A 114,179-nucleotide genomic window follows, 5' to 3' on the forward strand; every position below is an offset into this window, starting at 1 on the left:
TCCAACGGGTCACCGACGCCGAACGCTACTCGCGCCTGGTCGACCGCACCCGCCTGTGGGGCCACCAGATGCTCATCTTCGGCACGCACGTCCACGTCGGCGTCGAGGACCGGGACAAGGCGCTCCCGATCCTCAGGGCCTTGCTCACCCGGACGGCGCACCTGCAGTGCCTCAGCGCGTCCTCCCCCTTCTGGGCTGGTCATGACACCGGCTACGCGGACAACCGCGCCATGATGTTCCAGCAGCTGCCGACCGCAGGTGCGCCTCACCAGCTTGACACCTGGGAGGACCTGGAGGCCTACGCCGGGGACATGATCCACACCGGCGTCATCGAGGAGTTCAGCGAGGTGCGCTGGGACGTGCGCCCTTCCCCCAGGCTCGGGACCGTCGAGGTACGGGCCTGCGACGCAGCGACCAACCTCACCGAGCTCGCAGGGATCGCGGCGCTGACCCAGTGCCTGGTGGAGAGCTTCTCACGGACGCTGGACCGTGGTGAGGCGCTGGACGCCATGCCGGACTGGTACGTGGCCGAGAACAAGTGGCGCTCGGCCCGCTACGGCATGGACGCCATCCTCATCACCGGCTCCGACGGAGAGGAGGAGCTGGTCTCTGACACGGTCTCTCGGATGCTCACCGAGCTCATGCCGGTGGCGGAGGACCTGGGATGCGCCCGCGAGCTCGCCGGTGTCCAGGCGACGCTCGACGCCGGAGCCTCCTACCAGCGCCAGTTCGCCGCGGTCCGGGCAGCCGACGGCGCGAACCAGGCGGCGGTCAGGCTGATGCAGGCTGAGGTCAAGGCAGGCCGTCCTCTGCACCCCACTGAGGTGCTCTCCGTGGCCAGCACGATCCACCCCTCGACCCTGCCGGGCTCCCACCAGGGCCGCTACGCCAGCGCCTGAGCCGTAGGAAGCGAGCCGGCGCGCCTCAGCGCGCGATGATGACGTCCAGAGGCATACCGGAGTCAGGGGCGAAGTCCATCGGGCTGGGCTCCACGCCCGCCCTCACCGCTGCGCTGCCCAGGGCCGCGATCTGAGCGCCGTTGTCCGTGCAGTAGCGCAGCGGGGGCAGGCGCAGCGTGATGCCGGCGGCCTCGCAGCGCTCGGCCGCCAGCGAGCGCAACCGGGAGTTGGCGCAGAAGCCTCCCCCGATGACCAGGGTGTCCACGCCCTCGTCCAGGCAGGCCTGGACCGCCTTACCGGTCAGGGAGTCGTTGACTGCCTCGCAGAAGGCAGCACACACGTCCGCCTTGGGAACCTCACGTCCGGCGTCCTGCAGTGACTCCACGTAGCGAGCGACGGCGGTCTTGAGGCCGGAGAAGGAGAAGTCGTAGCGGTGACGGTCCTTGTCCTTGCCCGCTGCCAGGCCGCGCGGGAAGCGGATCGCCTCGCGGTCGCCCTCCTGGGACAGCCGGTCGACGTGCGGGCCTCCGGGATAGGGCAGATCGAGCAGACGCCCCACCTTGTCGAAGGCCTCCCCGGCGGCGTCGTCGAGCGTGCCACCCAGCTCACGTACATCCGTGGCGATGTCCCGGATCGACACGATGTTGGAGTGGCCGCCTGAGACGATCAGACCGATGGCGCGCTCAGGCAGGGCGCCGTCGACCAGCTCATCGACCGCCAGGTGCCCGATGACGTGGTTGACGCCGTAGACCGGCTTGCCGAGCGAGGCGGCAAGCGCCTTGGCGGCCGAGATCCCCACGGTGAGGGAGCCGATGAGGCCGGGCCCAGCGCACACGGCGACGGCGTCAACCTCGGACAGGTCGACGTCCGCCTTGGCCAGCGCAGCGTCCAGGGTCGGGACGAAGGACTGCAGGTGGGCGCGTGAGGCGATCTCAGGAATGATGCCGCCGAAGCGGGCGTACTCATCCATGGAGGTGGCGACGACGTCGCCCAGCAGCTCCCGGCCACGTACCAGTGCCACACCGGTCTCGTCGCAGGTGGACTCGATTCCCAGGATCAGAGGTTCGCTCACGCCCGACAGCCTAGTCCCTGACGCCAGCCCGCCTGCGACCCGAGAGCACGACGGCGGGGCCGCCACCAGTGAAGGTGACGGCCCCGCCGTTATCAGGTCTGCCTGGCAGGCTCGCTGGAGCTGCCAGGGGGCAGGCTCACACGTGAGCGTGCTGGCCCTTCCACAGGGCGTGGCCGAGGTCGCGGTTCAGGCGCGAGATGACCTCCAGCGGCACGGACTTGGGGCACACCGCAGCGCACTCACCGATATTCGTGCAGCCGCCGAAGCCCTCGGCGTCGTGCTGGTTGAGCATGGAGACCACACGGGGCAGACGCTCCGGCTGGCCCTGCGGGAGCAGGCCCAGGTGGGCGATCTTCGCGCCGGTGAACAGCATGGCCGAGGCGTTCGGGCAGGCCGCCACGCAGGCGCCGCAGCCGATGCAGGCGGCAGCCTCGAAGGCGGCGTCAGCCTTGTCCTTGCGGACCGGGACCGAGTGGGCCTCGGGGGCCGCGCCGGTGTTGACTGAGATATAGCCTCCGGCCTGGACGATGCGGTCCAGGGCGGAGCGGTCGACCACCAGGTCCTTGAGGATCGGGAAGCCGGCCGAGCGCCAGGGCTCGATCGTGATGGTGGAGCCGTCCTTGAAGGAGGGGTCCTCCGCCAGGTGACGCATGTGCAGCTGGCAGGTGGTGGAGCGGATCGGGCCGTGGGCCTGTCCGTTGATGACCACACCGCACTGACCGCAGATGCCCTCGCGGCAGTCCGAGTCGAAGGCGACGGGCTCCTTGCCCTCCTGGAACAGCTGCTCATTGAGCAGGTCGAGGACCTCGAGGAAGCTCATGTGCTCCTCGATACCCGACATGGAGTACTCCTCGAAGTGCCCCTCGGTGTTCTGGTTCTTCTGACGCCAGATCTTGAGCTTGATGTTCACTTGTAACTCCGCTGCTTGAGCTCGATGTCCTTGTAGATCAGGTCCTCCTTGTGGAGGATCGGGGGCTGGTTCTCGCCGCCCCACTCCCACGCGGCCACGTACAGGAACTCGTCGTCGTGACGCAGGGCCTCGCCCTCAGGAGTCTGGGACTCGGCGCGGAAGTGACCACCGCAGGACTCGCGGCGGTGCAGCGCGTCGATGCACATGAGCTCGGCCAGCTCGAAGAAGTCGAGCAGGCGGCCGGCCTTCTCCAGCGTCTGGTTGAGCTCCATCGCCTCACCCGTGATACGGGCGTCACGCCAGAACTCCTCCTTCAGCTCCCGGATCTGCTTGATGGCCTCACGCAGACCCTCGTCACGGCGCTCCATGCCGCAGTACTCCCACATGATGCGTCCCAGCGCCATGTGGAAGTCGTCGACGGACCGGGTACCGCGCAGCGCCATGAGGCGAGTCACGCGCTCCTCGACGTCCTTGCGTGCCTGCTCGATCTCAGGGGCGTTGGGGTCGACCTTGCCCTCACGGAGCATGTCCGCCAGGTAGTCGTTCATCGTGTCCGGCAGGACGAAGTAACCGTCGGCCAGACCCTGCATGAGCGCTGAGGCACCCAGACGGTTGGCGCCGTGGTCGGAGAAGTTGGCCTCACCGGCCACGTACAGGCCCGGGATGTTGGACTCCAGGTCGTAGTCCACCCACAGGCCACCCATCGTGTAGTGGACGGCCGGGTAGATACGCATCGGCGTCTCGTAGGGGTCGTCGCCGGTGATGCGCTGGTACATCTCGAACAGGTTGCCGTACTTGGCGCTGACCTGCTCCTTGCCCAGACGCTCGATCGCCTCGGAGAAGTCGAGGTAGACACCACGCGAGACCATGCGCTCGGTGCCGTCCGGGGCCTTCTCCTTGATGGCCGGTCCCACGCCGCGTCCCTCGTCGCACATGTTCTTGGCCTGGCGGGAGGCGATGTCACGCGGGACCAGGTTGCCGAAGGCCGGGTAGATGCGCTCCAGGTAGTAGTCGCGGTCCTCCTCCGGGATGTCCTTCGGGTCCTTCTTGCAGTCCTCTGCCCTCTTCGGCACCCAGATGCGGCCGTCGTTACGCAGGGACTCACTCATCAGGGTGAGCTTGGACTGGAAGTCACCGGACTGCGGGATGCAGGTGGGGTGGATCTGCGTGTAGCAGGGGTTGGCGAAGTAGGCACCCTTACGGTGGGCACGCCACACGGCGGTGGCGTTGCAGCCCATGGCGTTGGTCGACAGGAAGAAGACGTTGCCGTAGCCACCGGTGCACAGCACGACGGCGTCAGCCAGGTGGGTCTCGATCTCGCCGGTGACCATGTCGCGGGCGATGATGCCCTTGGCCTTGCCGTCGACGACGATGAGCTCGACCATCTCGTGGCGGCGGAACTCCTTGACCGTGCCGGCGCGCACCTGCCGCTCCAGCGCCTGGTAGGCGCCGATCAGCAGCTGCTGACCCGTCTGGCCACGGGCGTAGAAGGTACGCGAGACCTGCACGCCGCCGAAGGAGCGGTTGTCCAGCAGGCCACCGTACTCACGGGCGAAGGGAACGCCCTGGGCCACGCACTGGTCGATGATGTTGGCGCTGACCTCGGCCAGGCGGTAGACGTTGTCCTCACGCGCCCGGTAGTCACCGCCCTTGACCGTGTCGTAGAAGAGGCGGTAGACGGAGTCACCGTCGTTGCGGTAGTTCTTCGCCGCGTTGATACCACCCTGGGCCGCGATGGAGTGTGCGCGGCGGGCGGAGTCCTGGTAGAAGAAGCACTTGACGTTGTAGCCCTGCTCGCCCAGCGACGCGGCTGCGGCACCACCGGCCAGGCCGGAGCCGACGACGATGATGTCGAGCTTGCGGCGGTTGGCGGGGTTGACCAGCTTGGCGTTGAACTTGCGCTGCTCCCAGCGCCTGGCGATCGGGACGTCGTGGGGCGCCTTGGTGTCGGCGATCTTCTCGCCCTCGGTGTAGAGGCCCTCGATGAGTTCAGTCATCATTCACTCGCTCTCGATCAGTCAGTGGGCGACGGCCGCGCAGTGGTCAGCGAACTGCTCGGCAGCCGAGCCGATCGCGTCGCAGAACTGCGGGTAGTAGTCAGCAGCGGCCATGGGGGCGTCGACCCATCCGAAGAGGATCGCCGTGGGTACTGCCATGAAGCAGGCGAACAGCGCGAAGGCGACGATGAACGCGATGACGCGGACGAAGGGGACGACGTTCCCGCGCATGGCGCCGACGGTCTGCAGGGCGGACCACACGCCGTGCCACACGTGCAGGCACAGGGCAGCCAGCGCTACCAGGTAGATGAGGTAGACCCACCACAGCTGGAAGCCGTAGTACATGTTCTGGTACGCGCGACCGTGCACGTACTCCCCGCCCGGGGTGGCGGACAGGGTGGTGAACTGCAGGATGTGCCAGACGATGAACAGCAGCAGGATGACACCGCCCCAGCGCATGGTGCGCATGGCGTAGCGCGAGGCGAAGTACTCCGCTCCCGGCTTCTTCACGGCGTACTTGTCGCTGCCGCGCGCCTTCTTGTTGCGGTGCCACAGGTGGAAGGCGCTACCAGCGTGCGCCAGGAGCAGCACCACCAGCGCGATACGCATGATCCACAGGAAGCCCTCGTAGGGCAGCAGCGGGTTCAGCAGGGTCCGCAGGAACACCGCGTAGTGATCGTAGGCAATCTCACCCTGGAAGTAGTGGGTGTTGCCGTAGGCATGGAAGATGACGAAGAGCAGGAAGACGATGCCCGACCACGCCATGAGGCGCTTCATAAACACAGTGGTCGAGAAGGCGGTCCGCTTCTTCTTGGGTGAAACAGTCTGTGAGGCCACGGCGGAAGCGTATCCAGGGTGTGTGCGCCGATAGTCCTACTTGATCGCCCCGATCAGCCCCGTGGATCACGGAATGGCGTTATGACGGCATTTGCGGGCGTCCCAGACGCCTAAGGACCGCTCGTGTCGTCGTCATTCGTCAGGTCAAAAGAGCCCCTGTGCCCCGTCATTTCGTGAGGCTGCTCGCACCAAATATCTCCGAGCCCACAGGCCCCGGCCCTGGTCGCAGGTCCAGACGCATGACGACGGCGTCCTCCACCGGTGCGCTGTAGTAGCGGCGGCGCCTGCCCAGGGGACGGAAACCGTGCCTGGCGTACAGCGTCTGCGCTGCCTCATTCGAGGCGCGTACCTCCAGCAGGACGCCGGCGCACCCCGCCTCGCGGGCCTGCCTCACCACCGCCCGGAGCATGCTGGTGGCGACCCCGCGCCTCCGGGCCGCCGGGACCGTGGCGATGGTCAGCAGGTCCGCCTCCCCCCGGCCGTCGCCGAACCACAGGCCCGCGTAGCCCACCACGACGCCGTCGCCGTCGACGACGACCACGTAGCCGCGGTCAGCCTCAGGGCCTGTGGCCGCCTGAAGCTCGTCAGCCAGCAGGGAGGCGCTCCAGGCCTCCCCGCCGAAGAGCTCCCGCTCCAGGTGGGAGACCTCCGCGAGGTCCCCCACCTCCATCACCCTCAGTCTCAGGCCTGTGCCAGGCGTGCCTGAGGGCTCGGACCCGGCTGCCGTCACCGGTACCGCTTGCGGGTCGTGGGCACCTGGACGTCGGCGTGCCGCAGGTAGAGGGGCTCGGTGGGCAGCTCCTGGCCGGCCTCGAGGCGCGCCAGCGCCACTCGGACCTGGACCAGGGCGTCGCCCGAGACCGGTGCGAGGACCGTGCGGCCCTCTCCCAGCTCGGGGTAGAGGCCGACGCCGGAACCGGCCACGACCGTGACGCCGTCAGCGCTCATGACCTCCGCCAGCCGCGCGGGCGGCAGGACGCTGATCTCTCCCAGGCGCTCGACGTCGTCGGCTCCCTTGGCACGGTAACGGGCGGCGTAGACCTCCTTGCGGCGGGCGTCGGTAGCCACCTGGACCACGGAGCGTTCGTCCTCGCCCCCTTGCTGAGCCAGCTCGTCGAGCGCGCGGCGTGCGACGGCGTCCAGGCTCTCCACACCGTGTACCGGCAGGTCCCGGGCACGTGCGACGGTGCGGGCGGTCACGAGGCCCGCACGCAGGCCGGTGAAGGGTGCTGGTCCGGTCGCGGCCACGACGGCGTCCAGCGGCTGCGCGGCCACGGCTGGGTCTGTCAGGGCCTGGGCGAGCATCGGGCCCAGGGACTCAGCGTGGTGGCGTGAGTCCTCCTGGGCGGCACGAGTCAGGACGGTCAGGGCGCGTTCCTGGGTCTGGTCCGTGCGGGCCGGGGCCGCGTCGCAGACCAGGAGCTGGGTTCCGAGTGAGGAGTCGATCGAGACAATGCGCACGGGCCCAGCCTAGGCCCTGACCTGCTTCGGCCGCTCAGAGCACGAGGGCTCCCAGGTCCGTCTGTCTCCACCGCTCGCCCAGCGCGGTGATCGTGATGACTCGTCGGCCGTCGTCGACCTCGGCCAGGTCCGTGACCTCGTCCTCCTCATCCGTGACGCCCTCCTGGTCGTCAGGTCCCGTCGCGGCCAGACCGCCGTGCGGACGCGCGACCACGACCTCCAGGCGGTCGGCGGACAGGGCCTCGACCTTGTCCTCCCCCCACTCCACGAGGGTCACGGACTCCTGGAGGGAGGAGTCCAGATCCAGCGCGTCAATCTCCTCCAGGGAGGACAGCCGGTAGGCGTCGACGTGGATGAGGTCGGGGCCGTCTCCCAGGGCCGGGTGGACGCGGGCGATGATGAAGGTCGGGGAGGAGACCCTGCCACGCACGTCCATGGCTGAGCCGACGCCCTGGGCCAGCGTCGTCTTGCCTGCCCCGAGCCCTCCCGAGAGCATGACGAGGTCGCCCGGACGCAGGAAGGAGGCCAGGCGTGCCCCGAGAGCGCGTGTGGCGTCCGCGTCCGTCGTCGTCACGGTCACGGTCTGGGCTGAACGAGAGGTCATCACCACTCCTGAGGTCACGGGTCGCGCGGCGGGGCGGGCCGCCGGCACAACTCTAGGCGCCCGTGCAAGAAGGGACAGCGACCGCCGGGACGCAGGCCGTCACCGCCCGCCGTCCCAGCCCCTCCCCGAGGGGCCGACGGCCACGCGCGGGACCCTCGGCCCCAGCCGGGTGACGATCTCGTAGCTGATGGTGGAGCACACCCGTGCCCACTCCTCCGCCGTGGGCACCCCCTCACCGTCACGCTGCGGGTCCCCCCACAGGACGGCGAGGTCCCCGGCAGCCGCGGGGGCGGGCAGGTCGTGGCCCTGCGGGTCCCTTGCCGGCCCCAGGTCGACCACGACCTGGTCCATGCACACCCTGCCCACCAGCGTCGTGCGTCGACCCGCCACCCATACCGGGCCGGCGCTGGCAGCCGCCCGTGGGACACCGTCGCCGTACCCCACAGGCACCAGGCCCACCCACCGGTCGGTGGGGGCGACCCAGGTCCCGCCGTAGGAGACGGCCTGCCCGGCAGGGATGCGCTTGACCTGCACGAGGGGCGCCTGCAGGCGCATGACAGGACGCAGCCCCAGCTCCTGGGAGGTAGCCACACCCGGTTCGGGCGAGAAGCCGTACAGGCCGATACCGGCACGTACCAGGTCCAGGCGAGCCTCAGGGTGCCACTGGAGCCCTCCGGTCGCAGACAGGTGGCGCACGCGCGGGCGCAGCCCTGCCTGGTGAAGGACCTGCTCACCACGGCGGAAACGCTCCAGGTGATCCTCGGTCGAGCCGCTGTCCGGCTCGTCAGCCCGCGAGAGGTGGGACCACAGGCCGACGACGTCGACCAACCCCTCGTCCTGCGAGGCCCTGGCCGCACGTGCCAGGTCCGGCAGGTCCTCCGGCACCGCCCCCGCGCGGGACATCCCCGTGTCCACCTTGACGTGGATCCGGGCTATGACGCCCTGGGCGCGCGCCGCGGCACGAACGGCCTGCAGCTGCGTCAGCGTGGAGACTGACAGGTCGAGGTCCGCCACCAACGCCTCCCGCAGAGGCGAGCCTTCCTGAGCAGCCTGCTCCGGGCTCAGGACGGGGACGAGCCAGCACAGCAGGCGTGGCTCCCGGCTGGAGGCCGGCTCGGCGGACGAGCGCGGGCGCGCGACACCAGCTGCGTCGAGCAGGCCGCGCAGGTGCAGCGCCTCATCAAGCTGGGCGACGCCAAGCCAGCTGGCACCGGCGTCCAGGCAGGTCCTCGCCACCGCCTCGATACCGTGGCCGTAGGCATCGGCCTTGACCACGGCCATCCACGCGCGTCCAGCCGTACCGGCAAGGACACGGGCGTTGTGGGCCAGGGCCTCCAGGTCGATGAGGGCACAGGCAGTCGCGGCCCCGGGCGCCCTGACATCAGCCGCCCAGGTGCGTACCGAGGCCTGCGACACGGGTGAGTCAGCGAAGGACGCGACAGTCATGGGCGACATTCTCCCACTCTCACCACGGGCGAGCCGTCAGAGGGCCGGGCTGTGAGCGACCATTCGCGCCAGGACACCAGGTAGCGCCTCCGCGACGTCCAGGGCCGTGACCGGCCCGCCGTGCGCGCTCTCGCGCTCGCCGTCAGTCTCCGGCCCCTGTCGGGTCAGGCTCGCCGCCCAACCGGCGCGTGCGTGAAGACGGACCGCGAGCGCGGCACAGGCTGCGGGATCCAGCCTCTCGCCGCCCTGCTCCTCCTGCGCTCCCCGAGCGGCGAGCACGGTCCCCAGGACCCCCGCCAGGACGTCGCCGCTGCCGGCCGTGGCCAGCCAGCCGGGACCAGCGTCCAGGGACAGCAGTGGCCCGGTCTCGTTCCCGGCCCCTCCCGGCTCCGCCCCTGCTGGACGCGCCACGAGCGTCGGGGTCCCCTTGAGCACGACCGTGGCGCCGGTCAGCGTCGCCAGGTGCCGGACTGCGGCAGCCGGAGCCGCCTCGACCTCATGGCGGGTGCGCCGCACGCCGAGCTCACTGATCAGCGCTGCGGCCTCGCCCGCGTGGGGAGTCAGTACCCTGCGCTCACCCAGCCCGCCAGGCGCGGTCTGCACGGCTGCGAGCAAGGACGGCACCAGCGTCAGGGCGCCCGCGTCCACGACAGCAGGCAGGTCCTGGTCGAGGGCACGCTCCAGCGCCGCGGCCAGCTGGGCCATCCGCTCCTCGTCCCCCGGGTCGGTCCCCGGTCCGATGACCAGGGCCTGGCAGCGGCCGTCAGCCGGGACGACCTCGGGGCGGGACGCGAGCACGAGGTCCTCCACGCGACGTGGGGCGAGCAGCCGGACCATGCCGGCGCCCGTGCGCGCAGCCGCGCTCGCGGTCAGGACGGCGGCGCCGGGGTAGGTCTGGCTTCCGGCCCACAGGCCCACGACGCCGCGGGTGTACTTGTGGTCGGCGTCGCCGGGTACCGTCACCATCCTGGCGAGCGTGGCGTCGTCGGGACGCTGTGCCAGAGGGGCGCAGGCTGGCACCGGCAGCCCGAGGTCAGCCACCTCAAGCTCTCCGACGTACTGAGCGGCCGGCGGCAGGAGGTGGGTACCACGCAGGCAGGTGAAGGTCACCGTCCGGTCGGCGGCCAGCACCGGCCCGGATACGGTGCCGTCGTCGACGCCGGTCCCCGAGGGCACGTCCACCGCGAGGACCCGGAAAGGACGCTCGCCGCGCCCGCCCCGAGCGAGAAGAGGCTCGATGAGAGCGGCCGCCTCGGCGCGCAGGACCCCAGTGGCGCCGATGCCCGTCAGCCCGTCCAGGACGAGCCGGAAGGAGAGCGGACCGGAGGGCGCGGTCTCGTCGTGCAGCCAGGAGACCGCCTGCTGTCTGGCAAGGACCGTAACGCCGTCGGCGTGCGCCTGGGCCAGGGCTGCGGCGTGCGGGTGCTCGGTGGCCAGCAAGGCGGTCACGCGCGCACCGGCGCGTTGGAGCCCCGCACCTGCCAGGAGCGCGTCGCCACCGTTGTGCCCTCCGCCTACCAGGAGCACGACCCCTGCACCGACGATCCCGGCCACCTGGTGGCGGGCGACGTCGTCAGCCCGGACTGCCAGCTCCCGCCTGGAGGCGGCCAGCAGGTAGTGAGCTGCGGCGCTCATGTAGCGGTCGGTGCCCGCCGTCAGCGGCGCCTCGGCCTCGGCAATGGCAGACGCCGGGTAGGCGGTGGTCGGGTGGAGGGTCGGGCAGGTCTCACGCACCTGCCCATCCTCCCCTGCCTCGCGAGGCTGTGACAGTGCCTGGCCGCTGCCAGTCTCTGCGGGTCCTGGACCCAGGGCCACGAGCTGGTGAGGAAGGCCTCAACCGCGCGGTGACAGACGGAGTAGGGACAGGAGGTGACCCAGTCCCCACCTTGTGAGGCGTCCGTCGCGATCTTCCGCACGACCGAGGACTTAGCTGTTCCCGTCCCGTGCCCACGGACGGCCCCACCCGTCACTTGGCCTGCGCCCTCAGACCTGGTTACCTGGAGGGGTGATCGTAGGAGTCGGCACCGACCTGGTGGACGTGGCACGGTTTGAGGCCGGGTTACGCGATACCCCGGCACTGGCTGAGCGGGTCCTGACCGACCGCGAGCGCGAGGCCTGCGCCACCCGACCAGCCTCGCTGGCCGTCCGCTTCGCGGCCAAGGAGGCGGTGCTCAAGGTCCTCGGCTCCGCACTCGCCCAGCGTGGCCGCCAGGCCCCCAGCGGCTGGAGCTACCGGGACATCGAGGTCGTCACCGCTGCGGGCGCGCCTCCGCGCCTGGCGCTGCACGGCGTCGTCGCTCAGGTGGCCGACGAGCTCGCCGTCTCGCACTGGCACCTGAGCCTGTCCCACGACGGCGGGGCCGCCGTCGCCGTCGTCCTCGCCGAGGGCTGAGCCCGCCTACCCCCTCTCACCGCGAGCGCGCAGGTCGGTGGGTGAGTGCGCACCATGGTCATGCACACTCACCCACCGACCTGCACATTGGAGCGCCCGGCTCCCCTCACCAGCTCCTACTCGACCGTGACGGACTTGGCGAGGTTGCGCGGCTGGTCGACGTCCAGCCCCTTGGCCCCAGCCAGCGCAGCCGCGAAGACCTGGAGCGGGACCACCGTGAGCAGCGGCCACATGAGGGTGGGCGTACGCGGGACCCGGATGACGTCATCGGCGAAGGCGTCCACCGCGGCGTCGCCCTCCTCCGCGATGATGATCGTGCGCGCACCGCGGGCACGCACCTCCTGGATGTTGGAGATGACCTTGTCGTGCAGCACGGGTCGGCGCGGAGTGGGGACGATGATGAAGATCGGCAGACCCTCCTCCACCAGGGCGATCGGCCCGTGCTTGAGCTCACCTGCGGCGAAGCCCTCGGCGTGCACGTAAGCCAGCTCCTTGAGCTTGAGCGCTCCCTCCAGGGCCACCGGGTAGCCCACGTGACGGCCCAGGAACAGGAAGGAGCTACTACCAGCCAGCTCAGCCCCCAGGGCCTTGACCTTGTCCTCCTGGGTGTCGAGCAGCTGCTCGATCTTGGCAGGGATCTGGGCGAGGTTGTCCAGGTAGTCGGCCACCTCGTCCGGCCACTTGTTGCCCCGCAGCTGGGCGAGGTAGAGGCCCAGCAGGTAGCAGGCCGTGATCTGGGCGAGGAAGGCCTTGGTCGAGGCCACGGCGACCTCGGGGCCGGCATGGGTGTAGAGCACGGCGTCAGCCTCTCGAGCGATGGTCGAGCCGTAGGTGTTGACGATGGCCAGGACCTTGGATCCCTGCTCGCGGGCGTGACGCACCGCCTGGATGGTGTCCATCGTCTCCCCGGACTGGGAGATGGCCACCGTCAGCGTCTTCTCGCTCACGATCGGGTCACGGTAGCGGAACTCGTGCGCCAGCTCGATCTCCACCGGGATCCGGCACCAGTGCTCGATGGCGTACTTGGCCACGTGCCCGGCGTAGGAGGCGGTGCCGCAGGCGATGACGATGATCTTGTCCACGCTGCGCAGCACGGAGGGGTCGATCCGCATCTCGTCCAGGACGATCTCGCCGCGCTCGTCCACGCGCCCGCGCAGGGTGTCCGCCACGGCGGTGGGCTGCTCGTGGATCTCCTTGTCCATGAAGGTCTCGTAACCGCCCTTGACCGCCGCCGAGGCGTCCCAGGACACCTCCCAGGTGCGCGGGGTAACCCGGCGGCCCTGCGCGTCCCAGACGGTGACAGACCCGGCCTCCACGAGCACCACCTGGTCATCGGCAACCTCAGCGGCCTTCTTGGTGAAGGCGACGAAGGCGGCCACGTCTGAGCCCAGGAAGTTCTCCCCCTCCCCTAGGCCGATGACCAGGGGGCTGGAACGACGCGCTGCCACGATGACGCCGGGAGCCAGCGGCGTGACGGCGAGCAGGGTGAAGGCGCCCTCCAGACGCTTGGTGACCGCCTGCATCGCCTCCACGAGCAGGGCGGCGACGGTGTCAGGTCCCAGGTCCTGACCAGCGCGCTCAGCCTGGGCCAGGCGGCCGTCAAGGTCCATGTCCAGGACGTGGGCGGCTACCTCAGTGTCCGTGCAGGATGCCAGGGTGCGGCCAGCAGCCTCGACCTCGGCGCGCAGGGAACGGAAGTTCTCGATGATGCCGTTGTGGACCAGCGCGATATTGCCGGCGCGGTGGGGGTGGGCGTTGTCGGTCGTCGGACCGCCGTGGGTGGCCCACCGGGTGTGTCCAATACCGGCGAAGGCCGGGTGGGGCGGGGTGTCGGCAAGCGCCGCACGCAGGTTGTCCAGCTTGCCTGCCGCCTTGACGAGGCTGAGCCCCTGCGGGCCAACCAGCGCGACCCCCGCAGAGTCGTATCCGCGGTACTCCAGGCGTCCCAGGCCGTCCAGCAGGACGGTGAGCGAGCGGTCAGAGGCTGTCAGTGGACCGGTGTGGCCGACGATTCCGCACATGGGGCGATGCAACCACGCTCGAAGGCGTCGATCAACGCACTGCGCTGTCAGCGTGGCGGGCAGGCTTAGGCGTCACGGACCCCGATAGGACACACTGGAGCCGTGAGCGCACCGTCTCCCTTCATCGAGCTCTCCCGTGACCAGTGGCGAGCCCTGGCCTCCTCAGCCCCGCTGCCCCTGACCCAGGCGGACGTGGAGAATCTGCGCGGCCTGGGCGACCCGATCGACCTGCCCGAGGTCGACGTCGTCTACCGTCCCCTCACCGCGCTGCTGGAGACCTACATCGCCTCCACCCGGGCACGCGGCCAGGCGACGGCTGACTTCCTCGGGGTGGACGAGCGCCCGACCCCCTTCATCATCGCCGTCGCCGGGTCGGTGGCGGTGGGCAAGTCGACCACCGCCCGTCTCATCGCCCACCTCCTGCGCCGCTTCCCGGACACGCCCCGGGTGGGCCTGGTGACCACGGACGGCTTCCTCCTTCCCAACGCCGCCCTGGAGGAACGGGGACTGACCGCCCGTAAAGGCTTCCCCGAGTCCTACGACCGTCACGCGCTGCTCGACTTCGTGGCTGCGGTCAAGTCCGGGGCTCCCCGGGTGGAGGCGCCGGTCTACTCCCACACGGTCTATGACATCGTGCCCGAGCGACGTATCGCGGTCGAGCGCCCGGACGTGCTCGTGCTGGAGGGACTCAACGTCCTTCAGCCCGCCCCACGCGGGCACCAGCCTCTGGGCGGCTCCACCCTGGCGGTCTCCGACTTCATCGACTTCTCGATCTACGTCGACGCTGACCCCGAGCACATCCGCAGCTGGTACCTGGACCGCTTCCTCACCCTCAAGCGCACGGCCTTCCGCGACCCGCGCTCCTACTTCCGCCGCTACGCCTCCCTGCCCGACGACGTGGCCCTGACGGTCGCCGGGGGGATCTGGGAGAGCGTCAACCTGGCCAACCTCAAGGAGAACATCGAGCCCACGCGCGAGCGCGCGACGCTGGTGCTGCACAAGGACGCCGACCACCACATGAGCCGGGTGCGTCTGCGCAAGGCCTGAGTCCGGCCCGGCTGCGGGCACGCGGCAGCACGGGTCCCTGCGGCCCTCGCGCGGCTCCACGTGACGACGGCGGGGCCCGCTTTTCCAGCGAGAGGTGGGCTCCGCCGTCGTGCGGATAACCAGGGGCCTACAGCGAGAGCGTGTCCTTGACGACGCCAGCCAGCCGACCGGCGACCTCGTCCGCCTCCTCCTGCGTGGCAGCCTCGACCATGACGCGTACGACCGGCTCGGTGCCCGAGGGACGCAGAAGCACGCGGCCGGTCTCGCCCAGGCGCGCCTCGGCTGCGACGACCGCGTCCTGGACGGTCTTGTCCGTGCCGGCAGCCACCTTGTCCACGCCGCGGACGTTGATGAGGGTCTGGGGCAGGCGGGTGACCACGCTGGCCAGCTCCGCCAGGGACTTGCCCGTGCGCTTCATCCGCGCGGCCACACGCAGGGAGGTCAGGACTCCGTCGCCGGTCGTGGCGTGCAGGGAGTCGATGACGTGACCGGACTGCTCCCCGCCCAGGGTGTAGCCGCCCTGAAGCATCTTCTCCAGGACGTAGCGGTCTCCCACACCGGTCTGGACAGTGCGGATGCCGTGCTCCTTCATAGCCAGGATGAGGCCGAGGTTGCTCATCACCGTGACCACCAGGGTGTCAGAGCCCAGGGTGCCGTCCTCCTTCATGCCGATAGCCAGCAGGCCCATGATCTGGTCGCCGTCGACGAGGGTGCCCTCGGTGTCCACGGCCAGGCAGCGGTCGGCGTCTCCGTCGTAGGCCACGCCCATGTCCGCGCCCACACTGCGCACGTAGGCCTGAAGCTGCTCGGGGTGGGTGGAGCCACAGGCGTCGTTGATGTTGAGGCCGTCCGGGGAGGCGTTGATGACGATGACCTCGGCGCCGGCGGCACGCAGAGCGGCCGGGCCCACGGTCGAGGCGGCCCCGTTGGATGCGTCGACGACGATGCGCAGGCCGGACAGGTCAGTGGCCACCGAGTCGACGAGGTGGTTGATGTAGTTCTGGTCCGCCACGGTCTCACCCTTGATGACCCGGCCGACCCCAGCGCCTGTGGGCAGCTGGTCGATCGTGCCGAGCAGGGACTCGATCTCGTCCTCGACGGCGTCGGCGAGCTTGTAGCCACCACGGGCGAAGAACTTGATCCCGTTGTCCTGGAAGGGGTTGTGGGAGGCAGAGATGACCACGCCCAGGTCCACGTCCTGGGACGCCGTCAGGTGGGCGATGGCTGGGGTCGGCAGGATGCCCACACGGGTGACGTCCACGCCGGAGGAGGCCAGGCCGGCCGAGATGGCGTGGTCGAGGAACTCGCCGCTGGCGCGAGTGTCGCGGCCCACGATGGCACGTGGCCGTCCGCTGCGTGAGCGCTTGGAGGCTGGGGTCTGCCGGGTGAGGACCTGGGCCGCTGCCTCACCGAGCTGAACGGCCAGGGCCGGGGTGAGCAGGTCGTTGGCCAGGCCGCGCACGCCGTCGGTGCCAAAGAGTCGTGCCATGGGTGTTCCTCCTGAGGTCGATACCGCCTCATCATCCCACGCTGGTGCCGCGGTCTCCGCCAGCCGTGCCTGTCCGCCGCCTGTCAGGCAGGTGCCTGCAGGCCGCTCAGGAGTCGTCTCCCGGCTCATGCACTAGGTTGTGGTGATGAGCAGTGTGCACGAGACCACCGATCCCTTCGAGCTTGCGCGCCAGGCCGCTGACGTCATCGCCGGTCGCTCCGGGGTCGCCTCCCACGACCTCGCCCTGGTGCTGGGCTCCGGGTGGGGCGGCGCGGCCGACCTCATCGGCGAGACGGTCAGCGAGATCCCTGCCTCCGAGGTCCCCGGCTTCCACGCCCCGGCGGTAGCCGGCCATGTTCCGGTCATGCGGTCGGTCCGCGTGACCGGGACGAACCGCCACGCGCTGGTCCTGGGCAGCCGCACCCACTTCTACGAAGGACGTGGCGTGCGCGCCGTCGCCCACGGCATGCGCACTGCGGCCGCCGTAGGCGCCACGCAGGTCGTCCTCACCAACGGCTGCGGCGGACTGAACCCGGAGTGGAAGCCAGGACAGGTCGTCCTCATCCGTGACCACATCAACCTCACGGCCGCCTCCCCGCTTGAGGGCGCGACCTTCGTCGACCTCACTGACCTGTACTCCCAGCGCCTGCGTGACCTCGCCCACGATGTCGACCCGAGCCTGCCCGAGGGCGTCTACGTCCAGTTCCGGGGCCCCCACTACGAGACGCCGGCCGAGGTCAGGATGGCTGGGATCCTGGGAGGCGACCTTGTCGGTATGTCCACGACGCTCGAGGCCATCGCCGCCCGTGAGGCCGGGATGGAGGTGCTGGGCCTGTCCCTCATGACCAACCTGGCCGCCGGCATCTCCCCCACGCCGCTGTCTCACGCCGAGGTCATCGAGGCCGGGCAGCAGGCGGCGCCACGCATCGCCCGGCTGCTGGCTGACGTCGTCATGCGTATGGGCTGATCGGCGTCGTCGCAGACTCACGGTCATCACGGCAGCCTGTCCCGTGCCGCGAGCTCACCCGCTCACGGCACGGGACAGTTGTTCCAGGCGAGTGCCCGCGGCGGCAACAACGTCGTCAGCACAGGTTGGCGGCGTGCTTCGGCGATGGCGGCGTGCTCCCGCCAGGTGGCGGCGTGCCTGCATCGATAGCAACGTGCTCCGGCAAGGTGGCGGCGTGTCATGGGAATCTCGCGGCGTGCATCCATCACATCGCGGCGTGCCTACCTGTTGGAGGCGTGCGTACAAACGTTCCAGCACACGCCGCCTCGACAGATGTACGCCGTCGCGGTACAAAACACGCCCCCAACGTGTCTAGGCACGCCGCCACCCGCTCGGTACACGCCGCCAGCACTGAAACGCGACGGCGGCCGGCCACCTCGTGAAAAGGTGACCGGCCGCCGTCGTCAAGCAGACGCAGCGCTGGCGCCAGGCGCCAGCTGCCGGATCAGCGCTTGGAGTACTGCGGGGCGCGGCGGGCCTTGTGCAGACCGGCCTTCTTGCGCTCAACGATACGAGCGTCGCGAGTAAGGAAGCCGGCCTTCTTCAGGGTGGCGCGGTTGGCCTCGCGGTCAATCTCGTTCAGGGCCCGGGCGATACCCAGACGCAGGGCGCCGGCCTGGCCGGAGATGCCACCGCCATCGATACGGGCGATGACGTCGAAGCGGCCCTCGAGGTCGAGGATGGTGAAGGGGGCACGCACGAGCTGCTGGTGCAGCTTGTTGGGGAAGTAGTCCTCCAGGGTGCGGCCGTTCAGCGTCCACTGGCCGGTGCCAGGAACGAGGCGCACGCGAGCGACGGCCTCCTTGCGGCGACCCAGGCCAGCACCGGGGGCGGTGATGGACTGGCCGCGGCCCTCGACGGAGCCCTCGGTCTCGGTGGTGTAGCTGGAGGGGGCGTTCTCCTCGTCCAGCGCGTCGATGTCGACAGTGGTCTCAGCCACGATATGTCCTTTGCTTGTCGCGGGGTGCCGAGCGCTGGAGCGCTTACTGGGCGACCTGGGTGATCTCGAAGGCCTGCGGGTTCTGGGAGGCGTGCGGGTGCTCCGCGCCGGCGTACACCTTGAGCTTCTTCAGCTGGGCGCGACCGAGCTTGGTGTGCGGAACCATGCCCTTGACAGCCTTCTCGACGGCGCGCTCAGGGCGAGTCGCGAGCAGCTCGCGGTAGGAGACCGCGGTAAGGCCACCGGGGTGGTTGGAGTGGCGGTAGGCGAACTTCTTGTCAGCCTTGCCGTTGGTGAGGGCGACCTTGTCAGCGTTGATGATGATGACGTAGTCGCCGCAGTCCGCGTTCGGGGCGAACTGGGGCTTGTGCTTCCCACGGAGCAGGGTCGCAGCCTGGGCCGCGAGGCGGCCGAGGACGACGTCGGTGGCGTCGATGACGTACCAGTTCTTCTCGACGTCGCCGGGCTTCGGTGTGTACGTGCGCACGGGCGTTGCCTTCGTTTCTCTTGGCGAGTGGACACGCTGGAACCAGCGCTCTAAGCAACGCTGTCCAGCGAGACCACCATGGTCAGGTGAGTGGTCGGAGCACTGGCGTACCGGGGCGAGTGGGACGGCACCGCGGAAGCGCACATACGTGCTGCACGACGATTGCCCACAATACCGGCGCGCCCATCAGGGGGTCAAAAGGTTCGCGGCTCCTGACCCCGTGAAACCCGCCACGTGAACCCGTCCCGACGGCCCAGGAGCACGCCGGACCGCACGGCACCGGTCAGCAGCCGCAGTCGTCCCCCTGGTTCCCCGGCAGCCTGCGCACCACCCGGGCACGCCGAGCCTGCACCGCCAGCTCCTCGTCCGGCGGGTAGGACACCTCCTCCAGCGTCAGACCGTGGGGCGGAGCGACTGGTGCCGCCCGCTCACGCGTGCGGGCGGCGAGCAGCTGTGCCGGCCAGGTCACCGGCTTCCGCCCCTGGCCGACGGCGAGCCCGGCGCCGACCAGCGAGCGGACCATCGAGTGGCAGAAGGCGTCAGCGACCACGGTCAGGACGACCAGGCCAGCGTCCGGCCCTGAGGCCGGCCTCTGCCACTCCAGGCGTCTGAGGGTGCGGATCGTCGTCGCTCCCTCGCGCGGCTTGCAGTAGGAGAGGAAGTCGTGCTCCCCGAGCAGGGCCTGAGCCGAGGCTGCCATGGACTCGACGTCCAGCTCCTGAGCGGTCCACAGCACCTGGCCACGCCGCGTCGGGTCGTAGGGCCGAGGGTTGTCGACGCCGGCACCGTCGTCAACGCGGTAGACGTAGCGGCGCTCCAGTGCTGAGAAGCGTGCGTCAAAGCCCGGCGGTGCGATCCGGGCACGGCGTACGACGACGTCGCTCGCCCCACGCGGTAGCGGCCCGATCTCGCCAGCCTCCACCGCCGCCTGCGCCTGGCACGCCAGGACCCCAGCCAGGCGGGTCACCAGAGCCTGCTGCGGCTGCCGGTCGGAGCGTCCGGGCAGGCTCCGCCACGCCTGCGCCCCGACGTCCAGGTGAGCAGTCTGGCCGGCTGCGTGCACACCCGTGTCCGTGCGCCCGGCGACGGTCAGTCTCACCGCTACGCGCAGGACGGTCTCCAGGGCACGAGTCAGGGTCCCCTCGACGGTACGCAGGCCCGGCTGCGCCGCCCACCCCTTGAACCCAGCGCCGTCGTAGGCCAGGTCAAGGCGGACACGGACCAGATCCCCCGCCGCCACGAGGTCATCTGCCCTCTTGTCCTGCTCCTGGCCGAGCGACTGGACGCTGGGCTGAGCGTTTCCGTCGTTCAACGCGCCGCTGCCGCGGCGGACCGTAATCCCGCCCTGGGCTGCGCTACTCGTCACTGGGTCCCACCACCTGGTCCACGGCGCGCACGCCGGCGATACTCGAGATCGCGTACATCAGGTCCGGACGGGCATGCGGCGAACCACCGTGCAGACTCATCTCCACCCGCAGAATCTTGCTCGGGTCCTCACGCACAGTCTGGGTACGCAGGAGTGCGGCGGTGAATCCGTGCTGGGTCGCCACCGCAAGGATCTGGGGCATGACTGCTGACCCCATCTCATACTCGATCACGGTCGTGATATCGCGATCCGCCTGAGGCAGTCGCCGAGCCACACGTGCCACCACGAACACCACGAGGTAGTGCAGCAGCAGTGCCAGAAAGGCGATCGGGATGAGACGCGCTCCGCAGGCGGTACCGATCGCTGCGCTGAGCCACACCGTCGCGGCTGTGGTCAGCCCCCGCACCGTGTCATTGTTGACGAAGATGACACCGGCCCCCAGGAAGCCGATCCCGGAGACGATCTGGGCGGCCACACGCGAAGGGTCAAAACCGGCGACAGCCGTCTGGTCCGGATGAAAACCATAGGCGCCGACGAGGGTAAACAGGCACGCCCCGACCCCCACCAGGATGTGTGTCTTCACCCCCGCGGACTTCAGGTGCATATGGCGTTCGACACCCAGGGCCAGGCACAGGAAGAAGGCGGCAAGCAGGGCGACAGCCTGCTCCCCCAGCAATTGCCACGTCATCCGATCTCCTTCACGGTTCCCAGGCCCGACACGGCGCCTGAGACCGTGACACTCATCGTGTAGGGATGCGCCACCGTGCCCTCACCTTCCCTGCGCCACATCGACGAGTGGGGGCCGGCTCCCCGCGGCCTCCCGTGTCCGGTCAGCAAGCGTTCGCCCGTCCCGGAGCGTGCCGACGCAATAGTGACGACGAGCAACCTCACGCCCCGCGATGAGGTCCTCGAGGACCTCGATAGCAGTGAGAGCCGTTTCCTCGATGGGATTGCGCACGGTCGCCAGGTCGGCGAGCTCCACGTCAATTCCAAGCCCGTCCATCCCCGTCACTGACACCTCACCCGGCACATCGAGCCCAATTTTTCGCGCCTGCACCACAAAGCGGACCCCACGCACATCATTGGCAAACATCACGCAGGTGTATGCACCGCCACGGACGTCAGCAGCAATGCGATGGGCCAGGGCGTCGGGGTCATGGATCAGGGCAGCACCATGAATCGGGAGGACGTCGATCCCCCTGGCCTGCAACGCGCTCTCCATGGCCGTGGCTCGGGCGAACTCGGTCCGAGAGCGTTCGGGGGTGTTGAACACCACCCCCACACGGCGGTGACCACGTTGGATCACGAGGTCCACGATCATCCGTGCATTGGCTCGCTCGTCATAGGCAACGTTGTAGAGATTCTCATCACTCTCTGGACGGGGCACGACGACGGTCGGGACCTGTGCTGCGATGGCAGCCACGTTCTTTGCAGGAATCATTCCCGAGGCCACGATGATGCCAGCCGGGCGGAGCTCAAGGAAGCGGAGCAGCTGATCTGTCTCCGTCACATCCTGCCCCTCGATCTCCTCCGCTATCCCCGTGGACACAGTGACTAGGAACAGTCCACGTTCGTGAGCACAGGTAATCAGCGCCTGCTGCAGGTAGGCATAGGAAGGAATGGTCGCATCCCGCAGTAGCAGTCCGATCAGCCCGCTGCGTCGGCGGGCCAGCTGGGCAGCCGCGGCATTGCGCACGTACCCCATCCTGGCAGCGCTTTGACGCACTCTCCTGGCTGCCGTCGGATCAACACGGGTATCACCGTTGAGCACCCTAGAGGCAGTCGCGCGCGATACTCCTGCATCCTGGGCGACGGCCGCCATCGTGACGCTCAGCTGGTTGAAGGACATGGTGCGATTCTCGTAGGTCAGACCGCCACCGTGTTGTGGCAGGGACGGGCAACAGGACGTCAGCCACGCCAGCTCCATCCTAGGCCGAGCCGCTGCACCAGCGGTAAGGCCGGTCAGCCCCCGTCCCGGACGCTCCATCACAGAGCCACCCTCAGGCCTGCCTGGCCTCAAGGTAGGGGCGCAGCAGCCACGGGTAGTCAGTCTGGATGACATCGGCCCCCTGGCGCACCAGACGCCCCCACCCCTGGTCAGGATCCTGGCGAAGACTCGTCAGGTCGTCCCACCCGCAGTAGCGGTCCCACCCGTCCTCGAGGTTGATCGCATTGAGCCAGATGAGCAGCCCCTGGGCCTTGAGGCCAGCAAGGTAGCCGGCGTCCGCCAGCTGATCGTCCGGGCGCTCGGCCAGGACCTCAAGCCCGATGAGGTTGATCCCCTCCCACGCCCTGACCCGATCGATCTCTTCCTCGCTGCGCACGATCGGGATAAACGGGAAGGCCGTCTCGCACTCAGCCAGTGCCCGTAAGCAGGTATCGCGAACCGGAGACTTCAGCACCATCAACGCCGGATCCGCCCACGTGGCCAGCTCGTCAAGAAAGCCCAGCTCCCAGTAGCGGTAGGAGCGGTCCACGTTGACCACCACCTCGGGCAGCGCACCGATGACGTCCCGGTAGGCCTCCACCGGCGCGACGCCGGCATTGGTCTGGAACCGCCCGTAACGTTGGGCCTGCACCTCTGTGGCCGACATGTCAGTCAGGCTCCGCGAGGCGCCCAGCAGTGTGCTCTCGTAGCCATCATGGAAGGTGACATACTGCCCGTCGCGCGTGCGGACGACGTCAAGCTCCACGATGTCGCTGCCGGACACGAGTGCCAGCTGCGCGGCTGCGAGCGTGTTGGGGTACACCAGGCCGCCTGCTGTGCCGCGGTGGGTGGCGACCAGCGCTCGGCCGGCCTGCTGCCGGCGTCGGGCAAGGATGTTGTCACTCATGAGTGTGCCTTCCGTCGTTGTGACAGTCGCTGCGTGAGACGGGTGTGATCGCCGTAGACCCCCCAGACCACCAGGGCGTTGACCACCATGAGCAGCACCGTGTAGACGAAGACGAGCCCGGTGGCGTCTCGACCGGTCTCCCCGACAGTCGCTTGCTTGATGAATGGCCCTAACGGCTGCAGGAGGGGGTGGGACAGGAAGATTGACATGTCGAACTCACTGAGCAGCGAGATGAACGCGAGCCCGCTGACCGCGAGCGCGGTTGGCGCGATGAGCGGCACGATGACGCGTCTGAGCGTGTAGCCAGCACGTGCCCCCATCATTCCGGCAGCCTCCTCCAGCGAGGCGTTAATGCCCGAGAAAGAGGCCTTCATCAGACGGAACGTGAATGGGATCTTCTCCGCCACGTACCCCACCAGCAGCAGCAAGGTGGTGCCGGTGAGCACGACCCCGCCCACGATCGGGTGGGGCCGGGAGTAGGTCAGCACCAGACCGAGAGCGATAAGGATCGACGGCAGGATCCAGGGGATATGGAGGAGATACTCCATGACCGTGGTCAGCACGTTATGGAACTTATGCGCCGTGCGCGCGGCCAGAGTAATAAGAACGACGACGATGAGCGCGGCGAGCGTGGAGTAGACAAGCGATACCACGAGTGGTCGGTATCCGGCAGAATTTGTGACCGCGTAGGTGTAATTGTCCAGGGTCAGGGTGTCCAGGCTGAGTCGGCCGGTCTGGATAGCTGATGACTGCGTGAACGAGAACACGATGATGAGTACCGGTGGGAGGATGTAGACGAGCCACAGCAGCCACGCCGCGGCGTGCACGCAGATACTGGCTACCGGATTGTCAATCTTCTGCTTGTGGATCGCGCTCGGGACCTTCGAGACGGAAAAGTACTGGCCGCGCCGCTCCAAGCGGTTTAACAAGGTCAGCAGCACGATCGTGGCGCCGCCCAGCACGATCGCCAGCCCTGCCGCAAGATCTCGGCTCCCCGGCGACTGCGAGAACGTGAGAATCATCGGCGAGATCGTCTGGAAGCGTTCTCCACCGAGGATCAACGGGGCCATCAGGGCATTGAGTCCCCCGAGGAACGTCAACGTGGTGATGGCAAAGATCATCGGTGCCAGGGTCGGGAGCACCACTCGCCTCAGCGTCGTCCAGGCCGACGCCCCCATGAGACGAGAGGCCTCGACCGTCTGGTAGTCAAGCTTCCCGATTGCTGAGGACAGGAACAGCATATGGTTGCCCGTGGTCGCGAAGGTCATCACGAAAATGACTGCGAACGCGCCGGAGAACCAGGTGGGATCGAGCGAGGGCCAGAAGGACCGCAGGGTCTTCGTGATGACACCGGTAGGTCCGTAGATCATCTTGTATCCCGCTACCAGCGTGATCCCGCCATAGATCATGGAGGTCGCGAACCCCACTGAGAGGACGCGAGATCCCTTGATGTCAAAATAGCGGGTGACCAGGACGATGAAGATCCCGGTGACATTCACAGTGACTGACAACGCTATGGCGAGGATGAGCGAGTTCCTCAATGACGCCACGGCCTTGGACGATGCGAGGATCCGGTCGACCACACGGAACGACAGACGGCCATCGACGATGAACGTGTGCCCCAGGAGGGTCAGGGACGGCATCAGCAGGAACGCGATGATGAACCATGCGACAAGCACAAGCGTGACGACGTTGAGCGGGCTGCGCAGCATCGTGCGAACGGAGGCGCGGTCCTGGTTCCGTGCCGTCCTCCGCGACGCCCTCGCAGCCGCTGGACGCCGGGGAACCGACGGTCCCCTGCCAGCTGCACCATGAGTGGAAGTCGTCATGTGTCTCACGCCCCGTACAGCAGGATGTCATCTTCATGGACGGTCAGGACGCAGTGGTCCCCGACAGCGAGGACGGTGCGCCCGTCCTCCTTGACGACCACCTTGACGGGCTGCTCGTGACCGACGTCCACGAGATAGGTGGTCATGATCCCTTCGTAACGCGTGTCCGCGATCCGTCCGTGCAGCTCAAGCACTCCGCGCCCATCACCCAGCGGGCGCGCACGTGTACCTGACGGCGACGGCGTCGCGCCACTCAGCCCGTCACCTGCCGGGCAGATGCCGACTCTCTCGACGCGTACGTATGCCGCAGTCGCACGGGTCCGCATACCTGCGGCGACGAGGGAGTCAACGGGCAGAGCGTTCGCGTCACCAATGAAGGTGCACACGAACTCGTTACTCGGACGCGAGTACACCTCTCGCGGGGTGCCGGCCTGCTGGATCGTCCCCGCGTCCATGACGGCGATGCCGTCCGACATACTGAGCGCCTCAGTCTGGTCATGGGTGACATAGACGCGCGTGATACCGAAGTGCCGCTGCATGTCCTTGAGCTGGAGCCGCAGCTGATGACGCAGTCGCGCGTCAAGATTCGACAGCGGCTCATCGAGCATGAGGATCTTCGGGCGCATGACCAGTGCGCGTGCAATCGCCACACGCTGCTGCTGGCCACCACTCATCTCAGAGATATTGCGATGCAGCTGTGCGTCAGTGAGCTGAACCTCTCTGGCGATGGCGGCGACGCGCTCAGAGATCTCCTCTGAGGACAGCTTGGCCACCTTCAGCCCGAAGGCAATGTTGTCCCATACGCTCATGGTGGGAAACAGTGCGTAGTTCTGGAAGACCATGCCGAGCTGTCGCTTGTCCGGAGGTAGTCGCGTCACGTCCTTGCCATCGATCCAGATGGCGCCGCGGGTGGGGGTGACGAGCCCGGCCAGGGTCCGCAGCGCCGTCGTCTTCCCGCACCCGGACGGGCCGAGCAAGGTGAAGAAGGACCCCTCAGGGATCTCAAGACTGAGGTTAGGTATGGCGACAAAGTCCCCGAAGGCGACTTCAATATTGTCAAAGCGAATCATGTGAGCATCCTTGGTCGTTGACATCGCACCAGCCCTGCGCACGAGGGCTTCATACTGAGATGGTGTGCTGTGTGCCGGCGAGACAGCAGGTCCGTTTCGCAGCGGGACCAGGCGGGTGGGTGACGCCAGCCACCCACCCGCTGAGGTCACTTGATGTAGTTAAGCTGCACTTCCTCGACCCAGGCGTCCAGGTTCTTCGCCACGAAGTCCCAGTCAATGTCCTGCTCCGCGAAAGACGCAGTGAAGTCGATAGCTTCCTTGGAGCCGTCCGCCAGCGCGTCGACATTGGTGGGAGCGGTGCCGAATTGCTGGGACCACGCTGCCTGGACCTCGGCGGAGCCTAACCAGTCCGCGAATTTCTTCGCGGCGTCCAGGTTCTTCGCTCCCTTGATAATGGCCACCCCTTGGCGGACGATCGGCACTCCCGTGCTGGGACGCGCAGCATCTGTCACGATGCCGTACTCTGCGTCTCGGCTGAGCTTTCCTGCCAGCCACATCTGCCCGCAGGCGACATTCCCCTGGCTCATCTGGGCATAGAGGTCCGTGCCCTCCTCAGCACGCCGGCCATTGGCGTACCACTGGCTGACTGCGTCCCAGCCCTGCTGAGAGATACCCAGCTTTCCATCGGCATCACGGTAGGGCATCAGGATCGATGTCATCACCATCTGGACGGTGGCACCACTGAGCTTGGCCGGAACCTCGTACGCGCCTGCGAACTCGTCTTTTGTCCACAGGTCGGACCAGTCTGACGGCATCTGGCCGTCCACGAGATTGTCTCGATCGCACACGAGCATGATGGGCTCCTTGACGATCGGGTAGTAGAAGCTGCGGGTGTCGACGACGTCGTCGCTCACCTTGTCAGCCCATGCTGGGGTGTACTGCTCGAGGGTGCCTGCCTCGATGAGCTTGTTGAAGAAGACGTCATTGAGGCCGAAGACGACGTCAGCGACCGGCGCGTCCTTCTCTGCCACGATGCGGTTGTAGACGTCACCGCCTCCAGCGTCAACGTACTCGATGCTGAAACCAGCAGCTTCTGCCTGTTCTTTCAGCCATTCACCGCGTCCGTCGGACACGGAGTTGGAGTACACCGTCAAGGTCGCGGAGTCGGAGCCTGCCGATGACGCCCCTGGGTTGATGAGGCTGGAACAGGCAGTGAGGGAAAGAGGAACCACGGCAACCGCGAGAGCCGCTGCCAACTGACGGATACGTCCCATGAAGGGTCTCCTTTGATCTTCTTGGATCGACTGTCCGTGAACGCGCGTTCACGGCTACTATACATGATGAACACGCGTTCTCAAGAGACAGTTCGGCAACCGTGGTACTCCGGTTCTCCTCCCAGGACGCACGCGGCCGCGTGCGCAAGGAGACGCCCTCGCCCGTGGACTGCGGGGCGGCGGCCTCAAGGCCTGCTTGCTCAACGGTCCCGCAGTCGCAGGCTGGTACCTGGAGCACACTCTCTCCCGGTACCCCGTGCACGGATCGTGTCCACCTGGTCACCCTGCCCGGACTCGCACGCCGTCCCTGCCCACCGGGGCTTCTTCAGTCCTCCAGCGACAGGGACAACACACCCTCGCGTGAAGACAGGCGTACCTGTCTCCGGTACTCCCCGGGCCGCACGGCCACCCAGGTAGAGCCAGCTGTTGGGAGCGTTATCGGTCATCAGCAGGCCGAGGTACAAGCACACGGCACGTACGAACCGTCTGCACAGGCGCACCTCCCACAGGACAGCTCATGCCAGGGTGGCGAGACACAGCCAGTCACGTCCCACACGGATGGAGACGGATCCTCGCCGGGCAGGTACCGTCACACCATGACCAGTGACACCACCCTGTCTGTGGACTGCGGCGGCGGAGGCATCAAAGCCTCCGTCCTCAGCTCCGAGGGCGCCATCATCTCCCGTGCAGTGCGCACGCCGACGCCCTATCCCCTGCCGCCGAGCAAGCTCGTCGAGACGATCACCAGCCTGGCCGAGCAGCTCCCCACCGCCGACCGCGTGACCGTCGGGATGCCAGGAATGATCCGGCACGGCGTCGTCGTCGCCACACCGCACTACATCACCCGCGACGGACCCCGTTCCAAGGTCCTGCCTGAGCTCGTCGAGCAGTGGGCCCGCTTCGACATGGGCCAGGCCATCAGCTCCCGGCTTGGTCTGCCCGCCCTCGTGCTCAACGACGCCGAGGTCGCCGGTGCCGGGGTCGTCACAGGCCACGGGTGCGAGATGATCGTGACCCTTGGAACCGGCCTGGGCAACGCTGTCTTCGACAACGGCGTCCTGGCGCCTCACGTCGAGGTCTCCCAGGGTCCTGTGCGGTGGGGCCTGACCTATGACGACTACATCGGTGAGCACGAGCGCCTGCGACTGGGCGACGCGCACTGGTCGCGCCGCGTGCGCCGGGTCGTCGACGCCCTGCGCCCGATGTACATGTGGGACCGCCTCTACCTGGGCGGAGGCAACTCCCGACGCATCACCCCGTTGCAGCTCTCCCGCATGGGCGACGACGTCGTCGTCGTGCCCAACGAGGCGGGAATGACCGGCGGGGCACGCTGCTGGTCCATGGCGCGGTTCTAGCCGGTCCCTGCTGCCTGCCCCCCGGCAGCGTCTGAGGGGCCCACCTGGATGATCCAGGTGGGCCCCTCAGAGGTGGTCGTGCCCCAGGCACGACCGGGGAACGATCAGGCCTCGTCGACCTTCTGGGCGGCGGCGCCACCAGCGGGGGCGAAGCCAGCGGCCTCGGCGTCCTCGGCGGAGGCGAACCAGACCTCGGCCACGGTGGCGTCGTACCAGCGCGAGCCGGGAACGTGGTACTTCATCGAGTCCTCGTTGCCCTTGACCTTGTGGTCCTCGTCAGGAGCGTCGGTGGAGCCCTCAGCCAGGCGCACGGCGCCGGCGTACTCCTCCTTCGCCTCAGCGGCGGGAGCCTCAGTCTTGTCCTCCTTGGCCACGGCGGCCTCGGCGGCGCGCTTGGCGGTGGCGACGGCGTCGGCCACGACCTCCTGCTTGGCCACGGGCTCCAGGACGAGGGAGATCACGGCCATGGGAGCGTTGTCGCCCTTACGCGGAGCGGTCTTGACGATACGGGTGTAGCCGCCCTCACGGTCAGCCAGCTGGGGAGCGATCTCCTCGAAGAGGCGGTAGACCGCGAACTTGTCGGTGACCTTCTTCAGGACGGTACGACGAGCGTGAAGGTCGCCGCGCTTGCCCTTGGAGATGAGCTTCTCGACGTAGGGACGCAGGCGACGGGCGCGAGCCTCGGTGGTCGTGATGGACTCGTGGATGAAGAGCTGCGTCGCGAGGTTGGCGAGGATGTGGCGCTCGTGCTGGGCGGAGCCGCCCAGGCGGGGACCCTTGGTGGGGCGAGGCATTGTTGTCTCCTAGATGAATGACGAGCGGGCTCAGGCCTGCTGCTCGTCGCTGAACGTGGGGTTGGTGTAGTCGTCGTCCGCGATGTAGTCGACCGAGGAGCCCTTGAGGGACAGCCCCAGCTCGGCCAGCTTCTCCTTGATCTCGGAGATCGACTTGGCACCGAAGTTACGGATGTCGAGGAGGTCCGCCTCACTGCGCGCGACGAGCTCACCGACGGTGTGGATACCTTCGCGCTTGAGCGCGTTGGAGGAACGGGCCTGCAGGTCCAGCTCGTCGATCATGAGGGCGAGGTCCTGCTGCAGGGCCTGGTCCATCGGCGAGGGGCCGACCTCGATGCCCTCGGCCTCGACGTTGAGCTCACGGGCCAGGCCGAAGAGCTCGACGAGGGTCTTGCCCGCGGAGGCAAGAGCGTCGCGAGGGGTGATGGAGGCCTTCGTCTCGACGTCGACGACGAGACGGTCGAAGTCCGTGCGCTGCTCCACACGGGTGGCCTCGACGGCGTAGGAGACCTTCTTGACCGGCGAGTAGATCGAGTCCACCGGGATGCGGGAGATCTCCCCGTTGGGGTCCTTGTTCTGGTTGGCTGAGACGTAGCCACGACCACGCTCGACGGTCAGCTCGATCTCCAGCTTGCCCTTCTCGTTGAGGTTGGCGATCACCAGGTCAGGGTTGTGGATCTCCACGCCTGCCGGCGGCGTGATGTCACCAGCGGTGACGACACCCGGGCCGGACTTACGCAGGTACATGACGACCGGCTCGTCGTTCTCGGACGAGAGCACGATCTCCTTGATGTTGAGGATGATCTGGGTGACATCCTCCTTGACGCCGGCGATGGTACGGAACTCGTGGGGAACTCCGTCGATACGGACGCTGGTGACCGCCGCGCCCGGGATGGACGACAGCAGCGTGCGCCGCAGGGAGTTGCCCAGGGTGTAGCCGAAGCCGGGCTCGAGAGGCTCGATGACGAACCGCGAGCGGCGGTCCTCCTCGACGACCTCCTCGGAGAGCGTGGGTCGCTGTGCGATCAGCACTAGGTTTCCTTTCGTCGCGGCGCCCGCTATATGACGCCGTTCCTCCATGGTGGTGCAGCGGCCCGGAGCCCAGGCCCTGCACCCGCCCGTCGTCGGTGACGGCGGGCGGCTAGCAGCCGACGACGTCGCTCACCGGCGGGCGAGGACGGCGTCGGCCGCGGACGTCAGACGCGACGGCGCTTGGGCGGACGGCAGCCGTTGTGAGCCTGAGGGGTGACGTCGGTGATGGAGCCGACCTCCAGGCCAGCGGCCTGGAGGGAGCGGATCGCGGTCTCGCGGCCGGAGCCCGGGCCCTTGACGAAGACGTCGATCTTCTTCATGCCGTGCTCCTGGGCACGACGGGCAGCAGCCTCAGCGGCGAGCTGGGCAGCGTAGGGGGTCGACTTACGCGAGCCCTTGAAGCCGACCTGACCGGAGGAGGCCCAGGCGATGACGGCGCCGTTGGGGTCGGTCAGGGAGACGATGGTGTTGTTGAAGGTCGACTTGATGTAGGCGTGACCGTGGGTGACGTTCTTCCGGTCCTTGCGACGCGGCTTACGCACGGTGGTGCGGTTCTTGGGAGGCATATTTCCTTCTTCGATCTAGGTCGTCGTTCCATGGCGGGCTGCCGTGCCCGCGCTGTGGACTACTGCTTACTTGGCCTTCTTCTTACCGGCCACGGTGCGCTTGGGGCCCTTACGGGTACGCGCGTTGGTCTTGGTGCGCTGGCCGTGCACGGGCAGGTGGCGGCGGTGACGCAGACCCTGGTAGCAGCCGATCTCGATCTTGCGGCGGATGTCCGCCTGGACCTCGCGGCGAAGGTCACCCTCAACCTGGTAGCTGGCGTCGATGTGGTTACGCAGCAGGACGAGCTCGTCCTCGCTCAGGTCCTTGACGCGGGTGTCCGGGTTGACCCCGGTGGCGGCGAGGGTCTCGTGCGCGCGGGTGCGCCCGATTCCGAAGATGTACGTGAGGGCGACCTCGACTCGCTTCTCGCGAGGCAGGTCGACACCGGAAATACGTGCCACGGTGTGGTTCTCCTGTGTGCTCCCGGAGGTCGTCGCCCACCTCCCCCGCCTCGTACGACGGCCCCGGCCTCCAGGAACCGAGGGTTGCGACCGGTTGGACCGGGTCGCTGGGGTGGGTGCTTGTCACTGGCCGCCTGGTGGCGACCTGCGTCGGGACTCAGCCCTGACGCTGCTTGTGCCGCGGGTTCTCGCAGATGACCATGACGCGGCCGTGGCGACGAATCACCTTGCAGCTGTCACAGATCTTCTTGACGCTCGGCTTGACCTTCATGATGTTCCTCCGTCCCCCTCACGGGGAGGACTGTCACTTGTACCGGTAGACGATGCGGCCACGGGACAGGTCGTAGGGGCTCAGCTCCACGACCACCCGGTCCTCGGGGAGGATGCGGATGTAGTGCTGCCGCATCTTTCCGGAGATGTGCGCGAGCACGACGTGCCCGTTGCTCAGCTCCACCCGGAACATCGCGTTCGGAAGGGCCTCGACGACCGATCCCTCGACCTCGATGACGCCGTCCTTCTTAGCCATGTTCCTCCATCGGTGCTTTCTCGCTCGAGTGGCCCGACGGCCTCGCCGTCAGGCGGCACGCCCCGCCGACTGACGCGCTCCAGGTGGAGGCGACGGACGGCTTAGACGCACCAGACGACAACGATACGGCACAGCCTGGCACCCTCACCATGCGAGAAGCCGCACAATTGCGGTGTTTCCCGACACAGCAGGGCTCGGACCCTGAGTCTGCGCTCAGCGCAGCGGGAGCGGCTCGATGCCGTACGGGGCCAGGCCCTCGACCCCGCCGTCGGATGCCGTGAGCACCCACACCCCTCCGGGAACGATCGCCACGGTGTGCTCCCACTGGGCCGCGCGCGAGCCGTCCTCAGTCACGACGGTCCAGCCGTCGTCGAGCTCACGGACCGCACCGGAGCCGGCGGTCAGCATCGGCTCGATAGCCAGCACCATCCCCGGGCGCAGGCGTGGTCCCTGACGCGTCACCGAGTAGTTCAGGACGTCGGGGGCCATGTGCATCGCGGTACCGATGCCGTGGCCCACATAGTCCTCAAGGACGCCCAGGTGCACACCGTCACGTCGCGCTGCCTGCACCACGACCTCCTCAACCGTGTCACCCACCGTGTTGAGCCTGGCTCCGCGACCAGAGGCCTCCCCCGCCGCCGCACGCGCCACGGCCGCGATCGCAGCCCACAGGGCCTCGTGCGTCGCGGAGTCCAGGACGCTGTCAGTGGCGCTGGCGTAGCGTCCCCCGACCACGGTGGTGAAGGCGGCATCTGCGTGCCACTGGGTCCCGTCCTCGTCCAGGACGTAGGCGCCGCAGTCGAAGGTCACCAGATCGCCCTCTTCCAGGACCCGCGGCCCGGGGATGCCGTGGACGACCTCGTCGTTGACCGAGATGCACACGGTCGCCGGATATCCCTCGTAGCCCAGGAAGTTCGAGCCTGCGCCGGCGGACTCGATGACCTCAGCACTGACACGGTCCAGCTGCGCCGTCGTGACGCCTGGCCGTACCGCCTCACGCAGGGCGGAGTGGATGTCCGCGACCACCAGGCCTGCACGCCGCATGTGGCGCACCTGCTCGGGCGTCTTGATCTCAATCTGCTCGCGTCCCAGCACGGGGGCTCCCTTCTCTCTTCGGTACGCCTCGGCCCGTAGGCCGGGTACGACGACGGCGGACCAACCCGTCAGCCAGGTGGTCCGCCGTCGATGGGTCTCAGGCGCCGACGCCCTTCGAGGCGAGCGCGCTCATGATGCGCTCGGTGACCTCGTCGATCTCGCCGATGCCGTCCACACGCACCAGCAGCCCCTTGGAGTCGTACAGGGCCGCGAGCGGCTCCGTCTGCTCGGCGTAGACCTCAAGGCGACGACGGATCACCGGCTCGGTGTCGTCGGCCCGGTTCTGCTCGGTGGCGCGCTTGAGCAGACGCTGCACCACGACCTCAGCGTCGGCCGTGATCTCCAGGACGACGTCCAGAGCCAGGCCGGCCTCGGCCAGCATGGCGTCCAGCTCATGGACCTGCGCCTCGGTACGGGGGTAGCCGTCGAGCAGGAAGCCCTGTGCGGCGTCATCGGCAACGAGCCGGTCCTTGACCATGGCGTTCGTGACCGAGTCCGGTACGTACTCGCCTGCGTCCATGTACTTCTTGGCCTGCTTGCCGAGCTCGGTCTCGCCGGCCACGTTGGCCCGGAAGATGTCACCGGTCGAGATGGCCGGAATGCCGAGACGCTCGGAGATACGGGCGGCCTGGGTGCCCTTGCCGGCCCCGGGAGGGCCGAGGAGGACCATACGTGCGCTCATGAGAGGAACCCTTCGTAGTGGCGCTGCTGGAGCTGGGAGTTGATCTCCTTGACCGTCTGCAGACCGACGCCGACCATGATGAGGATCGTCGTACCACCGAAGGGCAGGTTCTGAGACAGTCCGAGCCAGGTGACGGCCAGGGTCGGCAGCAGGGCCAGGACCAGCAGGTAGACCGAACCAGCGGTGGTCACGCGGTTGATGACGTAGGAGAGGTAGGTGACGGTCGGCTCACCGGCACGGATGCCCGGGATGAAACCGCCGTACTTCTTCATGTTGTCCGCAATCTCTTCCGGGTTGAAGGTGATCGTGGTGTAGAAGAAGGTGAAGAAGAGGATGAGTAGGCCGTACCCAATGAGGTAGACCGGGTCGGTCTGGCGCAGGTTCGTCGAGATCCACTGGACCCACGAGCTCGTCGGCGAGCCGAACTGGGCGATGAGCTGGGGCATGGACAGGATCGAGGACGCGAAGATGACGGGGATGACGCCCGCAGTGTTGATCTTGATCGGGATGTAGGTGGTCGAGCCACCGTACTGACGACGGCCGATCATGCGCTTGGCGTACTGAACCGGGATGCGCCGGGTGGCCTGCTCGATGAAGACCACGGCCACGGTCGCCAGCAGGATGACAGCCAGCACGGTGAGGAACTTCGACGCACCGCCGTTGCCACCCAGGATCGAGAAGAGGTTCTGGGGCATACGTGCCACGATCGAGGTGAAGATGAGCAGCGACATGCCGTTGCCGATGCCCTTCTCGGTGATGAGCTCACCCAGCCACATGATCAGGCCGGTTCCTGCGGTCATCGTGATGATCATAAGAGCGAGGTTGACGGCCGAGGAGTCGGGGATGACGGCGACGGAGCAGCCCGTGAACAGGTTGCCGGAGGAGGCGGTCGCCACGATGGTGGCCGACTGGAGCACGCCCAGGCCGATCGTGAGGTAACGGGTGTACTCCGTGAGCTTGGCCGTGCCGGCCTGCCCCTCCTTGTGCAGCTCCTCGAAGCGGGGGATCACCACGCGCAGCAGCTGGATGATGATCGACGCGGTGATGTAGGGCATGATCCCCAGCGCGAAGACGCTGAGCTGGAGGAGCGCCCCGCCGGAGAAGATGTTGATCAGGCTCAGAAGCCCAGCGTCCTGGCTCTCACCGATGCACTGCCGGACGTTCCTCATGTCCACGCCAGGCGTCGGCAGCACCGACCCGAACCGGAACAGCGCCATGATACCCAGCGTGAAGAGGAGCTTCTTCCTCAGGTCGGGCGTGCGGAACGCCTGCATAAACGCGCTGAGCACTCGGACTCCTCATAGTGGCGGGGACGTGAGAACCTCCGGCTGGCGGACCCGCCACCGAGGGGCGCCAACAGGCACCGTGCGCCACCTTACAACGCGAATACAGGCGGTAGTACAGCCGTCAGCAATTCGGTACGGGGTATAGGTCACGCTCCTACGGTTCTGAACGACGACGAGGCCCCTGCCCACCAGCGTCGGCTGGTGGCCAGGGGCCTGTGATCCCTCCGAGAGGGATGTCGTCGTCAGCGGGCCGCGATGGACCCGCCAGCCGCCTCGACCTTCTCCTTGGCGGAGCCGGACCAGGCGTCGACAGTGATGTCGAGCTTGACGTTGACGTCACCGCTGCCGAGCACCTTGACCAGACGGCCGCCGCGGACGGCGCCCTTGGCCACGAGGTCCTCAACACTCACCGCGCCGCCCTCGGGGAAGAGCTCGGCGATACGGCCGACGTTGACCGGCTGGAACTCCACGCGGTTCGGGTTGCGGAAGCCACGGAGCTTGGGCAGACGCATGTGCAGCGGCATCTGACCACCCTCGAAGCCCGCGCGGACCTGGTAGCGGGCCTTGGTGCCCTTGGTACCACGTCCCGAGGTCTTACCCTTCGAGCCCTCACCACGACCCACGCGGGTCTTGGCCTTCTTCGAACCGGGGGCCGGACGCAGGTGGTGCAGCTTGACGACCTGGACCTTGTCCTCGTTCTTCGTGCTGTCAGCCATCTCAGGCCTCCTCAACGGTGACCAGGTGGGTCACCGTGGCGATCATGCCGCGCACAGAGGGGTTGTCCTCACGCACGACGGACTGGCGGATCTTACGCAGGCCAAGAGAGTGCAGGGTCTCGCGCTGGCGACGCGTGCCGCCAATGCCCGAGCGGACCTGCGTGATCCTGAGCTGCTTGTTCTCGGTGGCGGAAGCCATCACGCACCCACTCCTTCAGCGGCCTTCTCGGCCTCCTTCTTCTCGGCCGCGGCGCGCTTGTCAGCCTCGCCCTCAGCGCGAGCCCGCAGCATCGACTGCGGGGCGACGTCCTCCAGGGGCAGGCCACGACGGGCGGCCACGCCCTCAGGCTGCTCGAGCTGCTTGAGCGCGGCCACCGTCGCGTGGACGATGTTGATCGCGTTCGAGGAGCCGAGCGACTTGGACAGGATGTCGTGGACGCCGGCACAGTCCAGCACAGCGCGCACCGGACCACCGGCGATCACACCGGTACCCGGGGAGGCCGGACGCAGGAGGACGACTCCGGCGGAGTCCTCGCCCTGGACCAGGTGCGGGATAGTGCGGCGAATCATCGGGACGTGGAAGAAGTTCTTCTTCGCGACCTCGACCGCCTTGGCAATGGCGGCGGGAACTTCCTTCGCCTTGCCGTAGCCGACGCCGACCGTGCCCTCACCGTCACCCACGACGACCAGGGCCGTGAAGGTGAAGCGACGGCCGCCCTTGACGACCTTGGACACACGGTTGATGGTGACGACGCGCTCGATGTACTTGTCGTCGTTGCCGCGGCCGTTGTTGCGGTCCCGGCGGTCGTTGTTGCGGTCGCGACGGCCGCGGCCCTCGCCACGACGCTCGTCGTTCTCGTTGCGGGCCGAGCCGTCAGACGACGCGGACCTGTCTCGCTGCGGTGCAGCCATCAGATGTTCCTCTGCTTTCTCGTCGTCTGGCTCAGAGCTTCAGGCCGCCCTCACGGGCGCCCTCCGCGACGGCCGCGACGCGACCGTGGTACTTCATTCCGCCACGGTCGAAGACGACCGCTTCGATGCCCAGGGCCTTGGCGCGCTCGGCGACGAGCTCACCGACCTTGTGCGCAGCGCCGACCTTGTGGCCCTCGGCGCCCTTGACGGCGTCCTCGAGCGTGGAGGCGGAGCACAGGGTGTGGCCGATCGTGTCGTCGACAACCTGGGCCACCATGTGACGGTTGGACCGGGTAACGACGAGGCGGGGGCGCTCGGCGGTGCCGTTGACGTGCTTGCGCACGCGCTGGTGGCGGATCTTGCGGGCAAGGGTCTTGGACTTGCCCCTCTTGATCGCGTAAGCCATGGTCACTTACCAGCCTTTCCGACCTTGCGGCGCACGTTCTCGCCGGCGTAGCGCACGCCCTTGCCCTTGTAGGGCTCCGGGGGGCGGATCTTGCGGATGTTCGCGGCGACCTCGCCGACCTGCTCCTTGGAGATGCCGGAGACCTCGATCTTGAGGTTGCCGTCCACCTTGAGGGTGATGCCCTCAGGAGCCTCGACGACCACGGTGTGCGAGAAACCGAGCGAGAGCTCGATGCCCGTGCCCTTCTGGGCAGCGCGGTAACCGGTTCCGACGATCTCGAGGTTCCTCGTGTAGCCCTCGGTCACGCCGACGATCATGTTGTTAATGAGCGTGCGCGACAGGCCGTGCAGCGAGCGGGACTCACGCTCGTCGTTGGGACGGGTCACCAGGATGGTGCCGTCCTCCTGTCGGGTGACGCTCAGCGGCTGCGCGATCGTGCGCGACAGGGTGCCCTTGGGACCCTTGACGGTCACGTCGTTGCCGTCGATGGTCACGTCCACTCCGGCGGGAACCGGAACGGGAAGACGTCCAATACGAGACATTGCTATTCCTCCGTTCCCTGTGTCACCAGACGTAGGCGAGGACTTCGCCGCCCACGCCCTTGGCCTCAGCCTGCTTGTCGGTCAGGAGGCCGGAGGAGGTGGACAGGATGGCCACCCCCAGACCGCCGAGGACCTTGGGCAGGTTCGTGGACTTGGCGTACACGCGAAGGCCGGGCTTGGAGACTCGCTTGAGGCCCTGGATGGCCCGCTGGCGGTTGGCTCCGTACTTCAGGCTCAGCGTGAGCGTCTTGCCGACCTGTGCGTCGGAGACCTCGAAGTCGGCGATGTAGCCCTCGGCCTTGAGCATCTCGGCGATGCTCACCTTGAGCTTGCTCGACGGCATCGAGACGGCGTCGTGGTAGGCGTTGTTTGCGTTACGCAGACGGGTCAGCATGTCTGCGATCGGGTCTGTCATAGTCATGAGTGGGCCTGCGCCCTTCCTCGTCGTGGTTTCCTTCTCGGACCTGCGACGTAAGTTCTTACCAGCTGGACTTGCTCACGCCGGGGAGCTGGCCGCCGAGGGCCATCTCGCGCAGGCAGATACGGCACAGGCCGAACTTGCGGTACACCGAGTGCGGACGGCCGCAGCGCTGGCAGCGCGTGTAGGCACGAACAGCGAACTTCGGCTTACGGTTGGCCTTCTCGATCAGAGCGGTCTTCGCCATGTCACTTCTCCTTGAAGGGGAAGCCGAGCTGCTTGAGCAGCGAGCGGGCCTCCTCGTCGGTCTTGGCCGTGGTCACCACGGTGATGTCCATGCCGCGCACGCGGTCGATGGAGTCAGCATCGATCTCGTGGAACACGGACTGCTCCGTAAGACCGAAGGTGTAGTTGCCGTTGCCGTCGAACTGCTTCGGGGACAGGCCGCGGAAGTCGCGGATGCGAGGAAGCGAGATCGAGATGAGGCGGTCCAGGAACTCCCACATGCGGTCGCCGCGCAGCGTGACGTGCGCACCGATCGGCATGCCCTCACGCAGCTTGAACTGGGCGATGGACTTGCGGGCCTTGGTGACCTGGGGCTTCTGACCGGTGATGGCAGCCAGGTCGCGCACGGCGCCCTCGATCATCTTGGAGTCGTGAGCAGCCTCGCCGACACCCATGTTGACGACGACCTTGACGACACGCCCGACCTCCATCACGTTGCCGTGCTGGAACTCGCTCAGCAGGGCGGGGCGCACCTCCTCGGCGTACTTGGCCTTCAGGCGGGGGGTGGTGTTCTCAGCCATGGTCACAGGTCCTCCCCGGACTTCTTGGCGTAGCGCACGCGGACGGTGCGCTTGGCGCCATTGGGGCGCTCGCCCTCCTCGACGCGGAAGCCCACGCGGGTGCGCTCCTTGGTCTTGGGGTCGACGAGCATGACGTTGGAGGCGTGGATCGGGGCCTCAACGGTCTCGATGCCGCCGGTGGTGGCGCCCTGGGCGGACTGGCCCACGCGCGTGTGCTTCGTGACGCGCTGGACGCCCTCGACAATCACGCGGTCCCTGCTGGGCAGGACCTCCAGGACACGGCCGGTCTTGCCCTTGTCCTTACCGGCGATGACGATGACCTGGTCGCCCTTCTTGATGCGTGCCATGTTCAGATCACCTCCGGGGCGAGCGAGACGATGCGCATGAACTTCTTCTCGCGAAGCTCACGGCCGACGGGACCGAAGATGCGCGTACCGCGCGGGTCGCCGTCGTTCTTCAGGATGACGGCGGCATTCTCGTCGAAACGGATGTACGAGCCGTCCGGACGCCGGCGCTCCTTGCGGGTGCGCACGACGACCGCCTTGACGACGTCGCCCTTCTTGACGTTGCCGCCGGGGATGGCGTCCTTCACGGTAGCGACGATCGTGTCGCCGATGCCCGCATAGCGCCGACCCGAGCCGCCGAGCACACGGATGCACAGGATCTCCTTGGCACCGGTGTTGTCGGCGACCTTCAGTCGCGACTCCTGCTGGATCATTGGGTGTTCTCCTGTCGTCGAGCCGGTTCTCGACAGCCCTGGTGGGGCGCGAGCCTGGCCGAACGTTCCTTCTTCTCATGCGCACTGCTCCCCCGCCGAGGCGTTGGATCCCGCGGCGCGTGGCTCCCAGCAGACACAGGCGCACAGGGCGCGAGGTCTCTGCCGGGCGCACCGAGGGCGCGCGCAACTCTCACAGCCTAGTCCAACCGCATGATTCCGCGGAACCGGGCCGAGGCGAATCCTCCTGTGCCTTTGCTCACCGCGGTGACTCCCCGCCTCACAGCACGACGACGCCGTCGCCTCCCACGCAGGAAACGACGGCGTCGCTGTGACTCAGGCCCGAGGCGTCAGGTCACTTGGCCTTCTCGGCGATCTCGACCAGGCGCCAGCGCTTGGTGGCGCTGAGCGGACGGGTCTCCATGATGACGACGAGGTCGCCGACGCCGGCCTCGTTGTTCTCGTCGTGGACCTTCACCTTCGAGGAACGGCGCAGGACCTTGCCGTACAGGGAGTGCTTGTAGCGCTCCTCAACCTCGACGACGATAGTCTTGTCCATCTTGTCGGACACGACGTAGCCGCGACGGACCTTGCGCTGGTTGCGCTCGGTGGTCTCGATGTTCTGCTCGCTCACTTGGACTCCTCCGTGCTCGGAGCGGTACGGATGCCGAGCTCACGCTCGCGCACGATGGTGTGGATGCGGGCGATGTCACGACGCACAGCCTTGAGGCGACCGTGGTCCTCCAGCTGTCCGGTCGCAGAGGCGAACCGGAGGTTGAACAGCTCGGCCTTGGCCTTGGAGAGCTCCTCGGCGAGGCGCTCGTTGTCCATGGCGTCGAGGTCGGTCGGGGTCAGTCCCTGGGAACCGATAGCCATCAGACGTCACCACCCTCACGAGTAACGAAACGGGTCTTCATCGGAAGCTTGTGCTGCGCGCGGCGCATAGCCTCACGGGCGAGTGCCTCGTCGACACCGCCGAGCTCGAACAGGATGCGTCCAGGCTTGACGTTGGCGATCCACCACTCAGGCGCGCCCTTACCCGAACCCATACGGGTCTCGGCGGGCTTCTTGGTCAGAGGACGGTCCGGGAAGATGTTGATCCACACCTTACCGCCACGCTTGACGTGACGGGTCATGGCGATACGGGCCGCCTCGATCTGGCGGTTGGTGATGTAGGCAGGCTCGAGAGCCTGGATGCCGTAGTCACCGAAGGCGATCTGGTTGCCGCCCTTGGACAGGCCCGAACGGTGCGGGCGGTGCTGCTTGCGGAACTTGGTCCGGCGAGGGATGAGCATGGCTCAGGCCTCCGTTCCCTGCGGAGCGGCAGCGCTCTCGGCGGCCGGCGTCTGCTCGGCCTGCTGCTCGCTGTTGTGACGCGGGGCGCGCTCGCCACGGCGCTCACCACGACGACGGTCTCCACGACCGCGACCGCGCGGGCCGGACTCAGCCTGCTGACGGGCGAACTCGCGCTCCGTCATGTCGCCCTTGTAGATCCAGACCTTGACGCCGAGACGTCCGAAGGTGGTCTTGGCCTCGTAGAAGCCGTAGTCGATGTTCGCGCGCAGGGTGTGCAGCGGCACGCGCCCCTCACGGTAGAACTCGCTGCGGCTCATCTCAGCGCCGCCCAGACGGCCGGAGCACTGGACACGGATGCCCTTGGCGCCCGCGCGCATGGCGGACTGCATGCCCTTGCGCATGGCACGACGGAAGGAGACTCGGCTGGCGAGCTGCTCCGCGATGCCCTGGGCGACGAGCTGGGCGTCCAGGTCGGGGCTCTTGACCTCGAGGATGTTGAGCTGGACCTGCTTGCCGGTCAGCTTCTCCAGCTGACCGCGCAGGCGCTCGGCCTCAGCGCCACGGCGACCGATCACGATACCCGGACGGGCGGTGTGCAGGTCGACACGGACGCGGTCACGCGTACGCTCGATGTCGACCTTGGAGATACCGGCGCGCTCCATTCCGTCCTCCATGAGGCGACGGATCTTGACGTCCTCCTCGACGAAGTCGCGGTAACGCTGACCGGGCTTCGTGGAGTCGGCGAACCAGCGCGAACGGTGGTCCGTCGTGATGCCCAAGCGGAAGCCGGTCGGGTTGACCTTCTGCCCCATTAGCGGGCTCCTTCCTTCTTGGCGGCGTCGGCCTTGTCGCCGACGATGACGGTGATGTGGCTGGTGCGCTTGAGAATCCGGCTCGCGCGCCCCTGGGCGCGGGGACGGAAACGCTTAAGGGTCGGACCCTCGTCAGCGAACACCTCGGTGATGAACAGCTCGCTCTCGTCGAAGCGCTCACCGGCCTGCTGGGCCTTGACGCGAGCGTTGGCGATGGCGGACTCGATGACCTTGCGCACCGGCACCGCAGCGGCCTGCGGGGCGAAACGGAGCATGTTGACGGCCTCGAGGGCGTTCTTGCCGCGGACGACGTCCACGACACGGCGTGCCTTCATCGGCGTGCAGCGCACGTACTTGGCCTGCGCCTTGGCTTCCATGTTCTAGCCTCTCTTCCTGCTACGGGCGTCAGCGACGCGACTTGCGGTCGTCCTTGACGTGCCCGCGGAAGGTACGGGTCGGAGCGAACTCGCCGAGCTTGTGGCCCACCATGGACTCGGTGACGAAGACCGGGACGTGCTTACGACCGTCGTGGACGGCGAAGGTGTGTCCGAGGAAGTCCGGCGTGATGACCGAACGACGGGACCAGGTCTTGATGACGTTCTTGGTGCCCTTCTCGTTCTGGGCGTCCACCTTCTTCATGAGGTGGTCGTCGACGAAGGGACCCTTCTTCAGACTGCGCGGCATATCAGGCTCCTATCAGCGCTTCTTGCCGGTCCGACGACGACGCACGATGAGGCGGTCGCTGGACTTGTTGGGACGACGGGTACGGCCCTCGGGCTTGCCCCACGGCGACACAGGGTGACGACCACCAGAGGTACGGCCCTCACCACCACCGTGCGGGTGGTCAACCGGGTTCATGACGACACCGCGGACGGTCGGGCGCACGCCCTTCCAGCGCATACGGCCAGCCTTGCCCCAGTTGATGTTGGACTGCTCGGCGTTACCGACCTCGCCGACGGTCGCGCGGCAGGCGGCCTCGACGTTGCGGATCTCGCCAGAGGGCATACGCAGCTGGGCGTACTTGCCCTCCTTGGCCACCAGCTGGACCGAGGTGCCAGCCGAGCGGGCGATCTTGGCGCCGCCACCAGGACGCAGCTCCACGGCGTGGACCACGGTACCGGTGGGGATGTTGCGCAGCGGCATGTTGTTACCAGGCTTGATGTCGGCGTTCGGACCCGACTCCACCACGTCACCCTGACCCAGGCGGTTGGGGGCGATGATGTAGCGCTTCTCGCCGTCGGCGTAGTGCAGCAGCGCGATGCGAGCGGTGCGGTTGGGGTCGTACTCGATGTGAGCGACCTTGGCGGGCACGCCGTCCTTGTCACCACGACGGAAGTCGATGACGCGGTAGGCGCGCTTGTGGCCACCGCCCTTGTGGCGGGTGGTGACGCGGCCGTTGGAGTTACGGCCACCGGTCTTGCTCAGCGGACGGACGAGGGACTTCTCGGGCTCGCTGCGCGTGATCTCGACGAAGTCGGCCACGGAGGAGCCGCGGCGACCCGGCGTCGTCGGCTTGTACTTACGGATTCCCATGTCGATGCTTTACCTTCCGTGTCACTTCGCCACGTCGCCAAAGATGTCGATGGTCCCCTCGCGCAGCGTGACGATCGCGCGCTTGGTGTCCTTGGACTTGCCGAGCCCGTGGCGGGTGCGGCGGGTCTTGCCCTGGCGGTTCTGGGTGTTCACGGACGCGACCTTGACACCGAAGATGGCCTCGACGGCCTGCTTGATCTCGGTCTTGTTCGAACCCGGCGCGACAAGGAACGTGTACTGGCCACGGTCCATGCAGGCGTAGGACTTCTCGGAGACGACCGGCGCGACGATGACGTCGCGGGGGTTCTTGCTCTTCTCGAGGCTCACTTGGACTCCTCCTCGCCCTTGCCGAGGAAGCTGTCCAGGGCAGCGGCAGTGAAGACGACGTCGTCGTTGACCAGGACGTCGTAGGTGTTGAGCTGGTCGGCCCAGATCACGAGCGCCTCAGGGGCGTTGCGCAGGCTGAGCGCGGTGAGCTCGTCGGCGCGGGTGGCGACAACCAGGGCCTTGCGGTCGGTGAGGTTGCGCAGAGCACCGAGGGCCGACTTGGTCGACGGCTTCTCAGAGGTGACGAACTCAGTGATGACGTGGACGCGGCCGTTGCGGGCGCGGTCAGACAGGGCCGAGCGCAGGGCGGCAGCCTTCATCTTCTTGGGCGTGCGCTGGGAGTAGTCACGCGGCTGGGGACCGTGCACGGTGCCACCGCCGACGAACTGCGGAGCGCGGGTCGAGCCCTGACGGGCGCGACCGGTGCCCTTCTGGCGGTAGGGCTTGCGGCCACCACCGCGGACGGCGCCACGGGTCTTGGTGGCGTGGGTGCCCTGGCGGGCCGCGGCGAGCTGGGCCACGACGACCTGGTGCATCAGCGGGATGTTGGTCTCGACGTCGAAGATCTCGGCGGGCAGCTCGGCCGAGCCGGTCTTCTTGCCCGTGGAGTCGACGATGTCGACAGTCAGTGCGTCAGCCATGGTCTCAGGCTCCCTTCACTGCGGTGCGGACGACGACGACCGAGCCCTTAGGACCGGGGACGGCGCCGTTGACGAGGAGGACACCCTTCTCGACGTCCACGCCACGAACCTTGAGGTTCTGGACGGTGGTCGTCTCGTGGCCCATACGGCCGGCCATGCGCAGGCCCTTGAAGATGCGGCCAGGGGTGGCGCAGGCGCCGATGGAACCGGGCTTGCGGTGGTTGCGGTGAGCACCGTGGGAGGCGCTGACGCCGGCGAAGCCGTGGCGCTTCATGACACCGGCGAAGCCCTTGCCCTTGGAGGTACCCTGGACGTCGACCTTCTGGCCGACCTCGAACAGGTCGGCGGTCAGCTCCTGGCCGGCCTCGAACTCGGAGGCCAGCGAGGTGCGCACCTCGGCGACGTGGCGGCGAGGAGCGACCCCGGCCTTCGCGAAGTGGCCCGCGAGGGGCTTGGTGACCTTGCGCTCGGCGATCTCACCGAAGGCGAGCTGGACGGCCTCGTAGCCGTCGGTCTCGACAGTGCGGACCTGGGTCACGACGTTGGTGTCAACGCGCACGACAGTGACGGGACGCAGGACGCCGTTCTCGTCCCAGATCTGCGTCATGCCGAGCTTGGTGCCGAGCAGCGCCTTGGCAGGCGCGGCGGCAGCCGGCTGGTTAAGCGTAGTCATGGCTTCAGTCCTCAGAGCTTGATCTCGATGTTGACGTCGGCCGGCAGGTCGAGTCGCATGAGCGAGTCGACGGCCTTGGGCGTCGGGTCGACGATGTCGATCAGCCGCTTGTGCGTACGCATCTCAAAGTGCTCGCGGCTGTCCTTGTACTTGTGCGGCGACCGGATGACGCAGAACACGTTCTTCTCGGTCGGCAGCGGCACCGGGCCCACGACCGTCGCACCTGCGCGGGTCACCACGTCGACGATCTTGCGCGCCGAAGAGTCGATGACCTCGTGGTCGTAGGACTTGAGCCGGATGCGGATCTTCTGTCCCGCCATGGCGCCTAACCTCTCTTGCTTTCGGTGACCGGTCCACGCGCTCGGGCGTGTCGCAGTGCGACTCGCACAAGTACCTCGCTGTGAAGGAATGGTGACCCGGTCTGGACACACGGAAACCCGGGGGCCCGGGTCCGTCAGACTGGTTCCCGGGTCGACCCCGGGAGGTGGCGGCCAAGGCTCGCGCCCTGACAGCCAGACAAACCTACCAGCGGCCGTGCCAAGGAGGGAACCCGCACAGGCCCTCATACGCTGTGAGACTGCGCACCCGGTCCACGCGCTCGGGCGTGTCGCCCACTCCCCCCCCCCGAGACCGTACGTTTCACGCGCCGAGACCGTATCTGCCCAGCGGGCACGCCCCTCTGCTCGCCCACGAGCGGGGCGCCGTCGTCGAACCACATGTGGACAACGATCACGACGGTACCGTTATCCACAGTCTCGATATGCACTCTGGTAGAGAAGTCGGCGGGTCGCAACCATGTCCGTATGGATCCAGACATCGCGGCTGACACCTTCCACCGGGAGCCCCTCAGCCCGACCCCACCCACCGCGGCACCACCGACGACGCCGTCCCTCACCCAGCACGTACGCCGCGGCGTCCATCTCGAGATCATTCCCGGCACACCCCACTGGGAGCATGTCGATCAGATTCGCACGGCCGTTCTGCAATCACAAGATCTCAGGCGTTCAACGTGCGTCATCTGTCTTGACAGCGCGGCGATCCTTCACGGGGCGGAGTTGCTCCATCTCGATCCTGCCGTCCACGTGCTCACCGATTACAAGGCTTCAGGCTTGCCCCGCGGACGCGACCGATTTGGTCGCACCCATGTCTCTCCTCGCTCCCTCGGCAAGCGCAACCACCGCCTGGCTCTGAAGATGCGCCCCCTTGTTCGTCACCACTACCCTATGAGCTCCGACGACGTCGTCGTCCTCGACGGCATGAGAGTGACGTCCCCCGAACGGACCATGGTGGACTGCGCGCGGTTCCTTCAGCCCGACGACGGCCTTGTCGTGCTCGATTCCCTCTTCTCGGTGCTGACTGGCGCCGCAGAGCTGACGCGCCCCTGGGATCACGCGGAGCAGATCGACGACGCCGCTGCCGCCCTACGCAGACGCCTCCTCAAGCGCGTGGATGAGTATGCCGGCCAGCGGGGCGTGCGACGTGCTCGCGCCGTGATCCTCGCCGCGTCCCCATGGTCCCAGTCGCCTTGGGAGACAGAGCTACGACGACTGTTGCTGGCAGCCGGCACGCTCCCCCCAACGCCGCAATACCGAGCCGTCACCGCGGACGGAACCTATTTTCCGGATCTGTCCTGGCCCCAGGCTCGTACGGCAGTCGAAGTCAATGGCGCTGTCAAGTATCGAGACCAAGGCGATGCCACCCGTGCCCGTGAGTCACGACGTCGCCAAGCGCTCATTGATGTCGGGTGGACTGTCGTGGATGTGACTCCGGCTCTCATCGCGCATCCCGAGCAGGTCCTGGCAGCGATTCACGACGCCGTCCCACCGGTCCTGTTTCGCGGCCGCCCTGAGGTGGCCCTAAGGACGTCACAGGAAAAGCGCAAGGGAAAACTGTATGTCTGAGGCAGGGCATACGGTCTGGATGCCTGAAACATACGGTCTCGAGGGGAATAAGGAAGGCTCCCCCGGACCTCCGTGCGGAGATCCGGGGGAGCCTAACGGCTGTGTCAGCCCAGTGCTCTGGCGAGCCGAGTCAGATCATCACTTGATGATCTTGGTGACGCGGCCGGAGCCCACGGTACGACCACCCTCACGGATGGCGAAGCCGAGGCCCTCCTCCATGGCGATGGGCTGGATCAGCTGGACGGACATCTCGGTGGTGTCGCCGGGCATGACCATCTCGGTGCCCTCGGGGAGGGTGATGACACCGGTGACGTCCGTGGTACGGAAGTAGAACTGCGGACGGTAGTTCGAGTAGAAGGGGTTGTGGCGGCCGCCCTCGTCCTTGGTCAGGATGTAGACGTGGCCCTCGAACTCGGTGTGCGGGGTGATGGAGCCGGGCTTGACAACAACCTGGCCGCGCTCGACGTCCTCACGACGGGTACCACGCAGGAGCAGACCACAGTTCTCACCGGCCCACGCCTCGTCCATGGACTTGTGGAACATCTCGATGCCCGTGACCGTGGTCTTCTGGGCGTCGCGGATACCGAGGATCTCAACCTCGGAGTTGATGGCGAGCTTACCGCGCTCGACACGACCGGTGACGACCGTGCCACGACCGGTGATGGTGAAGACGTCCTCAATCGGCATGAGGAACGGCTTGTCCATGTCACGCTCGGGGGTCGGGATGTACTCGTCGACCGCGTCCATGAGCTCCTTGATGGTGGCGGTCCACTTCTCGTCACCCTGCAGGGCCTGGAAAGCGGAGACGCGCACGACCGGGGCGTTGTCGCCGTCGTAGTCCTGGGAGGACAGCAGCTCGCGGACCTCCATCTCGACGAGCTCGAGGAGCTCCTCGTCCTCGACCATGTCGCACTTGTTGAGGGCGACCAGCAGGACCGGCACGCCGACCTGACGGGCGAGCAGGACGTGCTCACGGGTCTGGGCCATGGGGCCGTCGGTGGCGGCGACCACGAGGATGGCGCCATCCATCTGGGCCGCACCGGTGATCATGTTCTTGATGTAGTCGGCGTGGCCAGGGGCGTCGACGTGGGCGTAGTGACGCTTCTCGGTCTGGTACTCGACGTGCGCGATGTTGATCGTGATACCGCGCTGGCGCTCCTCAGGAGCCTTGTCGATCTCGTCGAAGGGGGTGAAGGGGTTGAGGTCCGGGTACTCCTCGTGCAGGACCTTGGAGATCGCGGCGGTCAGCGTCGTCTTGCCGTGGTCGACGTGACCGATCGTTCCGATGTTGACGTGCGGCTTGTTCCGCTCGAACTTGGCCTTGGCCACTGGTGTCCTCCTGGGACTCGGGTAGTTCTCTTCGTCGGGACTCGACTAGGCACATGCTAGCCGTGACGACTCTGAGAGTCTCTACTGTCGGATTGTTGGAAATCTTACTGGAATCACACCCGGTCCCCGCAACGGGGCCGGGCGTCCCGGGGACCGGACACTACTGTCCGGTCCCCGGAAGGACCGAGGACTACTCGCCCTTGGCCTTGGCGATGATCTCGTCCGCGACGTTCTTGGGAACCTCAGCGTAGGAGTCAAAGCTCATCGAGTACACGGCACGGCCCTGGGTCTTGGAACGCAGGTCACCAACGTAGCCGAACATCTCGGACAGCGGCACCGCAGCCTTGATGACCTTGACGCCGACGGCGTCCTCCATCGACTGGATCATGCCACGACGGGAGTTCAGGTCACCGATGACGTCACCCATGTACTCCTCGGGGGTACGGACCTCAACGGCCATGACCGGCTCAAGGAGAACCGGCGAGGCCTTCTTGGCACCCTCCTTGAACGCCATGGAACCGGCGATCTTGAAGGCCATCTCGGAGGAGTCGACCTCGTGGTAGGCGCCGTCAAGCAGCGTGGCCTTGACGTCGACAACCGGGTAGCCGGCCAGGACACCAGTGAGCATGGCGTCCTGGACGCCGGCGTCCACGCTGGGGATGTACTCGCGCGGGACACGGCCACCGGTGACGGCGTTGACGAACTCGTAGTGCTGCTTCTCCTCGCCGTCCTCGGCCTCAACGACCTCCAACGGCTCGAAGGACATCTGCACCTTCGCGAACTGGCCGGAACCACCGGTCTGCTTCTTGTGCGTGTACTCGACCTTGTCGACCTTCTTGCGAAGGGTCTCGCGGTAGGCGACCATCGGGTTACCGACGTTGGCCTCAACCTTGAACTCACGACGCATACGGTCAACGAAGACGTCCAGGTGCAGCTCGCCCATACCGCCGATCACGGTCTGGCCGGTCTCCTCGTCGAGCTCAACCGTGAAGGTCGGGTCCTCCTCGGACAGCTTCTGGATGGCCACGCCCAGCTTCTCCTGGTCGCCCTTGGTCTTGGGCTCGATGGCCACGTGGATCACCGGGTCCGGGAAGGTCATCGACTCAAGGATCACCGGCGCGTTCTGGGCGCACAGCGTGTCACCGGTGGTGACGTCCTTGAGGCCGATGAAGGCGTAGATGTGGCCGGCGTGGGCCACCTCAACCGGGTTCTCCTTGTTGGAGTGCATCTGGAACATCTTCCCGATGCGCTCCTTCTTGCCCTTGGTGGCGTTGAGAGCCTGGTCGCCGGAGCCGACCGAGCCGGAGTAGACGCGCACGTAGACGAGCTTGCCGTAGAAGGGGTGGGTCGCCACCTTGAAGGCCAGCGCGGCGAAGGGCTCACCCTCGTCAGAGGGACGGGTGAGGATCTTCTCCTCGTCACCGGGCTCGTGCCCCTCCACCGGCGGGATGTCCAGCGGGGAGGGCAGGAAGTCGATAACCGCGTCCAGGACAGGCTGGATGCCCTTGTTCTTGAAGGCGGAGCCAGCCAGGACCGGGTAGGCCTCGCCAGCGATCGTGAGCTTGCGGATACCGCTCTTGATCTCCTCGACGCTCAGCTCGCCGCCCTCAAGGTACTTCTCCATGAGCTCGTCGTCGGCCTCGGCGACGGTCTCCAGGAGCTCAGCGCGGTAGGCCTCGGCCTTGTCGACCAGGTCAGCGGGGATCTCCTCGTACTCCACGACGGCGCCACGAGTGTCCTGGCCGTCGGCGTCCTTCTCCGGGAAACGCACAGCGCGCATCTCGATGACGTCGACGACGCCAGAGAACTCGCTCTCGGCACCGATGGGGAAGTTGAGGACGATCGGGGTGGCGTGGAGCCGGTCGCGGATCGTCTGGACGGAGAAGTCGAAGTTCGCGCCCAGCTTGTCCATCTTGTTGATGTAGCAGATGCGCGGGACGTTGTACTTGTCCGCCTGACGCCACACGGTCTCGGACTGTGGCTCAACGCCCTCCTTGCCGTCGAAGACGGCCACGGCGCCATCGAGTACGCGCAGGGAGCGCTCGACCTCGACCGTGAAGTCCACGTGTCCGGGGGTGTCAATGAGGTTGATCTGGTTGTTCTTCCAGAAGCAGGTGGTCGCGGCGGAGGTGATGGTGATACCACGCTCCTGCTCCTGCTCCATCCAGTCCATCGTCGAGGCACCGTCGTGGGTCTCACCGATCTTGTAGTTGATGCCGGTGTAGAACAGGATGCGCTCGGAGACGGTGGTCTTACCGGCATCAATATGGGCCATGATGCCGATGTTGCGGACCTTCTTGAGGTCAGTCAGCACGTCGAGTGCCACTAGTGAAGTCCTTCGTGTTGATGGTGCGGGGAGGAAGCGTCAGCCAGGACCACCAGGCGGGCCTGACCACGCAGAGATGATTTACCAGCGGTAGTGGGCGAAGGCCTTGTTGGACTCGGCCATCCGGTGCATGTCCTCGCGGCGCTTGACAGCGGCACCCAGGCCGTTCGAGGCGTCCAGGATCTCATTCATGAGACGCTCGGTCATCGTGTTCTCACGACGCTGGCGAGAGAAGTCCACCAGCCAGCGCAGGGCCAGGGTGGTGGCGCGGTTGGGGCGGACCTCAACCGGGACCTGGTAGGTGGCACCACCGACACGGCGGGAGCGAACCTCCAGGGCCGGGCGGATGTTGTCCAGCGCGCGCTTGAGGACCGAGACCGGGTCCTGGTCCGTCTTGGCGCGCACCCCTTCCAGGGCGCCGTAGACGATGCGCTCAGCGGTGGACTTCTTTCCGTCCAGCAGGACGCGGTTGACCAGCTGGGTCACAGTCGGAGAGCCGTAGACCGGGTCGACGGCGAGCGGACGCTTGGGAGCGGGACCCTTACGAGGCATTACTTCTTCTCCTTCTTCGCGCCGTACTTGGAGCGTGCCTGCTGACGTCCCTTGACACCCTGGGTGTCGAGGGAGCCACGCACGATGTGGTAGCGGACACCGGGGAGGTCCTTGACACGACCACCGCGTACGAGCACGATCGAGTGCTCCTGGAGGTTGTGACCCTCACCGGGGATGTAGGCAGTGACCTCGATACCGGTCGACAGGCGCACACGGGCGACCTTACGAAGGGCGGAGTTCGGCTTCTTCGGGGTCGTGGTGTACACACGCGTGCACACGCCACGACGCTGCGGGCTGGCCTTGAGCGCAGGCGTCTTTGACGACGAGCGCTTTGTCGAGCGGCCCTTGCGGACCAGCTGCTGAATGGTAGGCACTACGGATTCTCCATCTTGAAGTGCATCTGGACAGTTGCGCTACCCTCGCGCCAGTCCGCTCTCTGCCGGGCACACGCCACCGCGGGACTGGGCCGGCCCGCCTGCCCGGCATCGGGACTCACAGCGTCCGGAGCCCCACGGAAAGGGGCCCGTCGGTTCCCGCCGCGGCAGACCCGCGTCACGCCGTCGGCCCGTAGCAGGGCGCAGCGCTGGGAACGGAATGGAGAACGGCAACCCGCGCACGGGCAACCTCGCGCAAGACTACCGACGACGGCGCACCGACGCCACCGTCAGCCCTCGCCACTCGACGTGGTATCGCACACGCCGTCAGGCCGGCACCTCAGGCCACCTGCCTCGTCTCCGCCACCAGCCCCTGCTGCGCACGCTCGCGACGCCCACGCCGACGACGCGCCACCAGGCCGTGCCGAGGAGCAGCCAGCCATGACAGGGCGAAGGCCGCAGTCAGCACCAGCACGATCGTGCCCCCTGCTGGCAGGTCGATGGACCATGACAGGTACAAACCGACAACGGATCCGAGCACGCCCACGCAGGGGGCGACGATCATCATCGTTGACAGGCGATCCGTCAGTAGCCGGGCCGTGGCAGCCGGGGTGACGAGGAGGGCAAGGACAAGCACGTTGCCAATCGTCTGCACCGACATGACGACCGCCAGGGACACCGCGACATAGAGGGCGATATCCAGCATGAGCACAGGAAGCCCAGCCGCCCGCGCCGTCTCGCGGTCCAGGGTCACGGCGGTCAGAGGCCGGTGCAGCAGCCCCACGAACGCCAGGACGAGGAATCCGCCCGCCAAGGTCACCGGGACGTCAGAGGCTGGCACACCGGTGATAGAGCCGAACAGGAAGTCCTGGAGGCTGCCCGCGTACCCGGGAGCACGTGAGATAATCACCAGCCCCAGCGCAAAGGCTCCTACGAACAGCACCCCGATCACGGAGTCCTCCTTGAGCCGGCGGTGGTGGCTGAGCAGCGCGACGAGCACCGCCGTCGCCGTCCCGGCCAGGGCTCCCCCGAGCACGAGGGAACCCTGCATGATGAAGGCCACCGCCAGGCCGGGAAACACGGAGTGGGCCACGGCATCACCGATAAAGGTGGTCCCGCGCAGGGTCACGTGAACGCCGACGACGGCGCACACGAGCGCGCACACGCAAGCGATGAGCAGGGCTCTGGGCAAGAAGACCAGAACCGGGTTGAACAGGTCATGAATGAAGTCAAGTGGACTCAGCACGTGGATACTCCCAAGGCGGCCAGCAAGGGGTTGTCGGGGCGGACATGGAACGTGCGCTGCCAGGGCTCGGCCTCCTGCAGCTCATCGGGTCGACCCGAGGCGATGACCGTCCCCGACACCAGGTAGAGGCGGTCGCACTGGGCGCGTGCCGCGATGAGGTCGTGCGTCGTCATCAGCACGGCCCGTCCCTCATCGGCGAGGTCGCGGAACAGCTCGGACAGCATCTCCTGGGTCGGCATGTCCAGTCCGGTGAATGGCTCGTCAAGCAGCAGCAGGATCGGGTCGAGCACGAGGGCACGCGCCACCAGCACCCGTTGACGCTGCCCGCCTGACAGCTCCCCCACGGGACGCGAGGACAGGTGCCTCATGTCCACCCGCTCAAGCACCTGCTCCACGCGACGCTGGTGCTCCAGACGTGGACGGCGCACGAGTCCCAGGTGCAGGGTGAGGGCAGCCATCACCGCATCGCGCACGGTGAGGGGGAAGTCCCACGCGAATTCGTGACGCTGGGGCACGTAGCCAATACTCCGCGTGCGCTCACGAGTGGAGATCGTGCCTGCGGACACTGGCACGAGTCCCAGCACGGAGCGCAGCAGGGTGGTCTTGCCTGCTCCGTTAGGGCCGATCAGCCCCACCAGTTCCCCCGGACGTACCTGCATGCTCATGTCCGTCAGGACGCGGCGCCCGCCGAGGCTCACTTCCAGGCCCTCAACCTGGAGCGGCAGGCGCGTCTTATCACGACTCACAGCTCCTGCTCCCGGTTCTCCTGGCTCTCCCGGCTGATGATCTCTGCCTGCGCCTGGGCGCGCTCGGCCGCCACGAGCCGACGACGGCGAACAAGCAGCACACTGACTCCCGCCACTGCGGCGAGGCCTGCCAGGCCGCTCCACAGGACCACCGGGGACAAGCCTGGGCGTGACCGCTCATCTAAGGGCGATGGGGCCGCGTCCTGGGTCGTGGGGTCCTGGGCGTCGGACGCGGCTGACGTGCTCGTCTCGGCAGCGTGCGGAGCCGGAGCGTGCGGGGCCGGGGCCGCCAGGGCCTCATCGGTGCTCGTGGCGTCCCCGACGGCGAAGCGCAGGGTCGTGGTCGCGCTCAGCTGCTGCCCGTCCCTGGTCTCGGCCCGAAAAGCCAGCTGCGCCGTGTACACACCCGGCTCAGTGAACACCCAGTTGGCGTGGACATGGCTGTTGGCATCCACCCACACGTCCTGGGCGGTGTTCTTCTGACCGTCCATCAGCAGCGTCGGCTCGCCGAACGTACCAGACTGGAGGAAGAGCCAGCTGCGCCCTGGACCGGTGACAGGCCCCAGGGACATGGTCACTCCCCTGTCCACGAGATCCACCACACCCGGATCCTGGGAGTTCCAGCCCAGCCACACCACGCGGGGGTCCTGCGTCTGGGGGATGACGTACCAGCGCTCACCTTCCTTGGCACCCATGAACGCGTACTGCTCGCCTTGGGGAGCATCCATGAGCGCAGCATCGGTGACTTTGAGGGCGACCTTGTCCGGATCGCGCAGCACAGGGCGCGAGCCGGAGTCGTCACGCGCCATGACGGACCAGGTCCCGGCCACGTAGCGGGGGCCCACATCCACGTGGCCGGCGTCAAGAACAGCCGGACCGTCAACGATCTCCTCGTGCGCGCTGACCGTCTGGCGCAGGTCCGGATCCTCCTGGGCAGGATCAGCCCACGCTGGTCCCCCCGGGGCTAAGGCGAGAACGGCGCACAGGGACGCCAGGGTACGGGAAAGGGCTCGAAGTGAGGTCACAGTGGTCTCCGTCAGCAAGGGGATCAGTAGGTGGGTGTGGTGCTGTCAGTGCCCGCCGGAGGCAGGCGGCCCCTCGCCGCCCAGGCAGCGGGCCAGGGAGTCGGCGTTGGCGCGCATCATGTCGATATAGGTAGGGGCGTCCTGGTCGAGTGTGTCCCCGTAGAGGCCACACACCTGCACCCCTGCCTCCTGGGCCACGGTGCGCAGGGGTGAGCGGGTCCGCGCGAGGTTGGGCTCAAGGAAGACGGCGGGCACGCGCAGGTCCGCCAGGGTGGTGGACAAACGCACCCGGTCAGCCACGCTCGGCTCCACACCCGGGTTGGGTGCGAGGAATCCCGTGACCTCCAGCCCGTAGGCGTGGGCGAGATAGCCGTAGGCGTCATGGGTGGTCACCAGCCGTCTGCGATCCGGGGGGATGGACTCCACCGTGGTGCGCACATAGTGGTCAACCTCATCAAGCTGCTGGATGTACTGATGCGCGTTCGTCTCATACTGCGTGGCGCCCTCAGGGTCGATCTGGCTGAGGGCATCAGCGATCACACGCGCGTAGGCGGCAGCGTTATGCGCGTCATGCCACAGATGCGGATCGATGTCTCCGTGGACGTGCTTGCCTAGGACCGCTTGGGGCAGGAGGTAGACCTGCTCCCCCGGAGCACCCAGGAAACGGAACCCCGGGGCACCCGGAACCGCTGCCAGGGTGCGTGGCGGGACGTCGAGGACCACGTCATCGAGGTTCACCATGCTCATGGACGACCCGATAGTGGAGGACACGGGTGTGGTCTTGCCAGACAGTCCCTGGGGCACAGAGGCTGTGTCCACCGCCAGGCCTACCTGGCCGTGCTCCAGGTCGGCGGTGATGTCCGCGTGCCCCTGGGACAGGACTGTCCGGCCTTCACGCGTGGCCACGTCCTGGGCACTGACCCCTACTGCGAACACAGCAGTGGCCGGGGCGATTGGCTGTGCGGGGCTGTCTGGTCGCGCGCGCACCGCAGCAGCCAGGGTGACGCGGTAGATGCCGGGCCTCGTGAAGCCCCAGCTCATGTGCTGGTGGGCATCCGCAGGCAGGACCGTGGTGTCAGCACCTTCCGGTCCCGGCACCTCTAGGCCATCGGAGCTGGCGAAGCCGATCTGTGGGTCTCCGAAAGAGGTGGTGAGGTAGGAGGCGGCCTGCCCCGGTCCCTCCACCTTCGTGGCTGACAGCTCAACGGTGGAGGCTCGGTCAGCGCCGTAGGAGGCACCGTCGCCCACGACCCTCATTCCCAGCCACACCGTGTCCAGAGAGCGATCCTCAACCAGCGGCAGGATCGTGGCGCCCTTCTTCGCCGCCGCCTCAGCCACTGACACGCTCGTGGCCGATGCCGGGAGGTTGGCGTCGAGCGTGCGGATGAGTGCGTGCTCCTCTAGGAGGAGGTAATTGGACAAGGCCAGGTCTGCGTAGGCGACATCTCGCACGGAGCGTAGTGTCGGCTCCCAGGAGTGGGGGTCGGCGCCGTCGGGCACAAGCTGACTGACCTGCGCCCGGTCACCGGCGACATGACGTGCCAGGTCAGCCAGGATTCCCGTCGTGGTCACCACACGCAGTGCACCATCGTGGGCTGGGTCAACCGCCGCGAGCCGTGAGTGGGTGCACCCCGCCCCGGGCAGGACCAGTGCCGCTGCGGCCAAGGCCGCCAGCACCCGTCCTGCCCGGGATGGACGAGATGGGATCATGCTCCAGCCCGCCGACGACGGCGCGCGGCCATGAGCAGACCGCCCAGCATGACGGCACCGAGAGAGGCGACGGCACCAGACCAGGCGTCGCTACCGGTGCGGGCCAGGCTCAGGTCACAGGGCTGTCCATCTGGCGTGCGCCCCACGACCTCCTCGACCATCGGCCTGCCGTTGGGCCCCTTCTCCCCAGTGGGCTTGAGGGCACCAGCCCCCGATGCGTCCTGTGCTCCCGAGCCGTTGAGCTGCCCCGAGGTCGGGGTGACCTTCATCGACAGCGTGAGACGGTACGTCCCTGGCTCAGTGAAGACCCAGTTCTGGTGGGCGTGGGTATTGGCCGGCAAGGTGTAGGACGAACCTTGACCGTTGAAGACGTGGGCCCCCACGCCTCCCCCGAGTGAGCCGGCGCTGAAGACCGCGACCTGGCCGGGGCCGGACACAGACTCAAGCCGGAAGGTCACCCCGCCGCTGGTGCGGCTGACAATCTCCTGGTGCTGGGAGTTCATTCCCAGCCAGGGCACCCCGGCGATCTGGGTCGAGGGGATCATCCACACCTTCGAGCCCGGCTTCGCCACGAAGGACAAGGCCGAGGGCGCGTCCAGGGACGCCGCGTCTCCCAGGGCGAAGGTCAGGGAGGAGGGGTCCGCCCACGTGGCGGGTTGCTGACGGTCATCCTTGATCCTGGCCTTGACAGTGTCGCCCTCGATGACGGGTCCAAGGTCAAAGTGCCCATCAGTGGCATTGCCCTGAGCACCGGGACCAACATTGAACGTCAGTGTGGTCACTGCCGTGTTGGCATCGGCGCTGGATCCGCCTGCGGAGGACAGCGACGCTGCCTCCTCTGCGGTTGCCTCGCGGGTGATGGTGGTCGACAGGCACTGTGTGGAAGACGCACCCGTTGTCGCTGAGGTTCGTGCGTCCTGTGAGCCAGCCGTCCCACCCTCGTCGCCAGCCTGGTCCGGTACACTGGGCTGGTCCCTGCGGCCAGACTCGGCCGGGACGCCCTGGCTGGGAGGCAGCTCGGGGCCTAGGCAGCTGACGTCACCAACATCAATGGTGTAGGTGCGAGGCTGGCTGGAGACCTGGGTCCCGTCAGCGCGCGTGGCCTGGGCGACAACCCGCAAGGTGTAGCGCCCCTGCTTGCTGAACAGCCAGTTGACATGCGAGTGCGCCGGGAAGGGCTGAACGATCTCGGCTCCCGAGGCGGGCAGGGTGAAGCCCCCGTCCGCCAGGCGGGAGGTGAAGCCCCCGAAGGCGTCGGACTGCGCCATGGTGATCGTGCCGTCCTTCGGTCCACTGTAGGAGACCTTGAAGGTGGTGGCACCGTAGCCTGCGGCCTTGATGCCGAGCGTGTCCCATCCAGGCCAGACCAGCTCAGCATCCTGGGTCTGAGGAAGAAGATAGCCGTGGTCGGGTCCGGGGAAGCCGGCGGGCAGGGACGTGGTGTAAGCGTGGGCACCAACCTTGACCAGGACACTCTCAGGCTGACGCGTCACTGCCGTCCCGGTCACGTCCTCCTTGACTCCCAGGTCCACGCCACCCGAGGCATTGGCCGTCACATTGAACAGGTCCAGGTGCCCCTTGCTCAGGACTGTGTCCACACCCTTGGGGGTGCACATGACAGGCAGTGCCGTATCGGGGTCGAGAGGCAGACCAGGGTTGCCCTGGTCGCCGGGAGCAGCCGACGGCGGGACCGGCGCAGGCGGCGTGGGCGTCGCTGGGGCCGGCGTCGGAGCGGGGGCAGGGGCCGACGGCGTCGGCACGGGCGTAGCCGTGTCTCCCTGCCCGTCTGAGTCCGGGTCACCCACTATCCAGGTGTAGGTGACAGGAGCTGAGGTGACGGTCTTTCCGGTTGTCGCAGACACTGCGCTGGCCTGCACCGTCATCGTGTAGCGACCCGGTGACTCGAAGAGCCAGTTCGCATGGGTATGGGCAGGACTCTCCTGGCGGATGACCTCACCCTCCGCCAGGGTCAAGGATCCAGAAGCCAAGGAGGCACGGATGTTGCCCGCTAGGTCAGAGGAGAAGAGGAACACTCTGCCTGGCCCGCTCACGGACGCGATGGTCAGGTCCACGGCAGAGAAGTCAGGACGGACCTGGGTGGTGTCCCAGCCTGGGAACAGCGCCTCCTGCTGCGTCGAGCCGTTCTCCGGCAGGTAGTAACCACGTGCGGGCAGGCGGTCGTGGAGACGTGCGGGGATGTCACGCAGCGTGTTGTCACGCACCGCAAGAGTCATCCACGCCGGATCACGCAGCACCGCCTTCCCCGTGGACTCGTCCTTGGCTGCCAGGATCAGCGTGCCCCGATGGGCCAGGACATTGAAAAGGTCAATGTGTCCGTGGTCAACCGTGACGGGGTTCTGGTTGAGGGGCACCTCAGGCTGCGGGGCCGGAGCCGCAGATGGCTCAGCACTGGGCTCAGCACTGGGCACAGGGGCCGGAACCTCAGACGGAGCATCGCTCGGCTCAGGGGCCGGAGCCTCGGACGGCTCAGCAGTCGGCGCAGGGGCCGGAGCCTCAGACGGAGCATCGCTCGGCTCAGGGGCCGGGCGGGTATCCTGCCCAGCCTGCTCAACACGGAAACGCACGGTGAAAGGCTGTGAGCGCAGTTCTTGACCATCGCTTGCGGTGACCACAGCCTGTCCGGTCATCGTGTACAGGCCCGCGTGGGTGAAGAACCAGTGGGCGTGGGTGTGCCCCAGGATCGGCAGCGTGGTGCCAGACTCAACGAAGTAGCGGTTGTCAGCCAGGCACGGGACAACCGCCGAACCATCCTCGGAGAGGGGATCGTTGGCGAACAGTGCGACGCGTCCCGGACCTTCCACGGATGAGAAGTCAATACGTGTGGAGGTAAAACCGTTCTCCCGGAACCCAGGGGCTGACCATCCGGGCTCGAAGTAGTGTGAGGCATTCTCACTGCCGGTGAAATACCCCTGACGGGTCGCCTCTCCCAGCTTGGTGAAGGTGTAGTCGTCCCCGTACGTGCTTGAGCTGATGACGAGCTCAGTCTCGTCGGGGACGTACTGGGTGTTCCGGATTCCGTTAACGACCCGGACAACGGGCTGTCCTGAGTCGGTCAGAACATGAAATGCGTCCGTGTGGCCGGTGGACAGCACCACCCTGCCATCGGCGGCCTGCGCAAGCGCAGGCATGAGGAACATCGTGGCGGCGAGTAGCACCGTCAGACAGGCAGACAGTGCACCCGCAAGACGGGATCGAGTGAGCGTCATGGGCGTCCTTGGGGTGGCAGATACAGCATCGCCCACCCCGACGGAGGCTCACACCTGATGGGAACGACCGGACGTGACGGGCAGGGACATTCTATTGAGAACGGATTTCATTCACAACTGGCACCCCTGTCTTCTCTGCGACATCACCCACGAGCGAGGAACTAGCTGGTCGCAGCCCGCGCCGGAGCGCGGCACGCGGCTGTCACGATTGACACCAACTTTTCCGCAGCGTTCCTCACGCGTCATGACGCTGCCGAGAAACGGCGTCGTTCCAACGACTCCCGGCAAGGACAACGGCGCCGTCCCCCGGACAGAAAAAATCGTTGCCGATCGTGACAGGAGCCAGCCGACGGCGAGCCCGCTCGCGACACACCCGGCCCTGTCTCCCGCCCTCAAGCAACACACGCGCACCGACATCCCACGCATCCACCCACGTCCAGACAAGCAGGTACCGCGGCACCCACTGATGGACACCTTACGTGCCCTGTCAGTGGAGGCCGCGGTACCTGCTCGCTGTCTCAGGCCCTGCGGTGCAGGCGGGTCACCGACTCGGCCCCGCCTGCGCCGTCGGAATCAGAACTGGTAGTCCTCCGAGGAGAAACCGGTTCGGAAGTCGTCGGAGAAGTCCGCGCGGAAGTCAGCGCCGAAGGAGAAGTCGTCCAGCGCGACCGACTCGCCGGTCCCAAACATGTCACCGAAGCCAGCGCGGGAGAAGACTTCCTGCTTGACCTCCTCGGTGGGCTCGACCTCAATGTCGGAGTAACGGGCCAGGCCCGTTCCAGCCGGGATGAGCTTACCGAGGATGACGTTCTCCTTCAGGCCCAGCAGCGGGTCCGACTTGCCGTTCATCGCGGCCTCGGTCAGCACGCGCGTGGTCTCCTGGAAGGAGGCCGCCGAGAGCCAGGAGTCCGTGGCCAGCGAGGCCTTGGTGATCCCCATCAGCTCGGTACGGCCCGAGGCGGTCTTGCCACCCTCAGCCATGACCCGGCGGTTCTCCGCGCGGAAGTGCATGACGTCAACCAGGTCACCCTGGAGCAGGCTCGTGTCGCCGGACTCCAGCACCGTCACGCGGCGCAGCATCTGGCGCACGATGACCTCAATGTGCTTGGAGTGGATGTCCACGCCCTGGGAGCGGTAGACCTCCTGGACCTCCTCCACCAGGTGGCGCTGGGTAGCGCCGACGCTACGCAGGCGCAGGACCTTCTTCGGGTCCACCGGCCCTTCTGTCAGGGCCTGGCCGGGCTCGACGTGGTCACCGTCGGCCACCAGCAGGCGCTGGCGGCGCGAGACCGGGACCACGAGGTCCTCCTCGCCGTCGTCACGCGTGATGACCAGGCGCTTGCCCTCGGCGTCGTCCTCGATCTTGAGCGTGCCGGCAGCCTCGGCCACAGCGGCCTCGCCCTTGGGGGTACGAGCCTCGAAGAGCTCCTGGACACGAGGCAGACCCTGCGTGATGTCCGCGGCACCAGCCGCACCACCGGTGTGGAAGGTACGCATCGTCAGCTGGGTACCGGGCTCACCGATGGACTGGGCGGCGATGATGCCCACAGCCTCACCAATGTCCACGCGCTTGCCGGTGGCCAGCGAGCGGCCGTAGCAGGCCGCGCAGGTGCCGACGGCGGAGTCACAGGTCAGCACGGAGCGGACGGTGATCTCCTCGGCACCGGCCTCGATGGCAGCCGCGACCTCAGCCTCGCCCAGGTCCGTGCCAGCGGCGACGACGACGTCGCCGGTCTCAGTGACGACGTCACGTGCCAGCGTGGTGCCGTACACGGTGGTCGCCAGGATCTCGCTGGGCTCCTTGACGCGCTCGCCGTCAACGTCCTTCCAGGTGAAGATGCGCTTGGCCAGGCCCTTGCGGGTGCCACAGTCATCCTCACGCACAATGACGTCCTGGGACACGTCCACCAGACGACGCGTCAGGTAGCCGGAGTCCGCGGTACGCAGCGCCGTGTCCGCCAGGCCCTTACGGGCGCCGTGGGTGGCGATGAAGTACTCCAGGACGCTCAGGCCCTCACGGTAGTTGGACTTGATCGGACGGTCGATGAGCCGCTGCTTCGGGTCCGCCACCAGGCCTCGCATACCGGCGAGCTGACGGATCTGGTCCCAGTTTCCACGGGCACCGGAGACCACCATCTGGTAGACGGTGTTGCGCTCAGGGAAGTTCTCACGCATGGCCTCGGCCACCTCGGCGGTCGCCTTGGTCCAGATGTCGATCAGCGACTGGTAGCGGTCCTCCTCGGTGAGCGCACCCATCTCGAACTGGTCCTCGATCTCGGCTGCCTCGGCCTCGTAGCGTGCCAGGATCTCCGGCTTGGAGGCCGGGGAGACGACGTCGGCGAAGGCGACGGTGATGCCGGACCAGGTCGACCAGTAGAAGCCGTTGGACTTCAGCTCGTCCAGGGAGGCGGCCACGTCCACGCGCGGGTAGGACTCGGCCAGGCGGTTGACGATGTTGCCCAGCTTCTTCTTGTCCACCACGTCATTGACGTAAGGGAAGGTCTCGGGCAGCGCCGTGTTGAACACCGCGCGCCCCAGCGAGGTACGCAGGGTCACGGGCTCGCCCTCGGTCCACCCTTCAGGGGCCTGCCAGCCGGTGGGGGGCGTGATGCCCTCCTCGAAGCGGATGTCGCAGACGGCGTTCATGTCCAGCTTGCCGAAGTCGTGCGCCATGAGCGCCTCGGCGAAGGAGGAGAAGGACGGCACGACCGGGTTGCCCTCGGCGTCCACCTCGACCTCGACCGTGGGGTCAGGGGTCTGGGTGAGGTAGTAGGTGCCGATGATCATGTCCTGAGAGGGCATGGTCACGGGGCGGCCGTCGGAGGGCTTGAGGATGTTGTTGGACGACAGCATGAGGATGCGAGCCTCAGCCTGCGCCTCGGCACCCAGCGGCAGGTGGACAGCCATCTGGTCGCCGTCGAAGTCGGCGTTGAAGGCGCCGCACACCAGCGGGTGCAGCTGGATGGCCTTGCCCTCGATCAGCTGCGGCTCAAAGGCCTGGATGCCCAGACGGTGCAGCGTAGGGGCGCGGTTGAGCAGCACGGGGTGCTCGCGGATGACCTCGGCCAGCACGTCCCACACCTTCGGGTTGGCCCGCTCGACCATCCGCTTGGCGGCCTTGACGTTCTGGGCCTCCTTGAGCTCGACCAGACGCTTCATGACGAAGGGCTTGAACAGCTCCAGCGCCATCTGGCTGGGCAGACCGCACTGGTGGAGCTTGAGCTGGGGGCCGACGACGATGACGCTACGGCCGGAGTAGTCCACGCGCTTGCCCAGGAGGTTCTGGCGGAAACGACCCTGCTTGCCCTTGAGCATGTCGGACAGGGACTTCAACGGGCGGTTACCCACACCGGTGACCGGACGGCCGCGTCGGCCGTTGTCGAACAGGGCGTCCACGGCGTCCTGAAGCATGCGCTTCTCGTTGTTGACGATGATCGTGGGAGCACCCAGGTCCATCAGCCGCTTGAGACGGTTGTTGCGGTTGATGACGCGACGGTAGAGGTCGTTGAGGTCGGAGGTGGCGAAACGACCACCGTCAAGCTGGACCATCGGGCGCAGGTCCGGCGGGATGACCGGGATCGAGTCGAGCACCATGGCCTCGGGGGCCGTGCCGGTGACGCGGAAGGCGTTGATGACCTTCAGGCGCTTGATCGCGCGGGTCTTGCGCTGCCCGGTACCGTTGGCCACGACCTCGGCCAGGGCCTCGGCCTCACCCTCCAGGTCGAAGGTGCGCAGGCGGGCCTGGACGGCCTCGGCGCCCATGGCACCCTTGAAGTAGATGCCGTAGTCGGCCACCATGTCGCGGTACAGGACCTCGTCACCCTCCAGGTCACCGACCTTGAGAGAGACGAAGCGGTCCCAGACCTTGTCCATGTGCTCCAGCGTGCGCTGGTTCTTGCGGCGCAGCGCACCCATCTCACGCTCGGCGGTCTTGCGCAGCTTGTCGCGCTGGGCCTGGTCGGCGCCCTCGGCCTCAAGCTGGGCGAGGTCCTCCTCCAGGCGCTTCTGGCGCGCCTCGACGTCGGCCTGACCGGCCTCCTCAACGTGCTTCTTCTTGACCTCGAGCTCGTTACGCAGCGAGGGAAGGTCGTCGTGACGGCCCTCCTCGTCCACCTCGGTCACCATGTAGGCGGCGAAGTAGATGACCTTCTCCAGGTCCTTGGGCGCGAGGTTGAGCAGGTAGCCCAGGCGCGAGGGAACGCCCTTGAAGTACCAGATGTGGGTCACCGGCGCGGCGAGCTTGATGTGAGCCATGCGCTCACGGCGCACCTTGGAGCGGGTGACCTCCACACCGCAGCGCTCGCAGACGATGCCCTTGTAGCGCACGCGCTTGTACTTGCCGCAGGCGCACTCCCAGTCGCGGGTGGGGCCGAAGATCTTCTCGCAGAAGAGTCCGTCCTTCTCCGGCTTGAGGGTGCGGTAGTTGATGGTCTCGGGCTTCTTGACCTCACCGTGGGACCAGGACTTGATGTCCTCGGAGGTGGCAAGGCCGAGCTGGATGCGATCGAAGACGTTGGCGTCGAGCACAGTTCCTACTTCCGATGTGTCAGCTCATCGATTGTCTGGTGGGGCTGGCGAGCGTTGTTCCAGGACGCTCGCCACCCTGTGGGGCCCGGGAGGGGCGGCCGCTCAGGCCGCCCCTCGACCGGGGCCCGTGGTGGTCAGATCTCGTCGACCGTGGAGGCCATGGCGCCACCGGGGCGGCGGCCCAGGTCGAAACCGAGCTCGTCGGAGGCACGGCGGCCGTCCTCGTCGGTGTCGTCCAGGCCGATGACGTTGCCCTCGGCGTCGAGCGCCTCGACGTTCAGGCACAGCGACTGCATCTCCTTCATGAGCACCTTGAAGGACTCGGGGATGCCGGGCTCGGGGATGTCCTCGCCCTTGACGATGGCCTCGTAGACCTTGACTCGACCGTTGACGTCGTCGGACTTGACGGTGAGCAGCTCCTGGAGGGCGTGGGCGGCGCCGTAGGCCTCCATCGCCCACACCTCCATCTCACCGAAGCGCTGACCACCGAACTGCGCCTTACCACCCAGCGGCTGCTGGGTGATCATGGAGTACGGACCGGTGGAGCGGGCGTGGATCTTGTCGTCCACAAGGTGGTGGAGCTTGAGGATGTACATGTAGCCGACCGAGATCGGGTACGGGAAGGGCTCACCAGAGCGGCCGTCGAACAGACGGGCCTTGCCGTTGGGCGCGATGAGCTGCATGCCGTCGCGGTTGGGCAGCGTCGAGGAGAGCAGGCCCATGAGCTCGTCGTCACGCACACCGTCGAAGACGGGGGTGGCCACAGGCGTACGGGGCTCAGCCTTGACACCGTTGGCGGGCAGACGCACGGCCCACTCCTCGCCGGCCTCACGGGCCGCCGTGGCGTCCCACCCGCGGGAGGCGACCCAGCCCAGGTGCAGCTCCAGGACCTGGCCGACGTTCATACGGCTGGGCACGCCCAGCGGGTTGAGGATGACGTCGACCGGGGTGCCGTCCGCCAGGAAGGGCATGTCCTCGACCGGGTTGATCTTGGAGATGACACCCTTGTTCCCGTGGCGGCCGGAGAGCTTGTCACCGACGGTGATCTTGCGGCGCTGGGCGATGTAGACACGGACCATGTGGTTGACGCCGGCAGGCAGCTCAGCGTCCTCGTTGGAGGCGTCGAACTCGCGCACACCGGTGACGATGCCGTACTCACCGTGGGGCACGCGCAGCGAGGTGTCACGCACCTCGCGGGCCTTCTCACCGAAGATCGCACGCAGCAGGCGCTCCTCGCTGGTCAGCTCGGTCTCGCCCTTCGGGGTGACCTTACCGACCAGGATGTCACCGCTGCGCACCTCAGCACCGATGCGGATGATGCCGCGCTCGTCAAGGTTGGCCAGCGTCTCCTCGCTGACGTTGGGGATGTCGCGGGTGATCTCCTCCGCGCCGAGCTTGGTGTCACGGGCGTCGACCTCGTGCTCCTCAATGTGGATCGAGGTCAGCAGGTCCTCGGAGACCACGCGCTGGGACACGATGATCGCGTCCTCGTAGTTCAGACCCTCCCAGGTCATGAAGGCGACCAGGAGGTTCTGGCCCAGGGCCAGGTCCCCGCCCTCGGTCGCAGGTCCGTCGGCCAGGACCGAGCCAGCCTCAACGTGCTCACCCTCAGTGGCCACGACGCGCTGGTTGTAGCAGTTGCCCTGGTTGGAGCGACGGAACTTGGCGGCCTTGTAGACGGTCTCGGAGCCGTCGTCGTTGGCCACGCGCACGAAGTCCGCGCAGACCTCCGTGACGACACCGGGCTTGGAGGCCACGAGGACGTCGCCGGCGTCGACGGCTGTGCGGCGCTCCATGCCGGTACCCACCAGCGGGGCGCCGGGACGGATGAGCGGCACGGCCTGGCGCTGCATGTTGGCACCCATGAGGGCGCGGTTGGCGTCGTCGTGCTCCAGGAACGGAATGAGGGAGGTGCCCACCGACACCATCTGGCGCGGGGAGACGTCCATGAGGTCGACGTCACCGGCCGGGACCAGCGCGGGCTCGCCGCCGGTGACGCGGCACAGCACGTGGGACTCGGCGAAGTGACCGTCCTCGGTCAGCTCCACGTTGGCCTGGGCGATGACGTGGCGGTCCTCGTCGTCAGCCGTGAGGTAGTGGGTCTCGTCGGTGACCTGGCCGTCCTTGACCACGCGGTAGGGGGTCTCGACGAAGCCGAAGGGGTTGATGCGGGCGAAGGTCGCCAGCGAGCCGATCAGACCGATGTTCGGGCCCTCAGGGGACTCGATCGGGCACATACGGCCGTAGTGCGAGGTGTGGACGTCGCGCACCTCCATGGAGGCGCGCTCACGCGACAGACCGCCCGGGCCCAGCGCGGACAGACGACGCTTGTGCGTCAGGCCGGCCAGGGGGTTGTTCTGGTCCATGAACTGCGAGAGCTGGGAGGTCCCGAAGAACTCCTTGATCGCCGCGGTCACGGGTCGGATGTTGATGAGGGTGTTCGGGGTGATCGCCTCGACGTCCTGGGTCGTCATGCGCTCACGCACCTGACGCTCCATACGGCTCATACCAGTGCGCACCTGAGACTGGATGAGCTCGCCGACGGCGCGGATACGACGGTTACCGAGGTGGTCGATGTCGTCGAACTCGACGGCGATATCGACGATCTCGCCGTCCTTGACGCCCTCGACGCTCTCGGCACCGGCGTGCAGCGCCAGCAGGTACTTGATCGCGGCGACGATGTCCTCGATGCGCAGCACCGAGTCCGCCAGGTCCGCGGCCAGGCCCAGCTTCTTGTTGATCTTGTAGCGACCGACCTTGGCCAGGTCGTAACGCTTGGCGTTGAAGTAGAAGTTCTCCAGCAGGGTGCGGCCGGCCTCGACGCTCGGCGGCTCACCGGGGCGGATCTTCTTGTAGATGTCCAGCAGCGCCTCGTCCTGGTTGGTGACCTTGCGGTCCTCGTCCAGGGCGGAGGTCAGGGCCGGGTAGGCCTTGAACTCCTCGCGGATCTCCGACTCGTCCATGCCCAGGGCGAGAAGGAAGATGGTGATGTCCTGCTTGCGCTTGCGGTCGATGCGAACGGCCACGTGGTCGTTCTTGTCGATCTCAAACTCCAGCCACGCGCCGCGCGAGGGGATGAACTTGACGTTGTAGACGTACTTGTCCGAGGCCTTCTCGGTGGTGCGCTCGAAGTAGACGCCCGGGGAGCGCACGAGCTGGGAGACGACGACGCGCTCGGAGCCGTTGACGATGAAGGTTCCCTTGTCCGTCATGAGCGGGAAGTCGCCCATGAAGACCGTCTGGGACTTGATCTCACCGGTCTGGAAGTTCTCGAAGTCCGCCACGACGTACAGCGGCGCGGAGTAGGTCAGGTCCTTCTCCTGGCACTCCTCGGCCGTGTACTTCGGCTCCTCGAAGCGGTGGTCGTGGAAGGACAGCGCCATGGTCTCGCCGAAGTCCTCGATCGGGGAGATCTCCTCGAAGATCTCTTCCAGACCGGAGGTCTCGGGCAGCGAGCCGGGCCGGGCCGAGTTCGCAGCGTCCACGCGGGCACGCCACTTCTCGTTGCCGACGAGCCAGTCAAAGCTCTCGGTCTGCAGGGCGAGAAGGCTCGGAGCCTGCATAGGCTCAGCGATCTTCGCGAAGTTGATGCGACGCGACGCGGTGCGCGCGGCAATGTCAGCGGCAGTTGGTGCAGAGGTGCGCGAGGCAGCCAAAGGGGATCCTTCCCTCATCTCGGGGATCACTCTGCGTACACTGCGCACGGCGGGTGCTCCGACGACCCTGGGACACAGAGGGTTCCCGTGAAGGGAGCCGTCCGTCCGACGGTGCCACGAGCGCCACTACACACAATGCACGCAAAGCGCTAGCGTACACGCCCCTAGCATTGACATCTACGCCTGCACGGTACCGACCCTTGCGATTCGCGCCACACCCGCGCATACTACCCTCCCGCTCGTCGCCGGCGCCCTACGAGCTGTCATGAAATGGGTTATCTGCGTGCACGCCGACCGTCAGGAGGCTGCGAACACGCCCCAGCACGTCCCCACAGCTCTCGCGGCGTGCCCAGTCCTCGTGGCGGCGTGGCCAGACACCTCGGCGGCGTGGCCTCTGCCTTGAGGGCGTGCACACGTGCGCTGGCGGCGTGGCCCTGTTATGGCGGCGTGCGTACCAACGTCCTCACGCACGCCGTCACAACGCATACACGTCTTCACTACGCGGACACACGCCGCCAAGGCTCCGAAGTACGCCGCCACCGGAGGACTGGTGGGGCGGCGAGCACGCCGATGTCCTCCCGGAGCTGTTCCGCGCGCCTCGACGTCCGTCCACCCCTCCTGACGACAGCGCTCCGTCCTCGTTGGAGACAACAGCTGGCCCTGACCACCAGTGGTGGTCAGGGCCAGCGATGCAGTAGCTCCCCGAGCCCGCGCGAGCCGCGTCAGGCGGCGACGGCGGACGGGGCGAGACTCACTTGAGGGTGACGGTGGCGCCGGCGCCCTCGAGGGCCTCCTTGGCCTTCTCGGCGGCCTCCTTGTTGGCGCCCTCGAGGACGGGCTTGGGAGCGCCGTCGACGAGCTCCTTGGCCTCCTTCAGGCCGAGGGAGGTCAGGGCGCGCACCTCCTTGATGACCTGGATCTTCTTGTCGCCAGCGGACTCGAGGATGACGTCGAACTCGTCCTTCTCCTCGGCAGCGGCAGCCTCGCCGCCAGCGGCGGGGGCGCCGGCAACCGCGACAGCGGCCGGGGCAGCAGCGGTGACGTCGAAGGTCTCCTCGAAGGCCTTGACGAACTCGGACAGCTCGATGAGGGTGAGCTCCTTGAAGGCCTCGATGAGCTCGTCAGTGGTCAGCTTCGCCATGATGGGCGTTCCTTCCTGGAAAAGGGTCCTGCACTGTCTTCAGCACAGGGATGAAAGTGGTGTTGAACGAGGCACGCGGCTCAGGCCGCGGTCTCCTGCTTGTCGCGCAGGGCGTCGACAGTGCGGACCGCCTTGGAGGCGGGCGCGACGAAGAGGTACGCAGCCTTGGACAGGGACGCCTTCATGGCACCCGCAGCCTTGGCGAGCAGAACCTCGCGGGACTCGAGCGAAGCCAGCTTGTCAACCTCGGAGGCGTCCAGGACGTTGCCGTCCATGACACCGCCCTTGACGACGAGCTTGGCGTTGTCCTTGGCGAAGTCACGCAGCGCCTTGGCAGCCTCAACCGGCTCGCCGGAGACGAAGGTCAGGGCCGTGGGGCCCTTGAGGTCGTCAGCGATGGCCTCCAGGCCGACCTGGCGGGCGGCGATGGCAGCAAGCGTGTTCTTCACCACGGCGTACTCGGCGTTACCAGCGAGTGAACGACGCAGCTCCTTGAGCTCGGCGACGGTCAGTCCGCGGTACTCAGTCAGCAGCACCGCACCGGAGTCGCGGAACTTGCCCGCGAGCTCGGCAACAGCCGCTTCCTTGTCAGGCCTTGCCATGGGCCCTCCTTCCGTGGTCTGCCGCAGGCATCCAGGCTCCGGCACGAAAAAAGCCTCGCGCCGGCAAGGCACGAGGCTCACGCTCCACAACCGTGGAGGAGTCACGTTCTCACCTGCGCTGGCTCCATCGCTCCGAGGAGCTGGTGGACTTGGTCCCGCCGAGGCGGGAGACCTGCGGTCTTTGGCAGGTGCCAGACTACCGGCTCTCCTCCCCTGATCCGCAAGGCCGGAGGCTGTGGAAGTCCGGTGCGATCGGTCACGCTGTGGACGACGACGGTGACGGCTGACACGATCATGTGGTGGACATACTGCTTCCCACCTGCCTCAGCCTTGCACTGACCACCGCGGTGGCCTGGCTCGGCTCACGCACCGTCGCCCGCTACGTGGCGAGGCAGCGTCCGGAGGCCGCGGCCTCGCCTGCCCGGCTTCGCTGCCGTACCACCGCCTGCTGCGTCCTTCTCCACGCCGTCGTCCTCACCGTGCTGGCGCTGTGGGAGGTTCTCGACGACTCCTCCGGTGCGGGCACACGTCTGGTCCTCGCGACCCTGGCCAGCCCGGTCGCTGTGCTCGTGACGCTCGCGTGCCTCTGCGACGCCCTGTGCATGCGGCTTCCCAACCTTCTTCTGGGCCTGGCCGCGGTCCCGCTGGTTTTGGTCCACCTGCTGCGCGCCGCCGTGATGGCCAGCGAGATCGCCGATCCGTGCTCCTGGGCGTGGGACCACCAGGAGTGCCAGGTGGCGTACACGGGCTACCGTGCCGAGGCATCCAGCTACTGGCCTGTCCTGGCCCCGCTGCTCGTGGCCGCCGGCCTCACGGCCTCCTTGGCCCTGTCAGCCCGGCTCAGTCGCCAGATCGGAGCCGGCGACGTCAAGCTGGTCGCCGTCCTGACCTTCACCCTGGCTCCTTTCACCACCACCGGCCAGGTTTACGCCCTGTGCCTGGGGCTCGGGGCAGCAGGTATCGCTGCCGGCTTGCGCATCGCCCTGGGCCGTGCGGACCGACGCACCCCGGTTCCGCTGGGCCCGTACCTCCTTGGCGCCTTCACGGTCTCGTGGTGCCTGGCACTGTGAGGCTCCCGTCCCGGTCCCGCTCCTTCAGGACGCGACGGGGACGTCAGTCGGACGAAGCACCGGCGTGGCGACGCTGTGCCCGGTGGAGTCTCCTGGCAGGTCGATGACGACGACGTCCTGTCCCGTGTCAGGCCAGATCACCGGGACCGTCGCGGGCACGCCGGCCTTGACCGCGGGCAGATTGAGGGCCGTCAGCGGCCTGCGCGCCCCTGAGCTTGACTGGTAGTCGGCCGTCAGCAGACGGGTCCCGCCGACCAGGACCGTCAGGAGGTCCGTCATCTGCCCCAGGCGTTCGACGACGGCGCCGCTCGCCTTCCGCGCGGAAGGCGAGCGGCGCCGTCGTCTCCAGGAGGCCTATGCCCAGGCGAGGCCTCCCGCCATGATCACTTGGTGACGTCGAGCGGGATGCCCGGGCCCATGGTCGTGGTCATCGTGGCCTTGAGGATGTAGCGGCCCTTGGAGGTGGCCGGCTTGAGACGCAGGATCTCGTCCAGGGCGGCGCGGAAGTTGTCCACCAGCTGCTCCTCGGTGAAGGAGGACTTGCCGATGATGAAGTTGAGGTTCGCGGCGCGGTCGACGCGGAACTCGATACGACCGCCCTTGATGTCGGACACGGCCTTGGCCACGTCCATCGTCACGGTGCCGGTCTTGGGGTTGGGCATGAGGCCACGGGGACCCAGGACACGGCCCAGGCGGCCGACCTTGCCCATGAGATCGGGGGTGGCGACGGCGGCGTCGAAGTCCGTCCAGCCGCCGGCGACCTTCTCGATGAGCTCGTCGCCGCCGACCTCGTCGGCCCCGGCGTCAAGAGCCTGCTGGGCGCGGTCGCCCTGAGCGAAGACGATCACTCGGGCGGTCTTGCCGGTACCGTGCGGCAGGGACACGGTGCCTCGCACCATCTGGTCGGCCTTGCGGGGGTCGACACCGAGTCGGAAGACGACGTCCACGGTGGAGTCGAACTTCGTCACGGCGGTCGCCTTGGCGAGCTTGACGGCCTCGGCCGGGGTGTAGAGGATCCCGGACTGGATCTTCTCAGCGGCGGCGCGGTAGGCCTTGGAGCGCTTAGTCATCTGCTTCTCCTTGCAGTCGTGGTGAACGGGCCGCGCAAGGCCCTTCCACGGTGGTCAGTTGGGATGTGGCGACGCTCAGGCGTCGACCGTGATGCCCATGGAACGGGCGGTGCCGGCGATGATCTTGGAGGCAGCCTCGACGTCGTTGGCGTTGAGGTCCGCCATCTTCATCTCGGCGATCTCCTTGACCTGGGCGGCGGTGAGGTTGCCGACCTTGGCGGTGTGGGGGGTCGAGGAGCCCTTGGCCACACCGGCGGCCTTCTTGATGAGCTCAGCGGCCGGCGGCGTCTTGGTCACGAAGGTGAAGGAGCGGTCCTCGTAGACCGTGATCTCCACCGGGATGACGTTGCCGCGCTGCGACTCGGTCGCGGCGTTGTAGGCCTTGCAGAACTCCATGATGTTGACGCCGTGCTGACCGAGCGCGGGGCCGATCGGCGGGGCGGGGTTGGCCTGGCCGGCCTGGATCTGGAGCTTGATCAGCCCAGCGACCTTCTTCTTGGGAGCCATGTGTTGGGTCCTTCTTGTCCGGAACGTCGCACGCCTGCCGTGCGACGGCGCGAGGCCCGCCACGCAGGCACACGCACGAACGACAATGCTAGACCCGCCAAGGCTGCTGTAGCGAGCTCGGTGCCTGGAATCACAGGCATATCCGTGTGAGGAACGCTACCCGTATCCCTCTCAGGCCCGACTTCAGACCCGGCCACTAGTAACGCGGCGGGCCGTCGGAACCACGTGGTTCCGACGGCCCGCTCGACAACGTGCAGCCCGCCCCGCCAGGGACGGGCCCAACGGTCAGATCTTGGCGACCTGGGTGAAGGAGAGCTCGGCCGGGGTGTCGCGGCCGAAGAGGGAGATCAGCACCTGCAGCTTCTGGGTCTCGGGGTGGATCTCCGAGATCGTGGCGGGCAGGGACTCGAAGGGGCCGTCAGTGACGATGACGGACTCGCCGACCTCGAAGGCCACCTCGTAGACCTGGCCGCCCTCGACCACCTGCGTACGACCACCCTCCTCAGGAGCAGCGTTGGCGGCAGCAGCCTGCTTGGCAGCAACCTCCTCAGGCGTGGGGCCGAGCTGGGAGACGGCCTCGTCGACGGTCAGCGGGACCGGGTTGTACCGGTCGCCCACGAAGCCGGTGACAGCCGGGGTGTCCTTGATGGTGCGCCACACGCGGTCCGAGGTCTCCGGGTCGTCCAGGTCCATGCGGACAAAGACGTAGCCGGGGATGCGCACGCGGGAGACTTCCTTCTTCTTCCCCGCGTTCTTGACCTCGATCACCGTCTCCATCGGGACGACGGCGTCGAAGACGTAGTCCTCCAGCTCAAAGTTCTCGGCGCGGGCCATGATGTCCGCAGCGACGCGGCGCTCGTAGCCGGAGTAGGTGTGCAGGACGTACCACTCGCCAGGCAGCGAGGACATCTGCTTGCGGAACTCCTCGACCGGGTCGACCTCAGCCACCGGCTCGGGCGCCGCCTCAGCCGGCTCGGCAGCCTCGACGTCGTCGGCCGAAGCCTCCTGGTCCACCTGGTCGGCAGAGTCCGCCACGGTCCCCTCGGGGAGATTCTCCTCTGACACGATTACCTGCTTTCCTGTGCGTTCTAAGGCGTGCTATCGCGTGATACCTGCGTCCGCAGGTCAGGCGAAGACCCACATGACGATGCGGTCGAAGACGAGGTCGAGGACCCCGGTGTAGGCCATGATCGCCACGATGAAGACCACCACCACGAGGAAGTAGGTCCACAGCTCGTTGCGGGTCGGCCACACGACCTTGCGGAGCTCGTCGATGACCTGGCGGAAGAAGAGCGCCAGGCGGCCGAAGGGGCCTGCCTTGATCTTCTTCGGCTGTGCGCCCTTGGCGACAGTCGCGCCTTCACTCATGCTCAGGATCCTCGGGTCGTCGGTTCGTTCAGCGCCCAGACGGGCGAGAGGGCGGAACCGACGGGATCTCCCGACAGATCCGCCGTTCTCAGCAGGGCAGGCGGGACTCGAACCCACAACCGCCGGTTTTGGAGACCGGTGCGCTACCAATTGCGCCACTGCCCTTCAGCGGGAACTGATCATGCCACACACTATACGTCTGGGGAAATCAGCAGCGGGTGGGCTACACCACGTACTGGCATCTAGATAGGTCCGGATCACAGCCAGGACAGGATCAACCAGGACCACCCTACGCCGTCGCACCCCATGACACCCGGGCGGGGCGGAGCCGTCTCAGACCCATTGCGATCACTACACCTAACCCTGTGATGCGCCTCATAGTGCATGTCAGTCAACCAACCTGCTAGCCCAGGAACCCCACAATGCCGGCCCTCCGCCCTTCACGCCGTGCACTGCTCACCCTTGCAGGGCTTTCCTGCACCGCGTCCCTCACCGCGGTAGTACCTGCCGCCTCAGCCGAGCCCACAGATGCCCCCACCGACTTCCTCAACGACGAGGACACCTTCAAGCAAGAGCTCCAGACGGCTTTCAGCACTCTGTTCTCTGTCGTACTTACCCAGGACTCCGACGGCGCCTGGAGCGTCAACCAGCGCGCTGCCAGCCAGTTCCTCCCTGGCGAGGAAGACAGTATCAACGCGCTGTGCGAAGCCCTCAACGTCCGTGACGGGCATCAAGTCCGTGACACCTCGCGCGATGCCGCAGGCTATGCCAGGTGCGTCGTTCTCGGCGCAATCGGGGTCGACAGCCTCTTCGATATCAGCTACCGGCAGATCGCCGACTGGATCTGGAGCGAGTCATGGAAGAAGGTCGCCGACTACCTGTGGCCCAAGATCGCCAAGCATGCGGGGAAGGTCGTCCTGAAGGGAGCCGTCAAGTTCAGCCCTGGCGGGCTGGCCATCGCCCTGGCCCGGGCTGCGGTGGAGTGCGTGTGGGCCTCATAGACCAGGCAACGGCATTGAACACTCGCCCACGACACCTGGCCTGGCTGGTGGTCTCCAGCGTGCTGTTCGTACTGCTGACAAGCTGGCTCAGAAAACACTCACGCCAACATACGCACAAGGACGCACTCAGTCGTTGACTGTGGGACCATGGACCCGTGAGTACTGCACCTCGGGCACGTGTCTCCGCCCGTCTCGCTGCCATTGCCCCCTCAGCCACGCTCGCCGTCGACGCCAAGGCCAAGGCCCTCAAGGCCGCTGGTCGTCCCGTCATCGGCTTCGGTGCCGGCGAGCCCGACTTCCCGACCCCGGACTACATCGTCGAGGCCGCCGTCGCCGCGGCCAAGGACCCGCTCAACCACAAGTACTCCCCCGCCAAGGGGCTTCCGGCACTGCGCGAGGCGATCGCGGCCAAGACGCTGCGCGACTCCGGCTACGAGGTGAGCCCGGACGACGTCATCGTCACCAACGGCGGCAAGCAGGCCGTCTACGAGGCCTTCGCCGCACTGGTGGACCCGGGTGACGAGGTCATCCTCCCCGCTCCCTACTGGGTGACCTACCCCGAGTGCGTGCGCCTAGCCGGCGGCGTCCCGGTCGAGGTCTTCGCCGGCGCGGAGCAGGGGTACAAGGTGAGCGTCGAGCAGCTGGAGGCGGTACGCACCGAGCGCACCAAGGTCCTTCTGGTGTGCTCGCCCTCCAACCCGACCGGCGCGGTCTACACCCCCGAGGAGCTCACCGCCATCGGCCAGTGGGCCCTGGAGCACGGGATCTGGGTCGTCACCGACGAGATCTACGAGCACCTCCTCTACGACGGCGCGCAGGCTGCGCACATCGTCCGGCTCGTCCCGGAGCTGGCTGAGCAGACCGTGGTGCTCAACGGTGTCGCCAAGACCTACGCCATGACCGGGTGGCGCGTGGGATGGCTCATCGGCCCGAGCGACGTCGTCAAGGCTGCCACCAACCTCCAGTCCCACCTGTCCTCCAACGTCGCCAACGTCTCCCAGCGCGCTGCCCTGGCGGCCGTGGCCGGTGACCTCGCTGCCGTGGAGAAGATGCGTGAGGCCTTCGACCGCCGGCGCCGGCTCATGGTGGACATGCTCAGCGGCATCGAGGGCCTGACCGTTCCCCACCCTCAGGGCGCCTTCTACGCCTACCCGAGCATCGAGGGCCTGATCGGCAAGAGCCTGCGCGGCACGGTCATCGACTCCTCGATCACCCTGGCCGGCACGATCCTCGAGGAGGTCGACGTCGCCGTGGTCCCCGGTGAGGCCTTCGGACGCTCCGGGTTCCTGCGCCTGTCCTACGCGACGAGCGACGACGCGATCCGCGAGGGTATCGGCCGCCTCGCCTCGCTGCTGGCTGAGGCTGAGTAGCCGCAGCACGTCCCTTGAGCGGGAAGGGGATCACCGTCCGTCGTCGACGGTGAGCCCCTTCCCGCTCAAGGGCCCTAGTGCGCGCCTCGACGTGCCTGGATCTCGCGAGCCTGGGCGAGCCAGGTCTCGGCACGAGCCAGACGTCCCTCAGCGTCGGGCCTCCACGGCCCTCCGTCCTCGCGACGAGCGCCAGCCACGAGTGAGAGCACCACACCGGCACAGCGCGCCCGCAGCGCCACCGGATCGCACTGGGCCTGTGCCAGGGCCGTCCAGGTCTCCAGCACCGGACGCAGACGCGGGTAGGAGGCGGGCGCCAGGTGGTCAAGCACGCTGACGTGCCCGAGCAGGCAGGCCAGGTCGTCCACACGCCGCCCAGGCCCCAGCGAGTCCACGTCCAGCAGGCTGGCCACGGCCTCGCCCTCCATCAGCACGTTCGCCTCGTAGAAGTCCCCGTGGACCGGGACCACCGGCCCCGGGTCCGAGGTCCTCATGAGAGCCTCGACGCCGTCAGCCACCGCCCGGGCGCGTGCGGCGTGCTCGGGAAGCACCGTGGCTGCCGCGTGGGCGTAGTGACGTACCCGGTCCGACCACGCCGGCCTGGCCTCCAGCGCCAGCGCCTGGGCCGGCAGGGTGTTGAGCACCTGGGTCAGGGAGGCGAACACCCTCGCCGACGTCGTGGAGTCCATACCCCGGGAGAGCAGCACGGACAGCGCCACGCCGCGTCCGGTGGACAGCAGCACCAGCCCGTCAGCATCGGCACGCAGGACCTCGGGCACCGGCACGCCCGAGGCCCGCAGCATCCGCTGCCGCTTGGCGAAGGCTGCCGCCTGTCCGGGGCGGAAGACCTTGGCGTAGGCCGTGGTGCCGTCCCCGAAGGTCACACGCACCACGGCGCGGCGCGTAGGCCGGTACGCCACGATCGAGGTCTGGACAGGGACTCCCAGGCGCTGGCTGAGCAGAGCCGGCGTGCACGCCACGGGCAGGGCCGGCAGCTCCGGGTCAGCGGGATGGCGCCACACGCGGATCGGCGCCGGGGAGCGCCTCAACAGGCCTGCCGGGGCGACCGTCATGAGGCCCGGGGCCTGCGGGGAGGACAGCCGAGCCGTCGTCGCGCACAGGTACTGGGTCGTACGCAGCCCGCCCGTGGAGGCGACGACGACGGTATAGCCGACCGAGACGCCGGCGCCCGGCCGGTGATGGACAGAGTGAACCTCCCAGCTCACCAGCTGCTGGCCTGCCGGCACCAGCGCCGCGGCAAGGACCAGGGCCGCCTGAGGGCCTGTCAGGAGCGCGACATCCTCTGGCTCGTAACCGGCCGGTGCGTTGCTCATGCCCCAAGCATGCCCTAGACCGGCGCCGAGGCCAGGCCTGACGGGGCCACGGTGAGAAAGCCGTGGGACAATCCGGCCATGCGCGACCTGTCCACCCTGCCCAAGGCGCACCTGCACCTGCACTTCACAGGATCGATGCGCCTGGAGACGTTGGTGGACCTCGCCCAGGGCTCACGCACCCGGCTGCCGTCCTCCTTCATCGACGGCGACCCTCTGCGCGTCCCGGCTGACCACCGCGGCTGGTTCCGCTTCCAGCGCGCCTACGACACGGCCCGGCACCTGGTCACGAGCGAGGAGACGATGCGACGTATCGTCGTCGAGGCCGCGCTCGACGACGCGGCGGAGGGCTCCCGTCGCCTGGAGATCCAGGTGGACCCCACCGCCTACGCCCCCTACGTCGGCGGGATCACCCCGGCCCTGGAGATCATTCTCGACGCCGCACGCCAGGCCACGGTCCTGTCCGGCGTCGAGGTCGCCGTCATCGTGGCGGCCTCACGGATCCGCCATCCCCTGGACGCCCGTACCCTCGCGCGCCTGGCAGTGCGCTACGCAGGCGACGAGCCGGGGACGGTCGTCGGCTTCGGCCTGTCCAACGACGAGCGGGCCGGGGACACCGCCTCGTGGGGACCGGCCTTCGGTATCGCGCGGCGGGCGGGGCTGGCCTCGCTGCCCCACGGCGGTGAGCTGCTGGGCCCCTCCCACGTACGCGACGTCGTCAGCGCGCTCGGTCCCACCCGCCTCGGGCACGGGGTCCGTACCGCCGAGGACCCGGCACTGCTGGACGAGGTCGTGGCCCGCGGTATCAGCCTGGAGGTGTGCCCTGCCTCGAACGTGAGCCTCGGGGTCTACCACGAGCCCGCAGACGTACCGCTGCCGACTCTGCTCGACCACGGCGCGCAGGTGGCGCTGAGCGCTGACGACCCCCTGCTCTTCCACTCTCGCCTGACCGACCAGTACGAGATCGCCCGTGGTCTGGGACTGGATGACGCCGCCCTGGCCGAGCTCGCACGAGGATCGATCCGGGCCTCGCTGGCCTCGCCGTCGTCCAAGGCAGCCTGGTTGGCCGAGGTCGACCAGTGGCTGGCTACCCCGCAGGACTAGGCGAGGGCTCCAGCCGTTCCGGCCACGACGACGAGGACGCTGCCGGCTGCCACCGAGCGCTCAGGAGCGGACACGAGCCTGTCACTACCAGCCCACGTGCACGGGCTCGGGAACGAGCATGATGCCGTAGGCCCGACGCACGCCCTCGACGACGGCGTCACGCAGGTCGGTGACGTCGCGGGCTCGGGCGGAGCCTCGGTTGGTCAGGGCCAGCACGTGCTTGGTGGACAGGCTGGCGGCCGGACCTGCTGCTCCCTCACAAGCCACGCTGAAGCCCTTGGAGAATCCTGCGTGCTCGATCAGCCACGCGGCGCTGGTCTTGACCAGGCCCTCCACCACGGGCGCAGGGACCGTTCCCGGCACGACGCGGGTGTGGTCGGTGACCGGGTAGCGAGGAGCGTCAGCCGGCAGGTGCTCGGCCTGCTCAGTGGTGAGCACCGGGTTGGTGAAGAAGGAGCCGGCGGACCAGGTGTCATGGTCACCAGGGTCCAGCACCATGCCCTTGGAGCGACGCAGGTCGAGGACCGCCTCACGCACGGCCAGTGCGTCCACCCGCTCGCCCGGCTCAGTGCCCAGCGCCTGGGCCAGCTGGTTGTAGGCGATGGGCGACGACAGTGAGGCCTGGCGCACCGAGAAGGTCGCGGACAGCACGACCCAGCGACCTGTGGGCCCCCACGTCCGCCCGCCTCCGACCTGCGGGTCGGTCAGGGACCGCTTGAGCTCGGAGTCCCGGTAGGACAGCCGCAGGCGGGACAGAGGCAGCTGCAGTGCCTGGCCGGCGGCCCGGTCCCACACGCGCACGCTCGCCAGGAGCTCGGCGACCTCAGTGCCGTAGGCCCCGATGTTCTGCACCGGCGCCGCTCCGACCGTGCCGGGGATCCCTGACAGGGTCTCGAAACCACCCCACTGGCTGGCCACGGCCTGACGTACGAGGTCGTCCCAGGTGGTGCCTGCGGTAGCGCTGATCTCGACCCCGCCACAGCGGTCGTCAGCCAGGAGGGAGACCTCCTGACGGGAGTCTCGCAGCACCAGGCCGTCAAAGCCGGCGTCGGAGGCGACGATGTTCGAGCCGCCGCCGATGACGAGCAGGGGACGCCCGGCGTCGTCAGCCTGACGAACGGCGTCGATCATCTCGGCCTCGGTCGTGGCCTCGACGTACTCGCCCACGGGACCGCCCACGCGCATCGTCGTCAGCTCGGCCAGCGTCGTCGCAGGCGTAGCCGCCCCGGGCTCACGAGCGAGCGAGGGCACCGGTGCGGGCCACTGCTCCGGCGAGGCGTCCACCGAGATCGGCATCATGCACTGCTCGGTGTCACTGAGCGAGTCTCCGATGATGTTGCTGGTCCCGAGCTGGTCGCTCATACGGTGAACTCCTTCGCGGTCATGGGCAGGGCGTCCCAGGGCCCGCCGTTCCTGTGCGCTCACGCAGGCCGCTGCGTGCAGGCCCGGGCGCCACGTAGGGACGCCAGGAACAAGTGTGCCCGGAGCACGGGCTCCGGGCACATCTCGTCACTTCTTGTTGCGACGCTGGTGACGCGTCTTGCGCAGCAGCTTGCGGTGCTTCTTCTTGGACATGCGCTTGCGGCGCTTCTTGATGACAGATCCCATGGGGACTCCTTGTGGTCGTGGGTGCCGGTCCGCTCGCAGCCGACGGCGTCGCGCCAGCACACCGACACCAGGTCGGGCGAGCAGGGTGGTCGGGTTGGGGGCGAGCCCGCCCGATCACACAGGTGACCGGCTGATTCTAGCGGTTTTCAGGAGCCCGTCGACGCCGAGTCCTCGTGGCCCCAGTCACCTAGGCTCGCAGCCAGGTACTCCTCGACCGCGCGCTCAGGCACGCGGAAGGAACGACCGACCTGCATCGCCGGCAGGTCGCCGGAGTGCACCATGCGGTAGACCGTCATCTTGGACACGCGCAGCATGGCTGCGACCTCGGCCACGGTCAGGAACGAGGGGGCGCCTGATGCGCCGGAGGGAGAAGTACCCGGTGCCATGGAAGCAAGGTCCCGTCTGCTGGAGTCGTCGTGGGGATAGGACGCGACGCGTCGGGCACGAAGCCACAGGCGTCAGCGACGTCACTATATCCTGCGCCTCAGCCGACGCACACGTCATCAGCACCCCCTGACGTCACAGGCGTCGCATCTCACATATTTCGTCTCAGCAGACGCTTCCGTCACTGTGATCGGCGCCAGGACGACGCGGTGGCAGCACTGCATACGCAAAGAGGCCACAATGGCGTCCGTGCCGACTCAGCCCTCGCCGTCCCGTATGCCGCGCCGCGCCCGCCGCACCGACGGCGAGCCCAGCCGCCCTCGTGGCTGGCACGCGCCACTGCCCCTGGGCGTCATCAGGCGCCGGGCCGCCCAGCCCCGGCCCGTCAACCCCGATCTCGTCTACTACCGCCCGGTCACCAAGGAGGACGGCTGGCTGCACCGGCTGACCCAGCGGTTCCAGGTCCGCGCCCGCGTCGAGCGGGCCGCGCGCTTCGCCCCGGCACGTCTGGCGGTCCTCGTCTTCGCCTTCATCGTCGTGGCAGTGACTGCCCTGCTGTGCCTGCCGATGTCGACGCCGGGCGACCAGCCGGCCGCCAGCTTCGTTGACGCGCTGTTCACCGCCACCTCAGCCGTGTGCGTGACCGGCCTGACGACCGTCGACACGGCGACGGCATGGTCCACGTTCGGCCAGGGCGTCATCATCATGGGCGCAGCCGTGGGCGGCCTGGGCATCATGACCATGGCGTCCTTGCTGTCCTTCGCCGTGTCACGCCACGTGGGGCTGACCCAGCGCATGCTCGCTGCCACCGAGAACCAGTCGCGGCTGGGCGACGTCGCCTCCCTGCTGCGGGCCGTCATCTACACGGCACTGGGGGTCGAGGCCGTCCTCGCCGCGATCCTGCTGCCGCGCTTCCTGACCCTGGGGCTCGACCCGTGGCACTCACTGTGGTACGCGGTGTTCATGTCAGCCTCGATCTTCAACAACGCGGGCTTCGTCATCATGCCCGAGGGGCTGGCTCCCTACGCCTCGGACTGGTGGATGGGACTACCCATCATCCTGGGCACCTTCGTGGGCGCGATCGGCTTTCCCGTGATCCTCGACGTCGTCAGGCACCGCCGTCGTCCTCGGCTGTGGACGCTGCACACCAAGCTGACGCTCACCACCTACCTGGCCCTCACCGCGCTCTCGTCAGTCACGATCGCAGCCTTTGAGTGGACCAACCCTAACACCTACGGACCGCTACCGGTGGGGGGCAAGCTACTGACCGCCCTGCTCAACGGCGTCAACGCTCGCTCCTCAGGCCTGTCCACGATCCCACCAGAGCACATGCACGAGGCGACCTGGTTCCTCCAGGACACGCTCATGTTCATTGGCGGCGGCTCCGCCTCCACGGCCGGAGGCATCAAGGTCTCGACCTTCGCCGTCCTCCTGCTGGCGGTCGCTGCCGAGGCACGAGGAGACCAGGACATCGAGGCCTTCGGCCGGCGGATCACGCTGCCCACCGTCCGCCTCAGCGTGGCGGTGGCGCTGATCGGCTCAGCGGCGGTCGGGATCTCGACGCTGCTGCTGCTGCAGATCACCGACCTGTCCCTGGACCGCATCCTGTTTGAGGTCATCAGCGCCTTCGCCACCGTGGGCCTGTCCACCGGGATCACGCCGGTCCTGCCCGAGAGCGGGAAGTACGTCATCATCGTGCTCATGTTCGTCGGCCGGGTGGGCACCATGACAGCCGCCAGCGCCCTGGCCATGCGCGAGCGCCGCCGGGTCATCCGCATGCCAGCCGAGCGCCCGCTCATCGGCTAGGCCACCAGACGGCTACGCTCTGACCACGACCGTCCACCCAAGGAGCACTGATGGCGCCCTCCCTTGACCGCACTGACTCCACCCTGGTCATCGGCCTGGGGCGCTTCGGCTCGGCCGTGGCCGCGACACTGGACAGGCTGGGCCGCGAGGTCCTCGCCGTGGAGTCCAACCCCACGATCGTGCGCCAGTGGAGCGGCCGTATCCCCCTGGTCGAGGCGGACGCGACGGATATGGAGGCCCTGGAGCAGCTGGGCGCCACGGAGTTCGGGACCGCGGTGGTGGGCGTAGCCACCTCCCTGGAAGCCAGTGTCCTCATTACCGGCAACCTCGTGGACCTGCAGACCCCTCAGATCTGGGCCAAGGCGATCTCACGCGCCCACGGACGCATCCTGCGCCGTATCGGTGCGCACCACGTCGTCTACCCCGAGTTCGACGCCGGGCAGCGCGCGGCCCACCTGGTGTCCGGACGGATGCTGGACTACATCGAGATGGAGAAGGGCGGCTTCACGATCGTCAAGATGCGTCCTCCCACAGAGCTTCACGGCTTCACGATCGGCGAGTCCAAGGTCCGCTCACGCTACGGAGTCACCGTCTTCGGTCTCATGAGCCCTGGCGAACCCTTTGAGTACGCGACTCCAGACACTCTGGTCTCAGCCGAGGACGTGCTGGTGGTCGGCGGTGACGCCACGCTCCTGGAGCGGTTCGCCAACCGCGCCTGAGGAAGAACGGCTGCGTCTGGGCTCCGGTAGGCATGGGGGTGCGGCTCGCCCATGGGTGAGCCGCACCCCCATGCCTACCACTGCGACAGCCCGGCCCTCACCAAGCCTCCCGTCTCACGCCAAACGGACAGAGATCCTCTCCTCCTGTCCCCGCGCCAGGTTGAGGTCCCCCTGCTTGTCACCGCTCCTCAGTCGATACCCGCCCCGGAACCCTTCAAGCCGTACGCAACCGTCGTCGTCTGTGCGAACGCGTGTCGGCGGGATCCACCACTCTCCCTTGATGAGCGCTCGCAGGGCCTCATAGCTGGGCTTCGCCGAGCCGTCACCACGGACCAGACCGACCGGAGCCCCGAGCCAGGAACCGTTGTCCGTATACCCCCAGTAGGTGATGACCTCGACACTGGGGTGAGAGACCAACGTGGAGTAGTGACGGACGATCTCGTCCGCCTGCCGGGCCTCGCCCTCGGGTGTCGAGGGCCACTCAGGGACCTGGTAGTCGTTGAGGTCCTGAATGTGCCTGGGCATCAGGTGACCTGAGACCAAGGTGGACTCGGTGAAGTGGATGGGCAGGCCAAAACGGGAGAAGCGCTCAAGCACCTCTAGCGTCCGCTCCTCACCCCAGTAACCTTGATGCATATGTGACTGGAGCCCAAGAGCATCAATCTGGATGCCGGCCTGTAAGCACTCCTCAATCAGCTGCTCGTACTTCGGGGACATGTTGAAGTCATTGAGCACAAGCACAGCGCCGGGATTGGCTGCGCGCGCTGTCTCGAAGGCCAGCCGGACTGTCTCCACCCTTCCTAGCCTCTGAGCCAGAGGGGTGATGGCGTTGTCCTCGGCAGTGAAGACCGGCATGATGACTGCTTCGTTGATCGCGTCCCACATATCGATCAAGCCGCGAAAGTCCGAGACCTCTCGAGTAATACGCCCGCGGAGCAGCCGCTCAGTCTCCGCACTATCCCGCCCAAGAAGCCACCGCGGTGCGACGGTGTGCCACGCAAGCGGGTGTCCCTTGAGCTGCGCGCCACGTTCTCGTACCCACTGAGCTGTGCGCCGCAGCCGCTCGGTATCTGGGCGTCCCTCCTCCTGCTCGAAGGATCCCCAGTAAAAGGGCAGCGTGGCAAAGTTGAACAGATCGAAGAATCCGTCTACCAGGCGGCTAGCGAGCGCAGGTTCGGCACCACCGAAGAACGATCCTTTGTGGTCGCTCTCGCCATTCGCCACGCTGACGAAGTCAAACGCGATGTTACCGAAGCCGATCTCATGGCCTGTCTGCTCGATGACGACATCTGTCAGGGCAAGAGGCTTGCCAGCGCCGTCGACGACTCTCAGGGTCCTGGACTCAGTCCGGTGGGAATACTGGTCGTGACAGGGACAGCAGACTGTGTCCACCACGCACCTACCTTTCTCTCTCGGTCTCATTCAGTCTGATCGGCTCTCGCCCTCAGACCTGGCTCATACCGCCGTCCACGACTAGCTCGGCCCCGGCGACGTAGCTCGACTCGTGACTGGCTAGGAAGAGGACAGCCGCCGCAGTCTCATCGATACTGGCGATGTGCCCCACCGGGATCATCTGCTCAATGCGCTCGACCGCGGCCTGACCTCCGACAAAGGAGGCAAATCCCTCTGACAAGGTGGGACCCGGGCTGATGGCATTGACCCGGATCCCGCGTGATCTCAGGTCCGAGGTAAAAGACCGGGCTAGCGAACGAACGGCAGCCTTCGAGGCGTTGTATACAGAGTGACCAGGATCCCCGTTCGCTCCGGAGATCGAGGACACGAGAACGACGCGCGCACCGTCGGCCATGTGGGGCAGCGCCTTGCGGACCGTGAAGTAGGCGCTCTTCACGTTCAGGTTCATCACGCGGTCATAGGTCTCCTCATCCATCTGATCGACTGCCCGGTCGCCTCCGCCTCCAGCATTGGCCACAACAATGTCCAGCGGGTGCCCCAAGGACGAGATATAACCCGTCAGACGGTCCAGGTCTTCCATACATGACATATCACCCTGGAACGTCAGACAGGCCGGTCCTAGACGGTCAGCAGCGTCCTGGAGCCTGTCCCTCCGCCTTCCTGTCACGACGACCTGAGCCCCCTCAGACACGAAACGTCGGGCGACGCCAAGCCCAATACCAGCGGTTGCCCCAGTCACCAGCGCAAGCTGGCCCTCGAGCGCAAGTCTCTCCACGGTTCTCTTCTCCTGCCTCAACAGATTCCGGTACCACGAGGAGCGGCGCACACAGGAACGGCTGCGCTCCTCCCCCAGATGACCTCAGCCTCGTTCACCGCGCGCCCCTGGGTACCAGTCCTCAAGCTGGTTCTCCGTTACCGCGATAAAGACATCGTCTGGGCGTACTCCTGCAGCCTCCAGATGGCGTGCAACAGCTTCGTACATCGCACGTTTCTGATCGACCCCGTACATCCTCACCATCAGGACCCGTACGTACACGACGTCCCGGCGTTCTCCTCCAAGGTAGGTCGGGTGAGCGACGAGCCGATCGGCCGGCAGCGTGTGGATGACCTGGAAGCGATCCTCTCGGTCCATCCCCAGGCCTTCGACGAGCCCTTCGTGAACAGCGTCCGCATACTTCTTGACCGTCGTGTCAGGGAGGTCTTGCGAGACCTCAATCGTGACCAGTGGCATCAGGCCCATACCTCCTCGGATGCCCGGACCGCACGTCCAGAGCGAATCGACTCCTCCATGACAAGAGACAGGTAATGGTCCTGGCAGGCGTACCGCAGCGGGTAGGGGTCCGGCCCCTCGCCACGGGCCCATTGCCCTGTCATCTCAAGGAACGAGGCGACAGCGATGTCGTCCTCAGACAGGCGTGTCCCGCGCCAGGGATTGCGGTATACCACCTGCCCGTTGAAGGAGACGGTGTCCAGCTCGTTTCCTTCAAGGTTCATGTCGATACCAAGTCGGCGATAGGACAGTGCCGACCGTACGACATCCTCGCCGGCCAGGTACGTGACTGAGTCGTCAACGATCTCCCCCTTGTCACCACGGACCACAAGACGACGCGCCAGCAGAGGGTTCCACCACTGATTATCGACAAAGACGTACAACCCTCCCCGGCCGTCTCCAAAGTCCAGCGTCGCAATCGTTGTGCTCATGTCCTTCGACGGCGCCGAGGCCCGCCAGCCCGTGAAGCTCAGCGGATCCACCAGCGGGGCTGTGAGGCGGGAAGCAGTCACCTCAGCTTCCTCGGTACCCGTTCCTAGGAACGTCCTCATCATTGACACGGCGTGATACATGTGCGTCGAGGCCACCTCAACGAAGGCCGGCCGACCGATAACGCCACGACGAATCACCTCAGCCCGCGAGGCGTGGCCAGGCATCAACATGTACTGCTCTGCCACCTGGACCAGCCCTGTGGAGCCAACGGCATGCCACAGGCGCCTGAGCCCATCGAGATCTGGTGCCGGTGGTGTCTCGGCCAGGACCTTGACACCACGAGCGACGAGATCCTCGACGACCTGCGGCATCGCAGGCCATGAGACGCAGGCGATGACATAGTCGGGGTATGTGGCCAGGAGGTCCTCAACAGTATCGACTACAGGGACAGCCGATTGTCTGCGCAGCTCCTCACGAGCCTGCGGGCGCCGAGCAAGTGCGGCAGTACACTCCAGGCGATCCGGAGCAGCCTGCGCCATCCTGATATGGAACTGGGCGCGCCACCCAGCGCCAATCACGGCAAAGCGGGCAGGACGATCATGACGACTCATCACTCACTCATTCCTTAAGATCAATATTGACGACATAAACAAGGTGTAATACTTCTGCGCTCACTTCAACGCACCTGCAGCCATTCCACGCTCGAAGTACTTCTGTGCGGACAGGTAGGCGACGACGGCCGGCACAGCCGTAATAACCGCAGCGGCAAGCACTCCCGTCTGGTCATTGGTGTACTGACTCGTAAAGAAAGAAGGGAGCAGCGTCACGACCTGCTTGCTCGGGTCGTTGAGCATCAGCATCGGCAGCAGGTAGGAGTTCCAGGAGCTGATGAACGTGAGCACGATGATGGTCGCAGCGATCGGCCGCGTCAGCGGAAGCACGATGTGCCAGAAGACCTGAGTGATTCTCGCGCCGTCGACTCGCCCGGCCTCAAGAAGCTGGCTGGGTATCCCATCGACGAAATTTCGCGCCAGCATGACCGCGAACGGTGTCTGCAAGGCCGCTAGCGGAAGAATGACTGCGATATAGGAGTTGTACAGGTCGAAGCGCGAGGCCATGACGAACAGCGGCGTCAGCAGTACGGCCTCCGGCATCGTCAACGCCGCGATCAAGGCCCAGAACCAGATTTCCTTGCCGGCGAATCGAAGCTTAGAGAACCCAAAAGCCGCCAGCATCGTCGCCAGGTACACGATGACGACCACGCTGACCGCGATGATCGCACTGTTACGGAAATAGGTTCCGACCACCCCGGTGTCAAAGACCTTCCCATAGTTCCCGAGACCGCGTCCCGCAAAAGATCCCCGCACCATCGCGACAAGGGGAAGCAGATAGGGCAGCGCAAGTACTGTCGCGATAACCTGAAGGAGCACACGCGTTCGTCGGTGTCTCAGATCAAACATCTCACGCCACCTCCCTGCGACTGCGCACCGTGCTCAGCACGCCGCCCGTGATCGCAAGCACCAAGAGAATGACCGCCAGCGCGGCCGCGTACCCGAAGTGTTTCTGCTGGACCATCATCTGGTAGATATATGTTCCAAGAAATTCGGTCCCGTGGTTGGGGCCACCCTTGGTGACCAGATAGGGAACATCAAAGGTCTTAAGCGCCCCGACCATCCCGAGAATAGCGAGCGCCCCCGTCGTCCCCTTGCACATAGGCCACACGATCGACCACAGAGTGCGGATTCCGCCGGCGCCATCAATACGAGCAGCCTCCAGAACCTCAGAGTCAATCTGGCTCATCGCCGCGTAGTAGAGGATGAATGTCATTCCCGTCCACTGCCAGACCGTCACGAGCATCACCACCCCCATTGCGGTCGATGATGACGCCAGCCAGGGACGCGTCAGGACGTCCAGTCCCACAGTGCTGAGAGCCGCGTTAAGGTAGCCGTCCGCGTCAAATATCTGACGAAAGACCGGCGCCATGGTTGCCGGAGCCAAGATCGTAGGCGTGAAGACGACGAGCTTGTAGATATTCGTCAGCCGGATCCTGGAGTGGAGAAGTGCCGCCATCGTGAACCCAAGGAATGTCTGGACCACGAAAGTAGTGACAAAAAAGTATAGGGTGTGCCACAGCGCCCCCCAGAAGACTCCGTCACCGACCATCTTCTGATAGTTCTCCGGACCAACGAAATCGGGCGCCGAGAGAATAAATCCGTTCCAGTCCAGGGTTGAGACGTAGCCGGTATACCCGATCGCGAAATAGATCAGGCCGAGTACAAGCACTACTGCAGGCAGCACCCATGGCAAGCCCCAGGTCTGAAGCGATCGTGCACGCGGCGGCGCTGGAGCCGCCCGCCTTGGCCGCCTACCATCCACGCTCAGGCACCTCCTCCGAAGTCTCGTCGACGCTGCTCAGGCAGTCCCGACACCCCAGCTCTCGGCTCCTGTCACCCCTGTGCATCGACAACCGCCTGAAGCGATGACAGCAGCTCCTCGGCGTCCATCTCTCCCGCGACCAGCCCGATCAGACCGTCCTTGTAGGTGCTGTTGAGGTCCGAGCTGACATCAGCAAAACGCGTCGAGGTCGCCCTCGCCACCTTGGCGGTGTAGTCCTGCAGCGGCTGCCTCTGCACCTCAGGATTAACGAGGTCAATCGCTTCCCAGTCAGGAGAGATCCCCGACAGCGCTGGCACGTCATTAAGAGTGTCCGCGACCGCCTGCTGCCCCTGCTCACTCGTCGCCAACCACGTGGCGAACGTTGTCGCGGCCGCCTGCTGGTCAGACATACCCGAGACGGCCACCCCGTAGTCAGCGTCGCCGAAGTAGTGGCCTACCTCTCCGGTCCCAGCAACGTCAGGGAAGTCGATAGGCAGCATCGTGAACGGCTCCGGGTGAGAGACTCCAGCGGCTTCCATAGCAGCCACCATCGAGTCCTTGACCGCGTACTGGGTGTACCAGGACCCCATCATGATCATGGCGTACTTGCCCGCCATGAATGCGTTATTGGCATCCGGGTACTGCTGCAGACCGATCGCTCCTTCCTGCATGATTCCCTCATCGAACAGCTGCCTCCAGATATCGAGCCCCTGCTTAAAGATCGGGTCCGTAAAGGGAATCTCTCCCTTCGCCGCAGCCATGTACGAGCCAGGCCGGATGTTCTCCATGATCGCCTCATAGGTGTCCATGTCGAACGCGTGCTGCCCGGCCCCCTGCACGAAGCCGCCCACACCATGGGACTCGAACTTGGCACATACCGCCTTCCACTCCTCGAAAGTCGTGGGGTGCGAGAGACCATACCGATCAAAGAGGTCCTGATTCACCCACAGGCCGCCTGAGTAGACAGCCCCTGCCGACAGACCCACAAGCTTCTCGCCGACGGTCAAGCCATTGACCCCGATCTGCGCAAGCTGGCTCCTCCAGTCCTCACCCAGCGCCTGCGTCACGGCACTCGTCAGGTCAATAGCCCCGCCCTCATACACCTGGACGCCACCGTTTGCTGACCCGGGAGCCACGTTAAAGACATCAGGCCCGTCCTTCGAAGTAATGGCAGGGCTTAGCACAGAGTCGTAGGAGTCAATGGGCTTGGACACGAACTCGACGTGAATCTCGGGGTACTCCCTGTTGAACTCCGCAATGAGCTTGGCCGCATTGGCAGCATCCGGGGTCCACCCCCACCAGGTGATGTCCCCACTCGTCGCTGTCCCCTTCTGCTCCCGTGAGGAGTCACCACATGCAGACAGTCCGACCGCTGCAGCGGAAGCGAGCGCAATCATCCCCAGACTACGCCGACTCACAAGAAACTTTCTCGCGATAGCATTCATCGTCAACTCTCCAATCCCGCTACCCCATGCGGAGGAACGTCCTTGTCCGTGATTGGTATGTACGAAAGTTTCTATTTTCTTTCGCACGGCTATAAAGTAGTTCCTGTCACAGAACCTGTCAAGAGCGGAGGGACCATGACCGACAAGCGGGTCACGATCGCCCAGATCGCACAGCGGGCCGGGGTCTCATCACCCACCGTGTCCAAGGTGCTTAACGGCCGCCCCGGCGTCTCTGACGCCACACGACAGCAGATCGAGACGATCATTGCTGAGCTGGGGTACGAACAGCGTTCCGCCCCACGGCAAAGCAACAGCCACCTTGTCGACTTCGTCATCTCCGGACTGGACACGCAGTGGGCAGCAGAGCTCGTCAGCGGCGCCCAGACAGAGGCCACTCGTCGAGGAAAGGACCTCGTCGTCACCGCAACCCACGGCGCCCCGGTCGGCGGAGCCCACTGGATCGACCACCTCGTACAACGAGGAACCAGCGGTGTCGTCGTCGTCGTTTCCGAGCTGCTGGAGGTCACCCAACGCAAGATGCATCAGCTGAAGGTCCCGGTGGCCCTCATCAATCCGACCGGTACGCAGTACCCGAGTATTCCAACTGTGGCAGCCACTGACTGGGCGGGCTCACGCGACGCTACTGAGCACCTGATATCTCTGGGCCACCAACGCATTGCTTTCATTACAGGCTCCCTGGACCTCCTGTCTCACCGTGACCGCCTCGACGCCTACCGTTCAGTCCTCAGCCGTCATCAGATCACCTACGATCCTGACCTGGTCCTGACAGGCAACTCCTTGTTCGAAGGCGGACGCCGCCTTGCCTCGGAGCTGCTCAACCGGGCTCCGAGACCCACGGCCATCCTCAACGGCTCGGACGAACAGGCCTATGGGGTCTACCGCGCCGTCAAGGAGGCAGGATTGCGGGTACCTGCCGACGTCTCAGTCATCGGCTTCGACGACGTGGACCTCTGCCAGTGGGTCGATCCACCGATGACCACCGTCCACCAGCCCCTGCGGGAGATGGCGCAGGAGGCAACCCGCATGGTCATCGACCTCTCCGAGGACCCGCACGCTCCGCGTCTTGGCATGGAGCTGCCTACGCACCTCGTGGTCCGAGGATCAACCGCTCCACCACCGCGGGTGCCTTAGCCGCCACCCCTGATCGCCACGTGGCATCACGGTGAACCGCTGTGGTTACACGACAGCCTTGAGGTCGACTCTAGGCCGCTGAGAAGGGTGGTCCTGCCTGAATCACTTCAGGCAGGACCACCCCTACGTAGACCGTACATGCATGAAGCATGCAACGAGCCCCGGTCTCAGTCCCTCGCCACACGCACCACCACGGCGTCACCGATGCCAAGGGCGTCCGGACCAGCCAGCAGCCTTCCGCCCAGGCTCGCTGCGACGTCACGGCTGTCTCCCAAGGCCTTGCGACCCCGGTTCGTCAGCGTCCAGTAGTCAGCATCCTTCCCGCGGCGCAGCGAGGCGATGGCCTCACCCTGTACCGCCTCTGGCAGCTCAGCGCCGAGCCCGACCGACTCCGCGAGCTCGCGGACCAGAGCCCCCAGTGCCTCGTCCTGCAGCCGGGTCGACACGTAGGTCGCGCTACCGGCACCCACCTGACGGCGGGTGACCGCCGGAGTGCCACCGGGAATCCCGGGCGCCTCCTCATAACGTCGCAGCACCGCGACGGACTCGTCCGTCACGTCAACCACCTCGCACCAGGTTCTGCCGACGGCGTCGCTCGCTCCTCCGCTAATCCGCACCTGCTCGTCATCAGGCAGCGGAGAGAGCTCCTCAACCTGGACGCCCAGCAGCTCCCGCAGCGCCCCCGGGTACCCACCAAGGAGGACGTGATCGTTCTCGTCAGCGGTGCCGGAAAAGTAGGTGGTCACAAGATGGGTCCCGCCCTCAACCGCCTGCTCCAGCCGCTCACGCAGTGCCTGCGGCACCAGGTGGAGCAGGGGAGCCACGAGCAGGTCGTAGTCACCGAGCTCGTCACGTGAGCTCACCACGTCCACCCGCACGCCCAGGTCCAGCAGCGCCCGGTACCACTCCAGGAGCTGCCCGCGGTAGTCCAGGTGGGTGTGGGGTAGGAATTCCTGGGTCAGTGACCACCAGGACTCGTAGTCGATCACGATCCCCGCCCGAGCACGCACTGAGTCGGATCCAGAAAGCTCTGCCAGCCCCTTCAGGCTCGCTCCCAGCGCCTCCACCTCTCGGAAGAGACGGGAGTCCGCTCCGGCGTGAGGTAGCAGGGCGGCGTGGTACTTCTCCGCGCCGACCCTCGAGGCCCGCCACTGAAAGAAGCAGATCGCGTCCGCCCCGTGTCCCAGGTGGGTCAGGGCGTCACGAGCCAGCTCGCCCGGACGCTTGGGCGGGTTGACCTCACGCCAGTTCACGGCTGAGGTCGAGTGCTCCATGAGCCACCAGGGACGGTGGCCTGCGATCGAGGAGGTCAGGGACGCGGAAAAGGCGAGCTCGTCGATCGCACCTGGTCCAGGCTCGAGGTAGTGGTCGTTGGAGACGAAGTCGACGTCATCAGCCCAACCCGGGTAGTCCATCGCGTTACCATCACCCATCACCATGAAGTTCGTGGTGATCGGGACCTGCGGGGTCACCTCACGCAGAATCTCGCTCTCCGCCCTCAGGTAGTCACGCAGGGCGTCCGAGGAGAAGCGCCTGAAGTCGAGCAGCTGGGTGGGGTTGGGCTCAGAGGCAGCCAGCCGCGGTGGCAGGATCTCCTCGAAGTCGTAGTAGGTCTGGGACCAGAAGGCCGTGCCCCACGCCTCGTTGAGCGCGTCCAGGGACCCGTAGCGCTCCCGCAGCCAGAGGCGGAAGGCGGCTGCGGCGTCGTCCGAGTAGTCAAAGGCGTTGTGGCATCCCAGCTCGTTGTTGACGTGCCAGGCGATCAGCGCTGGGTGGCTGCCGTACCGCTGAGCCAGGCGCTGTGCGAGGTCCAGCGCGTAGCGCCTGAAGATCGGTGAGGTCGGGCGCCACTGCTGGCGGCCTCCCGGCCACAGCGTGTCGCCGGTCCTCGTCACGGGCAGGACTTCCGGGTGGGCACGGGTGAGCCAGGCCGGCGGCGACGCGGTGGAGGTGGCCATGTCGACGTCGATGCCCGCCTGAGCCATCATGTCCATGATCTCGTCGAGCCACTCGAAGTCCCAGGTATCGGGGCCAGGCTGAATGTGGGCCCAGGAGAATACCGGCAGAGTCACCACCGTCACTCCGGCTTGTCCCATCAGGGCGATGTCCTCGGCCCAGACCTCGCGGGGCCACTGGTCCGGGTTGTAGTCAGCCCCGAAGTGAAGTCCTCGCCTGGCACCGTCCAGACCCAGTGGACGTCGAGGGAAGCCGGGAGAAGTGCTGTCGTTGGCGATCATGAGGTCCTTCAAGATGCTGTTGGCTGTTGGGGGCACGTGCGCCGGCAGGCTTAAGACCGGCGGTTCAGGAGCGGAAACGGTTGGCTGTACGGCGGGGCCGGGATGGTGCACGTCCACCCCGGCCCCGCCATCTGTCCGTGGCTGGCGCACGCCAGCCACGTCGTCAGGCGATCGTGAATCCCTGCTGCTTGCCGTAGGTGATGCAGGCGTCACGCCAGGAGGCCAGACCGTCGCTGATGGTGGTCGCGCCCTTGGACGTGTAGGCCTTGCCCACGTGGTCGTTGAAGATCGAGTTCGCGTACACTTGGAAGGGCAGGTAGGTCCATCCCGGCAGCACGTCCTTGGCCGCCTGAGACAGAACCTCATTCGCCTTCTGACCGCCGAAGTACTCGAACTCCTTGCCCAGGAACTCCTCAGACTCCAGCTCAGCGACCGTCGAGGGGAAGGCTCCGCCATCGATACGGACCTGGATACCCTCCTGCGCGGAGCAGAACTGCATGAACGCGTAGGCAAGAGCCTGGTTCTTGGAGTCCTTCATCGCCGCCAGCGAGGAGCCGCCGTTCTCAGCGCAGGCAGGCTTGTCCGCCTCCCAGCGCGGCTGCGGAGCAACCCGCCACTTACCCGAGGCCTGGGGTACGGACGAGATGAAGTTGCCGGGCATCCATGCACCCAGCACCAGCGTCGCGATAGTGCCGTCACCCAGTCCCTGGAACCACTCGTCCGTCCACCCCGAGATCGGGGCGAGCAGGTCCTCCTTGATCATCGTGGTCTGCAACTCGGCGTAACGCTCAGCCTCCGGACCAGAGAAGTCGATGGAGACCTCGGTCCCCTTCACGGAGTACGGACTCACTCCGGCCTGCCATAGGCCGGACAGCGTGGCACCCGCGTCACCGGTGTCAGCCGCGATGTACTTGCTGGGGTCAGCCGCATGGATCTTGCGTGCGGCGTCGAGGTACTCGTCCCAGGTCGTCGGCACCTCGACGCCGAGGGAGGTGAACACCTCTTCGTTATAGAACATAGCCATCGGCCCGGAGTCCAGGGGCAGGCCGTAGACGCCGTCACCGCTGCGCACAGCGCTCCAAGGTCCCTCGGTGAACGTGCCCTCGTACTCGGCGGCCCCGAAGGCGGTGAGGTCCACCAGCGACTCTGAGATAGAGAACTGCTGGAGAGCGAAGTACTCGATCTGCGCGACGTCCGGCCCACCCTTGCCAGCTGACACCGCGTTCTGCAGAGCGGTGTACTGGTCCGCGGAGGTACCGACGTTGGTGACGGTGACCTTGACCTTCGGGTACTTCTCCATGAAGGCCTGGGCGCAGGGCTCGATCGTGTTGTCCCAGGCCCACACGAGGAGCTCTCCGCCCTGCTCAGCGGCGTCGGCCGCAGCCGAGGGATCTGCGTCCGCAGCAGAGCCGGACGAGTCCTTGCTCCCAGAGCCGCAGGCCGCCAGTGCTGCGGAGGCGACTCCCGCCACGGCGACGGCAGAGGTCGCGCGTAGGAACATTCGACGGTTGACAGTCATGGTTGTTTCCTTTCCAGTTCGCACCCTTGCGGTGCTGGTGAGGTGTCAGATGGGGACTGAGAGGGGATGACGACGTCGCAGCGGGCTACTCCTTGACCCCTCCCGTCGCCAGGCCGGCCTGCCAGAAGCGCTGAAGACCGAGGAACGCTGCGATGAGCGGGACGATCGTGAGCAGCGACGCCGTGATGACCAGGTTGAAGATCGCCTCGCCACCGGCCGTGGCAGCCTGTGCGTTCCATGCGTTCAGACCGATCGTCAGGGGGTACCAGTCCGCGTCCTTTAGCATGATGAGCGGAAGGAAGTAGTTGTTCCAGGTTGCCACGATCGCGAACAGGGCGACTGTCACAATGCCAGGCCCCAGGAGAGGGAGGGCGACCTGTCGGAACGTCCGCAACTCGCTCGCCCCGTCGATACGCGCCGCCTCGATCAGCTCAGTGGGCACCGCGTCCCGGGTGAATTGCCACATCAGGTAGAGGCCGAACGGTGAGATGAGCGAGGGGATGATGACTGACCACGGGGTGTTAGTCAGACCCAGCTTGGCGAACATGAGGAACGTGGGCACTGCCAGCGCCGTGCCGGGGACTGCCACCGCCCCGATGACGATAGCGAAGACAGCGTTTTTTCCTGGGAAGTCGAACTTCGCCAGGCCGTATCCCGCGAGCACCGACAGGACCACCGACCCACCGGCGCCGAGCACGACATAGAGCAGCGTATTCACGAACCACCGAAGGAACTGTCCGTCGTTGTAGGTCAGGGTGTCACGGATGTTGTCCCACAAGGCGAAGTCGTTCCCGAACCAGAGCCCGAAGGTTGAGAACAGGTCACCCTGGGTCTTGGTGGAGGAGATGAAGAGCCACAGCAGGGGCAGGTAGGTGTAAATCAGCATGAGGCCCATAGCGAGCGTCAGAGGCCAGCTCTTGCGAGGATTCTCGACGTTGTAGCCGCGGTGGGCGACAGCAGGGTGCGACGTCTTCTTGGTCATTGCTCAGCTCTCCCGACTTCCACGCAGCTGGACCACGTACGCCACCGCCATGGTGATCAGGCCCATGACAATGGCAACCGTCGCGGAGTAGTTGTACTGCTGGCCCGCGAAAGAGAGGTTGTAGGCATAGTAGTTAGGCGTGTAGTAGGTGGTGATTGCGTTCGGCGCCAGGTTCTGAAGGATGGACGGCTCGTTGAACAGCTGGAAGGAACCGATGATCGAGAAGATCGTCGCGATCCCCAGAGCGCCTCGCAGTGCCGGAACCTTGATCGCGGTCACGATCCGCCACTCGCTCGCACCGTCGATCGCTGCTGCCTCGTAGAGGCTGTGCGGGATGGTCTTGAGCGAGGAGTAGAAGATCAGCATGTTGTAGCCAAGGAACTCCCAGGTCACGATGTTGCCGATCGAGACGAGGATGACCTCGGATCCCAGCGGGTCCGGGAGGGAGACCCCCAGCAGGTCCGACAGCGAACCCACGAGCCCGAACCTGTTGCCGTACATAAATCCCCACATCAACGCAGCCACGACGGCCGGGACGGCGTAGGGCATAAAGATCGACACCCTGAAGAACGCGGTGCCCCACAGCTTCAAGGAGTCGATAGCCAATGCCGCCAACAGCGACAGGAAGAGCATGATCGGCACCTGGACCACGAGAAAGAGCGTCACGCGGCGGAAGGCCTCCCAGAACTGAGCGTCCCCGAGGAGTTGGACGTAATTGTCTGCACCGACGAACTGGTTGCCGCCGATCATGCGCTTCTGGAACAGGCTCAGGTAGATCGAGTAGGCGATCGGAGCGAGGAATACAAAGACGAAGACCGCCATGAAGGGGCCCACGAAGCCCCAGCCTGTCCAGCGCCTGCGCTGGCGCCGCGACGGCGCCCGCGTACCGCCGTCCGTGACAGCGCGCGCGGCAAGAGAGTTTACCGACATCTTCGTCCTTCCGTCTCTGCAGTGAGCGAGTGTGCCCCACAGATTTCCAATGTTTACGTCAAAACCACTCGTTGCAATGATGTTCACGTAAACATCTGGGATGGGTGTTACCCTGGCACACGGATCGATACCGTGTCAACTACCACTTCCCAGCGTCAGGAGGTCCCCGTGCCACCCCGGAGACGCCGTCAGGTCTCCATGGCCGACGTTGCTGAGGCCGCAGGAGTCTCACCCCAGACCGTCTCTCGTGTCTCTAACGGCTATGAGGGCGTCGTACCCGCTACCCGCGAGCGCGTGGTCGCCGCCATGAGACAGCTGGGCTACCGTCCTAACGCAGCCGCACGGGCCCTCAAGCGTGGTTCCTTCCGCAACATCGGTGTCGTCATGTTCGACCTGACCACGGTCGGCAACACCTCGACCCTCGCGGCGATCTCGGAGTCAGCTGCCGCCCACGGCTACACCGTGACCCTCCTGTCCCCACAGTCCCGTACGGCGGACTCGCTCTCCGGGGCCTTCAACCGCCTGGAGGAGATGCTCGTCGACGGCGTCATCCTCGTCATGGAGTCCGCTCCGGAAGGGGCAGCAGGCACCTCCTTCGCTCTTCCTGACGTCAGCCACCTGGTCGTCGTGGACTCCGCGCTGGGACCCGATCACGCTGTGGTCGACACTGATCAAGCTGCTGGCACCCGTTCCGCAGTTGAACATCTACTGGCCCTAGGGCACCGCACAGTCCACCACATCACCGGCCCCGCCCACTCATACTCAGCCATACGTCGAGAGACCGCGTGGCGCACCGTGCTGACTGAGGCGGGCCGCGAAATCCCCGCACCCTTGACGGGAAACTGGAGTGCTTCATCCGGATATGCAGCCGGCCGCATACTAATGGAGGACCCCGACTGCACTGCGGTCTTCTGCGCCAACGACGAGATGGCACTGGGCGTGATACACGCAGCCGAGGAGGCTGGACGACGGATCCCGCAGGATCTGTCCATCGTTGGGTTCGATGACATCCCCTTGGCTGCCGACTTCGCGCCTCCACTGACGACTGTCCACCAGGACTTCGCTGGGCTGGGCCGGGTTTGCGTGGCGAGATTGGCTCACATGATCGCCACCGACGAGATCTCCACCGGCATTGAGCTCGTACCAACCTCTCTGACGGTACGCGCATCGACGGCACCACCTCGCCATGACAGAGCACATATCCGCCACACACACTCTCCAGCCTGACAACTGGCAGCAGTCTTCACTCATCTACTTGAGTAGATCCTTGCACCCTTGACGCCTACCCCTCACATACGCGAGGATGCTCACATCCAATAATGGTTGCGTAACCATCATTGGAATACCAGACGTTGACTCAAGGGAGAGAACTGATGCTGACGCGTTCCCTACGTCGTCGGTTCCTGTCGTTCCTCGCCATCACTGCATTGGCAGGAACCGGAGCCGTCGCGCTGATACCCCCCACCCAGGCAACTGCCGCCACACCGGATGTCACCATTACCCCCAACCCGAGTTACCAGTCAGAAGCCTTCGAAGGATGGGGCACTTCCCTAGCATGGTTTGCCAATGCCACTGGCGATTACCCAGACGATGTCCGTAACACGCTGAGGGAGGCGGTCTTCGGAGAAGATGGCCTGAATCTCAACATCGCGCGATACAACATTGGCGGCGGCGACGCCTCCGACGTCCCTCCCTATCTAAGACCTGGAGGTGCCGTCGAAGGGTGGTGGAACCCACAGCTCGAGGCCACCGACTCCCAGGGGCCAATCACTTCAACCTACGCCGACCGTGAGCGCTATCGCTCAGCCTGGGACGGGGATGACCTGGCGTCCTACAACCTTAAAGCCGATGGGACCCAGCGCTGGTGGATTGACGCCTTGAAGAAGGACATCACCAAGTGGGAGGCCTTCTCCAACTCACCACCTTATTTCCTCACTGCTTCAGGTTTTGTCTCCGGCGGTCGTAATAACGCGACCTCCGAACAGCTGGCTGAGGCAGACATGGAAGCCTTTGCAGATTACCTTGTCGCCGTTGTGGACGAGTTAGAAAAGGTTCACGGTATCTCCTTCGCCACCATTGACCCCTTCAACGAACCCAACACCAACTACTGGCAAAGCCGTATCGGGGCCAACGGATGGCCAACCTCAGAGTCCCGCCAAGAGGGGGCGCACATTGGCCCCCGTGCCCAGGACAAGATGATCCAGGTCCTAGCCTCACGCCTGGCCGAGAACGGGACTCAGACCAAGGCGATCATCTCCGCCATGGATGAGACCAACCCCTCGACCTTCGTACGTAACTGGCAGGCCTACTCGGCCGATGCCCGTCAAGCTGTGGGCCAGTACAACGTTCACACCTACAGCACCAGCGACCGCCAGGTAGTCCGCGATATCTCTAAGGTCGAGAACACCAATCTGTGGATGAGCGAGGTTGAGGGCGACTGGAGTCCAGGCAAGGGCTTAGACCTAAGCGAGATGGGCAATGGCTTGGGAATGGCCCAGCGTATTGCCGACGACCTGCGCGAGCTGGAGCCACGTGCCTGGGTCTTCTGGCAGCCGGTTGAGGATCTTTACAACATGGAGAAGGTGGAGAAGCTGAACTGGGGGTCAGTCCTTATTGACTTTGACTGCGACGCCAACGGCAACTCCGCTCGCCGCTTGGCTGATGGCGATGCGGATCCTTCATGCAAAGTGCTGACCAACTCCAAGTACAACACAGTTCGTAACTACACCCATTACATCCGTCCCGGCGCGCATCTGATCCCAACCACTTCCAACGAGTCAACGGCAGCAGTGCGGGCGGATGGCTCAGGTGTGGACATCGTCCACACCAACTCCTCTTCCGAAGAGCGTACCGTCGCCCTGGACCTGTCCCGATTCGCTTCGGTCGCGGGCGCCACGGTAACCCCCGTGGTGACAACACAGTCGCCTGCAGACAGGCCCACAGCCAATGCGCTGGTCAAAGGGACCCCTGTGGCAGTGGATCAGGCTACAGCCACCGCCACGCTGACAGTTCCTGCCCGCTCAGTGACCACCTTCGTCATTGATGGCGCCACCGGTATTGCCGACGACGCACCGCTACTGAAAGACGGCCATTCTTATGATCTGCGCGGGGTCCAATCCGGACTGAGCCTAACTGCCAAAGACCGAGGCATCGTCATTGACAACACAGCCGCAGAGACGGCAGCCGACCAGGTGTGGCGCGTGACAACTCTGTCCGGTAGTGGCACTAACGAGCAGAAGGTGACGCTGACCAATGTCCGCGGTCAGGTCCTGGCCAACGTCGACGGTTCCGCAGCCGCAATCGACCCGGAAGAGGTTTCCCCCCAGGCACGATCGTGGATCGTGACAACGACCAATGGCGTTGATCTTTCTCTTGTCTCTGCGACCGAGCCGGTAGTGGCGGAGGTCAATGGACAGGCTCGCGAGCCCGGCAGCCGCGTTGGCACCTACACGTCCAACGGCGGTGGCAACCAGCGGTGGACCGCCCGCGACGTGACCATCTCAGGATTTAAGCCTGTGACTGTGAATACCGCGGTCGCTCAGGCTCCCACGCTGCCGAGCACGGTGACTCCACTGTACGCCGATGGTGCAGGTTCAGCTGTTACCGTGACCTGGAATCTCGAGGAGGCAGACTGGAGTACTCCTGGGACGGTGACAATCACTGGAAGCGGCACGGACCAGTACGGTGCTGCTTTCGACAACGCCAAGGCGCGTGTGGAAGTTGGCCCTGCAAGCAGCACCGATCCTACAAGTGTGACCCTCGCCGTCGGTACAAAGCTCGCCGACGCCAAAGCGATCTTACCGACGACGGTGCCAGCCCAGGCTGGCTCCTCTGCCTTTCGCTTTCAGGCTCCAGTAACGTGGGACCTGTCCGGCCTCACTCAGGAGTACCTAGACACACCGGGGATCTACCCCGTAGCCGGAACCGCAGTGTCGGGAGGCGCGCAGCTGGAAGCGCGACTCAACATCCTCGTGGTTGAGGCCGTACCTACCAATATTGCCCCCAGTTCACGCACATCCGCTTCTTTTGTTGAGCCCGGATACTCCACAGACGGGACGGTCAATGGGATCCGAACAGACAAGGCGTGGTCAAACTGGCGGTCTGGAGCGAAGAACACCACAGACACGCTGACCTACACCCTGGCTCGGGCAGAGACCATCAAGGATGCCAGCCTATTCTTCTATAAGGACGGAGAATCCAAGAGCTGGCCCGTATCTATCCTGGCCGAATACCTGCCCGCAGAGGGAGCCACGTCCACCCACAGCGAGGCCACAGATGCTTGGCTCCCTGCCCATGAGGTCCCTGTGCCTGACAGTGACCAGGCACCGGTGGTCACTGTCGATTTCGATGCGGTTCAGGCCAAGGCGATACGCTTCACACTGACCGCACGGCCGCAGACGCACATGATCCTCTCCGAGGTGGAGATTAACGCCCTGCAGCCTGCTCCTTCCTCGGTCTCGTCCCTCGCCAGGCTGACCGTTGACGGGGCGGACGTTGAAGGCTTCAACCCTTCTCACACGTCTTATGAGCTGAGCGCGGCCGGAACCGAGCAGCCTTCCATTGTCGCGATTCCCACAGATCAGGACGCGACAGTGTCTTCTTCCCAGGACGCACATGGGACAACGACACTCACTGTCACCGCCCCAGACGGGTCGACGACGGTGTATACCGTGTCCATCAATCTATCCCCTCCTACAGCGGGTCCCGAGGACCCTGCTGAGTCCGAAGGGCCGCAAGATCCTGAGGATCCTCGAGAACAGGACGATCCCGATGCCCCGCAGGACCCGGCCGACCCGCCGATCCCAACCGACCCGCCGGGCAAGGACACACCATCGAAAGCAACGTCGCTGGCATCAGAGAAGACACCTCGTCGTGATACCGATCAGCACGGTCAGGCCACATCAGGTGCATACTCCGAGAACGGTTCTCTGACACGCACTGGCGTCGACAGCTCACTGCTGACGGCAGCCGCAGCCCTGTTCCTAGCCGGCTCGGCCCTTGTCGGACGCAGACGTCGTCAGGCCTAATCAGCGGGTTCTCAATGCTTTGGGGGTGGGTGGATTCCTCCCACCCCCAAAGCATTGAGAACCTTTCCGTGGATGGAGCAACTGAAGTGGCGGATTGCTCCACCTCAAGTAGAGAAAACTCAATTTTGTCGTATTCGAAAGTATCCGGCGGGTAGGATGCGAACTCCACCACGATGGAGTGCCCTAGCTTTTTAGGTCCAGGCGACTTGACTGTTGTCCATTGATGCCCTACCTGTGGGTGGGGAGGATGGATGAATGGTGAAGAAGCTCAGCAAGCACACTCCCGAACAGATCGTTCGTCAGCTGGATAAGGCGCGGGAGATGAAGGAGTCAGGGTCGACCACGGCTCAGGTCCTCACGCAGCCAGGGGTCAGCAACCCATAGGCTGAACCGGTGGCAGTCAACGTATAGGTCGATGACCAAGAGCGCAGCCACAGAGCCGCAGCGACTGCGTGAGGAGAACACGCGCCTCAAGCGGCTCCTTGGTCAGGCCGAGCTGGAGAAGGCAGCATGGAAGGAGCTGTCGGAGGGAAGCCTCTCAGACCAGCCCACCGCCGGGGACACCAGCGCGCCTGGGTCAACGCTCTCGAACAGGGGTATGGGGTGTACCGGGAAACGTTCCGCCGCCTGTGGCGCGAGGAAGGCCTACGGGTGCTGCCGCGTCGGAAGCGTAAACGCGTCGAAGGGTCGTTGATGAGCTCACGCGCGAGCACCTCGCCTTTGGGACTGACCGCAAGCCTGACACTGTTTCGGTGATTGAGCTGCTGGACGTGGCCTGTCTGGACCATAGTGGGCGAGCGCGGGTGACCCGGATGGATAACGGGTCAGAATTCATCACCCGTGCCCTCGACACGTGAGCCAGGCGGGACGGGACGATCCAGGCGTCTATCCCGCCCGGTCCAGTCCTGGCTAGGCGGGTACGTCGAGTCATTCCACAACCGGATACGTGACGAGCTCTCGGAGGACAACAGTATCGACAACCTAGCCCACGCCCGAGCCCTCGTGGCCCAGTGGTCACGACGCTACAACGACTTCCATCCGCACCCCTGCCTGGGCTACCTCAGCCCACGACGGTACGCGGAACAATGGAAACAAGAAAACACGGTCAACACTTAAACCCACTAGACCTAATTCCCAGACCACTCCAACCAGCATCCAGCTAGTTCCCGCCTCATTCATGGTCCGGGCCTCGGCGGCGCCTCCACGAGCCTGAGTGCAGCAGGCCTCGACACCCCAACGAGCTGGCCAAGACAGGTGTGGTGGGCCCTTCCCGTATGAAGGTACCCACCACACCTGCACGGGCAGGTACGAGACTCACACGGCCTTGGCCGCACGTTTCTTGTTGACCAAGTCGAAGGCAACCGCACCAAGAACCACCAGGCCCTTGATCGCCTGCTGGTAGTCAATGCCGACACCCATGAGGGACATGCCGTTGTTCATCACAGCCATGACAAGGCCGCCGATGATCGCACCAACCACTGTGCCGATTCCACCAGTTACCGCTGCGCCGCCGATGAAGCACGCCGCGATCGCGTCAAGCTCAAACCCGGTGCCAGCCTTGGGGCCGGCCATGTTGAGGCGAGAGGTGAAGATAATGCCCGCCAGAGCACACAGCACACCGTTGTTCACAAAGACCCAGAAGCGAACCCACTGGACCTTGACACCGGACAGAGCCGCGGCCTCCTTGTTGCCACCGATGGCGTAGATCTGACGCCCGATCACCGTGCGGTTCGCGACGAAGGAGTATGCGAGGATCAGGACCGCCAGGATAATGAGTACATACGGCGTCCCCTTGTAGGTGGCTATCTTCCACGCAAAAGCCATGCCGACAACGCAGACCACCGCGAGCTTGGCGATCCACACCCCCATGGCAGGCACAGGTACGTCATTGCGCACGGAGCGTCGGCGGCTGCGCAGCTCACCGAGGACAAAGGCAACCAGGATCAGTCCCACCAGCACCAACGTGAACAGGTCGTATCCGTATCCTCCTAGGAGCCCGTTGAGGTAGCCCGAGGAGATCTCACGGAAGCCGTTAGGGAAGGGAGAGATCGACAGGTTGTTAAGAACAATCATCGTCAGCCCGCGGAAGATCAGCATGCCGGCCAGCGTCACGATGAAGGCAGGGATACCAACGAAGGCGATCCAGAAGCCTTGCCAGACGCCAACCAGCAGTCCGGTTCCCAGCGCGGCAAGGACAGCCACAGGCCACGGCATCCCATGGTTGACCGTGACAACTCCCGCGACAGCACCTGTCAGCGCCACCACTGACCCCACGGACAGGTCGATGTCTGCCATGAGGATCGCAAAGAGCATGCCGATGGCCAGGACAAGCACATAGGCGTTCTGGACGATGATGTTCGAGACGTTCTGGGCGGACAGGATCTGCCCGTCAGTCAGCACCGCGAACAGGACAATGATCGCAACGAGAGCGACGACGAGGCCTCCCTGCCGCAGATTAGTGCTCAGGGCACGCCTGAGAGATTGGAGCGTTTCGGCCATGGTCAGTCTTCCTTTACCTGAGTCATATAGCGCATGAGGACCTCCTGACTCGCCTCGTCTCGAGGGACGTCAGCAGTGATGCGGCCCTCGGACAGGGTGTAGATCCGGTCGCAGATCCCCAGGAGCTCTGGCAACTCGGAGGAAATGACTAGAATCGCCTTCCCCTCGTCCGCAAGCTTGTTGATGATGGTGTAGATCTCATACTTGGCCCCAACGTCAATTCCTCGGGTTGGCTCATCAAGGATGAGGACGTCAGGCTCAGTGGCCACCCACTTGCCGAGGACAACCTTCTGCTGGTTGCCTCCTGACAGCCCACCAACCCGGGACTCGATCGTGGGAGCCTTAACATTCATCTCTTTAGACAGGGCCGAGACCGTCACCCGCTCTTGGCCAAGGTCGAGGACCCCACCACGAGAGAAACGACGCGGAGCAGCCGAGGACATGTTGCTCTGGATCGAGCCAATGAGATTGAGGCCGTAGCGCTTGCGATCCTCAGAGACATAGGCGAGCCCGCTGGCGATCGCCTCAGAGACATTCTTGAGCTCGATCTCCTTGCCATCCTTGAAGATCTTGCCCTGGATATCGCGTCCGTAGGCGCGACCAAACACACTCATCGCCAGCTCGGTCCGCCCAGCCCCCATGAGGCCTGCCAACCCAACGATTTCCCCGTGACGCACATGGAGGTTGACGTCGTCAACAACGCGTCGAGTGGCATCGGCAGGGTGACGGACGGTCCATCCCTCCAGGCGAAGAGCCTCCTGACCGATCACTGACTCGTGATCGGGGTAGCGGTTGTCCAGGCTGCGTCCGACCATGTGCCGAATAATCTCGGCCTCATCTACTCCCCCGTCAGCGTGCATATCCATGGTCGTGATGGTCCGACCGTCACGAATGATCGTGGTGGAGTCTGCAATTTCACGGATCTCGTTGAGCTTATGCGAGATGATGATGCATGTGATGCCCTGAGCCTTGAGCTGGCGCATGAGAGACAGCAGGTGCATCGAGTCGTCATCGTTGAGGGCCGCCGTCGGCTCGTCGAGGATGAGCAGACGAGCGTTCTTCACCAGCGCCTTGGCGATCTCGACTAGCTGCTGCTTGCCAACCCCAATGTCCTGGATCTTGGTACCCGGATGCTCGTCGAGCCCAACCTTGGCCATGATCTCTTGAGCCTGCGCATTAGTCTTGTGCCAGTCGATGACACCACGTGAGGCCCGCTCGTTACCCAGGAAGATGTTCTCCGCGATCGACAAGAACGGGCTAAGTGCGAGTTCCTGGTGGATGATGGCGATACCAGCGGCCTCGGAGCTCTTGATGTCCGAGAACGCGCACTCCTGATTGTCAAAAATGATCTCACCCTCGTAGGTGCCGTGCGGGTGGACCCCAGACAGCACCTTCATGAGTGTGGACTTCCCAGCGCCGTTCTCTCCACAGATCGCGTGGATCTGTCCACGCTGGACCTGGAAGTTGACGTCATCTAGCGCCAGCACACCCGGGAAGCGCTTGGTGATATGACGCATTTCGAGGATCATGTCCCCCACGTCGCTCTCCTCCTTCTCAGCAGTGGGTGCGGGCCTCGGCTCGCACCCACGTGAGCCGCTGCTCCAAGCCGGACTACTTCAGCTCGTTCTGAGTGATGTAGCCGGTGTCAACGAGGGAGGACTGGACGTTGTCCTTGGTGATGATCTCTGACTTCAACAGGTAGGACGGGACAACCTTGACCCCGTTGTCGTAGGTCTTGGTGTCATTGACCTCCGGCTCACCGCCGTCCAGGATCGCCACGGCCATCTGGACGGCGGCGTCTGCCAGGCTACGGGTGTCCTTAAAGATAGTGGAGTACTGCTCATCGGCCATGATCGACTTGATCCCGGCAACCTCCGCATCCTGTCCCGTCACCGTCGGGTATGGCTGCGCTGCAGTACCGTAGCCGGCCGCCTTAAGGGCACCGAGGATGCCGATGGACATGGAGTCCAAGGGCGAGAGGATGCCATCAACACGAGAACCATCTGAGTAGGTGGAGGTGATGAGGTTGTCCATGCGGGACTGGGCGGTGGCTGCGTCCCAACGCATGGTGGCGACTGTGTCAAAGGCGGTCTGCCCGGACTTGACGCTGATGACGCCCTTGTCAATGAACGGCTTGATCACGTCCATGGCTCCGTTGAAGAAGAACGGTGCGTTGTTGTCATCCGGGGAGCCGCCGAACAGCTCAATGTTAAAGGGACCGGCCTCTCCGGTCTCCTTGCCCTCGGCGTCGAGCAGACCCATGCCTGTCAGGAGCGAGGTGCCCATCTGGGTACCAACGTCGTAGTTGTCGAAGCTGGTGTAGTAGGAGACGTTCTCATTGTCGCGGATGAGGCGGTCGTAGGAGATCACGGGGATACCAGCCTCTCCGGCAGCATCAAGCTGGCTGGACAGGGCTGTACCGTCGATCGGGGCGATGATAAGAAGGTTCGCACCCTGGGTGACCATGTTGTCGATCTGGTTGGCTTGGGTCGGGATGTCATCCTCAGCGAACTGAAGATCGACCTTGTAGCCCAGCTTCTCCAGCTGAGCCTTGACATTCTCGCCGTCCTTGATCCAGCGTTCGGAGGACTTGGTCGGCATGGCGACGCCGATCTTGATCTCCGAGGCATCCTTGCCAGCGGTGTCGTTACCACTGCCGCCACTGGCTCCGGAACCACCACAGGCAGCCAGCAGCGCGACACCAGTGACAGCCAGACCACTGGCCAGGACCGAGCGACGCGTGAGCATTCGGGACATGGGATTCTCCTCCTTGAGAGACAACTGCGCTCACTCACACCTCGATGTGGGAGCATCCAGCACCCCATCAGTGTGAACGTTCATCTTCCGGCTGTCAACACACGGACGACACCTACTCTGTCCTGGACACGAAATAAGCCAATACACCAATGAAATTCACAGGTTTTCACCGCCAGCACCAGTTATCAACAAGACCTGTGACGATCTCAGTGAGCGTTCACACAGACCTCGGATACTCACCCGCGGCTAATGCTCTTCTCATCAGCGCTACAGGGAGGAGGAGCGTCGTACCTTGAGCGTCGGAGGTACAGAGTGCCTGACGCCCGCCTCCCCGGCGATCGCCCGCAGCAGCACCTCGACGCACAGCCGCCCCATCTCCTCAAAAGGCTGGCTGACGGTGGTCAGTGGCGGGGCGTAGTACTCAGCCCCCGCGGTGTCGTCATAGCCCACGACGGCCAGGCGCTCGGGCACCGGCACCCCCTGGTCACGTGCCGCGGCAAGCACACCGAGTGCCATGAGGTCATTGGAGCAGAAGAGCGCGTCAAGCGGCTCCCGCTCGAGCCGGACCAGGATCTCTGTGCCCAGGGTGTAGCCCGACTCCGCAGTCCAGTCGCCCCAGTACAGCTCCGAGGCATCCAGGCCAGCATCCTCCATCGCAGTTCGCCACCCACGCACTCGAGCCTGTGCATCGAACCAGTCACTAGGGCCGGCGATATGGGCGATCCTGCGCCGCCCTGCACCGATCAAGTGACGCACCGCCATTTTGGCTCCCAGCTCCTGATCCACGCAGACAGCATGGAGACGCGCCGAGGGCTCAAAGCCGTCAGCCACCACCACCATGGGTGCCGTGCGGGCAGCAGCCCTGGCCGCGTCAGCGATGCCAATCGACGGCGCCACCACGATGATGCCGTCAACTCCCCGCGTCGCAAGGAAGCCCAGGACCTCATCTACCTCCGAGTCATCCCCCTCACGCAGGGACGTCACGAGGGTCCCATACCCCGCGCCGCGGGCCGCCAATTCAATCGCCGCCGTGGTTGATGCAGGCCCGAAGTACGAGGACCGGCCCGAGACCACGCCGATCATCCGGGTGGAGTCGGTGACCAGCGCACGCGCTGCAAGGTTGGGCCGGTATCCCAGCTCCTTGATCGCGGCCAGCACACGCTCGCGCGTCGCCGGGCGGACGGAGTCAGGGCGGTTGATGACGCGAGAGACTGTCTGGTGCGAGACGCCCGTAGCCCGGGCAACGTCCATCATCCCGGGGCGGCGGCCCTGAGGTGCCGATGCCGTCCCCGCAGACGTCTGCTCACGAGTGCCTCGCACGCCGTCGGCTGGTCTCGCTCCCGTCATAGCCCTATCTTGCCCTGACAACAGCGCGATCCGGGCACCGACAGGACCGCCGCCCACCGGTCAGGCCCGAGCCTGGCCCAGCAGGTAGGCCGCGAGCGCGGAGTCGTCCTCAGCCTCCAGCCCTGCGGCCTTCGCCACCCGGTAGAGGTTCTCCGCCGCACTGGCCACAGGCGTCGGCAGCTGCGCCGCACGGGTGAGGCTGCCGACGATGCCCATGTCCTTGAGGATGACGTCCAGGCGTGAGCGCAGCTCAGGGGTATGTCCCTCCATCTGCTCGACCATGCGCGGGCCACGGTCAGCCAGCATGAAGGAGGCCGCGGCACCGGTACCCATCACCTCGATGCACCGCATGGGGTCCAGCCCCAGGGTCTTGGCCATGGCCAGCGCCTCGGCGGCCGCGGCGGTGTGGATGCCGCACAGGAGCTGGTTGACAGCCTTCATGTTCTGGCCGGCCCCGCACTCCCCCATCTCCACAAGGTTGGAGCCGAGCGCCTGGAGCACCGGACGTGCGGCTGCAAGCGGCTCCTGGCTGCCTCCCAGCATGATGAGCAGCTCGCCGTCGCCGGCTCGCACCGCTCCGCCAGACACAGGGGCGTCCACCAGCCCGACGCCACGGGCGGCCAACCGAGCCTCCGTGTCCAGGACGCACTCAGCGCCGACCGTCGAGGTCACGACGACGACGCTTCCCTCCCTCAGCGTCTCGGAGGCGCCGTCCGCCCCGAAGAGGACCGCCTCCACCTGTGGCGCGGACCGGACGGCGATGACCGCCACGTCGACGTCCTTCGAGGCCTCCGCGGCGCTCGTGCAGGCCTGCGCACCGGCCTGCTGCGCCAGGTCCCGGCGCGCTTCGAAGGGGTCAAAGGCCTTGACCGGGAAGTCCTTGACCAGGTGCTGCGCCATCGGCAGCCCCATGGCGCCCAGACCGAGTACCGCGACCGTCATATCCGTCATCGTGCTTCTCCGCTTCCTTGTGGCGCTCGTCAGTCAGCTGTTCCGCTTCCTTGCTGGAACGCTGTTAGTGCGACGATAACACTTATTCGTGGCGCAGTGGTCCTTCTCATGGCCCCTTGTTCCAGCTCTCCCCACCCAGCCTGAGCTGGAGACGAGCGGCACCATGCAGGCAGACCTGTCGCGGGCCGCCGAGCCGCTTGTGCTCGGCGACCCGCGACAGGTCTGTCTCAGCAAGGCTGAGCCCCGTCAGTCCTCCTCGAAGAGGCGGTAGGTGAACTCGTGGGACTGGCCCACCTCCAGCGTCACCAGGTCCTGCCCGGAGTTGAAGGCGTTCGGAGGACAGGTCATGGGCTCGACCGCGACCCCACGGCGCCCCAGGTGCTCACCGGAGTAGACCTGCACCCACGGCACGTCTGAGCTCATGACGGCGGTGCGTCCGCCCTCGCCACCGGTCAGCCGCACCTGCCACACTCCGTCAGGCAGGCCGGTGTAGGCGTTGTCCGTCGAGGTCTGCCCCACGAGCCGGCCCTCGCGCCAGTCCCAGTCGGTTCCCGCGATCTCGCGTTCACCGGCCGGTGCCATCGTGCCGGGCTCGACGTCGAGGACACGCTCGGCCGGAACCGTGAGCACGCACTTGTCCAGCACGACGCCACGAGTGAGGTAGGGGTGGCAGGACACTCCGTAAGGGGCGGGCGCGAGCACGCCGTCGAGCTCCGGCGCACCGGCGACGTTAGCGGCCGGCGCCGCCGCGGCCCCAAGGTTCGTTGAGGTCGTCGTGACGGTCAGGCCTCGCTCGGCGTCCAGGGCGAAACGGACCGCGATCTCCAGGGCCCAGGGGTAGACGTAGGAGGGCGGCAGGGTCAGCTCGAGCGTGACCTCGCTGCGCGGGGCAGCGACGTCGTCGTCGCCGGTCTCGGAGGCGACCTGGAAGTCCGACCACCCCACGAGCCCGTGGAGCGCCGAGCCCGTGTCAGGCTCGTTGCAGGGGACGAGGAAGTCCGCTCCGGCGTAGGTGTAGGTGGAGTCCTTGATGCGGTTGGGCCAGGGGACCAGGGTCTTGCCCTGCCAGGCAGCCGGGAGCGTCCGCTCGGCGTCGAAGGGGACGACGACGTCGCGTCCCTCGCGACGCAGGTGGACGAGCGTGGCGCCCGAGGTGGCAATGCGAGCCTCGTAGGGGCCGGCTACCAGGTCGATGAGCTCTCCGTTGATCATGCTGCTCCTCGCTAGCAGTGGGACGGCGTCAGGCGCCAGGTTGAGGTGTCAGATCGCGCGGCGTCGCGTGAACGCTCACGATCCTAGTCGCCCACCCGCCTCGGAAGCAGTCCTACTGACCGCCCAGGCCCGTGGTGGCCACGGCCTTGATGATCTGGCGCTGGAAGACCATGAACAGCAGGGTCAGTGGCAGCGCCGCGATCATGGCTGAGGCCATCGTCTGGGCGTAGATGATGCCGTAGGCGTTCTTCACCGTGGACAACCCGACCGGCAGGGTCATGAGGTCAGGGTTGTTGGTGACGATGAAGGGCCACATGAAGTTGTTCCACGCTCCGATGAACACGAAGATCGCCACAGCGGTCACGATGGGCCGTGAGATCGGCAGGATGACGTTCCAGAACAGGCGCCAGTTCCCGGCTCCGTCCACTCGGGCGGCGTCCTCGACCTCCTGGGGCACCTGGTCGAAGTACTGCTTGAAGATGTAGACCATCATCGGGGCAATGGTCTGGGGCAGGATGACTCCTGCGAAGGTGTCCACCAGGTTCAGGGCGTCCATCTCCTTGAACAGGGGGACGATCAGAATCTGGCCCGGCACCATGATGAGCGCGATGGTCAGCAGGAACAGCACTCGCCGACCAGCGAAGACCGTGCGCGAGAAGGCGTATCCGGCCAGCGCGCAGATAATGACCGTCAGCACCGTGACCGCAGCCGCGATGAGGAAGGTGTTGCCCATCCACGTGAAGACCTCACCGCGCGCGAAGACCACGCGGTAGTTCTCCAGGGTGAACCCGCCTTCGGGGAACCACCTCAGCGGCAGCGACTGTGCCTGGTTCTCAGTCTTCAGCGAGGTGTCGATCGCCCAGGCCAGCGGCAGCAGCCAGCTGGCGGCCAGGAAGGCGAGGAGGGCAAAGGCCACCACCCGGGCGACCTTGGACTGGCCGAGCAGGAGGTTGCGCGTGCGACGAGTCTCCGCCTTACGCTCGGCACGAGAACGGGCCATGGCAGCGAGCCAGGGGTTGGTCACCGTGGAGGCGGCGGTGGTCTCAGCGCTCATTGTTCTTGCCCTTCCGCGAACGGGTCACCATCTGGAAGACGACCGTGATGACGATGACGACGGCGAAGAAGATGTAGGACATCGCCGAGGCGTAACCCATCCGGTAGTTCGTGAAGCCGGTGTCGTAGATGTACTGGAGAATCGGACGGGTCGAGCCCTCAGGTCCGGAGCCGCCGTTGAAGGCGATGAACATCTGGTCGAAGATCTTCAGAGACGCGATCACCTGCAGCGTAGCCACGAGCACCGTGGTCCCACGCAGCTGGGGCAGAGTGACCGACCACAGCTTGCGCCAGAACCCGGCACCGTCTACCTCAGCGGCTTCGTAGAGCAGGTCCGGGATCGCCTGGAGGCTGGAGAGGTAGAGCAGAAAATTGAAGCCCACCGTCCACCACACGGTGAGGATGACCATGGACCACATGGCGACGTCGACGTCCGTGAGCCAGCCGACCTTGTCCAGGCCCATCTGCTCGATCCAGTAGTTGACGAAGCCGACGTCGGAGTTGAACAACCAGGTCCACACCTGGACCACGACGGCTACCGGCAGCAGGTAGGGCGCGAAGAAGGCCAGGCGCCAGAACCACTGGCCGGGGATGCCGATGTAGACCAGGAGCGCCATCACCAGGGCGATGAGGACCAGCGGGATGGTGCTCATGACGGTGAAGGCGACGGTGTGCCCCAGGGTCTGCCACATCGTGGTGTCACCAAAGGCCTCGACGTAATTGTCCAGGCCGACCCAGCCACCGTTGCCCATGAGGGACTGCTCGGTGAAGGACAGCCACAGTCCGTACAGGATCGGCAGGATCAGGAACAGGACCGCGACGACGAGGAAGGGCACGAGGAAGGGCAGGCCTGAGCCCAGCCGCTTGATCGAGGGCTGAGAAGCCCTTGCAGCCTCAGCGTGACGCGCTGAGCGCGAGGAGGTACTGACTGACATGATGCGTTGCTCCTCGTCTCTCAGGCGGGCGGGTTCTGGGCGAGCATGGCGTCGAGGCGGTCCACGAGACCGTCAACAGCCTGCTCAGCCGTCAGGGAGTGGGACAGCCAGCACGACTGCATGACCTCGGCCACGCGCGCCTGGAAGTCGCCTCCGGAGCCTGTGAACCACGCTGCGGGCTCGAAGACGCCTTCATCCATCGCGTTGGCGTAGTGGGACTGCGGGACCAGCTCCTGGTACTCAGCCGAGTCCGTGACCTGGAGGTTGGCGGGAGTGTGTCCGCCTCCTGCCCAGTCAAGGGAGTTCTTGAGCATCCCTGCCACGACCTCGTAGGCCGCGTCACGCCGCTCCTCGTCCACCTTGTCCTGGTGAGGAAGCACGAAGACGTGGCAGTCACCGAAGGTGGCGGGTGCCCCGAAGACGGTTGGCATCGTCATGGCGTCGAAGGGGATCTCAGCCTTCTGGAACGAGGGAAGCTCCCAGTTGCCCATGAAGGTGATACCCGTACGACCGGTAGAGAAGGAGGCGATGGCGCCGCCGTAGTCCATGTTCGGGTCAGCGATCTGGCCGTCGAGCATGTCAGCGACGAACTGCGTGACCGTGACCGCCGCCTCGCGGTCCAGGTCCGCCTTCTTGCCCGGCGTCAGGGTCGCCGTGGCGCCGGTCTGGAAGTACAGCCCCCACCACAGACGGCACACCTGAGCACCGTCGCCGGTGTAGCCGTAGGAGATTCCCTGGCCTCCGGTGACGTCCGCGAGCGCGCGCCCCGCCTCCAGGAAGGCCTCGGGCGAGGTCAGCCTGCTGAGCCTGCCGCTGGAGTCCAGCAGCCCGGCCTGCTCGCACAGGTCGGTGTTGTAGAACATGAGGAAGGCGTGGAAGTCCAGGGGGACGGCGAACTGCTTGTCGTTCACGAAGCACTTCTCCCACAGGGTGGGAGAGAACATGTCCTGTGTGACGCCGTGGTCAGCCAGACGGTCCAGGTCCCAGGTGTCGAGCAGCCCGCCTGGAGCGTAGCCGACCACGCGGGTGGCGTGCATGACCGCCAGGTCCGGAGACCGTCCACCCACTGAGGACATCGCGAGCTTGGTGTAGTAGGGCCCTCCCCAGGTCAGGACGACCGGGTCGATCTCGATCCCAGGGTTCTGCTGGCCGACGGTGTCCATCATCGCCTGGAAGACGCCACCGTCACCTCCTGTGAACAGGTGCCACAGCTGGACCTTGGTACGGTCCTGTGCCGAGGCGTTGGAGCAGCCCGACAGCAGCCCTCCTCCCGCGACAGCGGCGCCGCCGAGCATAGCGGCGGTCAGGAAGCTGCGCCGGCTCGGCATTCCCCGACCGGGGACCCAGAGCTGACTCATCATTGACCTCCTTGTCAATGAGTGCTGATACAGATGTGCGTCGCGCAGCGCCTCGCGCACGACTGGCCGGTGCTCGTAGGGGACGGGAACGCTGCCTGGGGTCGTCAACCGGCTGGCGACCCCAGGCGGCAGGCGCTCAGGCCAGCTCGACGGCGAGCCAGCTGGCCGGAGGCAGCGTGGTGGTGAGCACGCCGTCGGACAGCTCCACGGCGTGGGGCACGGGGACCACGGCGTCCGGGTTGTCCGCGGTGTTGACGGCGTCCAGGTCCTCAGGCGCCAGGACCTGAGCCTCTACGACGCGGCTGACTCCCAGGCCGTCGAGGACGGCGCTGAGGTCCACCGGCTCAGTCAGTGAGCGGTTGAGAGCGAGCAGGGATCCGGTGCCAGCCTCCTTGTCCCAGGTGACGACGGCGTCGAGCTGGTCGACCTCGCCGTAGCGCTCGGTCTGGGTGCGCGGAGTGGAGACGACGGCGTCGTAGGCCGTGCCGCGAGCGATACGAGATCCGATGGAGAAGGGGTAGAAGGTGGTCTGGCGCCAGGCCCGTCCACCCTTCTCCGTCATGATGGGGGCGATGACGTTGACGAGCTGGGCGATGCACGCCGCCTTAACACGGTTGGCGTGGCGCAGCAGGGAGATAAGCATGCCGCCCAGGGCGAGCGCGTCGGCACCGGTGTAGACGTCCTCGATCCGTTTGGGGGCGAAGGGCCAGTCGTCGGTGGCGAAGCCGTGCTCCATGGAGTTCCACTCCGACAGGCGCCACACGTTCCACTCGTCGACACTGATCTTGATCTTCTTGTCCGAGCGCTTCTTGGCGCCCACGGCGTCCGCGGTGGCGATGACGCCGTCGATGAAGCGGTCCATGTCGTAGCCGGCGGCGAGGAGGCTGGCGCGGTCCTGGACGTCAGGATCGACGTAGCGGTGCATGGAGATGTAGTCGACCTCGTCGTAGTTGAGGTCGAGGACGGTGCGCTCCCAGTCACCGAAGGTGGGCATCTCCCAGGCGGAGGACCCGCAGGCCACGAGCTCCAGGTCCTGGTCCATCATCTTCATGGCGCGGGCGGTCGAGCCAGCGAGGTAGGCGTAGTCCTCGG

General features: G+C 66.2%; 109 protein-coding genes and 1 tRNA gene (2 of these 110 running past the window's edge). 16 read left to right on the forward strand and 94 right to left on the reverse strand.

Features of this window, described 5'->3' with window-relative positions; genetic code table 11:
* Window positions 1-899: the 3' portion of a glutamate--cysteine ligase gene (locus HRL51_RS08865; protein WP_172191359.1), read on the forward strand. It extends 343 nt beyond the left edge of the window; the window shows 899 of its 1,242 coding nt (coding positions 344-1,242); its start codon lies beyond the left edge, outside the window; it ends in the stop codon at window positions 897-899.
* Window positions 900-924: 25 nt separating this feature from the next.
* On the opposite strand, the gene tsaD is transcribed toward HRL51_RS08865, so the two are convergent.
* The 9 genes from tsaD to HRL51_RS08910 form a co-directional block, all read right to left on the reverse strand.
* Window positions 925-1,971, reverse strand: a complete 1,047-nt coding sequence (tsaD, locus tag HRL51_RS08870) for a tRNA (adenosine(37)-N6)-threonylcarbamoyltransferase complex transferase subunit TsaD (protein WP_172120350.1) — start codon at window positions 1,969-1,971, stop codon at window positions 925-927.
* A gap of 136 nt (window positions 1,972-2,107) precedes the next feature.
* Window positions 2,108-2,881 (reverse strand): succinate dehydrogenase/fumarate reductase iron-sulfur subunit, encoded by a 774-nt coding sequence (locus HRL51_RS08875; protein WP_172120351.1) that lies wholly within the window; start codon window positions 2,879-2,881, stop codon window positions 2,108-2,110.
* A complete protein-coding gene (locus HRL51_RS08880) occupies window positions 2,878-4,878 on the reverse strand; it encodes a fumarate reductase/succinate dehydrogenase flavoprotein subunit (protein ID WP_172120353.1) in 2,001 nt (666 codons plus the stop codon). The genes HRL51_RS08875 and HRL51_RS08880 overlap by 4 nt, the downstream gene beginning before the upstream one ends.
* Window positions 4,879-4,899: 21 nt before the next feature.
* Window positions 4,900-5,655: a succinate dehydrogenase cytochrome b subunit gene (locus HRL51_RS08885; RefSeq protein ID WP_172120475.1), complete on the reverse strand. Its 756-nt coding sequence runs from the start codon at window positions 5,653-5,655 to the stop codon at window positions 4,900-4,902.
* 226 nt (window positions 5,656-5,881) lie between these two features.
* Window positions 5,882-6,385, reverse strand: a complete 504-nt coding sequence (rimI, locus tag HRL51_RS08890; RefSeq protein ID WP_172120354.1) for a ribosomal protein S18-alanine N-acetyltransferase — start codon at window positions 6,383-6,385, stop codon at window positions 5,882-5,884.
* A 56-nt stretch (window positions 6,386-6,441) separates the two neighbouring features.
* Complete coding sequence (gene tsaB / locus HRL51_RS08895; RefSeq protein ID WP_172191361.1) at window positions 6,442-7,176, reverse strand: tRNA (adenosine(37)-N6)-threonylcarbamoyltransferase complex dimerization subunit type 1 TsaB; 735 nt, start codon at window positions 7,174-7,176, stop codon at window positions 6,442-6,444.
* 34 nt (window positions 7,177-7,210) lie between these two features.
* Window positions 7,211-7,780, reverse strand: a complete 570-nt coding sequence (tsaE, locus tag HRL51_RS08900) for a tRNA (adenosine(37)-N6)-threonylcarbamoyltransferase complex ATPase subunit type 1 TsaE (protein ID WP_172191363.1) — start codon at window positions 7,778-7,780, stop codon at window positions 7,211-7,213.
* Between the two features lie 99 nt (window positions 7,781-7,879).
* Window positions 7,880-9,226: an alanine racemase gene (gene alr / locus HRL51_RS08905; RefSeq protein ID WP_244960150.1), complete on the reverse strand. Its 1,347-nt coding sequence runs from the start codon at window positions 9,224-9,226 to the stop codon at window positions 7,880-7,882.
* 36 nt (window positions 9,227-9,262) lie between these two features.
* Window positions 9,263-10,960, reverse strand: a complete 1,698-nt coding sequence (locus HRL51_RS08910; protein ID WP_244960151.1) for a bifunctional ADP-dependent NAD(P)H-hydrate dehydratase/NAD(P)H-hydrate epimerase — start codon at window positions 10,958-10,960, stop codon at window positions 9,263-9,265.
* A 271-nt stretch (window positions 10,961-11,231) separates the two neighbouring features.
* On the opposite strand from HRL51_RS08910, the gene HRL51_RS08915 reads away from it, so the two are divergent.
* Window positions 11,232-11,618 carry a holo-ACP synthase gene (locus tag HRL51_RS08915; protein WP_172120370.1) on the forward strand — a complete coding sequence of 129 codons (387 nt, stop codon included), beginning with the start codon at window positions 11,232-11,234 and terminating at the stop codon, window positions 11,616-11,618.
* A gap of 116 nt (window positions 11,619-11,734) precedes the next feature.
* On the opposite strand, the gene glmS is transcribed toward HRL51_RS08915, so the two are convergent.
* On the reverse strand, window positions 11,735-13,639 hold the full coding sequence (gene glmS, locus HRL51_RS08920) for a glutamine--fructose-6-phosphate transaminase (isomerizing) (RefSeq protein ID WP_172191367.1): 1,905 nt from the start codon (window positions 13,637-13,639) through the stop codon (window positions 11,735-11,737).
* 102 nt (window positions 13,640-13,741) lie between these two features.
* Between glmS and coaA the strand changes: the two genes are divergently transcribed.
* The gene (gene coaA / locus HRL51_RS08925) at window positions 13,742-14,686 is read left to right on the forward strand and encodes a type I pantothenate kinase (RefSeq protein ID WP_172191369.1); all 945 of its coding nucleotides are present in this window, start codon (window positions 13,742-13,744) and stop codon (window positions 14,684-14,686) included.
* Between the two features lie 127 nt (window positions 14,687-14,813).
* On the opposite strand, the gene glmM is transcribed toward coaA, so the two are convergent.
* A complete protein-coding gene (glmM, locus tag HRL51_RS08930) occupies window positions 14,814-16,175 on the reverse strand; it encodes a phosphoglucosamine mutase (RefSeq protein WP_172120376.1) in 1,362 nt (453 codons plus the stop codon).
* Between the two features lie 145 nt (window positions 16,176-16,320).
* Here glmM and HRL51_RS08935 point away from each other — a divergent pair, with 145 nt between their 5' ends.
* The gene (locus HRL51_RS08935; RefSeq protein WP_172120378.1) at window positions 16,321-17,142 is read left to right on the forward strand and encodes a purine-nucleoside phosphorylase; all 822 of its coding nucleotides are present in this window, start codon (window positions 16,321-16,323) and stop codon (window positions 17,140-17,142) included.
* A 484-nt stretch (window positions 17,143-17,626) separates the two neighbouring features.
* On the opposite strand, the gene rpsI is transcribed toward HRL51_RS08935, so the two are convergent.
* The 9 genes from rpsI to HRL51_RS08980 form a co-directional block, all read right to left on the reverse strand.
* Window positions 17,627-18,121, reverse strand: coding sequence for a 30S ribosomal protein S9 (gene rpsI / locus HRL51_RS08940; RefSeq protein WP_172120380.1), 495 nt, complete (start codon window positions 18,119-18,121; stop codon window positions 17,627-17,629).
* 43 nt (window positions 18,122-18,164) lie between these two features.
* The gene (rplM, locus tag HRL51_RS08945) at window positions 18,165-18,608 is read right to left on the reverse strand and encodes a 50S ribosomal protein L13 (RefSeq protein WP_006548414.1); all 444 of its coding nucleotides are present in this window, start codon (window positions 18,606-18,608) and stop codon (window positions 18,165-18,167) included.
* 283 nt (window positions 18,609-18,891) lie between these two features.
* Window positions 18,892-19,848: a tRNA pseudouridine(38-40) synthase TruA gene (truA, locus tag HRL51_RS08950; RefSeq protein ID WP_425321757.1), complete on the reverse strand. Its 957-nt coding sequence runs from the start codon at window positions 19,846-19,848 to the stop codon at window positions 18,892-18,894.
* A 115-nt stretch (window positions 19,849-19,963) separates the two neighbouring features.
* Window positions 19,964-20,662, reverse strand: a complete 699-nt coding sequence (locus HRL51_RS08955; protein ID WP_172120382.1) for an MgtC/SapB family protein — start codon at window positions 20,660-20,662, stop codon at window positions 19,964-19,966.
* Window positions 20,663-20,743: 81 nt separating this feature from the next.
* Window positions 20,744-21,823 carry a LacI family DNA-binding transcriptional regulator gene (locus HRL51_RS08960; RefSeq protein WP_172191371.1) on the reverse strand — a complete coding sequence of 360 codons (1,080 nt, stop codon included), beginning with the start codon at window positions 21,821-21,823 and terminating at the stop codon, window positions 20,744-20,746.
* Window positions 21,824-21,974: 151 nt separating this feature from the next.
* Window positions 21,975-22,808: a glycerophosphodiester phosphodiesterase family protein gene (locus HRL51_RS08965; protein ID WP_172191373.1), complete on the reverse strand. Its 834-nt coding sequence runs from the start codon at window positions 22,806-22,808 to the stop codon at window positions 21,975-21,977.
* The gene (locus HRL51_RS08970) at window positions 22,805-24,520 is read right to left on the reverse strand and encodes an ABC transporter permease (RefSeq protein WP_172191375.1); all 1,716 of its coding nucleotides are present in this window, start codon (window positions 24,518-24,520) and stop codon (window positions 22,805-22,807) included. The genes HRL51_RS08965 and HRL51_RS08970 overlap by 4 nt, the downstream gene beginning before the upstream one ends.
* Window positions 24,521-24,642: 122 nt before the next feature.
* Window positions 24,643-25,707 carry an ABC transporter ATP-binding protein gene (locus HRL51_RS08975; RefSeq protein ID WP_172191377.1) on the reverse strand — a complete coding sequence of 355 codons (1,065 nt, stop codon included), beginning with the start codon at window positions 25,705-25,707 and terminating at the stop codon, window positions 24,643-24,645.
* A 146-nt stretch (window positions 25,708-25,853) separates the two neighbouring features.
* Window positions 25,854-26,921 (reverse strand): extracellular solute-binding protein, encoded by a 1,068-nt coding sequence (locus tag HRL51_RS08980; protein ID WP_172191379.1) that lies wholly within the window; start codon window positions 26,919-26,921, stop codon window positions 25,854-25,856.
* Window positions 26,922-27,517: 596 nt separating this feature from the next.
* Here HRL51_RS08980 and HRL51_RS08985 point away from each other — a divergent pair.
* Window positions 27,518-28,276, forward strand: a complete 759-nt coding sequence (locus tag HRL51_RS08985) for an ROK family protein (protein WP_172191381.1) — start codon at window positions 27,518-27,520, stop codon at window positions 28,274-28,276.
* A 104-nt stretch (window positions 28,277-28,380) separates the two neighbouring features.
* Here HRL51_RS08985 and rplQ read toward each other — a convergent pair whose 3' ends face one another.
* The 30 genes from rplQ to rpsJ form a co-directional block, all read right to left on the reverse strand.
* Complete coding sequence (gene rplQ, locus HRL51_RS08990; RefSeq protein ID WP_172120395.1) at window positions 28,381-29,070, reverse strand: 50S ribosomal protein L17, sunset domain variant; 690 nt, start codon at window positions 29,068-29,070, stop codon at window positions 28,381-28,383.
* A 30-nt stretch (window positions 29,071-29,100) separates the two neighbouring features.
* Entirely contained in the window at window positions 29,101-30,102 is a 1,002-nt protein-coding gene (locus HRL51_RS08995) for a DNA-directed RNA polymerase subunit alpha (RefSeq protein ID WP_006548408.1), read from the reverse strand.
* 164 nt (window positions 30,103-30,266) lie between these two features.
* Window positions 30,267-30,668 (reverse strand): 30S ribosomal protein S11, encoded by a 402-nt coding sequence (gene rpsK, locus HRL51_RS09000; RefSeq protein ID WP_172191383.1) that lies wholly within the window; start codon window positions 30,666-30,668, stop codon window positions 30,267-30,269.
* A gap of 66 nt (window positions 30,669-30,734) precedes the next feature.
* Window positions 30,735-31,109, reverse strand: coding sequence for a 30S ribosomal protein S13 (gene rpsM / locus HRL51_RS09005; RefSeq protein ID WP_172120397.1), 375 nt, complete (start codon window positions 31,107-31,109; stop codon window positions 30,735-30,737).
* A 157-nt stretch (window positions 31,110-31,266) separates the two neighbouring features.
* Window positions 31,267-31,380: a 50S ribosomal protein L36 gene (gene rpmJ, locus HRL51_RS09010; RefSeq protein WP_003781903.1), complete on the reverse strand. Its 114-nt coding sequence runs from the start codon at window positions 31,378-31,380 to the stop codon at window positions 31,267-31,269.
* Between the two features lie 33 nt (window positions 31,381-31,413).
* Window positions 31,414-31,635 carry a translation initiation factor IF-1 gene (gene infA, locus HRL51_RS09015; protein ID WP_003781847.1) on the reverse strand — a complete coding sequence of 74 codons (222 nt, stop codon included), beginning with the start codon at window positions 31,633-31,635 and terminating at the stop codon, window positions 31,414-31,416.
* A 213-nt stretch (window positions 31,636-31,848) separates the two neighbouring features.
* Complete coding sequence (gene map / locus HRL51_RS09020) at window positions 31,849-32,730, reverse strand: type I methionyl aminopeptidase (RefSeq protein ID WP_172120399.1); 882 nt, start codon at window positions 32,728-32,730, stop codon at window positions 31,849-31,851.
* 97 nt (window positions 32,731-32,827) lie between these two features.
* Complete coding sequence (locus tag HRL51_RS09025; RefSeq protein ID WP_218957626.1) at window positions 32,828-33,412, reverse strand: adenylate kinase; 585 nt, start codon at window positions 33,410-33,412, stop codon at window positions 32,828-32,830.
* Entirely contained in the window at window positions 33,409-34,701 is a 1,293-nt protein-coding gene (gene secY / locus HRL51_RS09030) for a preprotein translocase subunit SecY (protein ID WP_172120401.1), read from the reverse strand. The genes HRL51_RS09025 and secY overlap by 4 nt, the downstream gene beginning before the upstream one ends.
* Window positions 34,702-34,940: 239 nt before the next feature.
* Window positions 34,941-35,414 carry a 50S ribosomal protein L15 gene (gene rplO, locus HRL51_RS09035; protein WP_172191385.1) on the reverse strand — a complete coding sequence of 158 codons (474 nt, stop codon included), beginning with the start codon at window positions 35,412-35,414 and terminating at the stop codon, window positions 34,941-34,943.
* A 1-nt stretch (window position 35,415) separates the two neighbouring features.
* The gene (rpmD, locus tag HRL51_RS09040; RefSeq protein ID WP_172120483.1) at window positions 35,416-35,613 is read right to left on the reverse strand and encodes a 50S ribosomal protein L30; all 198 of its coding nucleotides are present in this window, start codon (window positions 35,611-35,613) and stop codon (window positions 35,416-35,418) included.
* Complete coding sequence (rpsE, locus tag HRL51_RS09045) at window positions 35,613-36,326, reverse strand: 30S ribosomal protein S5 (protein WP_172120405.1); 714 nt, start codon at window positions 36,324-36,326, stop codon at window positions 35,613-35,615. The genes rpmD and rpsE overlap by 1 nt, the downstream gene beginning before the upstream one ends.
* Window positions 36,327-36,357: 31 nt before the next feature.
* Window positions 36,358-36,732, reverse strand: a complete 375-nt coding sequence (gene rplR / locus HRL51_RS09050; protein WP_172120485.1) for a 50S ribosomal protein L18 — start codon at window positions 36,730-36,732, stop codon at window positions 36,358-36,360.
* 2 nt (window positions 36,733-36,734) lie between these two features.
* Window positions 36,735-37,274 (reverse strand): 50S ribosomal protein L6, encoded by a 540-nt coding sequence (gene rplF, locus HRL51_RS09055; protein WP_172191387.1) that lies wholly within the window; start codon window positions 37,272-37,274, stop codon window positions 36,735-36,737.
* A gap of 22 nt (window positions 37,275-37,296) precedes the next feature.
* Window positions 37,297-37,695 carry a 30S ribosomal protein S8 gene (gene rpsH / locus HRL51_RS09060; RefSeq protein WP_172191389.1) on the reverse strand — a complete coding sequence of 133 codons (399 nt, stop codon included), beginning with the start codon at window positions 37,693-37,695 and terminating at the stop codon, window positions 37,297-37,299.
* A gap of 58 nt (window positions 37,696-37,753) precedes the next feature.
* Complete coding sequence (locus tag HRL51_RS09065; protein WP_006548396.1) at window positions 37,754-37,939, reverse strand: type Z 30S ribosomal protein S14; 186 nt, start codon at window positions 37,937-37,939, stop codon at window positions 37,754-37,756.
* Between the two features lies 1 nt (window position 37,940).
* The gene (rplE, locus tag HRL51_RS09070; protein ID WP_172191391.1) at window positions 37,941-38,498 is read right to left on the reverse strand and encodes a 50S ribosomal protein L5; all 558 of its coding nucleotides are present in this window, start codon (window positions 38,496-38,498) and stop codon (window positions 37,941-37,943) included.
* A 2-nt stretch (window positions 38,499-38,500) separates the two neighbouring features.
* Entirely contained in the window at window positions 38,501-38,845 is a 345-nt protein-coding gene (gene rplX, locus HRL51_RS09075) for a 50S ribosomal protein L24 (RefSeq protein ID WP_172120412.1), read from the reverse strand.
* Between the two features lie 2 nt (window positions 38,846-38,847).
* On the reverse strand, window positions 38,848-39,216 hold the full coding sequence (gene rplN, locus HRL51_RS09080) for a 50S ribosomal protein L14 (RefSeq protein WP_006548393.1): 369 nt from the start codon (window positions 39,214-39,216) through the stop codon (window positions 38,848-38,850).
* 352 nt (window positions 39,217-39,568) lie between these two features.
* Entirely contained in the window at window positions 39,569-39,847 is a 279-nt protein-coding gene (rpsQ, locus tag HRL51_RS09085; RefSeq protein WP_006548392.1) for a 30S ribosomal protein S17, read from the reverse strand.
* A complete protein-coding gene (gene rpmC / locus HRL51_RS09090; protein ID WP_006548391.1) occupies window positions 39,844-40,089 on the reverse strand; it encodes a 50S ribosomal protein L29 in 246 nt (81 codons plus the stop codon). Before rpmC ends, rpsQ begins: the two co-directional genes overlap by 4 nt.
* Window positions 40,089-40,508 (reverse strand): 50S ribosomal protein L16, encoded by a 420-nt coding sequence (gene rplP, locus HRL51_RS09095; RefSeq protein WP_006548390.1) that lies wholly within the window; start codon window positions 40,506-40,508, stop codon window positions 40,089-40,091. The genes rpmC and rplP overlap by 1 nt, the downstream gene beginning before the upstream one ends.
* 3 nt (window positions 40,509-40,511) lie before the next feature.
* Window positions 40,512-41,321 (reverse strand): 30S ribosomal protein S3, encoded by an 810-nt coding sequence (gene rpsC / locus HRL51_RS09100; RefSeq protein ID WP_172120414.1) that lies wholly within the window; start codon window positions 41,319-41,321, stop codon window positions 40,512-40,514.
* On the reverse strand, window positions 41,321-41,698 hold the full coding sequence (gene rplV, locus HRL51_RS09105; RefSeq protein WP_172120416.1) for a 50S ribosomal protein L22: 378 nt from the start codon (window positions 41,696-41,698) through the stop codon (window positions 41,321-41,323). Before rplV ends, rpsC begins: the two co-directional genes overlap by 1 nt.
* A 28-nt stretch (window positions 41,699-41,726) precedes the next feature.
* Window positions 41,727-42,005 carry a 30S ribosomal protein S19 gene (gene rpsS / locus HRL51_RS09110; protein WP_006548387.1) on the reverse strand — a complete coding sequence of 93 codons (279 nt, stop codon included), beginning with the start codon at window positions 42,003-42,005 and terminating at the stop codon, window positions 41,727-41,729.
* 12 nt (window positions 42,006-42,017) lie between these two features.
* A complete protein-coding gene (rplB, locus tag HRL51_RS09115; protein WP_172120418.1) occupies window positions 42,018-42,854 on the reverse strand; it encodes a 50S ribosomal protein L2 in 837 nt (278 codons plus the stop codon).
* A 21-nt stretch (window positions 42,855-42,875) separates the two neighbouring features.
* Window positions 42,876-43,181, reverse strand: a complete 306-nt coding sequence (gene rplW, locus HRL51_RS09120; RefSeq protein ID WP_172191393.1) for a 50S ribosomal protein L23 — start codon at window positions 43,179-43,181, stop codon at window positions 42,876-42,878.
* Window positions 43,178-43,822, reverse strand: a complete 645-nt coding sequence (rplD, locus tag HRL51_RS09125) for a 50S ribosomal protein L4 (RefSeq protein ID WP_172120422.1) — start codon at window positions 43,820-43,822, stop codon at window positions 43,178-43,180. Before rplD ends, rplW begins: the two co-directional genes overlap by 4 nt.
* A 4-nt stretch (window positions 43,823-43,826) precedes the next feature.
* Entirely contained in the window at window positions 43,827-44,495 is a 669-nt protein-coding gene (gene rplC / locus HRL51_RS09130) for a 50S ribosomal protein L3 (RefSeq protein ID WP_172120423.1), read from the reverse strand.
* Between the two features lie 11 nt (window positions 44,496-44,506).
* Window positions 44,507-44,815, reverse strand: coding sequence for a 30S ribosomal protein S10 (rpsJ, locus tag HRL51_RS09135; protein WP_003786051.1), 309 nt, complete (start codon window positions 44,813-44,815; stop codon window positions 44,507-44,509).
* A 483-nt stretch (window positions 44,816-45,298) separates the two neighbouring features.
* Here rpsJ and HRL51_RS09140 point away from each other — a divergent pair, with 483 nt between their 5' ends.
* Window positions 45,299-46,396 (forward strand): hypothetical protein, encoded by a 1,098-nt coding sequence (locus HRL51_RS09140; RefSeq protein WP_172191395.1) that lies wholly within the window; start codon window positions 45,299-45,301, stop codon window positions 46,394-46,396.
* Between the two features lie 138 nt (window positions 46,397-46,534).
* Here the strand turns inward: HRL51_RS09140 and tuf are convergent, their stop codons facing one another.
* From tuf to rplJ, 13 genes are all read right to left on the reverse strand, one after another.
* On the reverse strand, window positions 46,535-47,725 hold the full coding sequence (tuf, locus tag HRL51_RS09145; protein WP_172120427.1) for an elongation factor Tu: 1,191 nt from the start codon (window positions 47,723-47,725) through the stop codon (window positions 46,535-46,537).
* A 190-nt stretch (window positions 47,726-47,915) separates the two neighbouring features.
* Window positions 47,916-50,051, reverse strand: coding sequence for an elongation factor G (gene fusA, locus HRL51_RS09150; RefSeq protein ID WP_172191396.1), 2,136 nt, complete (start codon window positions 50,049-50,051; stop codon window positions 47,916-47,918).
* A gap of 81 nt (window positions 50,052-50,132) precedes the next feature.
* Window positions 50,133-50,603 (reverse strand): 30S ribosomal protein S7, encoded by a 471-nt coding sequence (gene rpsG, locus HRL51_RS09155; RefSeq protein WP_172120431.1) that lies wholly within the window; start codon window positions 50,601-50,603, stop codon window positions 50,133-50,135.
* Window positions 50,603-50,977 (reverse strand): 30S ribosomal protein S12, encoded by a 375-nt coding sequence (gene rpsL, locus HRL51_RS09160; RefSeq protein WP_024035139.1) that lies wholly within the window; start codon window positions 50,975-50,977, stop codon window positions 50,603-50,605. The genes rpsG and rpsL overlap by 1 nt, the downstream gene beginning before the upstream one ends.
* Window positions 50,978-51,317: 340 nt before the next feature.
* The gene (locus HRL51_RS09165) at window positions 51,318-52,223 is read right to left on the reverse strand and encodes an anchored repeat-type ABC transporter permease subunit (protein WP_172191398.1); all 906 of its coding nucleotides are present in this window, start codon (window positions 52,221-52,223) and stop codon (window positions 51,318-51,320) included.
* Complete coding sequence (locus HRL51_RS09170) at window positions 52,217-52,888, reverse strand: anchored repeat-type ABC transporter ATP-binding subunit (RefSeq protein ID WP_172120487.1); 672 nt, start codon at window positions 52,886-52,888, stop codon at window positions 52,217-52,219. Before HRL51_RS09170 ends, HRL51_RS09165 begins: the two co-directional genes overlap by 7 nt.
* A gap of 77 nt (window positions 52,889-52,965) precedes the next feature.
* A complete protein-coding gene (locus HRL51_RS09175) occupies window positions 52,966-53,994 on the reverse strand; it encodes a choice-of-anchor M domain-containing protein (protein WP_172191400.1) in 1,029 nt (342 codons plus the stop codon).
* A 45-nt stretch (window positions 53,995-54,039) separates the two neighbouring features.
* Complete coding sequence (locus HRL51_RS09180; RefSeq protein WP_172191401.1) at window positions 54,040-55,704, reverse strand: anchored repeat ABC transporter, substrate-binding protein; 1,665 nt, start codon at window positions 55,702-55,704, stop codon at window positions 54,040-54,042.
* The gene (locus HRL51_RS09185; RefSeq protein WP_172191403.1) at window positions 55,701-58,931 is read right to left on the reverse strand and encodes a TIGR03773 family transporter-associated surface protein; all 3,231 of its coding nucleotides are present in this window, start codon (window positions 58,929-58,931) and stop codon (window positions 55,701-55,703) included. Before HRL51_RS09185 ends, HRL51_RS09180 begins: the two co-directional genes overlap by 4 nt.
* Window positions 58,932-59,504: 573 nt before the next feature.
* A complete protein-coding gene (locus HRL51_RS09190) occupies window positions 59,505-63,458 on the reverse strand; it encodes a DNA-directed RNA polymerase subunit beta' (RefSeq protein ID WP_172191405.1) in 3,954 nt (1,317 codons plus the stop codon).
* 134 nt (window positions 63,459-63,592) lie between these two features.
* Window positions 63,593-67,114, reverse strand: coding sequence for a DNA-directed RNA polymerase subunit beta (gene rpoB, locus HRL51_RS09195; RefSeq protein ID WP_172191406.1), 3,522 nt, complete (start codon window positions 67,112-67,114; stop codon window positions 63,593-63,595).
* 751 nt (window positions 67,115-67,865) lie between these two features.
* Entirely contained in the window at window positions 67,866-68,255 is a 390-nt protein-coding gene (rplL, locus tag HRL51_RS09200) for a 50S ribosomal protein L7/L12 (protein ID WP_172120445.1), read from the reverse strand.
* A gap of 80 nt (window positions 68,256-68,335) precedes the next feature.
* Entirely contained in the window at window positions 68,336-68,857 is a 522-nt protein-coding gene (gene rplJ / locus HRL51_RS09205) for a 50S ribosomal protein L10 (RefSeq protein ID WP_172120447.1), read from the reverse strand.
* 299 nt (window positions 68,858-69,156) lie between these two features.
* On the opposite strand from rplJ, the gene HRL51_RS09210 reads away from it, so the two are divergent.
* Complete coding sequence (locus HRL51_RS09210; RefSeq protein ID WP_172191408.1) at window positions 69,157-69,927, forward strand: hypothetical protein; 771 nt, start codon at window positions 69,157-69,159, stop codon at window positions 69,925-69,927.
* Between the two features lie 24 nt (window positions 69,928-69,951).
* On the opposite strand, the gene HRL51_RS09215 is transcribed toward HRL51_RS09210, so the two are convergent.
* From HRL51_RS09215 to HRL51_RS09240, 6 genes are all read right to left on the reverse strand, one after another.
* Window positions 69,952-70,206 (reverse strand): hypothetical protein, encoded by a 255-nt coding sequence (locus HRL51_RS09215; RefSeq protein WP_172191410.1) that lies wholly within the window; start codon window positions 70,204-70,206, stop codon window positions 69,952-69,954.
* A gap of 104 nt (window positions 70,207-70,310) precedes the next feature.
* Entirely contained in the window at window positions 70,311-70,997 is a 687-nt protein-coding gene (gene rplA, locus HRL51_RS09220; RefSeq protein WP_172119519.1) for a 50S ribosomal protein L1, read from the reverse strand.
* Window positions 70,998-71,072: 75 nt separating this feature from the next.
* A complete protein-coding gene (rplK, locus tag HRL51_RS09225) occupies window positions 71,073-71,504 on the reverse strand; it encodes a 50S ribosomal protein L11 (protein WP_006548357.1) in 432 nt (143 codons plus the stop codon).
* A gap of 285 nt (window positions 71,505-71,789) precedes the next feature.
* Window positions 71,790-72,569, reverse strand: coding sequence for a transcription termination/antitermination protein NusG (nusG, locus tag HRL51_RS09230; RefSeq protein WP_425321735.1), 780 nt, complete (start codon window positions 72,567-72,569; stop codon window positions 71,790-71,792).
* 60 nt (window positions 72,570-72,629) lie between these two features.
* Window positions 72,630-72,872, reverse strand: a complete 243-nt coding sequence (gene secE, locus HRL51_RS09235; protein WP_172119518.1) for a preprotein translocase subunit SecE — start codon at window positions 72,870-72,872, stop codon at window positions 72,630-72,632.
* Window positions 72,873-72,964: 92 nt separating this feature from the next.
* Window positions 72,965-73,037: transfer RNA gene (locus HRL51_RS09240), tRNA-Trp, on the reverse strand.
* A 257-nt stretch (window positions 73,038-73,294) separates the two neighbouring features.
* Between HRL51_RS09240 and HRL51_RS09245 the strand changes: the two genes are divergently transcribed.
* Window positions 73,295-73,873: a hypothetical protein gene (locus HRL51_RS09245; RefSeq protein WP_172191412.1), complete on the forward strand. Its 579-nt coding sequence runs from the start codon at window positions 73,295-73,297 to the stop codon at window positions 73,871-73,873.
* Window positions 73,874-74,028: 155 nt separating this feature from the next.
* Window positions 74,029-75,243, forward strand: coding sequence for a pyridoxal phosphate-dependent aminotransferase (locus HRL51_RS09250; protein ID WP_172191414.1), 1,215 nt, complete (start codon window positions 74,029-74,031; stop codon window positions 75,241-75,243).
* Window positions 75,244-75,317: 74 nt separating this feature from the next.
* On the opposite strand, the gene HRL51_RS09255 is transcribed toward HRL51_RS09250, so the two are convergent.
* On the reverse strand, window positions 75,318-76,574 hold the full coding sequence (locus tag HRL51_RS09255) for a phosphotransferase (protein WP_172191415.1): 1,257 nt from the start codon (window positions 76,572-76,574) through the stop codon (window positions 75,318-75,320).
* A 78-nt stretch (window positions 76,575-76,652) separates the two neighbouring features.
* On the opposite strand from HRL51_RS09255, the gene HRL51_RS09260 reads away from it, so the two are divergent.
* Window positions 76,653-77,675, forward strand: a complete 1,023-nt coding sequence (locus HRL51_RS09260; protein ID WP_172191417.1) for an adenosine deaminase — start codon at window positions 76,653-76,655, stop codon at window positions 77,673-77,675.
* An 84-nt stretch (window positions 77,676-77,759) separates the two neighbouring features.
* On the opposite strand, the gene HRL51_RS09265 is transcribed toward HRL51_RS09260, so the two are convergent.
* The 3 genes from HRL51_RS09265 to HRL51_RS09275 form a co-directional block, all read right to left on the reverse strand.
* Entirely contained in the window at window positions 77,760-79,037 is a 1,278-nt protein-coding gene (locus HRL51_RS09265; protein ID WP_172191419.1) for a UDP-N-acetylmuramate dehydrogenase, read from the reverse strand.
* 147 nt (window positions 79,038-79,184) lie between these two features.
* The gene (locus HRL51_RS09270; RefSeq protein WP_005504750.1) at window positions 79,185-79,283 is read right to left on the reverse strand and encodes a 30S ribosomal protein bS22; all 99 of its coding nucleotides are present in this window, start codon (window positions 79,281-79,283) and stop codon (window positions 79,185-79,187) included.
* Between the two features lie 146 nt (window positions 79,284-79,429).
* A complete protein-coding gene (locus HRL51_RS09275) occupies window positions 79,430-79,669 on the reverse strand; it encodes a helix-turn-helix domain-containing protein (protein WP_172119512.1) in 240 nt (79 codons plus the stop codon).
* 238 nt (window positions 79,670-79,907) lie between these two features.
* Here HRL51_RS09275 and HRL51_RS09280 point away from each other — a divergent pair, with 238 nt between their 5' ends.
* Together HRL51_RS09280 and HRL51_RS09285 are read left to right on the forward strand one after the other, a co-directional pair.
* The gene (locus HRL51_RS09280; protein WP_172119511.1) at window positions 79,908-81,473 is read left to right on the forward strand and encodes a TrkH family potassium uptake protein; all 1,566 of its coding nucleotides are present in this window, start codon (window positions 79,908-79,910) and stop codon (window positions 81,471-81,473) included.
* Window positions 81,474-81,523: 50 nt separating this feature from the next.
* Entirely contained in the window at window positions 81,524-82,192 is a 669-nt protein-coding gene (locus HRL51_RS09285; protein WP_172119510.1) for a potassium channel family protein, read from the forward strand.
* 114 nt (window positions 82,193-82,306) lie between these two features.
* Here the strand turns inward: HRL51_RS09285 and HRL51_RS09290 are convergent, their stop codons facing one another.
* The 7 genes from HRL51_RS09290 to HRL51_RS09320 all read right to left on the reverse strand — a co-directional run bounded on the left by HRL51_RS09290 (window position 82,307) and on the right by HRL51_RS09320 (window position 89,128).
* Complete coding sequence (locus tag HRL51_RS09290) at window positions 82,307-83,587, reverse strand: endo-1,4-beta-xylanase (protein ID WP_218957627.1); 1,281 nt, start codon at window positions 83,585-83,587, stop codon at window positions 82,307-82,309.
* A gap of 49 nt (window positions 83,588-83,636) precedes the next feature.
* Entirely contained in the window at window positions 83,637-84,431 is a 795-nt protein-coding gene (locus tag HRL51_RS09295; RefSeq protein ID WP_172191423.1) for an SDR family oxidoreductase, read from the reverse strand.
* A 33-nt stretch (window positions 84,432-84,464) separates the two neighbouring features.
* Window positions 84,465-84,836 carry a tautomerase family protein gene (locus HRL51_RS09300; RefSeq protein ID WP_172191425.1) on the reverse strand — a complete coding sequence of 124 codons (372 nt, stop codon included), beginning with the start codon at window positions 84,834-84,836 and terminating at the stop codon, window positions 84,465-84,467.
* Window positions 84,836-85,918, reverse strand: a complete 1,083-nt coding sequence (locus HRL51_RS09305; RefSeq protein ID WP_172191427.1) for a Gfo/Idh/MocA family protein — start codon at window positions 85,916-85,918, stop codon at window positions 84,836-84,838. Before HRL51_RS09305 ends, HRL51_RS09300 begins: the two co-directional genes overlap by 1 nt.
* A 60-nt stretch (window positions 85,919-85,978) precedes the next feature.
* Window positions 85,979-86,737 carry a carbohydrate ABC transporter permease gene (locus tag HRL51_RS09310; protein WP_218957628.1) on the reverse strand — a complete coding sequence of 253 codons (759 nt, stop codon included), beginning with the start codon at window positions 86,735-86,737 and terminating at the stop codon, window positions 85,979-85,981.
* A gap of 31 nt (window positions 86,738-86,768) precedes the next feature.
* Window positions 86,769-87,590 carry a carbohydrate ABC transporter permease gene (locus HRL51_RS09315; protein ID WP_218957629.1) on the reverse strand — a complete coding sequence of 274 codons (822 nt, stop codon included), beginning with the start codon at window positions 87,588-87,590 and terminating at the stop codon, window positions 86,769-86,771.
* 164 nt (window positions 87,591-87,754) lie between these two features.
* Window positions 87,755-89,128 carry an ABC transporter substrate-binding protein gene (locus HRL51_RS09320; protein WP_172191431.1) on the reverse strand — a complete coding sequence of 458 codons (1,374 nt, stop codon included), beginning with the start codon at window positions 89,126-89,128 and terminating at the stop codon, window positions 87,755-87,757.
* Window positions 89,129-89,263: 135 nt separating this feature from the next.
* Between HRL51_RS09320 and HRL51_RS09325 the strand changes: the two genes are divergently transcribed.
* Window positions 89,264-90,280 (forward strand): LacI family DNA-binding transcriptional regulator, encoded by a 1,017-nt coding sequence (locus HRL51_RS09325; RefSeq protein WP_172191433.1) that lies wholly within the window; start codon window positions 89,264-89,266, stop codon window positions 90,278-90,280.
* Window positions 90,281-90,447: 167 nt separating this feature from the next.
* Here the strand turns inward: HRL51_RS09325 and HRL51_RS09330 are convergent, their stop codons facing one another.
* From HRL51_RS09330 to HRL51_RS09345, 4 genes are all read right to left on the reverse strand, one after another.
* On the reverse strand, window positions 90,448-92,517 hold the full coding sequence (locus HRL51_RS09330; RefSeq protein WP_172191435.1) for a beta-galactosidase: 2,070 nt from the start codon (window positions 92,515-92,517) through the stop codon (window positions 90,448-90,450).
* Between the two features lie 163 nt (window positions 92,518-92,680).
* On the reverse strand, window positions 92,681-94,036 hold the full coding sequence (locus tag HRL51_RS09335) for an ABC transporter substrate-binding protein (protein ID WP_172191437.1): 1,356 nt from the start codon (window positions 94,034-94,036) through the stop codon (window positions 92,681-92,683).
* A gap of 85 nt (window positions 94,037-94,121) precedes the next feature.
* Window positions 94,122-95,018, reverse strand: a complete 897-nt coding sequence (locus tag HRL51_RS09340) for a carbohydrate ABC transporter permease (protein WP_172191439.1) — start codon at window positions 95,016-95,018, stop codon at window positions 94,122-94,124.
* Between the two features lie 3 nt (window positions 95,019-95,021).
* Window positions 95,022-95,948: a carbohydrate ABC transporter permease gene (locus HRL51_RS09345; RefSeq protein ID WP_172191441.1), complete on the reverse strand. Its 927-nt coding sequence runs from the start codon at window positions 95,946-95,948 to the stop codon at window positions 95,022-95,024.
* A gap of 132 nt (window positions 95,949-96,080) precedes the next feature.
* Between HRL51_RS09345 and HRL51_RS09350 the strand changes: the two genes are divergently transcribed.
* From HRL51_RS09350 to HRL51_RS12020, 3 genes are all read left to right on the forward strand, one after another.
* Window positions 96,081-97,175, forward strand: a complete 1,095-nt coding sequence (locus tag HRL51_RS09350; protein ID WP_244960154.1) for a LacI family DNA-binding transcriptional regulator — start codon at window positions 96,081-96,083, stop codon at window positions 97,173-97,175.
* A 110-nt stretch (window positions 97,176-97,285) separates the two neighbouring features.
* Complete coding sequence (locus tag HRL51_RS09355) at window positions 97,286-100,975, forward strand: Ig-like domain-containing protein (protein WP_172191443.1); 3,690 nt, start codon at window positions 97,286-97,288, stop codon at window positions 100,973-100,975.
* Window positions 100,976-101,815: 840 nt separating this feature from the next.
* Window positions 101,816-102,091: an integrase core domain-containing protein gene (locus tag HRL51_RS12020; protein WP_172119504.1), complete on the forward strand. Its 276-nt coding sequence runs from the start codon at window positions 101,816-101,818 to the stop codon at window positions 102,089-102,091.
* Window positions 102,092-102,289: 198 nt separating this feature from the next.
* Here HRL51_RS12020 and mmsB read toward each other — a convergent pair whose 3' ends face one another.
* From mmsB to arfA, 10 genes are all read right to left on the reverse strand, one after another.
* A complete protein-coding gene (gene mmsB / locus HRL51_RS09365) occupies window positions 102,290-103,474 on the reverse strand; it encodes a multiple monosaccharide ABC transporter permease (protein WP_172119503.1) in 1,185 nt (394 codons plus the stop codon).
* A 2-nt stretch (window positions 103,475-103,476) separates the two neighbouring features.
* Window positions 103,477-105,003 carry a multiple monosaccharide ABC transporter ATP-binding protein gene (gene mmsA, locus HRL51_RS09370; protein ID WP_172191984.1) on the reverse strand — a complete coding sequence of 509 codons (1,527 nt, stop codon included), beginning with the start codon at window positions 105,001-105,003 and terminating at the stop codon, window positions 103,477-103,479.
* A gap of 82 nt (window positions 105,004-105,085) precedes the next feature.
* Window positions 105,086-106,231: a multiple monosaccharide ABC transporter substrate-binding protein gene (gene chvE / locus HRL51_RS09375; RefSeq protein WP_280528696.1), complete on the reverse strand. Its 1,146-nt coding sequence runs from the start codon at window positions 106,229-106,231 to the stop codon at window positions 105,086-105,088.
* A 267-nt stretch (window positions 106,232-106,498) separates the two neighbouring features.
* The gene (locus tag HRL51_RS09380) at window positions 106,499-107,485 is read right to left on the reverse strand and encodes a LacI family DNA-binding transcriptional regulator (protein ID WP_172119558.1); all 987 of its coding nucleotides are present in this window, start codon (window positions 107,483-107,485) and stop codon (window positions 106,499-106,501) included.
* A 153-nt stretch (window positions 107,486-107,638) separates the two neighbouring features.
* Window positions 107,639-108,529 carry an NAD(P)-dependent oxidoreductase gene (locus HRL51_RS09385; RefSeq protein ID WP_172119502.1) on the reverse strand — a complete coding sequence of 297 codons (891 nt, stop codon included), beginning with the start codon at window positions 108,527-108,529 and terminating at the stop codon, window positions 107,639-107,641.
* A 246-nt stretch (window positions 108,530-108,775) separates the two neighbouring features.
* Window positions 108,776-109,741, reverse strand: coding sequence for an aldose 1-epimerase family protein (locus tag HRL51_RS09390; RefSeq protein WP_172191445.1), 966 nt, complete (start codon window positions 109,739-109,741; stop codon window positions 108,776-108,778).
* Between the two features lie 112 nt (window positions 109,742-109,853).
* Window positions 109,854-110,795, reverse strand: coding sequence for a carbohydrate ABC transporter permease (locus tag HRL51_RS09395; protein WP_172191447.1), 942 nt, complete (start codon window positions 110,793-110,795; stop codon window positions 109,854-109,856).
* A complete protein-coding gene (locus tag HRL51_RS09400) occupies window positions 110,785-111,729 on the reverse strand; it encodes a carbohydrate ABC transporter permease (protein ID WP_172191449.1) in 945 nt (314 codons plus the stop codon). The genes HRL51_RS09395 and HRL51_RS09400 overlap by 11 nt, the downstream gene beginning before the upstream one ends.
* A 20-nt stretch (window positions 111,730-111,749) precedes the next feature.
* On the reverse strand, window positions 111,750-113,087 hold the full coding sequence (locus HRL51_RS09405; RefSeq protein ID WP_172191451.1) for an extracellular solute-binding protein: 1,338 nt from the start codon (window positions 113,085-113,087) through the stop codon (window positions 111,750-111,752).
* A 136-nt stretch (window positions 113,088-113,223) separates the two neighbouring features.
* On the reverse strand, window positions 113,224-114,179 hold the 3' portion of the coding sequence (arfA, locus tag HRL51_RS09410) for an arabinosylfuranosidase ArfA (protein WP_172191453.1). The gene runs 553 nt beyond the window's last position; the window shows 956 of its 1,509 coding nt (coding positions 554-1,509); the start codon falls outside the window, past its right edge — the gene reads right to left on this strand; it ends in the stop codon at window positions 113,224-113,226.

This window comes from Actinomyces faecalis, from assembly GCF_013184985.2.
Classification (GTDB): domain Bacteria; phylum Actinomycetota; class Actinomycetes; order Actinomycetales; family Actinomycetaceae; genus Actinomyces; species Actinomyces faecalis.

What these genes read in the sequence shown, in the direction of transcription:
- rpsK (WP_172191383.1), bottom strand. Translation starts at nt 30,668, where the DNA reads ATGCCTCCCAAGAACCGCACCACCGTGCGTAAGCCGCGTCGCAAGGAC.
- rpsJ (WP_003786051.1), bottom strand. Translation starts at nt 44,815, where the DNA reads ATGGCGGGACAGAAGATCCGCATCCGGCTCAAGTCCTACGACCACGAG.
- glmM (WP_172120376.1), bottom strand. Translation starts at nt 16,175, where the DNA reads ATGGCACGACTCTTTGGCACCGACGGCGTGCGCGGCCTGGCCAACGAC.
- rplQ (WP_172120395.1), bottom strand. Translation starts at nt 29,070, where the DNA reads ATGCCTCGCCCCACCAAGGGTCCCCGCCTGGGCGGCTCCGCCCAGCAC.
- HRL51_RS09340 (WP_172191439.1), bottom strand. Translation starts at nt 95,018, where the DNA reads ATGACCAAGAAGACGTCGCACCCTGCTGTCGCCCACCGCGGCTACAAC.
- rplR (WP_172120485.1), bottom strand. Translation starts at nt 36,732, where the DNA reads ATGGCTTACGCGATCAAGAGGGGCAAGTCCAAGACCCTTGCCCGCAAG.
- rpsE (WP_172120405.1), bottom strand. Translation starts at nt 36,326, where the DNA reads ATGGCTGCACCGCAGCGAGACAGGTCCGCGTCGTCTGACGGCTCGGCC.
- HRL51_RS09265 (WP_172191419.1), bottom strand. Translation starts at nt 79,037, where the DNA reads ATGAGCGACCAGCTCGGGACCAGCAACATCATCGGAGACTCGCTCAGT.
- rplK (WP_006548357.1), bottom strand. Translation starts at nt 71,504, where the DNA reads ATGGCTCCCAAGAAGAAGGTCGCTGGGCTGATCAAGCTCCAGATCCAG.
- secE (WP_172119518.1), bottom strand. Translation starts at nt 72,872, where the DNA reads ATGAGTGAAGGCGCGACTGTCGCCAAGGGCGCACAGCCGAAGAAGATC.
- HRL51_RS09305 (WP_172191427.1), bottom strand. Translation starts at nt 85,918, where the DNA reads ATGAGTCGTCATGATCGTCCTGCCCGCTTTGCCGTGATTGGCGCTGGG.
- rpmD (WP_172120483.1), bottom strand. Translation starts at nt 35,613, where the DNA reads ATGGCTTCCGCCACCGAGAACAAGCAGCTCAGGATCACGCAGGTCCGC.
- HRL51_RS08960 (WP_172191371.1), bottom strand. Translation starts at nt 21,823, where the DNA reads ATGTCCTTCAACCAGCTGAGCGTCACGATGGCGGCCGTCGCCCAGGAT.
- HRL51_RS09385 (WP_172119502.1), bottom strand. Translation starts at nt 108,529, where the DNA reads ATGACGGATATGACGGTCGCGGTACTCGGTCTGGGCGCCATGGGGCTG.
- rpsG (WP_172120431.1), bottom strand. Translation starts at nt 50,603, where the DNA reads ATGCCTCGTAAGGGTCCCGCTCCCAAGCGTCCGCTCGCCGTCGACCCG.
- rplC (WP_172120423.1), bottom strand. Translation starts at nt 44,495, where the DNA reads ATGACTACGCTTAACCAGCCGGCTGCCGCCGCGCCTGCCAAGGCGCTG.
- HRL51_RS09300 (WP_172191425.1), bottom strand. Translation starts at nt 84,836, where the DNA reads ATGCCACTGGTCACGATTGAGGTCTCGCAAGACCTCCCTGACACGACG.
- chvE (WP_280528696.1), bottom strand. Translation starts at nt 106,231, where the DNA reads ATGTCCCGAATGCTCACGCGTCGCTCGGTCCTGGCCAGTGGTCTGGCT.
- HRL51_RS09280 (WP_172119511.1), top strand. Translation starts at nt 79,908, where the DNA reads ATGGCGTCCGTGCCGACTCAGCCCTCGCCGTCCCGTATGCCGCGCCGC.
- HRL51_RS08985 (WP_172191381.1), top strand. Translation starts at nt 27,518, where the DNA reads ATGACCAGTGACACCACCCTGTCTGTGGACTGCGGCGGCGGAGGCATC.
- HRL51_RS09025 (WP_218957626.1), bottom strand. Translation starts at nt 33,412, where the DNA reads ATGAGCGCACGTATGGTCCTCCTCGGCCCTCCCGGGGCCGGCAAGGGC.
- HRL51_RS09320 (WP_172191431.1), bottom strand. Translation starts at nt 89,128, where the DNA reads ATGAATGCTATCGCGAGAAAGTTTCTTGTGAGTCGGCGTAGTCTGGGG.
- rplX (WP_172120412.1), bottom strand. Translation starts at nt 38,845, where the DNA reads ATGGCACGCATCAAGAAGGGCGACCAGGTCATCGTCATCGCCGGTAAG.
- rplL (WP_172120445.1), bottom strand. Translation starts at nt 68,255, where the DNA reads ATGGCGAAGCTGACCACTGACGAGCTCATCGAGGCCTTCAAGGAGCTC.
- HRL51_RS09275 (WP_172119512.1), bottom strand. Translation starts at nt 79,669, where the DNA reads ATGGCACCGGGTACTTCTCCCTCCGGCGCATCAGGCGCCCCCTCGTTC.
- HRL51_RS08965 (WP_172191373.1), bottom strand. Translation starts at nt 22,808, where the DNA reads ATGAGTGACAACATCCTTGCCCGACGCCGGCAGCAGGCCGGCCGAGCG.
- mmsB (WP_172119503.1), bottom strand. Translation starts at nt 103,474, where the DNA reads ATGGCCGAAACGCTCCAATCTCTCAGGCGTGCCCTGAGCACTAATCTG.
- rplP (WP_006548390.1), bottom strand. Translation starts at nt 40,508, where the DNA reads ATGCTCATCCCTCGCCGGACCAAGTTCCGCAAGCAGCACCGCCCGCAC.
- HRL51_RS09345 (WP_172191441.1), bottom strand. Translation starts at nt 95,948, where the DNA reads ATGTCGGTAAACTCTCTTGCCGCGCGCGCTGTCACGGACGGCGGTACG.
- HRL51_RS08880 (WP_172120353.1), bottom strand. Translation starts at nt 4,878, where the DNA reads ATGACTGAACTCATCGAGGGCCTCTACACCGAGGGCGAGAAGATCGCC.
- rplV (WP_172120416.1), bottom strand. Translation starts at nt 41,698, where the DNA reads ATGGAAGCCAAGGCGCAGGCCAAGTACGTGCGCTGCACGCCGATGAAG.
- HRL51_RS08975 (WP_172191377.1), bottom strand. Translation starts at nt 25,707, where the DNA reads ATGATTCGCTTTGACAATATTGAAGTCGCCTTCGGGGACTTTGTCGCC.
- HRL51_RS09140 (WP_172191395.1), top strand. Translation starts at nt 45,299, where the DNA reads ATGGATCCAGACATCGCGGCTGACACCTTCCACCGGGAGCCCCTCAGC.
- tsaE (WP_172191363.1), bottom strand. Translation starts at nt 7,780, where the DNA reads ATGACCTCTCGTTCAGCCCAGACCGTGACCGTGACGACGACGGACGCG.
- HRL51_RS09335 (WP_172191437.1), bottom strand. Translation starts at nt 94,036, where the DNA reads ATGACTGTCAACCGTCGAATGTTCCTACGCGCGACCTCTGCCGTCGCC.
- HRL51_RS09255 (WP_172191415.1), bottom strand. Translation starts at nt 76,574, where the DNA reads ATGAGCAACGCACCGGCCGGTTACGAGCCAGAGGATGTCGCGCTCCTG.
- rimI (WP_172120354.1), bottom strand. Translation starts at nt 6,385, where the DNA reads ATGGAGGTGGGGGACCTCGCGGAGGTCTCCCACCTGGAGCGGGAGCTC.
- HRL51_RS09285 (WP_172119510.1), top strand. Translation starts at nt 81,524, where the DNA reads ATGGCGCCCTCCCTTGACCGCACTGACTCCACCCTGGTCATCGGCCTG.
- rplB (WP_172120418.1), bottom strand. Translation starts at nt 42,854, where the DNA reads ATGGGAATCCGTAAGTACAAGCCGACGACGCCGGGTCGCCGCGGCTCC.
- HRL51_RS09260 (WP_172191417.1), top strand. Translation starts at nt 76,653, where the DNA reads ATGCGCGACCTGTCCACCCTGCCCAAGGCGCACCTGCACCTGCACTTC.
- glmS (WP_172191367.1), bottom strand. Translation starts at nt 13,639, where the DNA reads ATGTGCGGAATCGTCGGCCACACCGGTCCACTGACAGCCTCTGACCGC.
- HRL51_RS08970 (WP_172191375.1), bottom strand. Translation starts at nt 24,520, where the DNA reads ATGCTGCGCAGCCCGCTCAACGTCGTCACGCTTGTGCTTGTCGCATGG.
- rplE (WP_172191391.1), bottom strand. Translation starts at nt 38,498, where the DNA reads ATGGCTGAGAACACCACCCCCCGCCTGAAGGCCAAGTACGCCGAGGAG.
- rplA (WP_172119519.1), bottom strand. Translation starts at nt 70,997, where the DNA reads ATGACTAAGCGCTCCAAGGCCTACCGCGCCGCCGCTGAGAAGATCCAG.
- rpmJ (WP_003781903.1), bottom strand. Translation starts at nt 31,380, where the DNA reads ATGAAGGTCAAGCCGAGCGTCAAGAAGATCTGTGACAGCTGCAAGGTG.
- mmsA (WP_172191984.1), bottom strand. Translation starts at nt 105,003, where the DNA reads ATGATCCTCGAAATGCGTCATATCACCAAGCGCTTCCCGGGTGTGCTG.
- rplF (WP_172191387.1), bottom strand. Translation starts at nt 37,274, where the DNA reads ATGTCTCGTATTGGACGTCTTCCCGTTCCGGTTCCCGCCGGAGTGGAC.
- rpmC (WP_006548391.1), bottom strand. Translation starts at nt 40,089, where the DNA reads ATGGCTATCGGTTCCCAGGGACTGACCCCGACCGACCTCGACGCCATG.
- rplO (WP_172191385.1), bottom strand. Translation starts at nt 35,414, where the DNA reads ATGGCTGACAGCACGAAGAACGAGGACAAGGTCCAGGTCGTCAAGCTG.
- rplJ (WP_172120447.1), bottom strand. Translation starts at nt 68,857, where the DNA reads ATGGCAAGGCCTGACAAGGAAGCGGCTGTTGCCGAGCTCGCGGGCAAG.
- HRL51_RS09245 (WP_172191412.1), top strand. Translation starts at nt 73,295, where the DNA reads ATGCCGGCCCTCCGCCCTTCACGCCGTGCACTGCTCACCCTTGCAGGG.
- HRL51_RS08885 (WP_172120475.1), bottom strand. Translation starts at nt 5,655, where the DNA reads ATGAAGCGCCTCATGGCGTGGTCGGGCATCGTCTTCCTGCTCTTCGTC.
- HRL51_RS09390 (WP_172191445.1), bottom strand. Translation starts at nt 109,741, where the DNA reads ATGATCAACGGAGAGCTCATCGACCTGGTAGCCGGCCCCTACGAGGCT.
- HRL51_RS09325 (WP_172191433.1), top strand. Translation starts at nt 89,264, where the DNA reads ATGACCGACAAGCGGGTCACGATCGCCCAGATCGCACAGCGGGCCGGG.
- rplD (WP_172120422.1), bottom strand. Translation starts at nt 43,822, where the DNA reads ATGGCTGACGCACTGACTGTCGACATCGTCGACTCCACGGGCAAGAAG.
- HRL51_RS09405 (WP_172191451.1), bottom strand. Translation starts at nt 113,087, where the DNA reads ATGAGTCAGCTCTGGGTCCCCGGTCGGGGAATGCCGAGCCGGCGCAGC.
- HRL51_RS09330 (WP_172191435.1), bottom strand. Translation starts at nt 92,517, where the DNA reads ATGATCGCCAACGACAGCACTTCTCCCGGCTTCCCTCGACGTCCACTG.
- infA (WP_003781847.1), bottom strand. Translation starts at nt 31,635, where the DNA reads ATGGCTAAGAAGGACGGCGTCATCGAGGTCGAGGGATCGGTCGTCGAG.
- HRL51_RS09380 (WP_172119558.1), bottom strand. Translation starts at nt 107,485, where the DNA reads ATGATGGACGTTGCCCGGGCTACGGGCGTCTCGCACCAGACAGTCTCT.
- HRL51_RS08980 (WP_172191379.1), bottom strand. Translation starts at nt 26,921, where the DNA reads ATGGGACGTATCCGTCAGTTGGCAGCGGCTCTCGCGGTTGCCGTGGTT.
- HRL51_RS08935 (WP_172120378.1), top strand. Translation starts at nt 16,321, where the DNA reads ATGAGCAGTGTGCACGAGACCACCGATCCCTTCGAGCTTGCGCGCCAG.
- HRL51_RS09185 (WP_172191403.1), bottom strand. Translation starts at nt 58,931, where the DNA reads ATGACGCTCACTCGATCCCGTCTTGCGGGTGCACTGTCTGCCTGTCTG.
- HRL51_RS09270 (WP_005504750.1), bottom strand. Translation starts at nt 79,283, where the DNA reads ATGGGATCTGTCATCAAGAAGCGCCGCAAGCGCATGTCCAAGAAGAAG.
- HRL51_RS09400 (WP_172191449.1), bottom strand. Translation starts at nt 111,729, where the DNA reads ATGTCAGTCAGTACCTCCTCGCGCTCAGCGCGTCACGCTGAGGCTGCA.
- rplN (WP_006548393.1), bottom strand. Translation starts at nt 39,216, where the DNA reads ATGATCCAGCAGGAGTCGCGACTGAAGGTCGCCGACAACACCGGTGCC.
- rpsS (WP_006548387.1), bottom strand. Translation starts at nt 42,005, where the DNA reads ATGCCGCGCAGTCTGAAGAAGGGTCCCTTCGTCGACGACCACCTCATG.
- HRL51_RS09180 (WP_172191401.1), bottom strand. Translation starts at nt 55,704, where the DNA reads ATGATCCCATCTCGTCCATCCCGGGCAGGACGGGTGCTGGCGGCCTTG.
- HRL51_RS09395 (WP_172191447.1), bottom strand. Translation starts at nt 110,795, where the DNA reads ATGAGCGCTGAGACCACCGCCGCCTCCACGGTGACCAACCCCTGGCTC.
- HRL51_RS08955 (WP_172120382.1), bottom strand. Translation starts at nt 20,662, where the DNA reads ATGACGTGGCAATTGCTGGGGGAGCAGGCTGTCGCCCTGCTTGCCGCC.
- alr (WP_244960150.1), bottom strand. Translation starts at nt 9,226, where the DNA reads ATGACTGTCGCGTCCTTCGCTGACTCACCCGTGTCGCAGGCCTCGGTA.
- rpsC (WP_172120414.1), bottom strand. Translation starts at nt 41,321, where the DNA reads ATGGGGCAGAAGGTCAACCCGACCGGCTTCCGCTTGGGCATCACGACG.
- HRL51_RS09065 (WP_006548396.1), bottom strand. Translation starts at nt 37,939, where the DNA reads ATGGCGAAGACCGCTCTGATCGAGAAGGCCAACCGTAAGCCGAAGTTC.
- HRL51_RS09170 (WP_172120487.1), bottom strand. Translation starts at nt 52,888, where the DNA reads ATGAGCATGCAGGTACGTCCGGGGGAACTGGTGGGGCTGATCGGCCCT.
- HRL51_RS09215 (WP_172191410.1), bottom strand. Translation starts at nt 70,206, where the DNA reads ATGACGGACCTCCTGACGGTCCTGGTCGGCGGGACCCGTCTGCTGACG.
- rpsH (WP_172191389.1), bottom strand. Translation starts at nt 37,695, where the DNA reads ATGACTATGACAGACCCGATCGCAGACATGCTGACCCGTCTGCGTAAC.